Origin of the sequence: Methanoregula sp. (assembly GCF_049518935.1) — an archaeon.
Classification (GTDB): Archaea; Halobacteriota; Methanomicrobia; order Methanomicrobiales; family Methanospirillaceae; genus Methanoregula.
This window is the reverse complement of sequence record NZ_JBEKRH010000001.1, coordinates 56,566-171,908: the sequence shown is the minus strand read 5'-3', so window position 1 is coordinate 171,908 and position 115,343 is coordinate 56,566. Positions and strand designations below refer to the sequence as shown.

98 protein-coding genes and 1 tRNA gene (2 of these 99 only partly in view) are annotated in these 115,343 nt (G+C 54.8%); 43 read left to right on the top strand and 56 right to left on the bottom strand.

Going from position 1 to position 115,343, the window contains the following annotated elements; genetic code table 11:
- The 15 genes from ABSE13_RS00775 to ABSE13_RS00705 form a co-directional block, all read right to left on the bottom strand.
- Window positions 1-506: the 5' portion of a DNA polymerase III delta subunit-related protein gene (locus tag ABSE13_RS00775; protein WP_424026569.1), read on the bottom strand. 490 nt of this gene lie to the left of the window's left edge; the window shows 506 of its 996 coding nt (coding positions 1-506); the start codon lies at window positions 504-506; the stop codon falls past the left edge of the window.
- Window positions 493-1,224 (bottom strand): 4-phosphopantoate--beta-alanine ligase, encoded by a 732-nt coding sequence (locus ABSE13_RS00770; RefSeq protein ID WP_424026568.1) that lies wholly within the window; start codon window positions 1,222-1,224, stop codon window positions 493-495. Before ABSE13_RS00770 ends, ABSE13_RS00775 begins: the two co-directional genes overlap by 14 nt.
- A 4-nt stretch (window positions 1,225-1,228) precedes the next feature.
- Window positions 1,229-2,095: a pantoate kinase gene (locus tag ABSE13_RS00765; protein ID WP_424026567.1), complete on the bottom strand. Its 867-nt coding sequence runs from the start codon at window positions 2,093-2,095 to the stop codon at window positions 1,229-1,231.
- 176 nt (window positions 2,096-2,271) lie between these two features.
- Window positions 2,272-3,186 carry a YIP1 family protein gene (locus ABSE13_RS00760; protein ID WP_424026566.1) on the bottom strand — a complete coding sequence of 305 codons (915 nt, stop codon included), beginning with the start codon at window positions 3,184-3,186 and terminating at the stop codon, window positions 2,272-2,274.
- A 236-nt stretch (window positions 3,187-3,422) separates the two neighbouring features.
- Window positions 3,423-4,277 (bottom strand): roadblock/LC7 domain-containing protein, encoded by an 855-nt coding sequence (locus ABSE13_RS00755; RefSeq protein WP_424026565.1) that lies wholly within the window; start codon window positions 4,275-4,277, stop codon window positions 3,423-3,425.
- Complete coding sequence (locus ABSE13_RS00750) at window positions 4,274-4,621, bottom strand: roadblock/LC7 domain-containing protein (protein WP_424026564.1); 348 nt, start codon at window positions 4,619-4,621, stop codon at window positions 4,274-4,276. The genes ABSE13_RS00755 and ABSE13_RS00750 overlap by 4 nt, the downstream gene beginning before the upstream one ends.
- 153 nt (window positions 4,622-4,774) lie before the next feature.
- Window positions 4,775-5,203 carry a HAMP domain-containing protein gene (locus tag ABSE13_RS00745; protein WP_424026563.1) on the bottom strand — a complete coding sequence of 143 codons (429 nt, stop codon included), beginning with the start codon at window positions 5,201-5,203 and terminating at the stop codon, window positions 4,775-4,777.
- A gap of 155 nt (window positions 5,204-5,358) precedes the next feature.
- Window positions 5,359-6,510 carry a bifunctional phosphopantothenoylcysteine decarboxylase/phosphopantothenate--cysteine ligase CoaBC gene (coaBC, locus tag ABSE13_RS00740; protein WP_424026562.1) on the bottom strand — a complete coding sequence of 384 codons (1,152 nt, stop codon included), beginning with the start codon at window positions 6,508-6,510 and terminating at the stop codon, window positions 5,359-5,361.
- Entirely contained in the window at window positions 6,507-7,388 is an 882-nt protein-coding gene (locus tag ABSE13_RS00735; protein WP_424026561.1) for a class I SAM-dependent methyltransferase, read from the bottom strand. Before ABSE13_RS00735 ends, coaBC begins: the two co-directional genes overlap by 4 nt.
- 9 nt (window positions 7,389-7,397) lie before the next feature.
- Complete coding sequence (locus ABSE13_RS00730) at window positions 7,398-8,444, bottom strand: 60S ribosomal export protein NMD3 (protein ID WP_424026560.1); 1,047 nt, start codon at window positions 8,442-8,444, stop codon at window positions 7,398-7,400.
- Window positions 8,441-8,728, bottom strand: a complete 288-nt coding sequence (locus tag ABSE13_RS00725) for a DUF424 domain-containing protein (RefSeq protein ID WP_424026559.1) — start codon at window positions 8,726-8,728, stop codon at window positions 8,441-8,443. Before ABSE13_RS00725 ends, ABSE13_RS00730 begins: the two co-directional genes overlap by 4 nt.
- Window positions 8,729-8,805: 77 nt before the next feature.
- Complete coding sequence (locus ABSE13_RS00720; protein WP_424026558.1) at window positions 8,806-9,636, bottom strand: TatD family hydrolase; 831 nt, start codon at window positions 9,634-9,636, stop codon at window positions 8,806-8,808.
- Complete coding sequence (locus ABSE13_RS00715; RefSeq protein ID WP_424026557.1) at window positions 9,608-9,958, bottom strand: dihydroneopterin aldolase family protein; 351 nt, start codon at window positions 9,956-9,958, stop codon at window positions 9,608-9,610. The genes ABSE13_RS00720 and ABSE13_RS00715 overlap by 29 nt, the downstream gene beginning before the upstream one ends.
- 7 nt (window positions 9,959-9,965) lie before the next feature.
- Window positions 9,966-12,077, bottom strand: a complete 2,112-nt coding sequence (locus ABSE13_RS00710) for a minichromosome maintenance protein MCM (RefSeq protein ID WP_424026556.1) — start codon at window positions 12,075-12,077, stop codon at window positions 9,966-9,968.
- 10 nt (window positions 12,078-12,087) lie between these two features.
- The gene (locus tag ABSE13_RS00705) at window positions 12,088-13,056 is read right to left on the bottom strand and encodes a replication factor C small subunit (protein WP_424026555.1); all 969 of its coding nucleotides are present in this window, start codon (window positions 13,054-13,056) and stop codon (window positions 12,088-12,090) included.
- A 170-nt stretch (window positions 13,057-13,226) separates the two neighbouring features.
- Here ABSE13_RS00705 and ABSE13_RS00700 point away from each other — a divergent pair, with 170 nt between their 5' ends.
- From ABSE13_RS00700 to ABSE13_RS00675, 6 genes are all read left to right on the top strand, one after another.
- Window positions 13,227-14,252, top strand: a complete 1,026-nt coding sequence (locus ABSE13_RS00700) for a DUF3821 domain-containing protein (protein ID WP_424026554.1) — start codon at window positions 13,227-13,229, stop codon at window positions 14,250-14,252.
- Between the two features lie 64 nt (window positions 14,253-14,316).
- The gene (locus tag ABSE13_RS00695) at window positions 14,317-14,931 is read left to right on the top strand and encodes a tetratricopeptide repeat protein (RefSeq protein ID WP_424026553.1); all 615 of its coding nucleotides are present in this window, start codon (window positions 14,317-14,319) and stop codon (window positions 14,929-14,931) included.
- Between the two features lie 86 nt (window positions 14,932-15,017).
- A complete protein-coding gene (locus ABSE13_RS00690) occupies window positions 15,018-16,148 on the top strand; it encodes a hypothetical protein (RefSeq protein ID WP_424026552.1) in 1,131 nt (376 codons plus the stop codon).
- 71 nt (window positions 16,149-16,219) lie between these two features.
- A complete protein-coding gene (locus ABSE13_RS00685) occupies window positions 16,220-16,999 on the top strand; it encodes a hypothetical protein (protein WP_424026551.1) in 780 nt (259 codons plus the stop codon).
- On the top strand, window positions 16,996-17,751 hold the full coding sequence (locus tag ABSE13_RS00680; protein ID WP_424026550.1) for a metallophosphoesterase: 756 nt from the start codon (window positions 16,996-16,998) through the stop codon (window positions 17,749-17,751). The genes ABSE13_RS00685 and ABSE13_RS00680 overlap by 4 nt, the downstream gene beginning before the upstream one ends.
- Entirely contained in the window at window positions 17,738-20,434 is a 2,697-nt protein-coding gene (locus ABSE13_RS00675; protein WP_424026549.1) for a DEAD/DEAH box helicase, read from the top strand. Before ABSE13_RS00680 ends, ABSE13_RS00675 begins: the two co-directional genes overlap by 14 nt.
- A 764-nt stretch (window positions 20,435-21,198) precedes the next feature.
- Here ABSE13_RS00675 and ABSE13_RS00670 read toward each other — a convergent pair.
- Window positions 21,199-21,753, bottom strand: a complete 555-nt coding sequence (locus tag ABSE13_RS00670; protein ID WP_424026548.1) for a TATA-box-binding protein — start codon at window positions 21,751-21,753, stop codon at window positions 21,199-21,201.
- A 258-nt stretch (window positions 21,754-22,011) separates the two neighbouring features.
- On the opposite strand from ABSE13_RS00670, the gene ABSE13_RS00665 reads away from it, so the two are divergent.
- The 3 genes from ABSE13_RS00665 to ABSE13_RS00655 all read left to right on the top strand — a co-directional run bounded on the left by ABSE13_RS00665 (window position 22,012) and on the right by ABSE13_RS00655 (window position 25,902).
- Window positions 22,012-23,679 (top strand): AMP-binding protein, encoded by a 1,668-nt coding sequence (locus tag ABSE13_RS00665; protein ID WP_424026547.1) that lies wholly within the window; start codon window positions 22,012-22,014, stop codon window positions 23,677-23,679.
- A gap of 156 nt (window positions 23,680-23,835) precedes the next feature.
- Entirely contained in the window at window positions 23,836-25,683 is a 1,848-nt protein-coding gene (locus tag ABSE13_RS00660) for an AMP-binding protein (RefSeq protein WP_424026791.1), read from the top strand.
- A 134-nt stretch (window positions 25,684-25,817) separates the two neighbouring features.
- Window positions 25,818-25,902: transfer RNA gene (locus tag ABSE13_RS00655), tRNA-Leu, on the top strand.
- A 283-nt stretch (window positions 25,903-26,185) separates the two neighbouring features.
- On the opposite strand, the gene ABSE13_RS00650 is transcribed toward ABSE13_RS00655, so the two are convergent.
- From ABSE13_RS00650 to ABSE13_RS00625, 6 genes are all read right to left on the bottom strand, one after another.
- Complete coding sequence (locus ABSE13_RS00650; RefSeq protein WP_424026546.1) at window positions 26,186-26,965, bottom strand: hypothetical protein; 780 nt, start codon at window positions 26,963-26,965, stop codon at window positions 26,186-26,188.
- Between the two features lie 412 nt (window positions 26,966-27,377).
- Window positions 27,378-30,701, bottom strand: coding sequence for a PAS domain S-box protein (locus ABSE13_RS00645; RefSeq protein WP_424026545.1), 3,324 nt, complete (start codon window positions 30,699-30,701; stop codon window positions 27,378-27,380).
- 137 nt (window positions 30,702-30,838) lie between these two features.
- Entirely contained in the window at window positions 30,839-32,362 is a 1,524-nt protein-coding gene (locus ABSE13_RS00640) for a PKD domain-containing protein (RefSeq protein WP_424026544.1), read from the bottom strand.
- Between the two features lie 132 nt (window positions 32,363-32,494).
- The gene (locus tag ABSE13_RS00635) at window positions 32,495-33,670 is read right to left on the bottom strand and encodes a mechanosensitive ion channel family protein (protein WP_424026543.1); all 1,176 of its coding nucleotides are present in this window, start codon (window positions 33,668-33,670) and stop codon (window positions 32,495-32,497) included.
- A 153-nt stretch (window positions 33,671-33,823) separates the two neighbouring features.
- On the bottom strand, window positions 33,824-34,201 hold the full coding sequence (locus ABSE13_RS00630) for a large conductance mechanosensitive channel protein MscL (protein WP_424026542.1): 378 nt from the start codon (window positions 34,199-34,201) through the stop codon (window positions 33,824-33,826).
- A gap of 115 nt (window positions 34,202-34,316) precedes the next feature.
- Entirely contained in the window at window positions 34,317-35,177 is an 861-nt protein-coding gene (locus ABSE13_RS00625; protein ID WP_424026541.1) for a methanogenesis marker 8 protein, read from the bottom strand.
- 130 nt (window positions 35,178-35,307) lie between these two features.
- Here ABSE13_RS00625 and ABSE13_RS00620 point away from each other — a divergent pair, with 130 nt between their 5' ends.
- From ABSE13_RS00620 to ABSE13_RS00595, 6 genes are all read left to right on the top strand, one after another.
- The gene (locus tag ABSE13_RS00620; RefSeq protein ID WP_424026540.1) at window positions 35,308-36,144 is read left to right on the top strand and encodes a heparan-alpha-glucosaminide N-acetyltransferase; all 837 of its coding nucleotides are present in this window, start codon (window positions 35,308-35,310) and stop codon (window positions 36,142-36,144) included.
- Window positions 36,145-37,357: 1,213 nt separating this feature from the next.
- Window positions 37,358-38,059, top strand: a complete 702-nt coding sequence (locus tag ABSE13_RS00615; protein WP_424026539.1) for a hypothetical protein — start codon at window positions 37,358-37,360, stop codon at window positions 38,057-38,059.
- Window positions 38,060-38,085: 26 nt separating this feature from the next.
- Window positions 38,086-38,784 (top strand): CRISPR-associated endonuclease Cas6, encoded by a 699-nt coding sequence (locus tag ABSE13_RS00610; RefSeq protein WP_424026538.1) that lies wholly within the window; start codon window positions 38,086-38,088, stop codon window positions 38,782-38,784.
- 87 nt (window positions 38,785-38,871) lie between these two features.
- Window positions 38,872-39,357 (top strand): GNAT family N-acetyltransferase, encoded by a 486-nt coding sequence (locus tag ABSE13_RS00605; protein ID WP_424026790.1) that lies wholly within the window; start codon window positions 38,872-38,874, stop codon window positions 39,355-39,357.
- Entirely contained in the window at window positions 39,354-39,914 is a 561-nt protein-coding gene (locus ABSE13_RS00600) for a cysteine hydrolase family protein (protein ID WP_424026537.1), read from the top strand. Before ABSE13_RS00605 ends, ABSE13_RS00600 begins: the two co-directional genes overlap by 4 nt.
- Window positions 39,915-40,007: 93 nt before the next feature.
- On the top strand, window positions 40,008-40,931 hold the full coding sequence (locus tag ABSE13_RS00595) for an EamA family transporter (protein ID WP_424026536.1): 924 nt from the start codon (window positions 40,008-40,010) through the stop codon (window positions 40,929-40,931).
- A 79-nt stretch (window positions 40,932-41,010) separates the two neighbouring features.
- On the opposite strand, the gene ade is transcribed toward ABSE13_RS00595, so the two are convergent.
- Entirely contained in the window at window positions 41,011-42,678 is a 1,668-nt protein-coding gene (gene ade, locus ABSE13_RS00590; RefSeq protein WP_424026535.1) for an adenine deaminase, read from the bottom strand.
- A 5-nt stretch (window positions 42,679-42,683) separates the two neighbouring features.
- A complete protein-coding gene (locus tag ABSE13_RS00585; protein WP_424026534.1) occupies window positions 42,684-43,040 on the bottom strand; it encodes a hypothetical protein in 357 nt (118 codons plus the stop codon).
- A gap of 215 nt (window positions 43,041-43,255) precedes the next feature.
- Here ABSE13_RS00585 and ABSE13_RS00580 point away from each other — a divergent pair, with 215 nt between their 5' ends.
- The 5 genes from ABSE13_RS00580 to ABSE13_RS00560 all read left to right on the top strand — a co-directional run bounded on the left by ABSE13_RS00580 (window position 43,256) and on the right by ABSE13_RS00560 (window position 50,189).
- Window positions 43,256-44,200, top strand: coding sequence for a ParA family protein (locus ABSE13_RS00580; protein WP_424026533.1), 945 nt, complete (start codon window positions 43,256-43,258; stop codon window positions 44,198-44,200).
- On the top strand, window positions 44,191-46,182 hold the full coding sequence (locus ABSE13_RS00575) for a methyl-accepting chemotaxis protein (protein ID WP_424026532.1): 1,992 nt from the start codon (window positions 44,191-44,193) through the stop codon (window positions 46,180-46,182). Before ABSE13_RS00580 ends, ABSE13_RS00575 begins: the two co-directional genes overlap by 10 nt.
- A 3-nt stretch (window positions 46,183-46,185) precedes the next feature.
- Window positions 46,186-46,656: a chemotaxis protein CheW gene (locus ABSE13_RS00570; RefSeq protein WP_424026531.1), complete on the top strand. Its 471-nt coding sequence runs from the start codon at window positions 46,186-46,188 to the stop codon at window positions 46,654-46,656.
- 61 nt (window positions 46,657-46,717) lie between these two features.
- The gene (locus tag ABSE13_RS00565) at window positions 46,718-49,324 is read left to right on the top strand and encodes a methyl-accepting chemotaxis protein (RefSeq protein ID WP_424026530.1); all 2,607 of its coding nucleotides are present in this window, start codon (window positions 46,718-46,720) and stop codon (window positions 49,322-49,324) included.
- A gap of 70 nt (window positions 49,325-49,394) precedes the next feature.
- Entirely contained in the window at window positions 49,395-50,189 is a 795-nt protein-coding gene (locus tag ABSE13_RS00560) for a CheR family methyltransferase (protein ID WP_424026529.1), read from the top strand.
- Window positions 50,190-50,210: 21 nt separating this feature from the next.
- Here the strand turns inward: ABSE13_RS00560 and ABSE13_RS00555 are convergent, their stop codons facing one another.
- Window positions 50,211-50,477 carry a hypothetical protein gene (locus ABSE13_RS00555; RefSeq protein ID WP_424026528.1) on the bottom strand — a complete coding sequence of 89 codons (267 nt, stop codon included), beginning with the start codon at window positions 50,475-50,477 and terminating at the stop codon, window positions 50,211-50,213.
- Between the two features lie 181 nt (window positions 50,478-50,658).
- Between ABSE13_RS00555 and ABSE13_RS00550 the strand changes: the two genes are divergently transcribed.
- Window positions 50,659-51,321, top strand: a complete 663-nt coding sequence (locus ABSE13_RS00550; RefSeq protein ID WP_424026527.1) for a hypothetical protein — start codon at window positions 50,659-50,661, stop codon at window positions 51,319-51,321.
- A gap of 61 nt (window positions 51,322-51,382) precedes the next feature.
- Here ABSE13_RS00550 and ABSE13_RS00545 read toward each other — a convergent pair whose 3' ends face one another.
- From ABSE13_RS00545 to ABSE13_RS00495, 11 genes are all read right to left on the bottom strand, one after another.
- Window positions 51,383-51,571, bottom strand: a complete 189-nt coding sequence (locus ABSE13_RS00545) for a hypothetical protein (protein WP_424026526.1) — start codon at window positions 51,569-51,571, stop codon at window positions 51,383-51,385.
- A 26-nt stretch (window positions 51,572-51,597) separates the two neighbouring features.
- On the bottom strand, window positions 51,598-51,849 hold the full coding sequence (locus ABSE13_RS00540; protein WP_424026525.1) for a DUF7123 family protein: 252 nt from the start codon (window positions 51,847-51,849) through the stop codon (window positions 51,598-51,600).
- Between the two features lie 214 nt (window positions 51,850-52,063).
- Window positions 52,064-53,920 carry a DHH family phosphoesterase gene (locus tag ABSE13_RS00535; RefSeq protein WP_424026524.1) on the bottom strand — a complete coding sequence of 619 codons (1,857 nt, stop codon included), beginning with the start codon at window positions 53,918-53,920 and terminating at the stop codon, window positions 52,064-52,066.
- A 194-nt stretch (window positions 53,921-54,114) separates the two neighbouring features.
- A complete protein-coding gene (gene rnz, locus ABSE13_RS00530) occupies window positions 54,115-55,053 on the bottom strand; it encodes a ribonuclease Z (protein ID WP_424026523.1) in 939 nt (312 codons plus the stop codon).
- A 106-nt stretch (window positions 55,054-55,159) separates the two neighbouring features.
- Window positions 55,160-55,936 carry a sugar phosphate isomerase/epimerase family protein gene (locus tag ABSE13_RS00525; protein ID WP_424026522.1) on the bottom strand — a complete coding sequence of 259 codons (777 nt, stop codon included), beginning with the start codon at window positions 55,934-55,936 and terminating at the stop codon, window positions 55,160-55,162.
- Entirely contained in the window at window positions 55,933-56,481 is a 549-nt protein-coding gene (locus tag ABSE13_RS00520; RefSeq protein ID WP_424026521.1) for a dephospho-CoA kinase, read from the bottom strand. Before ABSE13_RS00520 ends, ABSE13_RS00525 begins: the two co-directional genes overlap by 4 nt.
- A complete protein-coding gene (locus ABSE13_RS00515; protein ID WP_424026789.1) occupies window positions 56,435-57,253 on the bottom strand; it encodes an anaerobic ribonucleoside-triphosphate reductase activating protein in 819 nt (272 codons plus the stop codon). Before ABSE13_RS00515 ends, ABSE13_RS00520 begins: the two co-directional genes overlap by 47 nt.
- 40 nt (window positions 57,254-57,293) lie before the next feature.
- A complete protein-coding gene (locus ABSE13_RS00510) occupies window positions 57,294-57,956 on the bottom strand; it encodes a 5-formyltetrahydrofolate cyclo-ligase (RefSeq protein ID WP_424026520.1) in 663 nt (220 codons plus the stop codon).
- 317 nt (window positions 57,957-58,273) lie between these two features.
- A complete protein-coding gene (thiC, locus tag ABSE13_RS00505; RefSeq protein ID WP_424026519.1) occupies window positions 58,274-59,551 on the bottom strand; it encodes a phosphomethylpyrimidine synthase ThiC in 1,278 nt (425 codons plus the stop codon).
- Window positions 59,552-59,941: 390 nt separating this feature from the next.
- Complete coding sequence (locus ABSE13_RS00500) at window positions 59,942-60,343, bottom strand: hypothetical protein (RefSeq protein WP_424026518.1); 402 nt, start codon at window positions 60,341-60,343, stop codon at window positions 59,942-59,944.
- Between the two features lie 45 nt (window positions 60,344-60,388).
- Entirely contained in the window at window positions 60,389-61,546 is a 1,158-nt protein-coding gene (locus ABSE13_RS00495) for a DDE-type integrase/transposase/recombinase (RefSeq protein WP_424026517.1), read from the bottom strand.
- A 117-nt stretch (window positions 61,547-61,663) separates the two neighbouring features.
- On the opposite strand from ABSE13_RS00495, the gene ABSE13_RS00490 reads away from it, so the two are divergent.
- The 7 genes from ABSE13_RS00490 to fbp all read left to right on the top strand — a co-directional run bounded on the left by ABSE13_RS00490 (window position 61,664) and on the right by fbp (window position 69,943).
- Window positions 61,664-61,873, top strand: coding sequence for a hypothetical protein (locus ABSE13_RS00490; RefSeq protein ID WP_424026516.1), 210 nt, complete (start codon window positions 61,664-61,666; stop codon window positions 61,871-61,873).
- A 267-nt stretch (window positions 61,874-62,140) separates the two neighbouring features.
- Window positions 62,141-63,394 carry a GmrSD restriction endonuclease domain-containing protein gene (locus ABSE13_RS00485; protein ID WP_424026515.1) on the top strand — a complete coding sequence of 418 codons (1,254 nt, stop codon included), beginning with the start codon at window positions 62,141-62,143 and terminating at the stop codon, window positions 63,392-63,394.
- A gap of 172 nt (window positions 63,395-63,566) precedes the next feature.
- Window positions 63,567-65,957, top strand: a complete 2,391-nt coding sequence (locus ABSE13_RS00480) for a CDC48 family AAA ATPase (RefSeq protein ID WP_424026514.1) — start codon at window positions 63,567-63,569, stop codon at window positions 65,955-65,957.
- 42 nt (window positions 65,958-65,999) lie between these two features.
- Window positions 66,000-66,440, top strand: coding sequence for an Hsp20/alpha crystallin family protein (locus tag ABSE13_RS00475; protein ID WP_424026513.1), 441 nt, complete (start codon window positions 66,000-66,002; stop codon window positions 66,438-66,440).
- Between the two features lie 234 nt (window positions 66,441-66,674).
- Window positions 66,675-67,580 carry a class 1 fructose-bisphosphatase gene (locus ABSE13_RS00470; RefSeq protein ID WP_424026512.1) on the top strand — a complete coding sequence of 302 codons (906 nt, stop codon included), beginning with the start codon at window positions 66,675-66,677 and terminating at the stop codon, window positions 67,578-67,580.
- A 22-nt stretch (window positions 67,581-67,602) separates the two neighbouring features.
- Window positions 67,603-68,742, top strand: a complete 1,140-nt coding sequence (locus ABSE13_RS00465) for a class II fructose-bisphosphate aldolase (protein ID WP_424026511.1) — start codon at window positions 67,603-67,605, stop codon at window positions 68,740-68,742.
- Between the two features lie 103 nt (window positions 68,743-68,845).
- The gene (fbp, locus tag ABSE13_RS00460; RefSeq protein WP_424026510.1) at window positions 68,846-69,943 is read left to right on the top strand and encodes a fructose-1,6-bisphosphate aldolase/phosphatase; all 1,098 of its coding nucleotides are present in this window, start codon (window positions 68,846-68,848) and stop codon (window positions 69,941-69,943) included.
- Between the two features lie 392 nt (window positions 69,944-70,335).
- Here the strand turns inward: fbp and ABSE13_RS00455 are convergent, their stop codons facing one another.
- Window positions 70,336-72,621, bottom strand: coding sequence for a PAS domain S-box protein (locus ABSE13_RS00455; protein WP_424026509.1), 2,286 nt, complete (start codon window positions 72,619-72,621; stop codon window positions 70,336-70,338).
- A gap of 30 nt (window positions 72,622-72,651) precedes the next feature.
- Window positions 72,652-73,173 (bottom strand): V4R domain-containing protein, encoded by a 522-nt coding sequence (locus ABSE13_RS00450; protein WP_424026508.1) that lies wholly within the window; start codon window positions 73,171-73,173, stop codon window positions 72,652-72,654.
- Window positions 73,174-73,687: 514 nt separating this feature from the next.
- Here ABSE13_RS00450 and ABSE13_RS00445 point away from each other — a divergent pair.
- The 3 genes from ABSE13_RS00445 (at window position 73,688) to ABSE13_RS00435 (ending at window position 76,378) form a co-directional block, all read left to right on the top strand.
- Entirely contained in the window at window positions 73,688-73,924 is a 237-nt protein-coding gene (locus ABSE13_RS00445) for an LSM domain-containing protein (RefSeq protein WP_424026507.1), read from the top strand.
- A 1-nt stretch (window position 73,925) separates the two neighbouring features.
- Window positions 73,926-74,288: a helix-turn-helix transcriptional regulator gene (locus tag ABSE13_RS00440; protein ID WP_424026506.1), complete on the top strand. Its 363-nt coding sequence runs from the start codon at window positions 73,926-73,928 to the stop codon at window positions 74,286-74,288.
- Between the two features lie 410 nt (window positions 74,289-74,698).
- Window positions 74,699-76,378, top strand: coding sequence for a PAS domain S-box protein (locus tag ABSE13_RS00435; RefSeq protein ID WP_424026505.1), 1,680 nt, complete (start codon window positions 74,699-74,701; stop codon window positions 76,376-76,378).
- A 192-nt stretch (window positions 76,379-76,570) separates the two neighbouring features.
- Here ABSE13_RS00435 and ABSE13_RS00430 read toward each other — a convergent pair whose 3' ends face one another.
- A complete protein-coding gene (locus ABSE13_RS00430; RefSeq protein ID WP_424026504.1) occupies window positions 76,571-77,437 on the bottom strand; it encodes a PadR family transcriptional regulator in 867 nt (288 codons plus the stop codon).
- Window positions 77,438-77,810: 373 nt separating this feature from the next.
- Here ABSE13_RS00430 and ABSE13_RS00425 point away from each other — a divergent pair, with 373 nt between their 5' ends.
- The 8 genes from ABSE13_RS00425 to ABSE13_RS00390 all read left to right on the top strand — a co-directional run bounded on the left by ABSE13_RS00425 (window position 77,811) and on the right by ABSE13_RS00390 (window position 91,047).
- Window positions 77,811-78,560, top strand: a complete 750-nt coding sequence (locus ABSE13_RS00425) for a response regulator (protein ID WP_424026503.1) — start codon at window positions 77,811-77,813, stop codon at window positions 78,558-78,560.
- 150 nt (window positions 78,561-78,710) lie between these two features.
- Window positions 78,711-79,958, top strand: coding sequence for a response regulator (locus ABSE13_RS00420; RefSeq protein ID WP_424026502.1), 1,248 nt, complete (start codon window positions 78,711-78,713; stop codon window positions 79,956-79,958).
- Between the two features lie 19 nt (window positions 79,959-79,977).
- Window positions 79,978-82,464, top strand: a complete 2,487-nt coding sequence (locus ABSE13_RS00415; protein ID WP_424026501.1) for a response regulator — start codon at window positions 79,978-79,980, stop codon at window positions 82,462-82,464.
- A gap of 100 nt (window positions 82,465-82,564) precedes the next feature.
- Window positions 82,565-83,764 (top strand): PEGA domain-containing protein, encoded by a 1,200-nt coding sequence (locus tag ABSE13_RS00410; RefSeq protein WP_424026500.1) that lies wholly within the window; start codon window positions 82,565-82,567, stop codon window positions 83,762-83,764.
- A 5-nt stretch (window positions 83,765-83,769) separates the two neighbouring features.
- A complete protein-coding gene (locus ABSE13_RS00405) occupies window positions 83,770-85,065 on the top strand; it encodes a response regulator (protein ID WP_424026499.1) in 1,296 nt (431 codons plus the stop codon).
- A 377-nt stretch (window positions 85,066-85,442) separates the two neighbouring features.
- Window positions 85,443-86,942, top strand: coding sequence for a hypothetical protein (locus ABSE13_RS00400; RefSeq protein ID WP_424026498.1), 1,500 nt, complete (start codon window positions 85,443-85,445; stop codon window positions 86,940-86,942).
- A 303-nt stretch (window positions 86,943-87,245) separates the two neighbouring features.
- Complete coding sequence (locus tag ABSE13_RS00395; protein WP_424026497.1) at window positions 87,246-89,261, top strand: sensor histidine kinase; 2,016 nt, start codon at window positions 87,246-87,248, stop codon at window positions 89,259-89,261.
- Window positions 89,245-91,047, top strand: coding sequence for a PAS domain S-box protein (locus tag ABSE13_RS00390; RefSeq protein WP_424026496.1), 1,803 nt, complete (start codon window positions 89,245-89,247; stop codon window positions 91,045-91,047). Before ABSE13_RS00395 ends, ABSE13_RS00390 begins: the two co-directional genes overlap by 17 nt.
- Window positions 91,048-91,129: 82 nt before the next feature.
- Here ABSE13_RS00390 and ABSE13_RS00385 read toward each other — a convergent pair whose 3' ends face one another.
- From ABSE13_RS00385 to ABSE13_RS00365, 5 genes are all read right to left on the bottom strand, one after another.
- Window positions 91,130-93,196, bottom strand: coding sequence for an acetate--CoA ligase family protein (locus ABSE13_RS00385; protein WP_424026495.1), 2,067 nt, complete (start codon window positions 93,194-93,196; stop codon window positions 91,130-91,132).
- A gap of 84 nt (window positions 93,197-93,280) precedes the next feature.
- Window positions 93,281-94,393 (bottom strand): glutamate-cysteine ligase family protein, encoded by a 1,113-nt coding sequence (locus ABSE13_RS00380; RefSeq protein WP_424026494.1) that lies wholly within the window; start codon window positions 94,391-94,393, stop codon window positions 93,281-93,283.
- Window positions 94,377-94,886: a YkgJ family cysteine cluster protein gene (locus ABSE13_RS00375; protein ID WP_424026493.1), complete on the bottom strand. Its 510-nt coding sequence runs from the start codon at window positions 94,884-94,886 to the stop codon at window positions 94,377-94,379. The genes ABSE13_RS00380 and ABSE13_RS00375 overlap by 17 nt, the downstream gene beginning before the upstream one ends.
- A 3-nt stretch (window positions 94,887-94,889) precedes the next feature.
- Entirely contained in the window at window positions 94,890-95,762 is an 873-nt protein-coding gene (locus ABSE13_RS00370; protein ID WP_424026492.1) for an ATP-grasp domain-containing protein, read from the bottom strand.
- Window positions 95,759-96,547, bottom strand: coding sequence for a hypothetical protein (locus ABSE13_RS00365; RefSeq protein ID WP_424026491.1), 789 nt, complete (start codon window positions 96,545-96,547; stop codon window positions 95,759-95,761). The genes ABSE13_RS00370 and ABSE13_RS00365 overlap by 4 nt, the downstream gene beginning before the upstream one ends.
- 454 nt (window positions 96,548-97,001) lie before the next feature.
- On the opposite strand from ABSE13_RS00365, the gene ABSE13_RS00360 reads away from it, so the two are divergent.
- On the top strand, window positions 97,002-97,556 hold the full coding sequence (locus ABSE13_RS00360; protein WP_424026490.1) for a CBS domain-containing protein: 555 nt from the start codon (window positions 97,002-97,004) through the stop codon (window positions 97,554-97,556).
- Window positions 97,557-97,899: 343 nt separating this feature from the next.
- Here the strand turns inward: ABSE13_RS00360 and tpiA are convergent, their stop codons facing one another.
- Window positions 97,900-98,568, bottom strand: coding sequence for a triose-phosphate isomerase (tpiA, locus tag ABSE13_RS00355; RefSeq protein ID WP_424026489.1), 669 nt, complete (start codon window positions 98,566-98,568; stop codon window positions 97,900-97,902).
- 220 nt (window positions 98,569-98,788) lie between these two features.
- Here tpiA and ABSE13_RS00350 point away from each other — a divergent pair, with 220 nt between their 5' ends.
- Window positions 98,789-99,907 (top strand): Kelch repeat-containing protein, encoded by a 1,119-nt coding sequence (locus ABSE13_RS00350; protein ID WP_424026488.1) that lies wholly within the window; start codon window positions 98,789-98,791, stop codon window positions 99,905-99,907.
- Between the two features lie 146 nt (window positions 99,908-100,053).
- Here the strand turns inward: ABSE13_RS00350 and ABSE13_RS00345 are convergent, their stop codons facing one another.
- Both ABSE13_RS00345 and ABSE13_RS00340 read right to left on the bottom strand, forming a co-directional pair.
- Window positions 100,054-102,711 (bottom strand): U32 family peptidase, encoded by a 2,658-nt coding sequence (locus tag ABSE13_RS00345; RefSeq protein WP_424026487.1) that lies wholly within the window; start codon window positions 102,709-102,711, stop codon window positions 100,054-100,056.
- Entirely contained in the window at window positions 102,708-103,259 is a 552-nt protein-coding gene (locus ABSE13_RS00340) for a hypothetical protein (protein WP_424026486.1), read from the bottom strand. The genes ABSE13_RS00345 and ABSE13_RS00340 overlap by 4 nt, the downstream gene beginning before the upstream one ends.
- Before the next feature lie 200 nt (window positions 103,260-103,459).
- Between ABSE13_RS00340 and ABSE13_RS00335 the strand changes: the two genes are divergently transcribed.
- Window positions 103,460-104,092, top strand: a complete 633-nt coding sequence (locus ABSE13_RS00335) for a type I 3-dehydroquinate dehydratase (protein ID WP_424026485.1) — start codon at window positions 103,460-103,462, stop codon at window positions 104,090-104,092.
- A 288-nt stretch (window positions 104,093-104,380) separates the two neighbouring features.
- Here ABSE13_RS00335 and ABSE13_RS00330 read toward each other — a convergent pair whose 3' ends face one another.
- The 3 genes from ABSE13_RS00330 to ABSE13_RS00320 all read right to left on the bottom strand — a co-directional run bounded on the left by ABSE13_RS00330 (window position 104,381) and on the right by ABSE13_RS00320 (window position 108,314).
- Window positions 104,381-105,808, bottom strand: a complete 1,428-nt coding sequence (locus ABSE13_RS00330; RefSeq protein WP_424026484.1) for a radical SAM protein — start codon at window positions 105,806-105,808, stop codon at window positions 104,381-104,383.
- Between the two features lie 491 nt (window positions 105,809-106,299).
- On the bottom strand, window positions 106,300-106,509 hold the full coding sequence (locus ABSE13_RS00325; RefSeq protein ID WP_424026483.1) for a YgaP family membrane protein: 210 nt from the start codon (window positions 106,507-106,509) through the stop codon (window positions 106,300-106,302).
- Window positions 106,510-106,637: 128 nt separating this feature from the next.
- Window positions 106,638-108,314: a PAS domain S-box protein gene (locus ABSE13_RS00320; protein ID WP_424026482.1), complete on the bottom strand. Its 1,677-nt coding sequence runs from the start codon at window positions 108,312-108,314 to the stop codon at window positions 106,638-106,640.
- Between the two features lie 291 nt (window positions 108,315-108,605).
- Between ABSE13_RS00320 and ABSE13_RS00315 the strand changes: the two genes are divergently transcribed.
- Window positions 108,606-109,094: a hypothetical protein gene (locus tag ABSE13_RS00315; RefSeq protein ID WP_424026481.1), complete on the top strand. Its 489-nt coding sequence runs from the start codon at window positions 108,606-108,608 to the stop codon at window positions 109,092-109,094.
- Between the two features lie 114 nt (window positions 109,095-109,208).
- Here ABSE13_RS00315 and ABSE13_RS00310 read toward each other — a convergent pair whose 3' ends face one another.
- The 6 genes in view from ABSE13_RS00310 to ABSE13_RS00285 are tightly spaced (at most 11 nt apart) and all read right to left on the bottom strand, a layout consistent with a single transcriptional unit that may run on beyond the window.
- Window positions 109,209-110,198, bottom strand: a complete 990-nt coding sequence (locus tag ABSE13_RS00310; RefSeq protein ID WP_424026480.1) for a chorismate synthase — start codon at window positions 110,196-110,198, stop codon at window positions 109,209-109,211.
- Window positions 110,195-111,586, bottom strand: a complete 1,392-nt coding sequence (gene aroE, locus ABSE13_RS00305; RefSeq protein ID WP_424026479.1) for a shikimate dehydrogenase — start codon at window positions 111,584-111,586, stop codon at window positions 110,195-110,197. Before aroE ends, ABSE13_RS00310 begins: the two co-directional genes overlap by 4 nt.
- Window positions 111,583-112,848 carry a 3-phosphoshikimate 1-carboxyvinyltransferase gene (gene aroA / locus ABSE13_RS00300; RefSeq protein WP_424026478.1) on the bottom strand — a complete coding sequence of 422 codons (1,266 nt, stop codon included), beginning with the start codon at window positions 112,846-112,848 and terminating at the stop codon, window positions 111,583-111,585. The genes aroE and aroA overlap by 4 nt, the downstream gene beginning before the upstream one ends.
- A complete protein-coding gene (locus ABSE13_RS00295) occupies window positions 112,845-113,675 on the bottom strand; it encodes a prephenate dehydratase (protein ID WP_424026477.1) in 831 nt (276 codons plus the stop codon). The genes aroA and ABSE13_RS00295 overlap by 4 nt, the downstream gene beginning before the upstream one ends.
- Window positions 113,672-114,496, bottom strand: coding sequence for a prephenate dehydrogenase/arogenate dehydrogenase family protein (locus ABSE13_RS00290; RefSeq protein ID WP_424026476.1), 825 nt, complete (start codon window positions 114,494-114,496; stop codon window positions 113,672-113,674). Before ABSE13_RS00290 ends, ABSE13_RS00295 begins: the two co-directional genes overlap by 4 nt.
- An 11-nt stretch (window positions 114,497-114,507) precedes the next feature.
- A protein-coding gene (locus tag ABSE13_RS00285) for a 3-dehydroquinate synthase II (RefSeq protein WP_424026475.1) crosses the window boundary here: on the bottom strand, window positions 114,508-115,343 show its 3' portion. Its footprint extends 127 nt past the window's final position; only the last 836 of its 963 coding nucleotides appear in the window; its start codon lies off the right edge, out of view — the gene reads right to left on this strand; it ends in the stop codon at window positions 114,508-114,510.

Sequence of the window (115,343 nt, the reverse complement as noted above, 5' to 3'; positions counted from 1 at the left end):
CGGGAGGAGATCGCCGGGATGATGGCGCTCGGGTTGGTGGTAGTAAGAATAAACCGGCAGGTGCTGCTCGTCCGCTCCATGATCCGCCGGAGTGCCTGCTGGGCGTCCCGGCTCAGCGCATGCGCATCCTCAAAAACAAGGATCTTGAACTCTGCATCCAGCGGGCGCAGGGACGCGTACCACTTGATGATATACTTGAAATTCGAGACAAGCGACTGGCTTTTCTGGTAAAGGTGGGTATACCGTTCGTCCTGTTCAAGGATCGCCTTGCCCTGCTGGAAGATGTCGGCGGTCTGGATAATATTCGTGTTCAGTTCCCAGTTTTCGCCATAGATCTCTTTTGCAAAACATTCTATCGCCGAACTCTTTCCCGTCCCGTGCGGGCCGGTCAGTATCAGGTGGGGAACCGTCCCGGACCGGGCAAAGGATGAGAGCTGGCGGACGGCAGGCTCCTGTCCTGCAATCATATCCAGGGTACCCGGCCGGTACTTCTCAATCCAGAGCATGGGAAAGCCTCAGTGTTATCTCACGTATTGCTTCTGACAAAAGATAATGGTTGTCCGCTGTTGACAGGAGCCTGGTACGATCGGTCTCTGAAAGTCCGGTACACGCCCGGGTGATCTCCGGCAGCGCCCGGGTAAGTTCGTCAACGATCGTGAGCGTGGCGCGCTGTGCTGTACGGGAGAGGGGGTTGAGATCGATCGCTATGACCTGTTTTCCCATCCCCGCGAGCGCCCCGCACCGGTCGCCATCCTCGAGCGGGACGAGTATGACATCGGCCGAGAACATGCCCTGCCTGCGGCACCAGGCCCGGTCATGGGAGAGTGGGAGCAGCCGTTCAGCCTCACCGGAAAAAACATCGGCGCCGGCTCTGGTGAGGATCTTCTCGATCATTGCTACGCGTTCTTCGGTCCTGTGGAAGAGGTTGACTTCCACCAGCGCCCCGCTTGCCTTCTGGAGCGCAGCAATTTCCCGGGATGCGAGAGCTGCGGTGTTGCCGTTTACCGAGATTACCGGGTGGTGTGCGGCCATCAGCATCGCTGCCGCGGTCTTCTCTGCCAGGAGTGCACTCGTAGTTGTCCGCTCACCGAGAAGGTAATCGAACGCTTCACCCCGCCCGTGGGCAGTGAGCCCTTCCATAGCCACGACTCCCTTCCGTGCACAGTCAGCGAGCCGTTCGCGGGTGACGAGCGACCGGTAACGGGGATGGTCGGCAGGTATCATGGTATCAGGTGCGCTCCCCGGCAATCACGGCACCGGACCGTGCCACCGTGCATGCATAGACCTGCCCGAACGACTCCAGCAGGGGCTGTGCAGCCGCACCCCGGGCAAAGACGCCGTTCCCGAGCATCGTCATGCTTGCCGGGACATGCTCCTTTTCACAGAGTGCGAGGACCTCAAGCACCTCGTGCGTGGCAAGGCCGCTGTCTTTCGTGAACTGCCGGGAGAGCCGGAAAAATTCTTCCGGATTTTTGGGAGCGGTGTCGGGAAACGCGGCAGAAACGCGCTCCATCTGTTCCCGTGACCCAAGGACTGAAGGCGTGTGAATCGGCCCAAAACTGACCATGGAGACCGGGCCGGCCAGATCATATGTCCGCTCAATCCGGGCATCGATCCCCGGCCCGTACCGGACTACCCGGCCGCCCCCCTGGCATGCGGCAACGTCCCCGAGGCCGGTCCTGTGGGTGACCTCGGCTTCATGGGCACAGGCCGCAATGTCATGGGGGGAGAGGCCGAGGGTGAAAAGCCGGTTGAGCGCAGTCAGCGTTGCAAGAAGGGCAGCAGCGGAGAGACCGAAGCCGGCTCCGATGGGAAGCCTGCATTCTGTCTGAACTGCGGCCGTAATGCCGAGACGGTTCATTACCGATGAAAGCGGCGGGGAATCATGGTCTGTGCTGAACACGTTTCCTGTGGAGTCCCGGCAGATTACCCGGATGGATGTCGTACCTGACCGGGTAACCGTGGCGGTGACCCCCTCGCTGATGACAAGGCCGGCGCCGACACTGCCGGTAGAAGCGATGCTGGTGCCGTCAACCCGCCTGAAATACCCCGAGATGTGTCCGGGGCAGAATGCAGTGACCTTCGTCGGTTTCATGGATATCCGGTTATGCAGTGATCCATTGGGTGTCCGGATTCTTTAATCAAACCCGGGCCGGGAACGAGACCGGTGAAAAATCATTTTTCAAATGAAAACAGGTTCACCATTACCGAATTTTGTTGCCAATCGCTTGTGCAACTAAAACCTGATTCTTATTTCCCGTCATGGAAGGTTTATTCCCATCCCCATGGACGCCAGAAAAAAACAAAGAGGAGGATGACCGGGATGAGCACGGTGATCGCCGCCTGTTTTGGCGTGAGCGCCCGGGTGTGCTGAAGGGCATGGAACCAGAACCAGCAACATCCCGACATAGCGATTATGAATATGCCAAACGAGATAACCGAGTGCTCATTGAACGCAGAGTTGTATATGATGTCATTTTTTGTCAGGGATGACATGGATGAAGCGGCGCCATGACTATTTGCGGTCAAGTTGATGAACGCCGGGGAATAAGACACGGACATCGCGTTCCGGTAGAGGTAAAAGAGCGGGATCTGGATCGCAGAACAGATCGCAAGCGGGATCATCCCCCATGCGGTCGTAGTAATAACCTGATGGATGCTGCCGGTCCGGGAGAAGATGCTGCTGATCAGGTACAGTCCCACAGCAGCAAGGCCCCAGAAAACAAATGCCTCCGGGGTGATGAAGACGGCTGGAACGCCTATCAGGAATAGCTTGAACAAACCGGAATACTGTGCGATCTCCTGCTGGAACGGATACCACACGAAGAGCCACTCAACCATCAGGAACGTATTGAAGGCCGAGAAGATGCCCCATGCAAGAATAATGAGGGCTGGAATTTTATATCGTGGAGGGGCCGCGGCAATGTCCCGGAAAAAATTGCCGGGGTTTATGACGAGATCTCTGAGTGCTGGAGTTGCATTGGATTTTATGTCAGGAATTTCAGGGGGAACAAATCTTTCTTTGAGGTATGCTATGCCATACCGGGCAAAATAATAAATTCCCGTCAGGATAAGAAAAAAGGATATGAAATACGCAGCGCTGGAATAACCAATTAATACCGGCGCAAAGTACCAGATGATTGCAAGACCAAAAGATGTGAGTCCTTTTATTATCCTGATATCCATAAATCTCTTTATTGATATAATATAATAAACCTGTTTTAAAATATCGTTTGATCTACCCAAACCATTACTGATGGAAAGACGTTTTCACCGGAACATGTTGTCGGTCCGGTAACTGATTCTCCGCCGCTTGGGCAACATTCCCCATGTTACTGATAATCATTCGGACGGTTGATGAAAATATTTCTGGAACACGGTGTTACCCCTATATCTGCCAGAGAAAATGAGTGAATAAAAAATTACCGCATCTCACCGGTATGCTGGAGATCCCGGAGGATCCTGCGGATGTGGCCGATATTGATGGTGCGGGTGGTGAGGAGACAGAGGTTGTACTCATGGTAGGGAGCAATGATCACGTTGCCTTCGGGGATCTGGAGGGTCATGTGAACAAACGTACCCCAGTCCAGGTGAGGGGTGATCTTATACGTGGTTGCAAGCATATTCCGGGCAATTTTCAGGAGGGGTTCGATCTCCACGTCTCCCATCAGGATGATATTACGGTCTTCACTGAAAATGGATATGGCCACAATCCCGTTGAGCTTTTTTATCTGGCCGATGAGCTTTATATCCTCGGCATCCAGGATCACATCCTGCGAAACCTGCGGCACGACCGATGGCCGTTCTTCCTGCAGGACCGGCTCCGGCAGAATCACCGCCGGCCCGGGTACCGGCCTTTTTGCTACCTGCTGCATGACCACCGGAGACGGCTCACGTACCGGTGCGGCTGGTGAAGGGGCTGGTATTCTTTCCGACGGACCGGGCCGGGGCTCTTCCGGGATCTCTTCTGCTACATGTTCATCGATTTTGCAGATTTTCAGTGCCTGGGCAAACTCATCCGGAGTGTATTTACAGAGATTGAACTCGATCGTGGGATGTGAATTGAAGTAATCCAGGGCGGCATGGCCTTTGAGCTCGATCCTCCCGTGCTTGAAGTAATAGGCGAGCGGCGTCCCTTTCCTGATCAGGATAAATCCCTCGCCATCCTGGATGACGATTCGTACTACGCCGATAAACCGCACGGTGTGCGAAAATATCCATTGGGGCGGCGCCTGCATCCAGCCGATACTTTTCCCTTCCGGCAGTTGTTCGATCATAAGAATGAGACTATGGCATCCTGGTTTTTCTTCATCTCGTACGTGATCTGCCCGATATTGGCACTGTTCTTTGCAATGATTACCAGGAAAAACTCTTCGGTAATAGGTCCGAGAATGAGGAAATTCTCGGAGTATTCCACAAAGACCATGGACAGCGTTGCATTACCGAACTGGACGGCGGTATCTTTTGAGTCGAGCATGACCGTGGAGATCACGTCACCCAGGTTCTTGTCTATGACAATACCCGATTTTATGCTCTCGATTACTTCACCATTTTCTTCGATAACCACGGCTGCCTGAACGTCCTTGATGATGAGGAATTTATTGAGGATCTCTTTAAGCATCTGGTACCCCGGGTATCTCTGGATTATTTCCTCTGGTGGTGATCTGGATTTTTCCTCGGCCGTTGATTGTCATTCCGTCCTTGATACGATGGTGGCAGGGTGATGTCAGCCCCCGGAGACGTCACCGTTTTATTGCCGTTTCCGCAACGCCTGTCATTCGTTGTCTTCTTTGGCCAGCGTATCGAGGATCTTGTAGGTATTGATCATCCGGTTGAATGCAGTCTGGAGTTCTCCGATCTCATCGTTACTGAGCAGCTCGATCTCCGGGTTCTTGAGATCGCCGGTGCTCATGCTCGTCGCGATCTTGGAGAGCCTGACGATCGGGTTGGTGATGCTGCTTGCGAGGAAGAAACTCCACATGACGACCACTGACAGGGTGATGAGCGTGATGATGAAGATGCTGTTTGCGAGGCCGATATTTGCGATGATGCTTGTCGTTCCCCCCATAGATACAATCCCGAGAAGGATCATCGGGATTGTGGCAACAAAGAGCATACTCACCATCAGCTTGTAGAAAATGGGTATCTGGAAGACAAAGCCGCCCTGCGGGGCTTTTACCTCCGTTCTTTTCATGGAAGCCATGTATCAGTATTTACGAAAACCACATATAAAAATATCTAAAGAATTCCGGGGACTCCCGATTGGTGGAAATGTGAATTTTGGCTGAAAAAGGGTAAAAACCAGAACATGCCCCGGTTACTGTTTTCCCTGTTGATCCGGTGCCGGGACGGGTCTGTCTATGCAATCCTGCGAAGAATCCCGCTCCATACGGCCGCAGCGATCTCATCCTTTGTTCCTTCGATGTGCTTAGTGCCCTTTGCATCGAGAATCGTATAGGCCCCGTGGCTGCTGCCCATTGTCTCCGGTGTATTCATGAGTACCATGGCAACACCCTGCCGGATCATGGCCCTGGCTTTCGTCTCAGGTTTCCTGCCGATCTTGAATGCGACCGTAAACGGATTATATGCTGACCGTACGGCATCCAGGAGTTTGGGGAGGGGGTGAAGATCGATGGTGACCGGTTTTCCGCTCGGGATCTTTCCTTCCCTGTGTTCCGGGGCAAAATCGGAAATTGCGGCCGCGCTGATGTAGATGTCAGTCCCCCCATGCTCATTCAGCTGGTGCAGTACCTGGTCATGCATATCCTGTGCCGTCTCTGCCGGAATATTCCGGACGCAGGGAAACGTGTCGTTGTGTACTACCGTGACATCTGCGCCAAGCCGGAATGCTTCAAGAGCGAGTGCGCGCCCCATCTGGCCGGTGGAGCGGGTAGTCAGGATGCGCACATCATCCACCGGTTCCCGGCACGGTCCGCTGGTAATGAGGGCCCGTTTTCCCGCAAGGGGCCTGCCCAGGAGCGCACGTTCGCAACGAAGGACGATCTCATCGGTACCGGCAATCTTCGCTTTCCCCTCTTCGATACGCGGCCCGATCACTTCCACGCCCCATGCCTCGATCCTGCGAATATTGTCGATCAGCCCTGGGTGACGGAACATGCTGTGGTGCATGGCCGGGATGACAAGGACCGGCATTCCTCTTCCGAGTGCGGTGGTGGCAAACGTGGTGACCGGAGTATCGTCGATGGCACAGGCAATCTTGCTGATCGTATTCGCCGTGCACGGCACAATGAGCAGGAGATCTGCGGTCCCTTCATCCCCGCAGAAGCTGACATGCTCCACAAGACCGGTAATGCAGGTGATCGCAGGCCGGCCGCTGGCATAGGTGAGGGCGTCAGGAGTTATGATACCGGTTGCGGCTTCACTCATCACCGTCTGGACAACCGCGCCATGTCTCCTCAGTTCGTGGATGAGCTTTACCACTTCAACGGCAGCAATGCTCCCGGTCACGGCGACAACAACCTGTTTTCCGGCAAGGGTCTCCCGGGTCATACAATCCTCACGTCCTGCACTACATGCCATGCATGCGGCCGGTATTTCTTAACCTTATGTACCTGGATAGTGGCAGAAAAACCTGCGCTTTCCAGTGCTGCATGGATCTGATCTCCGGCCGGGCCAATACTGTGGAGGTGGATGACACTGCCGGTTTTCACGTGGTGCAATGCGCTCGCAAACATAGTGATCGCATCGAAATGACCCATGAGAATCCGGTCATAGGTGCCGGAAAGAAGCTTGCGGCAATCTCCCAGGTTCGCCTCGACAAGGCCGGGGACCGGGTTCTCCCGGATATTCCGTTCCAGGTACCCGAACGCGACCGGGTTGATCTCCATCGCATGGACCCGGGCACCGGCGCCGGCCGCAGGAAGGGAAAAATACCCGATACCGGCAAACATGTCGGCCACGCGTTCATTGCCGGGCCCGGCCCGGATCAGATCCGCGATACGCATCTTTTCGGTGCGGTTTCCCTGCGAGAACATGACCTTCCGGGGATCGAGAATGAACGTGTACCCGCTCTCCCGGTGACGCACCTCGCCGACTGTGCCGAAGAGGATTTCGGTCTGCGGTGTGCGTGTGACCTCATGCAGGGATTCGATCCAGAGCACGCCACGGGGATTGCGGAACCTGACGATCTCATCGACCTGTGCCGGGGCAGGCCTGTCACCGTGGATTACGGCAACATCGCCGATCAGGTAAAATCCCCTTCCCGCATACTGCGGCTGCCGCCCGATATCGCGGTCGAAGGGCATGCCCTCCCGGACCGGCACCCAGCACTCATCTCCGTCTACGAACGGGCTCCGTGAATGGTCCACCCATTCTTCGCTGCCGATCGTTTTCAGCTGGTCCCGCGATACTTTCCTGGCCCGCATCATGAACCCGTCTTAACGGACTACCACGAGGTGATCCGCGTCACGCAGTACGCTCACGTGATCGCCGGATTGTACGCCCAGCCATCCGGGCCGGGGAAGGTCCACGGTTTTGCAGGAGACCGGGTCGAGAATTCCCATAGTGCCCGTATCGGCAAATGCCACGAGCGCAGACTCGGCGCTCCGGGCATTGCCGATGATGCGCTCCACGTCATCCTGCCGGATCGACCGGCCCGTTCCGTCACGGAGGTCGAATACCCGCACATTATGCGATTCTATGCGTTCGATCTCGTAATACCGGTTCTTCACCCTTATCACGTCATGCTTCTGGAACCGGGGAAGGCGCATCGAGTAGGTGATCCGGAAGAGCTGGCGGCCGTTCTTCTCACCCACCAGTTTCGGGTGGGTGGTATAGCGTCCGCCGAGCTGGGCGACAATTCCCTGGCAGATCAGCACGCCGATATGCTGGGATCCGATGATGATGTCGATCCCGTCGTGGATGATGTTCATGTCGTTGATGAACGAGAGGCGCTCGCCCCCGGCCTGGAGGTTGTCCTCGATCTGCTGGGCAATGGATGCGCTCGTCTCGAGTTCGAAGGTGCTGGGAAGCCGGCCCTCGGCCCGGACCTGCACGACCCCCTCGTAATAACTCCCGCTGATCCGGTTGCAGCGATCGCACTGCTCCTTGTGCCAGATGATCTCGGTCGAGCAGCTGCCTTCGACCGGGGTCTTGTAGAGCGTGCCGTGGACGGTCATGATCGCCCGGGACCGGTTGAGCGTGATGTCATCGACCCGTGCCTCGATGGTCGGCATCTTCACGTCCTTGTGGAAGTGGACCGCGGATTTAGCGAGCTCCTGTGCGAGTGCGGGTTTCTCGCGCTCGTTGTCGGTCCAGGTGTTCACCTGTTTCGTGGCAAAGCAGCTGGGGCACTGGACGTGCTTCACCCGCTGGTCGCAGGTGAACCAGGGCGTGTCCCCGATCAGGCACTGCCTGCACAGCCCTTCCGTCTCTGAGGTCTTGCCGCATTTCGGGCAGAAGTTGCCCCGGATATTTCCTTTCATAGGCAGTAGACCTGCACGTGTGGTATCTTCCCAATCATGATACAATCATCTGTGGTAATGAGCCCCATATTTATGGCAAGGCTGATGGTCCGCTCTCCCATCAGGTTGACGTTCCCCGCTCTCTGCAACGCGGCTTTCACATCCTCTTCTGTTACCGGAGCATTTCCGTAAAACCATTCTGATATCGTGACGGTCATCGTCCCGCTGGTGATAGTCGTATTGATAAGTTCCCGATCGCAGACCGCGACCACATCGCTGGTATCGCGCGATCGATGAATTTTCATGAACATTGATCATTCATTAGCGACCGGGGATAAAAAAAGGTGAGTCTGTACCAGAGATCCGCCCGGGGCCGGTTCTGTCACGGCAGGTGAATGGAGACGCCGTAGACCCGTTCGATCGTTTCCCCATGGATCCGGTAACAGTCATCTGCCGTGAATTTACCGGAGGCAACGAGCTGGTTGGTATAGCGTGGCACCGATTTTGGCCCGATGACCGCGCCCGGCCGGGAGTTCTCGTCCATGTAATCGCTCTCCATGGTAAATGCCCGTTTCTCCTGTGCCAGTTGCGGGATTGCCTCGTGTTTTGCAATCAGTGACGGGTGAAGCGGTGTTTCCGGTGATCCATAGTGTTTCACCACGCGTTCCACCGGCATTCCCGCCCGCCCGGCCATCTCCACGATATCTGTGCAGGGACCGGTCTCGGCATGCACCTGCAGGGCGCACCGGCATTCGGCCGCACGGGCAAGGGCATGTGCGAGCACTTCGTTGGATGCGGCGAGGATCTCCGGTGCGACCTCGTAATGCGGCCGGCCGCTCTTGAGGCCTACCGCTTTCCCTTCCTGCACATATTCAGCGGCACAATCGATCCCGGCCTTCATCAGCTCCGCCGCCTCGGCAAGGGACATACGGTCTGTAAGCCGGGTGATCTCGGCAGGGTGGACACCCAACACCGGGAAGACAACCACCCCGGTTTCAGCAACCAGTGCAGCAACACGGAGTGTCTCGTCAAACACCCGGGCATAATCTTTCCCCGTGGCCGGGTGGATCTCAAGCGACCATGATGGTTTTGATACGAGGAACATGTGGGTTCCCCCGGCCCGGAAAAAGTCTTTCGCCGCTTCGATCCCCCGGCCGTTGACCGGGTCGATATGGATGTGATCGTCAGTGACCGGGTAGGGCTTCGATTTCATGGCACTCCACGATCTTCATGAGCGGGTATCCCTTCTCGGGCGAGAGCTGCGCCCGGCAGTACGTGAACCCGACACGGGTGATTATCTCCACGTCATACATCATGCCGGAGAGTTCGCTGTACCCGAACCGGTTCTCCGTCATGAGGCCCCGGTCGAGCCGGACCGTGATCTCCTCGACGAACGGCTGGAGGATCACTGCCCGTTCGATCGCCTTCTCAACGCTCGCCGCAGAGTCGCGGGAGATGGGCGTGCCTACCCACTGGTGGTAGAGGGCACCGAGCTTGATTCCCGCCTCGAATACTGCCTGTTCCCGATCGTTCATGATCCTCCTAGATCAACTGGATGATCCCTGACTTGGGTTCCATTGCTTCGCCGTGCCGGAGCAGCATATCGATGCCCTCGCGCACCTTGTCCCGGGCGAATCCCTTTGCGCTGACCGCATCGATCACCTGGTCGATACCTGCCCTGCGGCCATCGCCCCCGATATCACGGATGGCATCCTTGATCACCCGCACGATATCCCGTTTCTCCTTGGAGATACCGGTGACAATCTTGTCGATATCGAAGGTCCCGGTCTTCGCATCGTATGCGATCTGGCGGAGGCACGCGTCTACGATGTGGATGACGCGCTCGGCATCGCTGAGCTCGATCGTATTCGAGAGCCGGATCCGTGCGCTGGCTTCGCCGAGCCGGACCAGGGCCTCCAGCTGCCGGGCTGTCACCGGTACCGGTTTGTTCGGTTCCGCGATGCCCCGAAGCTTGAGATAATACCCGACCAGCGCATCTTTCGCTTCGTTCGAGATGATCGGGAAGCACGATCGTTTCGCGTAGGCTACGTATTTCCGGAAGAGCGCAGGGTCGATATCCGGCATCACGGGCTTGAGCTGCTGCGCTATGTACTCGTCAGTGACACCGGGGATCGGTGTCCTTTTGTGCTGCGCGATCAGTTCGCCCGTGCTGTGCGCCTTGAGGATGTGCTCTGCAATGGCAAGATCCCGCTTCTGCTCGGGCTGGTCGGTCATGATAAAGATCAGATCGAACCGGGAGAGCAGCGAGGGGGGCATGTTGATCTGGTCGGAGATATCGCCGAACATATCGAACCGGCCGTACTTCGGGTTTGCCGCACCGAGCAGGGCGCACCGGGACTTGAGGGTCGCGGTGATCCCGGCCTTTGCAACGCTGATCGACTGCTGCTCCATCGCTTCGTGGAGGGCGGAACGATCGCCTTTCTCCATCTTGTCCATCTCATCGACCGCTGCCACTCCCATGTCGGCGAGTACGAGCGCACCGGCCTCCAGGGTCCAGCGGCCCTCGCCGAATTCATCCTTCACTGCGGTCGCGGTAAGCCCGGCTGCGGTGGATGACTGCCCGCTTGTATAGATCGCCCGGGGCGAGAGTTTTACGACATAGCGCAGCAACTGGCTTTTTGCAATACCGGGGTCCCCGATAAGGAGCACATGGATGTCGCCCCGGAGCCGGCTGCCGTCGGGCATCTCCTTTGCAATCCCGCCGAACAACTGGAGAGCGATTGCCTGTTTTACATCCTCGCTGCCATAGATGGTGGGCGCGATCGAGTGCGTGATCATCCGGTAGATCATGGGATCCTTACTCAGTGCATGGATCTCGTCCTCGGCCTTGTCGTCAATCTCGACTTCTTCGAACTCTTTTTCCGCAACCTCGATCGAGTTGCATTCGAGGAAGATGTCAAAGACCGTGCTCTTCTCGCCCTTGACCACCCGCTGCATGGAACGGAGGATGCCGTTGATGATCACGCGGTCGCCGGGTGAGACCTTGCCGGAAAGATCGTCTGTCACGTCCACGTCAAGCGTCTGGGGCTGCTCCCCGCCGCGCAGGCCCTCGGGGGACTCCTGTATCCGCAGTTTCTGGGAGTCTACGAACGTAGACCGCTTGGGCATGAGCTCGATCTTCTTGAAGGTACAGCCATCGGTGGCACAGCCTTCAGGCTCGATGAACTTCCCGTATTTCTGTTTCTTCACGGTGAAGTGGCCGGCCGGGCAGCGGAAGACCGCCTCCACGATACGGGGCCGGACCTCCGTGGTCTTGCGCAGGATCCCTTCTACCGATACAAAACGGTTGATGTCCTCGGACCTGATATGGCGGATGCCGGTCTTTTTCGGGAGATTGGTGAACCGGATGTTGATCCCTTTTGCCTCTTTCCCGTCCTTGGTCCGGATCAGCTGGCTGTTTTTGATCGCGTCCCAGACATCTTCGAGAACCTTCCCCGGGTTCTCGAGAAGTTCATCGGCAAGGGCGATCCCGGCCGTCCCGAATTTTTCTACGTCACGGTAATCAATGAAAATGGACCGCTTATGGGGATATTCCCGCGAAATCTCTCCCAGCTGTTTCTTGTACTTGCTCTTGAGGAGCCGGCTCCAGTCCCCGGTCTTGTCGCCCTCGTGCAGATCGGGTTCTTTCTTCATCGCTGTCATGTCACCGGGCCTGCTCTGCGGAGAGCACGAACCGCGCAATCAGCGCTTCCATCTGGATATCGCTGCTCGCCCCTTCCGAGAGCCGGAAATCGGTCTCGCCCAGATGATCGATCAACCTGACCTTCAGCCCGCGATCCATCTCCCGTTTCAGGAGTGCCCGGTAGCACTGGTTGATCAGTTCGTTGGGAGCAATCCCCCGTTCGTGAAGGAGCTGGGCAAGGAGCGATTCTGCGGCATCAAAGTCTCCTTTGAGGGAGAGATCAAGGAGCTCTTTGATCTCATCCGGCCGCGCGGTTGAGGTGATCGAGTAGACCCGTTTCTCATCGATGGACGGGCTGATGATGGCCGCTCCCTGCACCGCATTGATCGCCTTTCGCATGTCCCCCTGGGCGATATAGACGATTGCGTCCATTGCTCCGGGCGTGATGGTGAGCCCTTCCCGGGAAGCGATACGGTGCATCTCCTTCTTCACGGCATCAGGCCCGAGCGGTTTGAACCGGTAGATCGCGCACCTGCTCTGGATCGGGTCTATGATCTTGGAGGAATAATTGCAGGAAAGGATGAACCGGCAGGTCTTTGCATAGCTCTCCATCGTCCTGCGGAGCGCAGCCTGGGCATCCGTAGTGAGTGCATCCGCTTCGTCAAGGAAAAGGATCTTGAACGCAGCCCCCCCGTCCGGCATGGTCCGGGCGAACTCCTTGATCTGGTTCCGCACGACATCGATTCCCCGCTCATCCGAGGCATTGAGCTCGCGGAAGTTCCTCTGCCACGAATCCTTAAAAAATTCCTTGGCCAGTGCGACCGCTGCGGTGGTCTTGCCGACCCCGGCACTGCCGGTGAACAGGAGGTGGGGGAGGTTACCGGTACGGACATAGGACGTGAGGCGCTCCACAATCTCGTCCTGCCCGACGATATCCGAAAGTTTCTGCGGCCGGTATTTTTCTATCCAGATCGTGTGGCTCTCATCCATGCATTATCCTCTCCAGTGTTCGCGAAATCAGCATTTGTACGATCATATTGTGTTACAGACCATGAGAACTCTTGTGCAGACCGTGTACCGGAATTCCCGCAAGGTAAAAATCCCGGTCGTTTCTAATGAATGTCATAATGTTTATCATAAGGGTTTTGAAATTACTTTTCATGCAAGGAAAATATATTTTGCCTGCTCTTGTCGTAATTCTTCTGGTCTGCTTCCCCGTGGCGGCCAGTACCGGTAAAATTGCGGCAGGCGCGCCGGTTTTTATTGGCGAGACAAACCTGGATATTACTTCCGCGATCAAAGACTGCCATGTAATCGCATGGTGGCCTGAAGGTGCAGATGCCAGCGCACCCCCTGCGATCAACCTGACGGTTAAAACCCTGAATGCGGGCAACGGGCTGATCACTCATTTCAACGTCAGCCCCCAGATCTTCATGGGGCATACCGGCCCATGGTACTGCCAGGATAAAGCGCCGTTTCCCGAGGTCCTTTTTGTCGTAGATCCCCAGTTCACCATACGGGTCTGGGATCTGGATAACGACACGGATATCTCCGGCCAGACCGTCCCTGCTACAACCAATATTACGTACCGGATCGATACCAACCTGAACCTTGCGGCAGATTACTATAACCGGACAAATCTGAACCCTTCGGATACCATATTTACCATAAACATGGTGGATCCTCTCGGCAGGAGTGTACCTAATATTTATACTGGCAGTTCCGGTGCACCCGCCACGCAGATCAACCGCTTTGACAGCACCCCGTTCATTACCACCCCTGTTTATTTCGGAAAGCATATGGATGACTGGAATCGTCTTTCCCGCGATGCACGTGGCGATCTGATCTATCCTCCGGGTACGTATTTCATTACAGCCAGCCAGAACCTCGGTAACATGCAGCAGGCCTATGCCGATGCAGGCATCACTGACCTGACTGGCAGGACTACCGGGACGACGAGCGTGACTTTCTTCACACCGGCACTGCTTTCCCCGGCAGCAACCCAGCAGCCACTCGTTTCCCCGGGAGTTTCCCTTACAACAACGCCCCCGGGAACGCAACCCGTGGCCACATTCCCGACCGCGCAGCCGGTCACGAGCAAGACCCCTTACCAGCCGCTGCCATGGTGGGTGACCGTTATGGCAATCGGCATTGCAGGACTCTTCGTGATGAAACGGGCACACTGATTTTACCATTCTTTTTGTGACTCTTTTATAGGAAAAGAATCTCATATGAAGTCTGGAGATCTGTATGAAATTCCGCAGAATTTTTGCATTATTGTTCATCCTGTCCTTTCTTGTACTGCCCGCCCTTGCTGCGGATTCCTCCGAATCACTCAATACAGCCGGTGCGTTATATTCAAAAAGTGTTGATATGGCAAATGCGGGGAACTACCAGGAGGCCCTTGATGCCGCGGACAATGCCCTTGCAATGAACGTCACGTCGCTGACCGCCCTCATCCAGTCCAACCGTGCGGGAATCCTTGTGATGCTGAACCGCAATGACGAGGCGATCACCGCTGCTGATGCCGCGCTCGCTGTAGAAGGAAACCTGACGACCGTTCATTCCATTGCATGGTACAATAAAGGCAATGCCCTCCGGGCTCTTGGCCGGATTGATGAAGCGCGGACAGCATATGCCAATGCCAATGCACTTGATCCTACCCTTGTCGCCCCGGCTCTGCCTTCGGGAACTATCACCGTGCAGCCCACTACCGTTCCCGTATCCGGGCAATCTCCTGTGGCAACGTCATCCGGTGTTCCCCGGCCGTCAGCAACGAAATCTCCCTTATCCCTGCCGGTAGTTTTTATCTCCCTGTTCGCGGCTCTTGCATGCTGCAGGTATTTCCGGGCAGCGGAAAAATAACCTATCCCTCTTATGCTTCCGGTTCCTGCTCCAGCAGTGATCCGGCCACCTCAATATTGAAGAGCATATGATCGCATATGATGTGTATGCGGAATCCGTCGGTCACCTGTCTTTTATGCGCCCTCATCACGGTAGTCCTGCTGTGTTCTGCCGGATGCCTGCATGCTCCCGGAAACATTGCAGGTACCCTGACCGGGAATGCACCCACACCGGACATATCCCCGGCCGCTCCCGCACCCACCGGGACATCCTATGTGCTCGTTGAAACTCTTGCACCCGATACACCTGCCATCCCGGAATCCCCGACCTGTCAGCCGCTTGTCGTTCCTCAGGAGACCGGCGATACTATACAGGAAAATACCTTCAATTTCCAGTACCGCAGCGTCCCGTATTCCGTGACGATTCCGGTAAATACGTCCCTGTACCAGGCTGCACGCAACTCCCCCAACAAAAATCTCAACCTTTCAGGCACAAATGATACCGCGGCCCTTTACCGGCAGATGATGAACGATCCTGCCATGGATCCGTTTTTCAACGATCTGATCCGGGAGCTCAGCAAAGACCGGTATAAAGGCGGCAACAATCTGACGGATGATGAATACCTTGAGATGGTCACGAGTTTTGTCCAGCAGATTCCGGCTGAGAACCGGACCGCCGGCAATCCGCGGTACCCTGTGGAAGTGATCGCTGACGGGAAAGGAACCAGCGATGAAAAAGCGATGCTCCTGACCGGGATACTGTCCCGCCAGGGATATGATACCGCGCTCCTCCTGTTCCCCGGAATAAACCGGGCGGGATCCGGGATCGGAATACGCCTCGCAACCAACCATCCCTCGTTCCGTGTCTTCTCCGACGGCAGGCGCGATTACCTCTTTATCGAGACGTCCACAACCCGGCTCATCGGCATATACGACGACCAGATCGATACTGCACCGGATCCTGTCGTGATTCCCTTTGGTAACGGCACTCTTGGGTACTCGCATATCAACTTCGTGATGGGTATCTTCGCCGATCTCCGCACTATGGAAAACCAGCTGAAGATGTACGACGAGGAAGCAGGGCCGGCCCGGCAACTCACCGCATATGATTACGAAGCAGCTGTCTCGTATGTCAATGCCTGTGAGTTTGTTATGTCCACCAATGACCGGGATGCGGCTTACAGTGCTATACGGGCAAGCCAACTGTCCCGTCATTCTGCCTGCGTGACCTGTGGCTGATTTCATTTTCCCCGTCCGGTTGTCACGGGGTATATCTTGAATAGATCTCCGTGACAATGGTGTAAAGGATTATGGAGGGTGCAGCGCGGGTATTTGCCGGGGAATTCAGCCAGTCTACGCTGCTTGTACCGGCAGAAGATCCCGGGAACCCGGGATGGGTAGTGACTCCCGGGGGGGCATGGTGCCGGCAGATGTACCTTGCCGGTGCCCTGACGGAAGTAATGGAAAACGGGGATCTGATCCACTGCCGGATTGCGGATCCTACCGGTGCATTCGATATTGTCATGAGCAGCCGGAATGCTGTTCTTGCCGGTGCTCTCCGGAAGATTCCTGTTCCTTCGTTTGTCGGAGTCATGGGGCAGGCCCGGATGTACCAGCGCAGCGGATCGGTGCTTCTCTCGGTCCGCCCGGATCATATCCACGGTGTGGACCGGGCTACCCGCGACAAGCTCGTACTGATCAACGCTGAATATACGATCGCCCGCCTTGAACAAATGGATCGTGCCGTAAAGGGTGAATGCACGGATACCCGGATCCTTCGGGCATACCGTCACTATTCCCTCTCATCTGAAGACCTGAAGGATCTCGTACGGATGACGGAATCCGCGGTACTGGGTGTACGGCCATCCCGGGATGCCATCCCCGCGGCACCTCAGGCAGATGCCCGCAGCCTGGTGATGAAGATCCTGCAGGAGTCAGCAGCGGGGCCGCGGGGCATAGCGGTTGAAGAGATCATTGAGACCCTGGCCTTGCAGGGTATCACGAAAGAGGCAGTGCTTGCTGCCCTGGAAGCGCTCATTGTTGATGATGAATGCTACCAGCCGCAGAAGGGATATGTAAGGCAGTTATGAACCTCGAATTCATCAGCGACGGGCCGGCACTGGTGGTGGAAGGGGATGAGCGGCTGCTCGTTGTTGCGGACCTCCATTTCGGGATCGAGGCGGATCTTGCTGCCCACGGCCTGCATTTCCGGAGCAGGAGCCCCGACCGGCTTGAACGGCTCCAAAAAACGATTGACGGTGCCGATCCCGACCGGCTCGTGCTGCTGGGGGACATCAAGCACAGCATCCCGTCCCTCACCCGGCAGGAATACCATGAGATGCCCGGGATACTGGAAGCCCTGCGCTCCCGTATCCCGCTGCTGATCTTTCCCGGTAATCATGATATCGGCATTGAACGGTTTGCAAAGCCCGGGGAACTCCAGCCCCGGGACGGGGCCATCCTTGACGGCGTGGGATACCTGCATGGCCATAGGTATCCCGCATCGCATCTCTATGGCCACCTTCTTGTGATCGGACACCATCACCCCTTCGTTTCCCTGCGGGACGAAGTGGGATGTGCCCTCCGGTCCCCGGCTTATATCCGGGCTGTGGTGGATAACGGGGCTCCCGGTCTTGCCGGGAGTGCGGGCGCTTCGGGCAATACCCGGCTCCTGTTCATGCCTGCGTTCAACGAACTCGCCGGTTATGATGTCCTGCAGATAGTCAAAGACCCGTTCTCTCCCCTTTCGCGATGCATGAAACCGGAAGAGACAGAGATTATCCTTGCCGACGGGACGTACATCGGCCCGATCTCAGCGATCCTATCCGATGAAGACGATTGAAGTACTGAACCCGGCAGTGCAGGCCTGCATTCGGAAGCGGGGATTTTCATCGCTGTCCGATGCCCAGCAGCAGGCAATCCCGCTGATCCTTGGCGGGAACCACATTGTCCTGATCGCTCCTACCGGGACCGGCAAGACCGAGAGCGCAATGTTCCCGGTCTTCAATGGCCTGCTCTCCCTTCCCGCGGGTGGTGGTTTCAAGGCCATATATATCACGCCATTGCGATCGCTCAACAGGGATATGCTCTCCCGTATGCAGTGGTGGTGCAGCGAACTCGGGCTTTCGGTCGGTGTCAGGCACGGCGATACGTCTATGGCGGAACGGCGGAAGCAGGCACTTCATCCCCCGGACCTGCTGATCACTACCCCCGAGACATTCCAGGCGCTGTACATGGGGAAGCGCCTGCGCAAGCATCTTGAGCATGTCCGGTACGTGATCATCGACGAGATCCACGAACTCGCCGGCAGCAAGCGGGGTGCCCAGCTTGCAATCGGTCTCGAACGGCTCCAGGTATATGCAGGTGAATTCCAGCGAATCGGGCTCTCGGCTACGGTCGGGAACCCGGAAGATATTGCCCGTTTCCTCTGTGGGGCGCGTCCCTGTTCCATAGTGCAGGTGCCGGTGGCAAAGCAGCTGGAGATCGCGGTAAAATATGTAGGGGATGATTTCCGGCACCAGACCGAGGTATTATCGCAGATCCTGAAACGGAAAGGATCTACGCTCGTGTTCGTCAACACCCGGGTGACTGCGGAAGCGCTTGGCCACGCGCTGTTCAGCCACGGGGACGTCGAGGTACACCACGGGTCGCTCTCAAAAGAAGTCAGGATCGATGCCGAAGAGCGGTTCAAGCGTGGTGAGATACGGACCCTGATCTGTACCTCGTCCATGGAGCTCGGGATCGATATCGGCCGTGTCGACCACGTGATCCAGTTCGGTTCGCCCCGTGAGGTGGCCCGGCTGGTGCAGCGGGTGGGGCGTGCCGGTCACCAGCTGAACACGATCTCCCGGGGCACCATCCTTGCGACAGGTTTTGATGATCTCCTCGAATCCCTGGTGATTGCCCGGAAGGCAAAGGCCAACGAGATCGAACGGGTAGTTCCCCACACGCAGGCGGCGGACGTCCTCGCCAACCAGGTAGCAGCGATTGCCGTGGAGTATGGCGAGATCGAGAGATCGAAGATCCAGGAGATCTGCGAGCGCACTTCCCTCTACCCGGACTGCGCTGAGCTGCTTGATGAGGTCTGCCGGCAGATGGAGGAGCACCGGCTGATCCGGATCGACGGGAGCCGGATCATCACGACTGCCCGGGCGCGGCGGTACCTGGCAGGTAACCTCTCGATGATCCATGACGAGCGGAAGGTACCGATCTTCGATATCGTCAGCCGGCGCACGGTGGGAACACTGGATGAGTCCTTTGTTGTGGGGTGGGTGCATACCGGCGTTGTCTTCATCACCAAGGGTCAGCTCTGGCGCGTGCTGGAGATTGCTGATGGCAGGCTGACCGTAGAACCGGCAAAGAAGGCGATGGGGGAACTTCCTTCGTGGGAGGGTGAGCAGATCCCGGTCCCGTTCCCGGTGGCCCAGGAAGCCGGCGGGATGCGCCGGACCCGGGCTGTAGCCGATTATACTTCTGAAAAGGAAGGAATAGCCTTTGCTACCGCATTTCTTTCGGAGATGGACAAGAACCGTTCGCTCATCCCCACCGACCAGTTCATCACGCTGGAAAACACCGGGGACGGGGTTGTCCTCAATGTCTGCGCAGGGCATAAAGCGAACGAGGCGCTCGGACGCGTGATCTCGATCCTTATCTCCGCCCGGAACGGGACCGCGGTGGGTCTCGAACTGGATGCGTACCGGATGCTCCTGCGCCTTCCCTCTGCCATACGGGCGGCGGATGTGCGGGACGTCCTCCTCTCGCTCGACCCGGCCCACATGGCAGGTGTACTCCGGCTTGCCCTGAAACGGACTGCGCTCTTCAAATGGAAACTGGTGCAGATCGCAAAGAAGTTCGGCGCTATCGATCCCGATGCGGATTACGAGAAGATCAGCATCCACCGCCTTCTTGAGTTCTTTGATAATACGGTCGTGCAGAAAGAGGCATACCGGGAGCTGCTCTCCGAATACATGGATATCGGAACCGCCGCCGGGATCGTACGGCAGATACGGGAGGGGACCATAGGCGTCTCACTCGCCCCGCACTCCCTGATTGGTGCCGGTGGGCTGCTCTCCTCCCGGGACCAGATCCCGCCACCCACTGCCGACAAAGCCGTGCTTGCGACCCTGAAACGCCGGCTCGATGATGATGATGTCATCCTGGTCTGCATGAACTGCCGGGACTGGAAGAGCAGGACCGTGGTCTCACGGGTGCCGGACCATCCCCAGTGCCCGAAATGCGGGGCCCGGCTCATCGCCGCACTCAAGCCCTTCGATGAGGAGCAGTACGCGCTCCTCAAAAAACCGAAGAAGTCGGCGGAAGAGCGGGCGGTCGAGCAGCGCCTTCTCCGGAACGCGAACATCGTCCTTTCCAGCGGGAAGAAGGCGGTGGTCGCGCTCGCCGGCCGGGGCGTAGGGCCGGATACCGCGTCCCGGATCCTCGGTACCCTGACCGAAGGGGATGCATTCTACCGGGAGATCCTCAAGGCGGAAAGGAATTTCGTCCAGACGCACCGCTACTGGGCGTGAGATTGAAGGGTAGTGCGTACTTATTAAAAAATTCCACTTCTCTATTGCAGAGACTGATGCATTATTCCATTACGATTGATGCGCCCCCCAACCCCCACGAGTCGAAGTGCCGCCACGGGCAGGCACTTCTTTGTCGCGGGGGAGTCCGGGACTTGAAATACAGCGGCAACGTATTCCCGTGCTCATATTTATAAGAACAAATATGGAATGATTTTTTATGAACTTCTGATCTTTGACAAATCAAAATTTTTGGAAACGATTATTAGAATTTTTTATAATTTTATTATGGCTTTTAGTAACTCTATGGTTTATTGTATTCACTATTTTCGCGGGGATATATCCAACGAGTTTTGAAAAGTATGGAACGCAAATGGGATTTTTAGGGATTACAATCTCTCTTCTTTCAATGTTCTTTTATTACTCAGATAAATTTCAAAATCGCGAAAATGAAATTATACAAGAAAACGTCTTGAAAATATTGAAAGAATTTGCAAACAATGGGACCGCGATATTGAATAATTAAAAATTTTTGTTATACTAAAATATCACATAATTCACATTTGATCGTGAATTTTCTGATGAAAATCTTCTCTACATATTGGAGTTGGTCCCAGACTGGAGCTCGCGCAGTGGACCAATTTTCAACATCATATTTTTACCGGTAATCTGCCCCGCCGTGCCTCGGAGAGGCCCTGAGGCGGGGAACCCTCGTTACGTTCCACTCTCAGCTAAAACTTACAATTGAAGAAAAAGCATCTAAAAAATTACATTATGCTCTCGAGCTTCTGCTCGAGGAAGTCGAGGCCTTTCTTGATGTCCTCGAGGTTCTTGCCGCCCGTGAGGATGATCTTGCCTGATGAGAAGAGAAGTGCGACGATTTTGGGATCCTTGATCCGGTAGACAAGGCCCGGGAACTGTTCCGGTTCGTATTCGATGTTCTCGAGGTTCAGGGTGATAACTACCTTATTGAGATTGATGTATTTGCCGATATCGTACGAGCAGACGATGTTGGTGATCGCTACCTTGGGCTCCTTGTAGGTGTCAACGCCGGCAGCCTTGAGGGATTTCATGATGATGTTAAGGCCGTCAGTGAGCGCCTTCTTGTCCCGTATCCCGGTCAGGACAACCTTACCGGAGGAAAAGATCAGGGACGCAATCTTCGGGTTTTCAATACGGTATACCGCGCCCGGGAACCTTTTCGTGTTGAGTTCGCAGCTCTTGATCTTGCTTGAGACCTCTGCAAGGTCGATGGAATCGGCTATTACACCGGATGCTACGATATTCTCAATTTTCAATGATGCGTACTTCTTTTCAACCATCCACTATACTATGCTGCCCCCTCAATCATAATACTAATGGACAACCTTTATGTCCCCATGAAATCGCCGTAGTGAAGGATTCTTCCGGATTACTGCCCTCAGTGCACTCACCATGGAACTGATACTGGAATCCCAAAGAATAGTCCGAACGGTGTTTTTTAACCGGGAAATTATGATCGGACCGGTTGATTTGTGCAGCACCCGGAAAAGAAAAAGACAGATTGATGAATAACCCGGCAAAACACTCTTCCGGATTTTATGAAAAAGACCGGGCATGTCGCAGACCGTTACGAGAAGATGTGCGAAACGTTCGCCATCGACGTTCCGGAATATTACAACTTCGGGTTTGACGTGATCGATGCGTGGGCAAAGAAGGACCGCAACAAACTCGCCCTGATCTGGGTAAACCAGGATGGCGAAGAGAAGAAATACAGTTTCCTCGACCTCGCAAACCTCTCCAACAAGGCCGCCAACATCCTCCTCAAATATGGCATCAACAAGGGAGACCGCGTACTGGTCATGCTCCCCCGTATTCCCGAATGGTGGATCTTTGCGATTGCGCTTATCAAACTCGGCGCCGTCTTTGCGCCATGCCCGACGATGCTTACGGCACGGGACATCAAGTACCGGGTCAACAAGGGAAAATTCCGGATGATCATCACCGATGTTGAAAATGCACCGAAAGTGGAGGAGATCTGCAACGAGTGTCCTGCGCTCACGACACGGTTCCTTGCCGATGGGGAACGCAAGGGCTGGGCCAGTTTCCCCTATGAGCTGCTCTATCCGGCACCGGTCTCCCACCGCTCGGTCAGCATCCCTGATCAGCTCCGTACCCGGAGTACCGACCCCATGCTGATCTATTTCACCTCAGGCACCACCGGTGAGCCCAAGATGGTGCTCCACAACCACGGGTACCCGCTGGGCCACATAGTCACTGCCCGGCTTTGGCAGGATATCAAGCACAATGATCTCCATTTCACGCTCTCGGATACCGGCTGGGCAAAATGTGCCTGGGGCAAGATCTTCGGCCAGTGGATCGAAGGTGCCTGTATCTTCGTGTACAATTTTACCGGAAAATTCCAGGCAACCGAGGTCCTTCCCCTGCTGGAGAGATACCAGATCACCACGTTCTGCTGTCCCCCGACCATCTACCGGATGCTGATCCTTGCCGACCTTGACCGGTTCGATCTCTCCTCCCTGCGGCACTGCACCAGTGCGGGGGAACCCCTCAATCCCGAAGTGATCCGGGTCTGGAAGGAAGGAACCGGCCTCACTATCTGTGAAGGATACGGTCAGACCGAGACGGCCTGTTGCGTTGCCTCATTCCCGAGTGTTGAACCGCGTCCCGGCTCCATGGGAAAACCCTCGCCCGGCTGGAATGTTGAAGTGCATGATGATGACGGGAAACCCGTGGGCGAGCATGAAGAAGGCAGGCTTGCGATCAGCTGCTCGCCCAGACCCCCCGGCCTCTTCGTCGAGTACCTGGATAACCCGGAAGAGAATAAGAAATCGTTTGTCCATGGCTGGTATTATACGGGCGACAAAGTGAGCATCGATGATGACGGGTACTTCTGGTTCGTAGGCCGGAATGATGACGTGATCAAGAGTTCCGGGTATCGGATCGGCCCCTTCGAAGTCGAGAGTGCCCTTCTTGAACATCCTGCGGTGCAGGAAGCGGCAGTGGTCGGTTCGCCGGACCGGATCCGGGGTACGGTAGTCAAGGCGTTTGTGGTACTGAACACGGGATACGATCCCTCAGAGTCACTTGTCCGGGACATCAAGAACTATGTAAAAAAGACAACCGCTCCTTACAAATATCCCCGTGAGATCGAGTTCATTGAAGAGCTCCCCAAGACCATCTCCGGCAAGATCAAGCGCAATGATCTACGGGCCGCGGAACTGAAAAAGTATCACGATCGCTCATAGCTGCACCACATTTTTCTTATTCCCCCTTTTTTAAAATTCATGACGCAGGCCGGGTAATATTTGCTATTTTGCTTTGTTGAGTTTTCTGGTTATGGCGTGATTGTGGTGCACTTTATGATCGAAAAATGTAATAAGTGCACCACCAAAGTGATCTCTATGGTGCGGTATTCGGTTACCATGGCGGACTCGCTGACGGAAAAGATCGATACGGCTGCGGAAAAGGGCAGGGTTTCCCGGTCTGAATGGATCAGCGATGCCTGTGCGGCCCGGCTCTCTCCCGGGTCCGGTGCAACCCTCCTTCCCTCTGCAACTCCGTTGCTGAGTAAAGATGATCATAATATAGGAGACTATGACGAGACATACCGGGATTTCCGGATCGATGTACCGGAGTATTTCAACTTCGGGTTCGATGTGATCGATGCCTGGGCCTACAAGGACCGGAACAAACTTGCAATGATCTGGGTGAACCAGGAAGGGTTAGAGAAGAAGTTCACCTTCTGGGACCTGATGCGCCTCTCGAACCAGATCGTAAACATGCTGATCAAGTACGGGGTCAATAAGGGGGATACCGCTCTTATTATGCTCCCCCGGGTGCCTGAATGGTGGACCTCGACCATTGCCCTGATCAAGCGTGGTGCAGTCTACTGTCCCGCCCCCACCATGCTGACCGCCAAGGACCTGAAATACCGGATCAATCTGGCCAGCATCAAGATGGTCATCACCAGCATGGAGCATGCCGACAAGATCGATGAGATTGCAAAGGACTGTCCTTCGCTTACCTGCAAGATGCTGATCGATGGCAAACGTCCGGGCTGGATCAGTTACCCGGTAGAGCTTGACTATCCTGCACCGGTATCGGCAAAACTGGTGACCCTGCCCGGAACGAAGAAGACAAAGAGCACGGACCCCCTCGTGATCTTCTTCACCTCGGGTACCACGGGCGAACCGAAGATGGTGCTCCACGATCACAGCTACCCGCTTGGCCATATCGTGACGGTGCGCTTCTGGCATGATGTGCGCACCACGGATCTTCACTTCACGCTCTCCGATACCGGGTGGGCAAAGAGTGCCTGGGGGAAGTTCTATGGCCAGTGGATCGAAGGCGCGGCAATCTTTGTGTACGATATACGGGGCCGGTTCAATGCGACCGAGCTCCTCCCGCTGATTGAGAAGTATGGCATCAACACGTTCTGCTGCCCGCCTACGATTTACCGGATGCTGATCCTTGCCGACCTCGACAAGTTCGATTTCACCGAGCTGCGCCACTGTGTCAGTGCCGGCGAACCCCTCAATCCGGAAGTGATCAAGGCTTGGAAGGATGCGACTGGCCTGACGATCTATGAAGGCTACGGCCAGACCGAGACCGTGCTCTGTATCGGAACATTTCCCGGTATGCAGCCCAAGTTCGGCTCCATGGGCAGACCGTCACCCGGCTGGCATATCGAGCTGCACGATGATCATGGAAAACCCGTAGGGGTTCATGAAGAAGGACGCATTGCCATCAATATCAAGCCCCGTCCGGTCGGCATGTTCCGGGAATACCTCAATAATCCCGAGGAGAACCGGAAATCCTTTGTCGGTGACTGGTATTATACCGGTGACAAGGCATACCGGGATGAGGAGGGGTACTTCTGGTTCATCGGGCGCGATGACGATGTGATCAAGGCATCGGGTTACCGGATCGGACCGTTCGAGGTGGAAAGTGCCCTCATCGAGCACCCTGCCGTACTGGAGGCAGCGGTTGTCGGATCCCCGGATGACATCCGCGGCCTCGTGGTCAAGGCATTTATCATCCTCAAACCAGGTGCTATCCCCTCCGAGACCCTGATGCGGGAGATCCAGAACCATGTCAAGAAAGTGACTGCGCCATACAAGTACCCCCGCAAGATTGAATTTGTTGATACACTTCCAAAGACCATCTCCGGGAAGATCCGGCGTAACGAGCTTCGCGATCGCGAGATGAAGAAATACCAGAATGAGAACAGTTCCGGCAAGAAAGGGTGAACCCCGTTTCCCCTACCTTTATTAAACCGGGCGCATAATCTATACAGGCGCGAGGATCGCCGAGCCAGGTCAAAGGCGATAGGTTCAGGGTGGACCTCTTGATGTTGGCAGGAGATCGCGTAAAAGTGTTGTAAGCGAAGGTAGCCAAGCCAGGTCAACGGCGTCAGGTTCAGGGCCTGATCTCGCAGGAGTTCTTGGGTTCGAATCCCATCCTTCGCATTCTTATTTTGGGTTATAATTATCTCGCGTTTTGCAACCCATCACATCTGCGGTCACTTCTGATATCACATTTCTGAAAAAAGGTTATGGGATTGTGCGTGGCACTTCATTTGTATTGGGCATTTATTTTAATTTGATAAAATGACCGGGAATTTTTTTCTCGGAAATACATTTTTCTCCCAATGCCCACTTAAACTTTCAAAGAAGTTGCACTGATTCGCAGTCATCAACCACATTCAAAGAATCCAATATTCTCCGGGCACGAGATCTCAAGTTCTACTATCTACAGAACCATTCTTCTGTAAGGGGGGTAAAGAGTAAAATATTCCCCGGGATTGAGATCACTATTAGATTGCACTGGATTGTAGCAGAAATCAGCCGACAAACAGAAACAGATGGCGGGCAGAGCATTCACATTTGCAAATTCCATGACATACCCGGTTTTATTATCAATAAAAAGATCGGCCGTGGAATTCGATACCGGAAAAAGTAATTCATAATAAGCGGGAGAAGGCTGACTGAAATCAGAATCATCGATCGTGAGATTAAGGGAATTGCCGAATTCTTCCTGAATGAATGTCTGTGAAATTTCAACTAGCTGAGACCGTTCGAGAGGATTTTTTAGAGGACTTTCCGATGATAAGTTGTAGTTTACAGTGATCAGCTGGTCATTTTTCGAATTTATCCGGTAGACCCCCTCATTGGTCGTTATATGATAAACCCTCATGGTATCTTTACAACCAGTCTTTTCGTCAATCATCTGAAAATCTGATACGACAAGATCGGGTGATCTGGAAAAGTTGGTCACAACATCAATTGCCCGTGAAACATTGACGTTAACAATTTTCTGTACCGCTGTCGAAAAGGTGATTGATCTATTCATGGAACCCGGAGCAGCGTTCTGATGAGCGGTACTATTCATGGAAACTGGAATAGTGTTTTGGGGAGCGGTAATATTCTTGATTAAAGGTACGGAGTTTCCCAAATTCAAACAAAAAAATATCAAAATACATATTCCGATGATAATTATGGAAAGCATTTTTAAATTAAATTTCAGATCCATGAGATCAAACCCATTCGAAAAGGCATTTTCATGAATAACAATATTTCTGATTTAACATATAATATCTTTGGAAATTTATCTATGCGATCGGTTTTTTGTATATTATTATTTTTCACTCATCGCTGTTTCATCCTCCATCTCGTTCCCCGATTAATCCCCATCTTTTCCGCATTATATTGACGCATTCTAATAATGGCCTTTGTAATATTTTCACAGTTAACAATGCATAAAAAAAATAACGCCAATGAATAGTATTATATTGAGGAGTCTATCGCCATCATTTGTTATTAATTTCAGGGCCTATTCCCGCAGGGGTTCGCCGGTTCGAATCCGGCTCCTCGCATTTTTCCTGTTCAATTCGTTAAACTGCAGCAATGGTTTCAGCAGTGATTTTTCCTGCCTGTTCCGTTGACTATTCTTTTTTACCGGGCCGGAAAGCATCTTTCGGCACCGCAATCTCAAACCGGGCCCCCCTCGTATATTCCCCTGTCTCACGAATGGTGATCCCGGTGATCAACAGAATCTCCCGGACGAGGAACAGGCCAAGACCGGTGTGCTTGCCGAAGCCCCGGTTAAAAAGACGGTTTTTGTCTCCCGGAGCGATGCCCATACCGTTGTCTTCATATATGCACATAAGTCCGGCTTCGGTCTTTTTGCAGGAAACCCGGATACGGTCCATGGTTTCCCCGCCATACCGCAGGGAATTATCGATAAGGTTGAGGAAGACTTTGGCAAACAGGGGATCGGCCCGCACATCAATGTCAGGAATATGTGAATCAACCTGCACTTTACCCAGTGAAAGGGCATGCGTGGCACGGATCAGGTTTGCGTTCAGGCTCTGCCAGACCGGGACTTCCATACCGACCGTCTGGTAATCCCGTGTGAAGAGTACCTGCTCTTCAATGATCTCCACGATCTTCTTCTCTTTTACGATCATCTCCCGCTGCATCGCATCCTGCTCGTCATCGAGTGAAAGTTCGAGATATGCCCGCAAAGCCCCGAGCTGGTTGACAATATCATGGCGCGTGACCGTGGCAAGCAGCTGGAGTTTTTTGTTGGAAGTCTCGAGAGCTTCCTGTGCAAGTCTGTCATGGGTGATATCAGTGATGTATCCTTCGAGGGCAAGAAGTGCCCCGTTATCCGCAAATACTCCCTGTCCCTGCTCCCATACCCAGCGGATCCGGCCGGCGGCATCCCGTATCCGGTATTCCATGTGGAACGGTTGTCGTGCCCCGATCCCTGACTGTATCTGGTCCCGGACCCGTTCCTGGTTTTCAGGCACAATAAGCGAACCGTAGGTGACCGTCCCTTTATCAATAAATTCGCCGGGATCGTATCCGGTCAGAAGACGGCTTCCGTCACTGACAAATTCCATTGTCCGGTCAGGATCATTGAGGCAGCGATAGCTCATCCCGGGAAGGTTGTGCAGCAGGGTATCAAGAAGCCGCGTCTTTTCGAGCAGGGCGGCCTCCGCAAGCCGGCGTTCGGTGATATCCTCGGTTGTACCCTCGTAAAAGATCACGTCCCCGGCAGTATTGCATATCCCCTGGAAATTCAGGCTGATCCAGATATGATGACCATCCCGGTGATAAAATTCTATATCAAATCCCCGGACAGGTTTCCCGCAGGCAAGCAGATCTCCAATGCGGTCCCTGTCTTCCGGATGTGGGTAGAGTTGGCGGATATCGGTGACCGTACTTTTCATTTCATCCGGTGATGAATAGCCGAACATACCGGCAAATGCCCTATTAATGGCTACAATTTTTCCTTCCGGTGTGGTGCGGAATATCCCGAGTATGGCATTCTCGAAAATATTCCGGTACCGGGCCTCGCTCTCCCTGAGGGCCTGCTCGTTCTGCAGGAGTTCGTCATGGTGGTGGCGAAGTTCCTCCTCGATTGCAGTGAGCTCTTCGAAAGAAGCGGCGAGGTCCTCATTTTTCATGCGCAGTTTCTCAGCGAGATGTTCGCGTTCGGTGATATCCTGGAGAATACAGACAACCCTGAACACCGACCCTGCTTTATCCCGGATGCCACTGGCGTTGACACTTGCATCTATGGTGGAGCCGTCTTTTTTTACGATCCGGAACATACGGGTCAGGACCGATCCGGTGCCCAGGATCTCCCGGAAGAACACCTGCGAGGCTCCCTGCTGGTCCGGATGTACGATTGCCGAAGCCGGCTTCCCGATAAGTTCTCCCCTGCCATAGCCAAGCACCTCCTCCGGACGGCTGTTACAGTCCACGATAAGGCCTTCTCGGTTGACCGAGATGATCAGGTTCGGTGCTGTATCAAAGATATGGCGGAATTTCGCCTCGTTCCGGCTCAGTCGCTCTTCGGCATTCTTCAGGCCGGTAATATCGGTCAGCATGGCAAAAGAGCCTTTGAATGTTCCCTGGCCGGTGAGTATGGGTGTTACCGATACGAGGAGCCAGCACGTACTGCCATCTTTCCGGGTGAACCTGCGTTCATATCGCTCGCTTTTCCCGGCCATGCGGTTCTGCATCCGGAGGGAATGATCCGCCAGCTCATCCGGGCTCATGAAGTCCTGGATGTTCTTCCCCGTCATCCCGGACATAGAATAACCGAGCATCTCGGAAAGCCTCCGGTTGACAAACGTTGTGGAGAACCGTGCGTCCATTGTCCAGATCCCTTCGTTTGCAGTCTCGACAATCTGCCGGTACTTCTCTTCGCTCTCCCGCAGGGCATCTTCACCGTGCTTCAGCTCATCATAGCTCTGGCGGAGTTCCTCCTCCTGGGCAGTGAGCTGCTCGTTTGCTGTGAGCAGTTCTTCATTTTTTGCCGCGAGAGCCGTCTCAGAGCGGCGGCGTTCCTCTTCGTCATCCAGCGCTTTGAGGGCATGGGTCAGGTCCCGGGTCATCTCCCGGAGCAGTCCGGTGATCTGTTCGTCAAAGAACCCGGTCTCCGGTGCAAAGAGTGTCAGCACCCAAATGCCCCTGGATGTGATGAACGGGAATGCTGCAATGGCCTTGTATCCGCGTTTCCTTGAGGCCTCGAACCAGGTGGCGAGTCGCGGCTCCTCTTCAATGTTGTTGCAGATCTCCTGAGCACCTGTCCGGAATGCCACCCCGGTGGGCCCGCGTCCCTGCGGGATATCATCACCGGAGATTTTTACTTCGTCAAAGAACCTGTCGATGTGTCCGTATGATGCAATCGGCCTGATCGCGTGGGTAGCAGGATCAAAACTGCCGATCCAGGCCATCCGGAACCCTCCGGTCTCCACGACAATCCGGCAGATATCCGCGAGGAGATCGGCGGTACTGTTGTGCCGGACAATCGCTTTATTGGTTGCGCTCAGCACCGAATAGAGCCGGTTCAGTGTGCAGATGCGTGATTCGCCACGGCGGTGTTCATAAGCGGTTACGATCTTCTTGGCAAGCTCCGCGAACTGGGGGCGCGGGGCCCCGCCTTTCTGGAGATAGAAATCAGCTCCGGACTCAAACGCATCGATCGCTACATCTTCGCGCCCTCTCCCCGTAAATATGATAAACGGGAGTTCGGGATGTGTCTGGCGCAGGATTTTTAAAAAGGCTATCCCGTCCATATCAGGCATCTGGTAATCAGACACCACGACATCGTACTGCCCGGCCTTGATCAATTCAAGTGCAAGGACAGCCGACGTGGTGGTCTCGACAGCGATGCCACCGGCCCGTTCAAGATAGATCCTGCCTATTTCAAGGAGTGATGTTTCATCATCTACATAGAGGACCGAGATCATGGCATTGTTTTCCCGTGTATGGAAGTACCAAATATATGGAAGGGGTGTCTCATTAAAGTTGATATATCCCACGTAACCGGTCCGGGGTATCACTTACCCCGGTGAAGGGCATATGCCTGTTTACTCATTAAAAAAGGTTATACGAGCATGAATGTGAAGAAATAAAACGCGATCAGCGGAATGAACAGAACAAGGTACAGAACGCGATTCCACTTCCAGATTGCACTGCCATCCATCGTGGAGATGGGCATCAGGCTGTAGACCGCGGTAATGAGGTTGATGGTGAACCCAAGACCGCCGGCGATTGTCCAGACTCCGCCGAACTGCACCATGAACAGGAAGACCAGCATGAGGACGACACTGACAACCGGTCCTGCTGCCATCTCGATTCCCAGCTCGCGTGTCTCTTCCCCGTTCTCATCCCGGTCTACGAGGTTCCGGTAGGACTGGGCAAAGGCATTGCCATAGAGCCAGGCCGTCAGGAACATGATGACGGTGCCAAGGCCCCAGAACTGGATATCGGTATCGTGGCCGTACCGGTTCGCAAAATACCGGTGGGCAAAATCGTGGAGTATGACCGAGACTGCACCGACCAGCATATAGATGAGTACCATCTGCAGGGTGAGAGCTGCGCGATCCGCCAGCAGGAACGCCACCGCCACCATGACGACTGCAGCCTCAACGACAAGGATCTCTGTAGCCGAGAGCCCAAAGAAGTGGCGTTCCCTCCTCTTTACTTCTATTCCCCGGGCCTCGATCTCACGGTCACTGATCTTCTCGACCGCATGGCCCCCGGCAAGATCGGCAAAGAACTTGGCTACTTTTTCTCCGATCTGGATAAGGGAGCTGATGTGGGCGAGGAGGAACTGGATCAATACAACGGCAAGGCTCGTGAGCATTGCCGCGAGCGCCATGAACTGCGGGGGGATGAATGCCGCCGTGGGAAGGTTTTTGTCCGTAGTGCCTTTTGCGTCCTGGATCAGGCCAACGATCCCGCCGGCATGAGCCTTGGCCGGGGCTGCAGGCACGATCACCGGTACCGGAATCGGCCGGCTCGCGTTGATGTACTGCGTCTTCGAGAGAGCGTCACTGCCAAAGTTGTTGCTCACTTTCAACCTGACATCATAGGTACCCGGGAGCGTATAGGCATGCGTCGGGTTCTGCACCGATGAGGTTGTGCTGTCCCCGAAGTCCCACTTCCAGTCAGCGGGCCTGTCCTTTGAAATGTCCGTAAAGGTGACCGTGAGAGGAATATCGCCATTGAGCGGCGTGGCGGAAAAGTCCGCTTCCGGCGGGTTGCCGGCCCCGATGAACCCTGCAACCGTCTTAGTATCCGAGCCATACTGGTTGGTGACGGTCAGACGGACCGTATATTCCCCGTCAGACTGGTATGTGTGCGCCGGGTTTTGCATCTCCGAGCCTGTGCCATCGCCAAACTCCCAGTGCCAGGTCATGGGCGTGTAGCCCCGTGACGTGTCAGAGAAACTGACGGTAAATGGCGAAGGACCGTACCGGGTACTGGTATAAAAATCGGCAACCGGCGGGTTGGTGACCGTGATGTAACCGGCCCCGGTACCGGCTGCGGTATCCGCAGCCCCGGTGAGGGGGATGAGTGCAGTGCAGAGAACGGCAAGGAGGAGAATGTGCGTGAGGTATCTCATGGTTTTCCCGATTCGGACAATCCCGGGTGCCTGTGCACCAGGGACCGCTCCGGTTGTTTCCACTACGGTTTTTCTTTTGGCATCTTAAAGAAATTGGTTGATGAAAATTGAGGAAGTATGTTGCAATAATCCTCAGGATAAGAGAATCGCTTCTTTCCGGAACCGCTCAACGATCTGGACGTTCATATAGTCCAGGATGATGGTGTTATACAAAAACCCGGATGCATAGACCGTGATCTGGAACGTCATGGTGGACTTGTCCATCTTCATGAGGTATATTGTGGGGTGGGGATCTTTGGCGATGATGTCCGGCCGGTTCTTTACTGCCTCGTCGCAGATCTCGCCAAGCACATTTTTGATTTGGGCAATATCAACGGAATATGAGACCGTTACCGGAATCTGGATCCTGACCTGAGGGTTTGGCAGCGAGTAATTATGGACCACACTCGTTGCAATCTTTGTATTGGGAATGGTCACGACATCTGAATCGAGCGTGATTATACGGGTGCTCCGGGGCCCTATATGGATCACGTCGCCGAGCACATCGTTGATCAGCACCCGGTCCCCTACCTTGAACGGCTGGTCGGTGATGATGACCGCACCGCCGAAGAAGTTCGAGAAGAGGTCCTGTGCAGCGAGTGCTATGGCAATGCCGATGATCCCTGCACCGGCAATGAGCGGCGTGATGTTGATGTTGTACAGGGTCATGATGTAGAGGATTCCCGTGAACCAGATGATGTACTTCCCGATCTTCTGGAGAATATCCACGATCCGGTCATCAAGGTCGGTCTCGGTTGTCTCGGCAAGGGCCTTGCCATAGATCCGTAAAAACTCGTCGAGAAATGTGGCAACAATCCAGGTCCCTGCGAGAATATACCCCGAGAGGAGGAAGTTTGCATCCGAGATCCATTGGTACTGCGGGAAGAGATCGATCAGGTGATTGATCGCGAAGAAGAATGGAACGAAGAACGCGAGGAGGGTAAGCGGTGCAGCAAGCGAGTGCACCACGAGGTCATCCATCATTGTCTCTGTCTTCTCCGCTTGTTTCTTGAGGAAGACGAAGACAAAATGGACAACAACAGCGGCAAAAATCCCTGCCGCAAGGAACATGATGGTATCAATTATTGCCGGGTCCATGCAGGATAGTGTTGGCACTCCATGAAGATGAAGATTAAGATGCCACTGGACATCCCTCCCAAAGGATGCGGTGAATCTTAAACGACCTCCTGCGATCTGCGACTGGACATCAGTCCAGGAGGAGGAGAAGAACATCGTCAGATGTTCTTCGACTTGCGACTGGACCCGCATTCACAACCTGGCTATGAATTTTGTAAGATATTCTATTGACTGCGACCGGGGTCCAGTCGAAGTACAGGAGAAAAAACTACCGGTTCTGAAATTTTGTGTGCGGAAACAGGTAATAATCCACGAGTCAAGCGAAAAATCACCCGGGAAAAAAGTTCAGATCTTCTTGCTCACATCGCCTTTCATCACGTACTTCACGGCAAGGAAGATCACCAGGGCAATGATCACAAAGTCGATGATCGCGCCCACGTAATCCCCTATCATGAATTTCAGCGGACCAACCTCGAGTACTGAGGTCTGCCAGCTGCCGGAGGGGGTAACCACAGCAACAATCGGCATGATGATATCGGTCACCGTTGAGTTGACCAGCTTCGTTGCAGCCGTTCCTATGACAAATGCAACCGCAAGGCCGATCACCTGGTACTTCTGGAGGAAATCCATGAACTCCTCGTTAAACCCGCGGGCTCCTTTTCCTATGGCCAGTACGCCGCCTTCGAGCACTCTTTCTGCATCACCAATCTTTTTCTCTGTCATGATCTGTCACCATATATAAGGGAAACGAGACGGTTTCTGGTGTCCCTTATACGAATTCTGGGCTCCGGCCCTGATTAGTGTTTGCAAAATCAGATCTAAAAAAAGCGGGAGGGGATCAGACCAGCGGCCCCGGCTGATCGGGGGAAAGGGATGGAAGTCTGGTGGGCTTGATGAGGACCTGCTCGCTGCCCTGCCGGATCTTCCCGATGATCAGCTCTTTTCCCCTCTTCGTCATGGCAAAGATCGGGATGGTGATGCCGGCCTGGAGGAGCGCTTTTGGCCCGGCCACTTCCCGGATCGCCTTTGAGGCGCACCCGGTAATGAGATCCGCGTTTGACGCCAGCACCTCCGCATCTTCCGGGGTGAGGCCCGTTACGTGGACGGCAAAGATGAGGGTTTCCGGGTGGATCCTGCGGATCTTCTCCGCGTCCCCGGGCAGGGCGACGGTGACCGCAACCTTCCGGAACCCCTTCTCCACGGCGAGCGCGACACCGGCTACCTGGTCCATTGCCGCATATTTGTGGTCGAGGACAAACCCGCCGTCTTTCTCGATCCGTTCGATCACGGCCCGGTGCGGGGAGGTTTTGCAGAGTCCCGACATACGCCCGCCAATGCCCTGCACCATCGCGGGTTTTGTGACAACGACCGTCCCGGCCCCATCGCAGGCGAGGACTACCGCATCGAGTGCACCGGTTGCGAGGCTGAAACTGAGGATCTCGGATGCGCCGAACCCGACGAACTCGCGGTTGTCAAGCACTTCCCGGTCCGGGGTACACATGCCGAAAGCTTTGATCCGGTGCTCGATGTTCGCCTTCACGGACTCTTTCTTTATATCCGGGATCGGGTACGCGAACCGTTTTGCAAGCGGGCAGTCCCTGATCTGCGGCTCCCCCACCTCGACCACCTTCCCGTCCCGGATCACGATCCGGCATCTCCCTATCGCTTCAATGACGTGTTCGTCTCCATTGGCTGCCATGCGATCACTTCACCTGTAAAAAGATGTAGCAGCCGGCATTTAAGGAACATTGCATGCCGGCAAATCCCGGAATATGACCCAAAGGAATATGTGCATAACACATATGACCCGGCAACGACGATAATTCTGTATGGCAGGGGAATCGCGGTTCGCGGAGATCGATCTCTTCCGCGGGATCGCAATCCTCATGATGGTGCTCTTCCACACCCTCTTCGATATCAGTTTCTTCGGGATCGCCCCGGTCAACGTCGAGAGCGGTTTCTGGCGGTATTTTGCCTTTGCCACCGCCACGCTCTTCCTCTTTGTCGTGGGGGTATCGCTCGTGGTGAGCCACGCGAGGGCCGCCCGGCACCTGGCCGGGTTTGCCCTCGCACAAAAATTCCTGCTCCGGGGGGCGGGGATCTTCCTTCTCGGCCTCGGTATCACGGCCGCCACCTGGTTCTACCTCCGCGAGGGCTTCATCCTCTTTGGCATCCTGCACCTGATCGGGATCTCGGTGATGCTCTCGCCGCTCTTCTTCCGGTTTAAAAAATACAATATTGCGATCGGGCTCGTCTGCATCTTAATCGGCTGGTTCGTAATCGGCAGCCTCGGCCCGGTCTGGCTCCAGCCGTTCGGCATCCAGCCGGCGGGTGCGTGGTCGGTCGGGTACGCTCCCATGATCCCCTGGACCCTGACCGGCGCGATCATCCCGCTCCTCCTGCTCCCGCTCGGCATCCATGCCGCATCATTCGTGACCGTGGACTACACGCCGCTCTTCCCGTTCTTTGGCGTGGTGCTGCTCGGCATGGGCGCCGGTGAATTCCTGTACGGGGAGGGCGTCCGGCACTTCACGGCACCGCGGGTGCCGGAAATTTTTGAAAAGCCGCTTGCGTTCCTGGGCCGGCACTCGCTCCTGATCTATATCGTGCACCAGCCGGTGATCATCCTCCTGCTCGGGGCGGTGACCGGGACGAAGGTGCTGTGACGAAGAACTGCCGGGATGACTGGCACGGGATTACCGGGCAGTCGTCTCCCTGCCCCCCACTCCAGGTTTGCCTGGTATCCCCCAAACATATTAGTGCAGATCGGGACTCCACAAAAAACCTGTCACGGGTCAGGATACCTGTGACAGGTAAGATAACCTGTGACGGGTCAGGTACCGGTCCCACCCCGGGCAATGGCCACGTTGAGAGTACCTCCCAAATCTCAATGCTGCGGGCTTCTTTTCCCCCTTTTTCCCGATTCAGAGGCAATAATTCCGGAAAATGAGGTAATAATTCAGGAGTTTTTCCCATTTTTACGTCGGAGAACATGAGACAGTATTTGGCAGTATTTGGAGGGGCGAAAAGGGGCTTCCGCGGGTTTCAGCCAGTCCCATGACCCGTCCCGTGAACCGGTGCATGCTATAACTGTTTTGGAGGGGATGCTGGATTTCACGTCGAAGAATCCTGCGGATTCTTTACCTCTTTCTGATCTGACGACCCGTCAGACGTCGTAGAATTTGCAGTACATCGTCATATACCGACGTGAAACGATCATCCGGACCCCCTGTTTGTGAAAATCTTCCAGGACTTTCGTACTAAACAGGGGGTTGGCGGATCCCAATACGGGCTCGTACAGGGCTCCGTTCCGGAAAACCGGGGAATCTGAGTCCGTATAAGGCTCGGATTGGGAATGGCCCGGATCCGGAAAACGGGGGTACGGGAGGTGGGGTACTGGGGGGTTTACAGGGTGAGAGACGGGGATTCCGGTGCCGGGATTTTGTTGGAGCCAGGCCGGGAAATTTTTGGAAAATTTTTCTGAAAAATTTTTTGGAAACTATTTTTGGCGCGGGAAAAATTTTGTGAAAAAAATTCTGCAACGGGTCCGGTAAAATATTTTTTTGCTGAGGGGTCACGGGGGCGCACCCCTTGGGCTGTCTCCCCCTCTGGGGGAGAGAGGGGGTCACCATCGTAATTCGAAAAATTTTGAAGCACCAGACGTGGTTTTACCCAGCCGCCACTTAGTGAAATGAATTCGGGATATCACAGGACTACGACTGAATGGATAAAAAATCCGGTGAGTATCTTCCCGCACCCTTTTTTCCCGCTCGTACGTAAACCGGTCCCATTCCGGCAATCCCCGGGTACTCATAACATATTTACCCGATCGGACTGACACTCTGTAGAGAAATCCCGCAGAATACGGGTGACCCGTCCATGACCCCGCACCGCTCCGTTATCATTCTGTTCGTCATTTCGATCATCTTCATCATCGTTGCCGGCTGCACAACGCTCTTTCCCGGACAGAACGTTACTCCTGCGGTCACCATTCCTGCAGGAGAATTTCCCGTCGACTCCTACAAGGTCACCATCCACCAGCCGGACGCGACGTCATCCTTTATCCACATGGATACGGACGTCTACAATATCGGCGAGGTCGTGGAGTTCACCGTCAGGAACGATGGGTCGCGAACGCTCGACTGCGCAGGCGATCCGCCGAAGTTCTCGGTGAAATTCCAGGGCATCAACGGGGCCTGGGGGATAAGGATGGGGAACGAGACCCCGGACAATTCGCAAAAATCCTCCCTTGGACCCGGTGCTTCGACCACCACGTACCGGTTTGTCACCGAGGGCTGGGCCCCGGGTCGTTACCGGATCGTGCACGACTGCGGAGTTGTAAGGGAATTTATCCTGAGACCTGTACCGACCCTGGCGGCAACACCGGTAGAAATCACTTCCCCGAATGAAACGGTGAATGCAACGATTGCCATACCCATCAATTCAACAACGGTTCCGGGAATTTATCCCTCTGCTGATGTGACGGGAACCCTCCCCCCCTATACTCCTGCACACCCTTCCACGTCTTCGCATACTACCGGCACCGGGATCCTGTCTGACGGACAAGGCATGATTATCTGATCTGACCCTGCATTGGTTCTGACGCTATGTTCCTCCGCATCTTCACTCTCACCCTTGAACCGGCAAACCCCCTCCGGTTCACTCCTGAAGATCTCCGTTCATTTTTCAATAAAGAGCTTGCTGCGTATGCCCTGCTCAACAAGAACACCGACAGCGATTGTATCCATCGCTACCAGGCTATACAATGCAAATACATCAAAAATGAACTCATAGTGATCGGTATCAGCCAGGGTGCCGGTCTTCTCCACCGGTTTGTGGAAGGCCGGGATACGATCCTCGCCGGTGCGAATGCCTGTATCATCACCGGGCGGGACAGCGCCATCAGAAATGAGGAGTTTGGCATAACAAGCTCTCCGCACACATACGAGTTCCAGACGCCCTGGCTTGCGCTGAACCAGCAGAATGCAAAAAAATTCTACGATCTTAAGGGAAAACCCGACCGGGATGCTTTTATGCACAAGCTCCTGCTCGGGCATCTCAATGCGCTGGCAAAATCGCTCGACTATAAGCCCCCCTCGCCGATAACCTGCGAAGCAAAGGTCCGGTTCAGAAGAGACCGGATTGATGATGAAAACATCATGGTATTCCTGGGGAAGTTCCAGTCCAATCTGCGGATCCCGGATTTCCTTGGGATCGGGCAGTCAGTATCCCGGGGGTTTGGCACGGTCCGCCATATCGACCGGGATCTTCTCATGGAAACGCACAATGACCTGCTGGATAATTAACAGAAATCCGGTTTTTCCCTGGCGTATGGGATGAGAAACCTCCTTTCGGAATCTTCTTTTTCTCCGGTTTCTCAATAGTACTGCGTGATGATCAGGTACCGGAACATCCGGATCGAGGATATCCCCGCTGTCAAGGCCTGGCCTCCGTATCCTCCTGAATTCGCCGGTCTCGACTACTCCCTCCGGGATGGGGGATGGCTCGATGAATATTACCCGCGGCCCGGGACCGACATCGTTGTAGCGGAGAAGGCAGGGACCATGGCCGGTTTTGCGATCCTTGCCCGTGAGCCCCCCGCCACAGCGGAACTCCGGATCGCGCTTCACCCGGAAAAGCTCGGGCAGGGACTGGGAACGGCGCTCGCCCGGATGATGCTCCTGCACGGGTTCACCAAACCGGAAATCGATACAATCCGGCTGATCGTCCGGAAGAACAATCCCCGGGCCCGGAAGCTGTACCAGGACCTCCATTTCCGGCATACCGGGGAATGCACCGAAGAGATCCAGGGAGAAGAGATCATGTTTGACCGGATGGAACTTGACAAGACAACATTCTTTGAGGAGAGTTTGCGATGAAGGAAGCCTTGCTCGTCATTGATGTCCAGAACGAATATTTTACCGGGAACCTTCCGGTAACCTTCCCGGAGGGCAGCTTTGCCAATATCCTGCGGGCCATGGATGCAGCACACGCAGCACAAATCCCGGTAGTAGTGATCCAGCACGCAAACCATGCGCTGGATGCACCGGCGTTCCGGTACGGTACTCCCGGATGGGAACTGCACCCGGAGGTCGCCCGGAGGCCGCGGGAGGTGCTGATCGAGAAGACCCTGCCGGGCAGTTTTACGGGCACTAATCTCGACCGGTGGCTGATGGATCATGCAATTGTCTCCGTGACGATCGCAGGATATATGACCCAGATGTGCTGTGACACTACGGCACGGCAGGCATTCCAACGTGGATATGCCGTCAAATTTCTCTCGGACGGCACCGGTACCCTGTCGGTTACGAACAGCGCCGGCTCGATCAGCGACAGCGATCTCCACCGGGCGATTCTCGTCACCCAGCAGATGCGGTTCTCCCGTGTCCTGACCACGGAGGAATGGGTGCATTCGCTTGCTCCTCTGGCACCATAAGTCAATTGTGTAAGATCTCTGCACGATAGCGGAATTCCCCTGATCCGAAGCCCGATAAGCAAGAACCGCATACTTTTTCCTGATCCGATCTCCATGTTCTGGGCTGTTCTCTCCGCGATAGGTGCCGGCGCCGATGCCGCGTACTATATCGTGAACAAGAAGTTCCTCCAGACCCTGGAACCCGATCTTCTTGCCGCAGCCGGTTTTTTATGTGCAGGTATCTGCCTGCTGGCTCTCTCTCTGCTCCGGGGTATACCGGTTCCCGGACCGGACTTCCTCCTTGCAGTCACTGCTGACTGCATCCTTAACATCATTGGCACTACGATCGCTTTTCGGGCACTCCGTTCTACGGAGATCTCCCTTGCAGTCCCGATGCTTGCCTTCACGCCGCTTTTTCTCATCGGAACGGCTGCACTGATCCTCCACGAGATCCCGTCCCTGGCCGGGATCTTCGGGATCATCGTCATCGCTGCCGGCTCGTATGTCCTGAACACTGCCGACGGGCATACCAGCCTCATGGACCCGTTCCGGGCCATGATCAGGGATCCCGGTGTTTTTTCCATGCTCGTAGTTGCGTTCCTGTACGCCATAGTCATTAATTTTGACAAGATGGTGGTCCAGAATTCCGATACGGTATTCGGATCCGGCCTGGTCTTCTCCCTGCTGGGCAGTGCATTCATGGTCATTTTCCTCCTGAAACGGTTCGGGGGCCGGGATCCCGGCCAAAAGGCCGGTGAAGCACCCCCTCTCACCAAGACTGGTCGGACCCATGGCGCATGGCGGGATCTTGCCGCAGCAAGTATCATTGTCGGTATTCTGCTGACACTTGAAACCATCGCCATTAACCAGGCGTACCTCCTGCAGATCGTGCCGTATGTGAGTGCCATAAAACGAACAAGCATTCTCCTCACGGTCGTCTATGGGACGCTCGTGTTCCGGGAAAAAGAGATCCTGCGCCGGGTATCCGGTGCCGGGCTGATGGTGCTGGGTGTTGTGCTGATTTTATTGTTCCCCTGATCCCCGGAGGAATCTCCCAAGGTCCTGTTCAGAACTCCAGGATGCTGGCGATAGGTTTTTCGCACTACCTGCCCGTGTATCATTCAACGAACAACGGCACGTCCCTGAATTCCCCGCAATCGAATACTCCCCGGTCGGTAATGCGCAGGGCCGGGATGACGGTGAGTGCCAGGAACGAGAGGTACATAAACGGATTATCGATACCTCCCATCTCGTGTGTGACGGTGCTGATACGATCCAGCCGTGACACCACATCCTCATAGTGCAGCGTCGACATCAGGCCGGCACAATCAAGCGGGAGGACCTCTGCCGAAGTACCGGTGACCGCAGCCATGCCTCCCTGTGCCTGGATAACGGAACTGATGGCAAGCAGAATCTCGTCATCACTCACGCCGGAAGCGATGATATTGTGGGCATCGTGGGAGATGCTGGCCGCGATGGCGCCCTGCCGGAAGGAGAACCCATGAACCAGTCCTGTGCCGCATTTCCCGGTACCGTACCGGTTGCAGACCACTACCTTCAGGATATCCCGTTTGGTATCCGGGATATTCCTGCCGTCAATCTCATACCGGAGCGATTCGGTTACGATCTGGCCGGGCACGAGGCCAATCACCCGGGTTTGACCGGTACCGGCAATACTGATGGTCGCGGGTGACGGGACCTGGCAATGGATCGATGGCGGGAAGGGTGCCGACCGTGTTTGTCGGGAAGAACGGATCTCCCTGCCCCCGCAGAAGACCTGCCTGATAGCAAACTGTTCCGGATCATCTATAATGCAGAGATCCGCCCGGCGTCCCGGTACAAGTGCCCCCCTGTCATGAAGCCCGAACCGCCCGGCAGGGGAGAGTGTGGCCATGCGGATCGCGAGCTCCGGTGCAAGCCCGGCCGCTATGGCCTTCCGGATGCACCGGTCAATGTGACCCTGCCGCATCAGCAGGTCGGGGTGGCAGTCATCGGTTGAAAAGCAGCACCGGGAGACCGAAAACGGTGTAACGAGTGGTATGAGAGCTTCGATATTCTGCTCGGTTGATCCGTCCCGGAGAAAAATGTACATCCCCTTCCGGAGTTTCTCTTCGGCCTCGGCAAGGCTTGTGCATTCATGATCGCTCTGGAGTCCTGCAAGGAGGTAGGCGTTCAGATCCCTGCCGGAAAGCCCCGGGGCATGCCCGTCACGGATTGCTGACAGGGCGAGCTTGTGTGCGATGCCGGGATCACCGGATAGTACACCTGGAACGTTCATCATCTCTCCAAGACCGAGAACCCCTTCTCTGCCAATAAACCGGCGGAGGTCCGGTGCCTCGAGGATCGCCCCTCCTTTTTCAAGGGGAGCCGCAGGAACGCATGACGGGAGCATGTACTGGATGTCTATGGCGGCGTCCCGCCGGGCTGCAAGCATGAATTCGATGCCTGCCACCCCGGCTACGTTGGCAATCTCATGGGGATCGGCTATAACGGTGGTGGTCCCGCACGGAGCCACGAGGCGGGCATATTCCTGCGGGGTCAGGAGGGAACTTTCAATGTGTACATGGGCATCAATCAGGCCGGGAATGATGAAAAGGCCTGCGCAATCCCGTTCAGATCGGCCGGTGTAGGTGCCGGTTCCGAGTACTATGCCGTTCTTCACTGCCAGATCTCCTTCCCGCCAGTCACCGGTGAACGGGTTGAAGATAGTGGCATTTTTAAAAACCATATCGGCGGGGGAGTGTCCCCGGGCTGCATCGAGCAGGTCCGGTTTATCGGGTGGCATGATGTTCACACCGTGATATCCCGGATCACCGCGGTTTTACGGTCGCCATCCCTGAGAATATAGACATAGAGTTTGTAGGTCCCGGGTTCGAGTTCGACCGGCACCATTACATCCGTTTCGCCATTACGGATTGTGGCAGGCGCCCCGGCTATCGTGTACATCTGCTGGTGCAGGTCCTGTATCCGGTAGGCGGTTACCTGGACCGTAACATCAGCAGGTTCACCGGTATTGGTGATCTGGACCATGACGGAGCGGTTCCGGTATGAAGCATCGCCGACATTCATGGAAAGGCATCCTGTGCACAGCAGGGCGAGAACGAGGATCGTGCCTGCTGTAAGGAAAAGACGCACCTGCCCGGTCATTATCCAGATGTAAAAACCCGCAACCATAAAATCCTATGGGATTTCCCTGCAAATCCCCCTACTGGTGATCCGTTGCTGATCCGTTTTGTGTGATGTGTTGCCTTTTACGGTGAAACCTGCAAAAAACATGCTATGTTGGCAAAATTCAGGCAGTACCTGAAAAGAAGAAGAAAATTGTCGCAATATCCGCAGAATCCAGAAATTACCGGTCGGATGTGAAACATATCTTATTATACCTTCGGATAATAAAATCTCCATCAGGTGTTAGTATACCGATCATTACTTTTTCTCACCATAAAGGAGGTACAGGAAAAACGACCTCCTGCCTCAATATTGCCGGTTTTTTAACAAAGGCTGGGAAAAAAGTGCTGGTTGTCGATTGTGATCCCCAGGCAAATGCCACGGTCGGGCTTGGCTTTGGCCCGCAGGCAGTCAGCCGGAACATGTACGATGTCTTCCTGAGCGGGGTGGAAGGATTTCCCAAAACCCCGATCGAGGAGATCATAAAGAAAACCCCCTCCGGGATCGATCTTGCCCCTTCGCATCTCGATCTTGTTGGTGCAGACCCGGCCCTCTACCGGATGGAGAACCGGGCCGGTATCCTCCGGGAGAGGTTATCCGGTACCCGGGACCAGTACGATTTCATCCTGATCGATACACCCCCAAGCATGGGCCAGCTGGTGATCAACGGGCTCTATGCCGCTGATTATATCATCGTTACCCTCGATTCCGGAACCTTTGCCCTTGAAGGCGTATCTACGCTTTCGACGATTTTTGGTGATATGAAAGAAGAGCTGGGAAAAGAGATCCTCCCTGCCATGGCCATCGTCACCCGGTGGAGTGAAGGGGCGGCATGCCCGGAAGTGGCCACATATGAGCCACAGGATCTCCTCTTCCGCATCAGGAGTCTTTTTTACAAAAAACCAGCACCAACGCCGTCAGAGATCAAGGCTGCTGAAGAACAGAAAACAGAACACGAGCGGTTGCACCTGATGCTCTTTGAGATCCAGCGGCTGTTCCGTACCGTTTATACCGTCCCGTATTCCCCCCTTATCTATGAATCCCAGAAGCGGGGGCTGCCGATCTCGCATTTTGCACCGGACAGCAGCGCAGGCACGGCATACAAAACCATTGCAGATGAAGTGATGAAATGGACGTAAAAGACATTGAAGCAATACTGAAACGAGCGGGAGAAGGAGATTTATCGGTCAGGGTAGACGAAAACACTGCTGGCCCTGAACTCAAACCTCTTGCACAGGCTGCAAACCGGCTCATCGAGAAGCTCGGGAAGACCACGGAAATGAAAAACCGTGCCGATATCATGATGAAATTCAACCCGCTTGCGATATCCATTATCAACAAAAACCGGGCACGGATATTTATCAACAAGAAATATGAGACTCTCTGGCGTGGGACACATGACGAACTGATGAAAAAGAAGATGACGGATTACGATGTCACCATCCTTTCGGGTGAACACTACTATGCCTGTTTCGAAACGAAGAAACCTACTGCCACGCAGGTTCTGGTAAAATTTCCTGACGGCATAAAAAAATACCTGACACTCAACTCCATCCCGCTTCTTGACAAGAACGGCGACGTTGATGCTGCCTTTTTCATCTTCATCGAATATACGGAACTCCAGGAGAAGATGGATGACATCAAAAAAGTGGAGCAGCGGGTCGACCGTATCCTCCAGGAGAATCCGTACCCGCTCTTCACCATCGATACTGCGCTCAACCTGGTCTTATCAAACCAGGCATTTCTCAAGCTGACCGGGTACTCGAAGGACCGGGCTGCCTCTCTCTCAATGAAGGACTTCAAATTCCAGAAGAACAAGGGAGAAAGTGTTGAAACTACGATCCGGTCAAAACGGCGCAGCCAGGGTGAGTCTGTCATCGAATTTCCGGCCGGAACCCTCACGCTCGAATGGTATTATATCCCCCTTCTCGATGCTGAAGGAAATGTCGAAAGCCTCCTTGTTGTTTATAATGACATTACTGACCGGCGGAGAAAGGAGCAGGAAGTCCAGCAGCTGATGGAGAGCTCAAAGAAGCAGGCAGAGGCACTCTCATCCAGTGCAGTGGTGCTCGAGACCGGTCTTGCTGCCATTGCAAAAGGGGATCTCAGTTTTAATGCCCCTATTGCTGAAGGCGATCCCCTCATCGCACTGAAAAAGGATTACAATGCCGCTGTAGCCTCCATCCGGAACCTGGTCATTGAACTGGGTAAATCCATCCACCAGATGGAGATGACTACCGGAGATACCAGCAAGAGTACGCAGGAAATTTCCAAGTCCACGGAACAGGTGGCGATCTCCACCCAGAAATCCGCGGACGGCGCCAAGAAGCAGATTGAGGAGATCGAGAAAGTCAGTAAGGACATCTCTGATCTTTCGGCCTCCATCGAGGAGATCGCAAGCACCTCGCATTCCCTCATGGACCATGCGCAGAAGGCGGCAGCGGACGGGAACTCCGCGGCGGAACTGGGGAAAGTTGCAACAGCGAAGATGCAGAACGTGGAGAAAATTGCCGGTGAAAGCGTGGCTGAGATCACCGCGCTTACCGAGCGGATGAAAGAGATCTCCAATATTGTCAAGATGATCGCCGATATCTCCAGCCAGACAAATCTCCTCGCCCTGAATGCGGCTATTGAAGCCGCACGGGCAGGCGAGCATGGCCGTGGGTTCGCCGTTGTTGCCGGCGAAGTGCGTAATCTTGCCAAGGAATCCAAGACTGCAACAGGCCATATCGAAAGTCTCATCCAGTCCATCCAGACGAGCAGTGACAAGACGGCTGCTGCCATCAACAGCTCCTACAAGGAGATCCAGACCGGCATCGAGAGCGTGAACAAAACTCTCGAGACCCTCACCCGGATCACCGCTGAATCCAACGTCGTGGCACAAGGGGTAACGGAGATCACCAAGGCGACCGAGGACCAGGCAGAAGCCACCACCCGTGTCATGCAGGGCATAGAACAAACCGGAACCATCACCCGTGAAAACCAGGAGAGGATGGAGGATATGGCGGCACTCGCTGAAGAGACCAGTGCCTCCACCGAGGAGATTGCCAGTGCCACGACCGAACTGGCCGGCATGGCTGAACGCTTGAAAACGATGATGGATGCATTCAAAGTCAGGTGAAGCATGGCTGAAACAATTGATGTGGTGGAATTCGAACTGGGCGGGGAACGGTATGCCCTTGATATCCAGCTGGCACGCGAGATCGTGGAGATGATCCCCATCACTCCCATCCCCCGGGCCCCCCCCTATATTTCCGGTGTGATCAATCTCCGTGGCGAGATCACCAATATCATGAATCTCAACACGTTGCTTGGCCTTGCAGACAAAGAGGTCCGCAGCAACCAGAAGATTATCGTCCTTGTGCCGGAAGCTGCGGGAGGGAGCAATGTCGGCATCATTGTCGATGACGTCAGCAGCGTCATGCAGATTTCCGAGGCCGATATCGATCATATCGGCGAAGGTTTCTCATCCGATTTCTCCTCGTTCGTCAAGGGGATCATCAAGATGAAAGCCGTGGAAGGAGAGAGTGTCAAGAAGAACCTGATCATATGGATCGATATGCAGAAAGTGATCAGGGATCTTGCACAAGCGTAAATGAGGGGGACCAGGCGTTGTCACAGGATGAAGTACCGGGATTAAGTGGGAGGAACCAGGAATGACGGAACGACCAGGAAGAAAAGCATTGTTCAGCGGAGCGATACCAAACGCGCCGGCACAGGCCGGTTCTTCAGAAGAGATTGCGGCCCATGTCAGGCAGCTGAATGAAGAAATTGCCGCAGCACTTTCTGCCGGGGTTGCAGGAACTACGGTAAGTCCCCTTGAAGCAACCCGGTTTGGCGCAGAATATATTACCCTGATATCTGCCGTGAACCAGGCACTCCGGAAACTGACGCAGTATGAGAAGATCCCTGTCCCGGCAACTGTTCCGTTTGCATCGGTTTCCTCTCCTGCCGGAAGCGACCAGCAGGCCAGGTATGACCAGGAGATCGAAGACCTGCGCCACCGCCTGGACCTGATGGTAGGCAGGAACCCGGTTCCCATGCTGGTCACTACGCCTGCCTTCTCCATCATTGAAGCCAATGACGCGTATGTCCAGATGAGCGGCATTGCAAAAGATGCACTGAAGAATACGAGCCTTGCAGGCTTCCGGATCACCAGCCAGACCGGTGAGGGTGCAAAGGTGGCCATTCAGGAGAAACGCCGCTCCTTTGGCCAGGTCACGGTCGAGCTTCCCTCCGGCCAGCGCATCCTGGAACAATATTGTATACCGGTCATTGCCGGAAATGGAACCATCACATCCCTGCTGTTTGTCTACAATGATATCACAGCGCAGGGAAAGAAGAACAGCGAGATCGAGCAGCTCCGGGAGAGATCCGAGACGATTGTCCAGCAGAACCCGATGCCCATCCTGCTGGTTGACAAAAGCTTCCATATCCGTGTCGTCAATGAGGCATACATCACCCTGAGCGGGATCAGTCGGGCCGATCTCCAGAAAAAGACCCTCCACGACTTCAGGGTGCTTGAGCAGTCCGGCGAAGGACTCAAAAGTGTGATAAATGATGGGAAGCGTTCGAAAGGCGAGGTGCTTGTAGAATTCCCGTCCGGGGTCCGGCGACTCCAGCAGTATGGTATCCCTATCCATGACACAACCGGCAATGTGGGCAGTATCCTGATTGTCTACAACGATATCACGGAAGACCGGAAAAAGCTGGATGAGATCAATGCGCTCGTTGCCGGCCAGGAGGCCAGCAAGCAGGAACTCCAGAAGAAGATGGAGGAAGTGGCTAACCTCAAGCAGCGCTCCGATATCATCGTTATGCAGAACCCGATGCCGATCATGCTGATGGATCCCGGCTTCAAAATCCTCATGGCCAACGAGGCCTATATTGTCCTGACCGGCATTGACAAGAAACGCCTCCTTGCCATGAATGCAAAGGATTTCAGGATCCTTGAGCAGAAAGGCGAGGGCCTCAAAAAAGTGCTTACCGATAAGAAACGAAGTTTCGGCCAGGTAACCATCGAGTTCCCCTCGGGTAAGCGTATCCTTGAGCAATATGGCATCCCCATTCTCGATGCCAAAGGGGATCTCACCACAATTCTCTGCGTATATAATGATATCACGGTCCAGCGCGAGCAGGAAGCAAAGATCGTGGAGATGATGGACAATGCAAAGGCGAATGCGGAACTCCTCACGGTCAGCGCAGCAGATCTCCAGACCGCGATGACAAAGATTGCAGCTGGCGATCTCACGTTCCGGCTGAGCATTGATGATGCAGATCCGCTTGTCCGGCTAAAAATCGATTATAATGCCGCTGCCGATGCGATCCAGAAGGTCCTTGTCGGCCTCACCGATGCGGTAAAACGGCTCGATTTAACGATTAATGATACTATCAGGAGTACCGAAGAGATTGCAAAGGCCACAGAACAGGTGGCGCTCTCCAGCCAGAGATCCACGGACAATGCCAAGACCCAGATCAACAGCATCCAGAAGATCTCCAATGATGTCTCTGAGATCTCTGCATCCATCGAGCAGATTGCCAGCACCTCGCACGATGTCATGACTCATGCCGAAAAGGCGTCAAAGGAAGGTGCACAGGCAGCGGAGATTGGCAAGCTTGCCACCAGCAAGATGCAGATCGTGGAGACGATCTCCAAGCAGAGTGTGGATGAGATCACTGCCCTTAACGACCAGATGCGCCAGATCTCAAAGATCGTGAACCTCATTACGGATATTGCCAACCAGACCAACCTGCTGGCCCTGAACGCGGCCATCGAGGCGGCGCGGGCCGGTGAACACGGGCGCGGGTTTGCTGTCGTCGCCGGCGAAGTGAAAAACCTCGCTGGTGAGTCCAAGAAGGCAAGCAGCCAGATCGAGAGCCTGATACGTGCAATCCAGAGCAAGAGCGAGCAGACTTCGACTTCCATGAGGAATTCGTTTGAGGAGATCAAGGCGGGTATTGACAGTGTCAACCGGACCGTTGCGTCCCTGAACATGATTATATCAGAAGCAAACATCGTCTCGGCCGGCGTGAGTGAGATTACGAAGGCGACCGAGGACCAGGCGCAGGCAACCGGCCAGCTGATGTCCGGTATTGAGTCATTCAGCAAGCTCACGGGAGAAAACCAGCAGCGCATGGAAGATATGGCAGCCCTGGCCGAAGAGACGAGCGCCTCGACCGAGGAGATTGCAAGCGCATCCTCCGAGCTCTCGGCAATGGCAGAGCAGAGCCGCAAGATGATGGAACAGTTCAAACTCACCTGAACCGGTCCTCTGGTGAGCAAAGTATTAAGGGAAAACAAGGAGATTCGGGGACAGGACTGCGTGGATGGTTATGGACGATTTTGCCGCTCTCAAACGATATATCGAACAGGTACTGAAGATACAGTGCGGGAATTACAAGGAGGATTATATCAAGCGGCGGCTTCTCTCAAGGATGCGATCCACCAACACAACAAATTATGAAGATTACCTCAAATATCTCAAGGCGAACGTACCGGAACTGGAAGTCCTGCGAAAAGCACTCACGATCAATGTAACGGAGTTCTTCCGGGACAATGATGTCTATGAGATACTGAAAAAGGAAGTCCTGCCCGATCTTTTCAGGAAGCGCAAGCGGTTGCGTATCTGGTGCGCAGGCTGCTCAACCGGGGAGGAGCCTTACTCCATTGCCATGATCCTGCACGATTTCATGGCCCAGAATAAGGAACTTTCCGGCCAGATCTATGCTACCGATATCGACAAGATCGTGCTCGCAAAGGCACAGGAAGGAATCTATACCCCAAAAGCGATGGTGAAACTCTCAGAATCGCAGATCCACCGTCACTTCATCAAACTCCCCGACGGGAATTACCAGGTCAAGCCGCATCTCAGGGAAATGATCCGGTTCCGTCCCCATGACCTTATGGGGGGAGAACCTATAGCAAAATGGCTTGACCTGATCACCTGCCGGAATGTGACGATCTATTTCACCGAAAAACAGAAGGACGACCTGGCCCGGCAGTTTCATACGGCACTGGTCAGCGATGGGTATTATATCATGGGAAAGACTGAGTATCTCGGACGACAGGTCGAGAACCTGTTTGCCCCAAAGCACTCGGTGCAGAAAGTGTTTGTGAAAAAGGAGTAAGTATCCTGCACTGCTGACTTTTCAGTGGTTCTTTTCCTCCCCGTCTTTTGCCTCGGTATCCGTTCCACGCTCAAATCCGCTGGTCAGGTTCCGCTGGAACTCTTTTCTCGCTGCATGCATCTTTACCTGGTTCAGCACCGTGACAAAATTGACGCCGATGATGATGAGGACGAGAAACAGGCTTACCCAGAGCATCGCACCCTGTGCCGAAAGGAATGCGGCCCAGAGCAGGACAACAAAGGAGATGAGGTAAAAAACCACCCATGTCCGAAGTCCGGGTAACTCCATACCCATGCATGTTCTCTGTTTGGATAATAATACATCCGACTAACTGTCAGCCTTCGGATTTCACGGCTCATGTATCCACCGGCTGATGAGGCGGGGAAACTGTTCCTGCTCAAATAGCTGTACTAATCAGCATTTTTTTTAAAATCGTCATGTTTTTTTAGGTTCCATTCCAGTACTACTTGTGGAAAGCAGCGATATCCTGACATTGGTCGGTGGACTGGTGATTGTCATCATTATCGCCTTCATTGCAAATCCTCACTACCTGTCGGGCTTCGCATCTCCTGCGCCAACGCCAACACCCTCCCCCCTGCCGACAGAAACCCCGGCACCCGTCACAACAATGCCTGTGGTCACCACCACACTCCAATCCCTGAGTGAAACACCCACGCCGGAACCCACCACAGCCCCTCCGTACCGGATTTTTTACACCAGCAACCCGTTTTCCTATCCGCGTTTCAAGATGCTGGATAATATGGATATATTCGGGGCAAGCGACGTAGCGATCCGGAACCGTGAGATGGTCACCTTTGCGTATATCGATGACAGCCGTGGCGGCCTGACCCAGAAATTCCTTGTTCCCTACCCGGTATGGGTCATCAATACAACGGTAATCGCCAACCGTACACCCCAGTACGGGGACTTCAAAATGGCCCTCTGTTATGCTTCCAACGGTACAGTGATTAACGGTGAGGAGATCTTAAACCGTGGAAACCTGTACCGGGTGATCGAGACGTCAGGTACAGATATGTACATGATCATCACCACGAACTACATCGACAGTTATACCATCCGTCTGGAGACTCCGCGGGATTATTACGACCAGTATTACAAGCCACAGGTATAATGGTTTGATACGGGATTGTTTTTTTTAAATTTTAAAGAAGAAGTGCAGGTGTCGGGGACAATCAGATCTTTTCAACGGTGACCCGTACTTTGTCCCCGGCTTTCAATGTATGCCCTTTTGGTATGTCGATGTTGAACCAGAGCGCATCGGGATTATCCTGGGTTGGATCCTGTGACATCAGGCAATCCTTGTTGTCGTTGATGCTTGCAACAAATTCTATCTCTGATTCGAGTTCCAGAACTTTTGTCATGATAAAAAGGGTGGTATGATTGGATTTCAGATGGCACGTGGCGTGACCATCCACGTCGTGCTGTTCGAATAGCTCCAGCGGATAATATCAAGCTCCTTGCAGATATCTGCAAGGATTGCCATATTTGTACCAACTTCTTTGGGGGACAGGCCAAGGTCTTTTGCAATATATTTGGATTTGAAATAGTGCTTTCCCTTGGTGATACCGGAGTTGAGGTACAAAACGATCTTGTGCTGGGTCTCATTGTACGTCTCACGTAATTTTTTGGTGGTTGACATGTTGTGCCTCAGCATTTAAAACTCATATAGATCAACTCCTATATATAAATATCCAACCATCCTGACAAAAATCCTGTCCTGTTTTTTTCACCTGGCCGCGATTTCGACCAGAAAGATTATATCTCGCCCGCAGGTTGCGTTATTTCCAGAACTCCCGTTTAACAGCCGATCCGGGTATTTTCAGGCTAAAATAATCGGAATTACTAAAAAAAAGTTACTGGACGGCCAGCTGGACCTGGGCATCAGCGATCTTTTTGATAAGCGCTTCAAGGACGACTCCGCGCATTCCTTCCACGAATTTTATGCTGCCGACTACCAGGTGCCCGCCGCCACTGATTCCGCCGCCGGGGATCTCGACCCGGAGTTCCCTGACCATCCGCGGGATGTTCATGAGTACCCCGCGGGATCGCAGGACTGCAAAGTCCGGTCCGAAACCGATGGTGACTACGGGCTTGCCGGCATTCTGGCGGCAGAGCCGGTCATGCACTTCCCCGCTTGTCTTGCCTGGTGGCGGAAACGTGAACTTGTGGGCATGGATCTCGACATCAATCAGGAAAAGATGGGCATCGTTGGAGAGTACCCGCGGTACCACGTGGGGCATACAGGCACTCATCTGGTCCTCGATCATGGTGTTTGCCCCTTCAACAAGAAGAGCGACAAGCTTTTTGTGGCGTTCGGTGTTGCCGGTAATGTTGAGGATATCCTTGATGATCTCGCGGCCGTCATTGAACCGGAGCCAGAACTGTTCATAGTCCAGGGCAAGGGCGATATCCTTGCAGGCCTGTTCGGGATACTGGTCCCGGACAAGGGCAAGGAAGAGTGCCCGTTCCGGGGCCTCGCTCCGGTCGCCGACACCGGCAACTGCCGGGAGGTGGCGGATGACCGGCTCAACCTTGGGGTTGATCAGCCGGGCGACTTCCGTGCCGAGCATTCCTGCCGTGATCCCGAAGTCTCCCCCGACATGGTACGGGTTGACATGGGCAAGGAGGTATTTGTCGATGGTCGCATCCGGGTGGTGGTGATCGACAACAATGAAGGGGATATCGTAGACGCTGGCGATCTTGTAAGACGGTTCATCCTCTTCCGTGGATCCATTGTCGGTAAGGAGGACGAGCGGCATCTTCTGGCCGAAGCGGATATGGTCCTTGAGCGAGAAGTCGAGGTCTCGGGTGATGTCTTCGATCTCGTAAAATGGTGCTTTCGAGGGTGCCCGCTTGAAGAGGTAGTAATCTGCATCGAAGTCCCCGCCGGACTCCCGGATCAGGGAGACCACGGCCTGCTCAATGGCGACTGCCGAGCAGATACCATCCGCATCCGCATGGTGGCGGAGGATGATCGGCTGGGAAGTGAAGACCGCCTTCCGGATCAGTTTTGCGACTTTACGCATCTCGGGCCGGAGTTTTTCCATCACTTCGCTCTTCACGAGTAACGGGATCTCTTCAGGCTCGGATCGTGCATCCAGAGCCTTCTCGATCCTGAGTTTTACTGCGTCAGAATCCTCTCCGGTCAGGACCGTGATCGCGTCCACCTCGATCTGGAGCTGGTTGTTGCGCATCATCACTTCGCCGATGATCCTGACGATGTTCTCCAGCTCCACTTCCGGAAATGCCCGGACGCCGGCTTCGACAAACGCAGCAGCATTCTGCGTGCCGGTCTCATCGATAACGGTGAATATGGTCGGGCCGCTGGTCTGCTTGATCTGGGCGACTTCCCCTTCAATGGCTACGGTCCTGCCCACCTTGTCGTCAAGGTCGGAGATACGGACGGTCGTCGACTTTCGCTCAATGCTCTGGACCTGATAAACCTGAATCAGCACCTCTTCGAGATCGATGTTCCCGTTCGGCCGGATCTGGCGGACCCGGACAAGGATAGAATCGCGCTCCTTGTGTTCGGCCTTGATATTGCTCTTGTGCACAAGACCCTTGATCCGGTCATTCAGCTGGACGAACACACCAAAGGTTGCAAAACCCTGGACTTTTCCCTGGTAGACCTTACCTTCCTCGACATCGGCAAGGTCACAGCCATTGCCAAGCCTGGAGACAAGGACATCATTTTCATCAGTATTCTGCATATTTCACACTCACCACACACAGCGAAACGGCATATTGTTGCGATATGGTATCGGGTATCGACAACGTCGCGCGGATACCGGCATGCTCTGTATGAGTATCAATGAGTGCCTGAATGTTTAATTTACTTGTTATCTGCAACAGGTGAAGAACCGGGACAATGGTTACAGAAAACAGGTACTAACGGTTTTTGAATTCAGTCACGAAACGGCACTTCAACCATGTCCAGATCGTTCGGGATGAGAATCGGGCCGGCGAATTTTTTCCGTGCATCCGAAGCATGGGCCTGGACATCGGTATACCGCGAGCTCGTGTGGATGAGCACCAGCGTATGTGCATTGAGGGCAGATGCAGCCTCTCCAGCCTGCGCAGCCGTAGCGTGGTAGAACTCTGCAGCCCGGGCCATTTCCGAATCATCATAGGTTGCATCATGGATCAGGAGATCAGCGTTCCGGGCCATATCCAGGATCGTGGAATAGACTGCCCGGGTGTCCCCGGTATACACTATCTTACGGCCGGGGCGTGGCTCACCCATCACCTGTTCCGGGCGGATCCCGACTGCCATATCGCCCGTACCAATGGTTATCTTCTCACCTCTCTGGAGCCTGCCAAAGAGCGGGCCGGGGGGAACGCCAAGGGTAATTGCCTGCTCCCGGTTGAACCTGCCCGGCCGGGGATCTTCTTCGAGAATATAGCCAAGTGACGGGAGCCCGTGGTTTGCGGCAAATGCCGTGATCGTATATCCGTCGAATCGCACCCATGAACCGTGACCGAGTTCTACCGCATCGAGCGGGAATTTCAGGTTGAACCGGGCCACGTGCCTGAGGGTATTGACAAACTCGTGCACCCATTCCGGGCCATAGATGGTCAGGGGCTCTGTCCGGCCATTGAATGACATCGTCTGGACAAGCCCGAAGATACCAAGGAAGTGATCGGCGTGCCAGTGCGAGACGAATATTGCGTTGACGGTGAACCCGCAGCGCGATCGCATCATCTGCTGCTGTGCCCCCTCTCCGCAGTCAAAGAGCAGGGTGTCGGAGCCCCGGCGGATCATGATGCAGGGCGGGTTGCGTGACGGCGTGGGCAATGCACCGGCGGTGCCGAGGAAGTAGACGTGGAGGGTCTCACCGCTCATGGAAAATTCACTCCTGTTGATTTTTCTGAGACGTTTCGCCTTGGCTCACCGCTCACATAAAATCCTGCCACGGATTTTACTATAGTAATTCGCATTTGCTCGTCACTCATACGAAATATCTCCTGTACACGGCAAGACTCTTCTTTGCTTCTTCAATGGACCGTCCTTCAATGACAATCCGTTTGCCCCGGTATCTGGCAGAGATACTTTTTCCCACGGTGTCCCATTGAATCATACCGTCCCCGAGTGGCAGGTGCTCGTCCGACATACCGTGGTTGTCATGGATATGGATATGGTCGGCCTTGTCGATATAGTGCAGGAATTCCGGGACTTTCCCGATCGTATTCGCGTGGCCGAAATCAAATGTTATGCCAATTCCCTCGATCCCTTCGGTCATGCCGATCAGTTCCTCCGGTAGCCGGCAGAGAAATTCCTTAACGCTTATCATGTTCTCAAGGCAGGCGAGCACGCCATGTTCTGCTGCACACCGGCCGATCTTGTGGAGTGCCTCTTTCTGGAGTTCCCAGACTTTCTGGGGCATCATCTTGCCAATGGGCGATATATAACCGGGATGGATGGTGACGCAGTCGGTGAGCGGGGCTGCGTGCTCGATGCAGGTACAGAGCTGGCGGATGGACTCCCGCCAGATCGGGTCGTTGAGGGTGGCGATGTTCAGGTCACCGTACGGGGCATGGACGGACGCACCGAGCCCGGTCGTGGCGAGCATCTCCTGGACTTTTTTGAAACAGTCCGGGTTCTCCAGCCGGTAGTTCCCGTCACTGACGATCTCCCATCCTCCATACCCGGCTTCTTCGATACCATAGACCCAGGTGATATCGTCCCAGACTTTGGCAGAGGAGGAAAAATAGGGAGCGGCGGTCACCGGGTTCCCCCCAGTTCGCGCAGGAGGCTCTGGACCTGTTCGGAAAATTCCGGCAGGCTTCCTTTATTCTCAAGCTGGATGTCCGCGACTTTCAGTGCATTGCCGAGTCCCCAGCCAAGTTCGCGGGTGTCCCGGGTACGAAGTTCTTCTGCCGTTGAAAAATCATCAGACCGGGCCCGGGCTGTAATCCTTGCGAGCCGGTCTTCGAAAGAGGATTCAATGCTGATGAGCGTAAACCCGGGAAATTGCTTCCGGAAGAGAGCAACTTCCGTATCGCCCCGGATCCCGTCGACAAGGACGAGCGGAGCGGTCTGGCGCTGGATCTCCGGAACACAGAGCCGGGCGATCGCGTCCATGCCCCGTTCGGCCCGGAGCCGGTTGGCCGTAGCTCCGAAATTCCTGTCATTCGGTTCCAGCCCTGCGTCTGTTACGGCCCTGCGGATCATGTCCCCCATGACAATGACCGGAACGCCCATGCCGGATGCAATACTGGAAAATTCACCTTTGCCGCTTGCGGGCATCCCGACAACGCCAATCACTTTCATAGGTTATCTCTCCGACCTCTCGTGTTCGTATCCGTACGGTCCTGCCAAGTTCGTCAGCAATCTTCTTGATATCCGCCAGTGTCAGAGGGGGATGCAGTTCCTGGAGACTTCTTCGTTTACTGATATATTCCCCATGACTGATATCAGATACTGTTCCATCCAGGGCTCCGATCTTGTGCTCGCCCTGCTGGAGAACAAGGGGGACAGTGCCGATCTGGGTAGCGATCTCTTTGATGTAATCCTCATTCTCATAGAAAACGGTTATCACGATCTCGAATTCACTGAGCTCCTGTTCCCGAAGGGCTTTTTTGCAGATCGCGATGGATTTTTTAATATTTTTCTGGTAGTTGTTCCGGGATACCGCGACCTGAGCACCCGTTACTGACGAAAATCCCTCCCACCGGGTTTTGTAATCAATGGCGATTTTATCTGCCAGTTTCTCCGCAATAATCGCCTCAAGCGTTGCCGGGAACTGGCCGTTTGTCTGGATACCTACGTTAAGGTGTTGTTTTTTTGCAAACCTGGCCAGTTCCAGGAGTGCGTTTTTCTGCAGGGTGGGCTCCCCCCCGGAAAAGACAACACTGCTGATGAACGGGGACGAGGTTTTGATCATATCGGTAATCTCTTCGATCTCCCGGAGATCGCTGCCCGTCTGGATTGCCTCGTTCTGGCAATAGGAGCAGCGCAGGGGACATCCCCGGAAAAAGACGGTACAGGCCGACCTGCCCCGCCAGTCTACTGTTGAGAGAGATACAAAGCCCCCGAAATTCAGCTGGATACGATCACCGTGCCGGATTATTTTATTCCCGGGGTTATTTGAGTGTATTGCGCCAGGTATCCTCTTTATCCGTGACCCGGCAGCTGCCGCAGCGGATGATGCCCTGCTCAGTGATGATCAGGTCCATACTGACATCATTTTCATCTACGGGGATCTCTGCTGCTTCGAGGCATGAGAACGCGAGCCCGATCTTCAGCAGGTGGGGATTGGCCGACAGGAACCGGTCATAGTAACCGGCTCCATACCCGAGACGGTGACCACGTTGATCGAATCCGAGCATGGGGACGATTACTGCTTTGACCGCCCGTGGATCAACAGGTCGTTCCCGGCCGATCGGTTCAGGGACTCCGAATGTGCTCTCGATAAGATCAGAGGTTTGGGTAAGATAGGTGAGTCGTAGTGTTTTTGTCTCTTTCTCAATGATCGGGACCACGATCTTCCGCTTACCGGATAACAGCTGTTCGATAAGCGGGTGCGTGTCCACTTCGAGAGGTTTTGAGACATAGATCATGAGCTGGTCAGTGCCGTCAAGGATGCCCAGCAGGTGTTCATGGATGCTGTTGCTGGCTGCCGAAATTTCCTCCGGTGAAAGTGCTGCACGCTTATAGCGGGCTGTATCCCTCATGCTGTGCTTGGCGGACCTGAGATCTGTTTCCTGCATGGTAGTAGGTACAGATAATTGACCGTCTTCTGCCATAATCGTTGAGATTGCGTGCCTGTGAAATTAAAAAAAAGGTGATTGCTCAATAAAAACCACCATTGAATTAGTATTATTATGAAAAAATTCAAAGAATCTCATTTATTTTTCAATTTAAAGACGTTCTTGGGGGCTTCGCCCCCGTCGCTAGGGCATTCCCCATATTGCGATAACGCTGTATTACCCAATCACATGAAAAAATCCGAATTTTCTTGATCTAGCGCTAATTTCATGTGGAATATCAAGCGCATGAAAATTTTGGTGGCGCCAAATGATGAATCACCAAAAAAAAAGTGCGTGGCAAAAAGGGGAGGTGATCAGAATTTGAAGTGACGGTTGACGATCTTGATTGCGCAGTAGTCGCCGCACATCGTGCACCCGTCGGTATCAGCCGGCATCCGCTCTGCACGTATGGCTTTTGCCCGGGCGGGGTTCATGGCAACGGCAAACTGGCGGTCCCAGTCAAGGTCGCGACGGGCGTGGCCCATCTCGAGGTCGAGGTCACGGGTCTTCTTCAGCTTGATCATGTCGCCGACATGGGCTGCGATACGGGAACTCATGACTCCCTCGTATACTTCTTCGGGAGTCGGAAGTGCAAGGTGCTCTGCGGGGGTTACGTAGCAGATGAAATCCGCACCGAGCGAGGAGGAGATGGCGGCTCCGATGGCGGCGACGCGGTCATCGTAGCCCGGTGCAATATCGGTAACGATGGGGCCCAGCATGTAGAATGGCTTGTTGTTGGTGACCCGCTTCATCAGGGTAACATTCGCCGCGATCTCATCGATCGGGACATGGCCCGGACCCTCGACAATGACCGGGACGTTCTCCCGGTGCGCCTTGTCGGCCAGTTCAGCGTTGATCAGGAGTTCCTGGACCGCGGCCCGATCGGTGGCGTCGTGGATTGCCCCGGCCCGCATGCCGTTCCCCATGGAGAGCGTGACTTCGTGCTCCTTCATGATCTCGAGAAGGTAATCGAATTCGCTGTACAGCGGGTTCTCTTTCTCGTTGTGGAGCATCCATGCCGTCATGAACGCGCCGCCCCGGGAGACCAGCCCGCCGTGCCGGCCCTGGTTCTTCAGGCGCTTGATTGTCTCAAAATTGATGCCGGTGTGGATGGCCATGAAGTTTGTGCCAAGCTTTGCCTGCTCTGCCGTAATGCGGAAGAGGTCGTCCTCCTTCATATTGACAACGGCACCGTCTTTTATTGCCGCTTCGATGAATGCCTGGTAGAGCGGAACGCACCCGACCGAGAGGCTGGTGTTGGCGATAATCTGCCTGCGTATCTCCAGGAAGTCTCCTCCGGTGGAGAGCTCCATGAGGGTGTCAGCGCCGGCGAGTTCGGCCTGCCGGGCTTTCTCGATCTCCTGCTTGATATCGATAATATCCGTGGATGTCCCGATCGAGGCGTTCACCTTGGTACGGAGGCCCTCCCCGATACCGCAGATTTTTACTTTCCGGTAGGGGGAGACCGGGATAACGATATGGCCCCCGGCAACCCCGCGGCGGACGAAGTCTTCGGTGACTCCTTCCTGCTTTGCTACCAGTTTCATCTCTTCAGTGACGACGCCACGCTTGGCATCTGCGACAATACTCATGCCATAAATGTTGCAATAAAGACCAGATAAAGGCTCGGTTTTTCAATTCTGGACTAAATCTGGCTTGTTAAGTCCACAAGTAAAGTTGATTTGGAATAACACAGTTTTTTTTGTTTTTCCTTTATTGAGGATTCCTTTCCGGGATTCAACAGGCAAATCGGGAGGATACCGGGCGCCCCGCTCGATGGTTCTGTTAACTTGGCGAGGGATGAAAAATGTTGTTAACCAGACTGGGATTTCTCCCTATTTTCGGAGTTGATTTTATTGTTTGCTTTTGTGTTATCAGTTATTACATTTTATATCGACAGGGAATGGAATCAAAAGAGAATTTCAACGCGTTTGTTGTAATTAATATAAGCCCAATCGTAGCAATTCAGATAATTCTAATCATTATAATTTTATTCGGCTAGACATTGCCATCCGTAGGATAAGTCCTAAAAGCATGCATGTAATGGGGATCATTACTACAAAAATAGCATCAAAGAACGTCGCTCCGAAACTAATTGCGAGTAATGACCAAAAGAATATGATACCAAATATCATCCCTATAACTCTCGGAATTGCTTTTATATTATCGTAATATCCCTGTTTTACGTATTTTAAATCTATAAGATATCCGGAGGTTGCATCGTCAACCAGTGAGATCAATCCCCAAATTGCTGCAATTTGTCCAAGATTAAGTGGTGTTTGGGTTGACGATAGTGTTGTTAAAATTAAATTAAATGCATACGAAGTTGTAAAATCCTTTGTGGGTTTTATAACTCCCCAAAAAAAGTCTCCCTCAGTACTCACAATTCCCTGAGAAATCTATGCAACCATAAATCTATCTAAAGAGAGTTATCTTTCTTTTGCCACTGCCGTCGCAGCATTCTGAATTAACGTCATCCACTTGTTCTCCCCTTCAACCACAATCCCACATGCCTCAGCTGGTGTCTTTCCATCTAACGCTTCATGCGGTCTGACATAGTTGTGATAAATCTGCATACCGGGCAGAACCTTTGTATCGACTTTCTTTATTCCGCGCATTGTCTTTTCCCGGTCACGAATGCTACCGTTTAATCTCTCCATCTTATTGTTGTTCTCGTTCCATACATTCCCGGTGAGTTTTATGGCATTAACGTGTCTAGACTGTGGTTTTGTATTGGTGTAAAGCTCACGGTTAAATGCGTCGTGATACGCCGGTAATCCATCCGTAACCATCACGTTGGGGCGCTTCCCTGCGATTTCCTTTGCGTCGCGGAAAATCTTTGCCGCATCGTGCTTGAACTTTGACCCTGCGACTTCCTGTGCAATCCAATATCGTGTTTCGTCGTCCATCACAGCGAACACATATTTCATATCACCCTTAATTTTAACGTAAATCTCATCAGCTCTCCACGTATCGGAAACCTGTGGCTGGATCTTCTCAATATATTGTTCCATCAGCGCCGTATATTTGTTGATCCACTTGTAGACGGCAACGTGAGAGACTTTAACCCCGTGCAGTTTCAGTGCCTTTGTAACGTTCCTGAACGATAACCCGGTGAAGTAAAGCTGCATCGCTGCGGTAATGTCCTGCGGTGTGGATTTCATGCCTTCAAACCCTGCATTCAGAACAAAGTGCTTCCCGCATTCCTTGCAGTAAAAAACCTGAATGTCACCGTAGTCGTTGTGCCTTACTCCGTCTTTGATGATGAGAGAAGAGCCGCAATACGTGCAGAGATCCGCAGTTGAATTAATAGGTGCAATCCTCATAACCGTTTCAACCTGTTTGCGGATAGCAAACGAGAGTTTCACGGCATGAATGTGTTTACATTCGACACCGCGCATCTGGTGATCGGGGCAAGTACATTTCCATCCGAGATCGTTCTTCTTTACCTGATACGAGCCGTGACCAGATTGGGATTTGACTCGGTACAGGCTGTCACTGTATCTCCAGATTTGGCCTTTCTTTTCTGTGATTGCCTTTCCGCGTTCCTCGCGGGTTGTGGTTAAGGGTTCAAACTTTTGGGGCATGTTGTTTCACTCTCACTTAGTGTATACTATAGTATATACCATTGTATGTATTTATACTTATGTGTGCACAGTGGTACATACCAAAGTATTAAGTATTTTTGAGGTCTAGATCCTGTTATGGTAAATCTTGTAAGAGTTAGGATGTACGAGGTCAAATCTCGACATAGCATTAATTTTCCGAGCGAATTCGTAAGGGATAGCGCATTCCCGTTTAAACCGGGTGATGACCTAAGAGCGAAAATCGAAGATGGAAAAATTATCATCGAGAAAATAGGCCATGTCAGTCAAACGGCGCCGCCTCCTTATGACGATAAAAACGATAAATGATTGTAAAACCACTATTTTTTCCGTCGGAGTGATTAATAATTATTAATAATCATTAATGATAATTTTAACGATTTCTTTAAGTATTCCTATTAACAATTATTAATATGTGTTAATAACATGACCAAAAAAATGATACTTGATATCGACGAGGATACTTGGAAAGAGGTGCTTAAGTATAAGATTGATTTTGGTTTGAAAAACAACAATGAGACTGTTGTGAAACTTATAAAAAGGGGATTAAAGAATGTATAATATGAGGGAAACCTTATGGCAAATGCTCCACCTTCATCTTTCAGGATTGCACAATATCATCAATGGTCAAAAGGGCAATCACTCGATTTGGCGCCCCCTTTTCAAAGAAAGCCAGTCTGGTCAATGAAGAACAAATCGTTCTTAATTGACACAATTCTCAACGACTTTCCAATTCCAGAAGTGTATATTCAGGTTTTAACGGATAAAGAGGGCAATACAAAATATGTTGTTGTTGATGGTCAACAAAGAATTAGGTCAATTTTAGAATATATTGAAGGGGAATATGCCATACTTGAAACAGAAGGAGCAGCATATCCCAATAAATTTTTCAAAGATTTGCCCGATGGGGTAAAACAAGCATTTTGGAATTATCCAATTGTTACTAGAGAATTGCAAACAAACAAGGAAGAAGAGGTTAAAGAAGTTTTTAGGAGATTGAACAAATACGTTGTCCCATTAAATGATCAAGAACTTCGGAATGCGACCTATGGCGGACATTTTGCTGCATTAGTCAATAACATAGCGGAAAAAGATGATTTTTGGGCAGATAATAGAATTGTTAAAGCAAGTGAAATTAAGAGGATGCTTGATGCCGAATTTATTAGCGAACTTTTTATCGCTATGATTGGGGGTATTCAAGCGAAGGAGCAAGACAAAATTAACGCATTCTATAAAGCTTATAATGATTCGTTCCTCGATAAAGATGAGAAGAAAAAAGCATTTGACCGATCAAAGAATCTAATTAATAAAATTATGGGAGATGATCTGGTTAAGACACGGTGGCACTTGAAGAATGATTTTTTCCCATTATTTTTGGCTTTTTACGAGTTAGAGAAAGAATACCATATCCAGTTAGAGCAATATGGAACTATTAAGAAATGTCTTACACGTTTTTCCGAAGAAGTGGATTTATCAAACAAAAAATCCGATTATTCTCCTAAAGATAAAAGGGTGACCGAATATTCTGAAAACATCAAAGGTAAACCGACACATAGGACAGAAAGGCAGAAGTGTTATAATATTGTCAGGGAACTCATTATTCCATTTTGTGTAATAAAAGATGGGCGAAGGAGTTTTACTGAGGAGGAACGCCGCGCTGTTTGGGCGCTGTCCAAAGAGAAGAAGTGTGGCAGTTGCGGCAAAGAAGTCAAATGGGATGATTACCATCTCGATCATAAATATCCTCATGCCAAAGGTGGAAAGACAATATTAGAAAATGCACAAATTACGCATAAAACCTGCAACCTTAAGAAATCTGACAAAATCTAATTTTAAATCTCGATGCACCTGACGCATCCATCACGCACTATCTTTTCTCATCCCACAATGGTTAACATCCATTTCTACCCCTCACCAAGTTAACAGAACCCGCTCGATAAATATTTAAATACTTTGACACACTAACTAATGGTAAACCTTGAACCTACGAGGTGTTTTACGCTTGACAGAAACTGATTATTCCGAAGTAACCGTTAAAGAAGCAGCGCATGACGATGCAGGCCGGGGCATTGCCCGGGTCAGTATTGAGGTGATGAAGAAACTTGGCCTGGTATCCGGCGATGTCGTTGAGATCCAGGGCAAGAAGAAAGCAGCTGCCATAGTATGGCCGGGCTTTGCACAGGATACCGGCTCTGCCATCCTCCGTATTGACGGAAATGTCCGCGGAAATGCCGGGACCGGCATTGACGAAAAGGTCAGGATCCGGAAATCCGAAGCGGAGTATGCCCGGAAGGTGGTGATCCAACCCACGCAACCGATACGCCTGGTCGGGGGTGAACAGTACCTTTCAAGAGTGCTGCGCGGCCGGTCAGTAATTGAAGGACAGACTGTCCGCGTTGATGTGATCGGGAACTCGATCACGCTTGTCATTGCAAAGGTGGTCCCCAAAGGGATCGCCATTGTAACGGATGATACCGAGATCGAACTCAAGGAAGAGCCGTACAAAGCTGAAGAAGGCAAGAAGGACATGTCCGATATCCACTATGAGGATATCGGCGGGCTCGGGCGTGAGCTGCAGCTCGTGCGCGAGATGATCGAACTTCCGCTCCGCCACCCGGAGATCTTCGAGCGTCTCGGCATCCAGCCGCCGAAAGGGGTGCTGCTCTATGGCCCCCCGGGCACGGGGAAAACTCTGATTGCAAAGGCCGTGGCAAACGAGGTCGATGCCCATTTCATAACAATCTCCGGCCCTGAGATCGTCAGCGGTACCTATGGGGCAAGCGAGGGGAAACTCCGGGAAGTCTTTGAAGAAGCACAGGCCAATGCCCCGGCGATCATCTTCATCGACGAAGTCGACTCCATCGCTCCCAAACGCGAGGACACCAAAGGAGAACTCGAACGCCGCGTAGTCGCCCAGTTACTGGCACTGATGGACGGCCTCAAGGGCAGGGGACAGGTAATCGTCATTGCAGCAACCAACCTGCCGGATTCCATCGACCCGGCCCTGCGGCGCGGCGGGCGGTTTGACCGGGAGATCGAGATCGGTATCCCGGACAAGAAAGGCCGCATGGAGATCTTCCAGGTACATACCCGTGGTGTGCCCCTGGGTGACGATGTGAAGATCGAGGAATATGCCAACAGCACCCACGGGTTTGTCGGTGCCGACATTGCCCTGCTCGTCAAGGAAGCAGCAATGCACGCAATCCGCAAAGTGATCCCCCAGATCAAAATCGACGAGGATATCCCGAACGAAGTCCTCGATCAGCTCAAAGTCACGAACGAGGACTTTGCCGAGGCACGCAAGCACGTTGAGCCATCCGCCATGCGCGAGGTGCTTGTCGAAGTCCCGGACATCACCTGGCAGCAGGTAGGCGGGCTCGAGGACGTGAAGCAGGAACTGAAGGAAGCTGTAGAGTGGCCGCTCAGGTTCCCTGATGTCTTCGAACGGCTCCAGACCAAGCCTCCCAAGGGTATCCTGCTGTTCGGCCCGCCCGGCACAGGGAAGACCCTGCTCGCAAAGGCCGTGGCAAATGAAAGCGAATGCAACTTCATTGCCGTGAAAGGCCCCGAGCTGCTCTCTAAATGGGTAGGGGAATCCGAGAAGGGAGTACGGGAGATCTTCCGTAAGGCGCGGCAGGCATCACCGTCGATCATATTCTTCGACGAGATCGATGCACTGGTGCCCAAGCGGGGATCGTACCAGGGATCCTCGCACGTGACCGAAAGTGTTGTCTCCCAGATCCTCACGGAACTCGACGGGATGGAAGAACTCAAGAATGTGACCGTGCTCGCAGCAACAAACCGCCCGGACATGCTGGACGATGCGCTGCTCCGGCCGGGCCGGCTGGAGCGGCATATCTATGTCCCGGCTCCGGATGAGGAGAGCAGGAAGAAGATCTTTGAGGTTTACCTTGGCGGAGATACAGGGGATATCCTTGCAAAAGATGTAGACACCGGGGCGCTCATAAGGCAGACGGAGGGGTATGTCGGTGCCGACATCGAGGCCCTTGTCCGCGAGGCAAAAATGGCAGCAATGCGGGACTTTATCGTCCAGATGGGTGACAGGAGCGAGCAGGAGCGGAAGGATGCGATCAAGAACGTGATGCTGACAAAGGCACACTTTGACGCAGCCCTCCTCAAAGTCAGGGGATCACTTGACGAGGCCGGCATAGAGAAGTCCGAGCGGCAGGCATGGGAGATGCTGTACAACCAGGACCAGCGCACCATCCTTGATAAGGCATTGACGGTGATCACCCGGGCTGGCCTGATCCATAAGAAGGCCGAAGAGAAGGCGGTTGCGGATCTCCGCAGGATGACCTTTGCACGAAAGAAGGACTTTGCAGGGATCACATCGCTGACCGAATCCCTTGAGAAGAAACTGGACAAAGAGTGATCGAGAGAGAATCGTAATAACCAGGAAAACGAGGTGATGAAAATGATTGAAGATCCTATGGATATGTTCGGGGAGATGGACGAGATGTTCGCCCGGCTCTTCAGCCGTATGGACCGGGAATTCATGGCCGGCTCACCCGGAGCCTCCGGGTACCGGGTCGTGTTCGAAAGCGGAGGATACCCCGGCGAGATGCCGGAGATCGAAGCTCCCCGGTCCCGCGACAGCAGCGAGCCGGTGACCGAGGTTCACCGCATCGGGGATGAAGTGAAAGTGATAGCAGAACTTCCCGGAGTGACTGATGACTCCCTGCGGCTCGATGTCCAGGGCGATCAGCTCGTCATCGATGCCGGTGATGCGGACCATCACTATCGTACTTCGGCCACGCTGCCTCCCGTGGATGCAGCCTCGCTGCACTCCTCGATAAAGAACGGCGTGCTTGAAGTCACGTTCAGGAGTCTTCCCGGTACTGCAGCAGAAGCCTGAACGTACTGGAATGGGAAAACCCTCTCACTTTTTTTCCAGCATTAAGGCCGGGCGCTCATTTTTCCGGATATTGAGGGATGCACATGGGATGCGCCTCCTTTTTGGAAATGCGCTGTAACGTCAGGATAAAAATCCTGATAAAGATCGGCACCAAACGTCTACAGGAATCAGGAGATCCTGTTGGATGATCCCGGGGCCCATGTGCCAGGAACGGGATCGTGAGGCGGTTACACAATGCTACTCAAAGATTTTCTTGTCGATGCAGGAACGGAAAAAAACCTGACTGAGCTCATTCTGTTTTTCAGCGAACAGGCCCAGCACGTAAAAAGAGGATTTTTCTGTACAATCCCGAAGACCCCGGCAGAAGAAATTACCCGCAACCAGTTCGGCGAAGAGCAGATGGCGCTCGACAAGTATGCCGACGAGATCTTTATATCCGGCCTGAAAAAGACCCGGCTCGTCCGCTACATCGCCACGGAGGAACAGCACCAGATTATCGAAGTCGACAACCCGAAGAACAATTTCGGGGTTGTCATCGATCCCCTTGACGGCTCATCCCTGATTGACGTGAACCTGTGCGTAGGTTCCATTATCGGTATCTACCCCGGGCACATCCTTGAAAAGGGTGTAACCATGGCTGCTGCCCTCTATATCCTCTACGGGCCGCTCACCACCCTGACATTCACCACCGGAAAAGGTGTGCATGAGTTTGTCATGAATGACTCCGGTGATTTCGTGCTGCGGCATAAGGACCTGAGAATTCCGGACGGAAAGATCTATGCGCCCGGCGCACTCAGGAAGGACTACTTCCCTGCCCATGCCAGGTGGATTGACGCTCTCGAGGAAGCGGGATACAAGCTCCGGTTCAGCGGCTGTTTTGTCGGAGACGTACACCAGATCCTCCACAAGGGCGGTGTCTTTTCCTACCCCGGTTTCAAGGGAAAGGAGAAGGGAAAGCTGCGCCTCCTGTACGAAGCAAATCCCATGGGTATGATCATCTGCCAGGCCGGCGGTGCGGTCAGCAACGGGAAGGACGATATTCTTACCATCAAACCGGAAACGATCGACCAGATCACTCCGATTTATGTAGGTGGCAGGAAGGAGATCGCGCTCATTGAAACGTTAATGACTGAAGGGTGAACATTAGAGTAGTGATCAGTCTATGAAACAGAACGATTATGGTCCCATCCCCGGATCCACGATATTAAAAGGCATTGCCGGCCACAAGGCCATCGTGATGGCGGCGAATGTCCGTATTACCACGGTTGCAGAGGGGATATTCAGGGCAGCAAAAGATACCGATTCTGCGGTCTTCATGGAACTTGCACGATCCGAATGCGATCTCAGCGGCGGATACACGGGCTTAAAACCGCAGGACTTCTCGGAACGGATGCGGAATGCAGCAGAAGCTGTACAGTTCGATGTCTGGGCACTCCATGCGGATCACATATCGATAAAGAAGGGAGATGCAAAGGAAGTCGAAGGTACAAAAGAGCTGATCGATGCCCAGATCAAGGCCGGGTATACCTCCTTTGCGATCGATGCGTCCCATCTCTTCAATTTCGAGGGAAAAAATGTGCGGGAAGAACTGGAAGAGAATATCCGGGTCACTTCGGAACTTGCCGTGTACATCAAGAACAGGATGAACGATCGGGAGTTCGGTCTCGAAGTGGAAGTCGGCGAGATCGGCAGGAAGGACGGGCAGGGGCTTATCCTGACACGGCCCGAGGAAGCCGTAGAGTTCATCCGTGCCCTCAACGAGAACGACGTCTTTCCCAATGTACTGGCCATTGCCAACGGATCCTCCCACGGCCATTCCTACGATGCGAACGGGAACGTGATCGAGCAGCTCTCGATCGATATTCCCCAGACGAAAGCGATTGCAAAGGCCCTGCGGGATGCCAAGCTCAAGGTCGGGATCGCCCAGCACGGGATCACCGGGACGCCCCGTGACCTGATCAACCTGCACTTCCCCAAGGGAGATATCATCAAGGGCAATGTCGGGACCTTCTGGCAGGACGTGGTATTTGCCACCCTGAAGGTGTACGAGCCTGCCCTCTACCGGGACATCCATGCATGGACGCTCGATAAATACCGGCCCCTCAATCCCGGCAAGCAGGACCGCCAGATATTCGACGGGAACTGCAAGTTTGCCATCAAGGAGTTCTTCCGGGACATCTATGCTGTCGAAAAGGAGACCGAGAAAGCGATCCAGGCGATGGCATATGCCGAGAGCCTCGTCTTCTTCCGGGCATTCGGCTCCTATGGCACCGCGTCCCTGTTCCGGAAACCCAAAAAATAATTTTTAATTCCCTTACGTTTTTCATTTCTCCCGGTGTTTTTCGTTCTCCCGGCGTACACAAGTTTTTTGCGTCCCGGGGAGATCTCAAGTACAGTGAACGCTCATGCCGAAAACCACGATCTCCGTGATTAAGGCGGATGTGGGAAGTTACCCGGGGCACTCCCGTACCCATCCGAAGCTCCTTGAGAAGGCCCAGAAACTTCTCAAGGAGCAGGAAGGCAAGCTCCTGATCGATTCGTTCGTCACGCACTGCGGCGATGATCTCGAACTGATCATGACCCATACCCATGGCGTGGATAACAAAGCCGTCCATAAGCTCGCGTGGGATGTCTTCATGGAGTGTACGAAGATCGCAAAAAGCCTCAAGCTCTACGGTGCAGGGCAGGATATGCTTGCAGATGCCTTCTCCGGTAATATCAAAGGGCTGGGGCCTGGTGTTGCAGAGATGGAGTTTGAGGAGCGGGGATCCGATCCGGTCCTCATCTTCATGGCGGACAAGACCGGTCCCGGCGCATGGAACTTCTTCCTGTACAAGATATTTGCCGATCCCTTCAACACGCCCGGTCTTGTGATCGATCCGGGCATGCACGATGGATTCATCTTCGAGGTTTATGATGTGCTGGAGAAGCGGAAGATCCAGTTCCGGACGCCGGAAGAGACCTATACGCTGCTCTCCTGTATCGGGGCCTGCTCGCGGTACGTAGTGAAACATGTCTGGCGAAAAGACGGGGTCATCGCAGCGTCTACCAGCACAGAGAAGCTGAACCTGATCGCGGGACGGTACGTGGGCAAGGATGATCCGGTCATGATTGTCCGGGCGCAGAGCGGCCTCCCCTCCGCAGGTGAAGTCGTTGAACCCTTCTGCACGCCGATTATTGTCGCCGGCTGGATGCGGGGATCCCACCACGGCCCCTTAATGCCGGTAGCGGTCTGCGATGCCAACTGTACCCGGTTCGACGGACCGCCCCGGGTGATCTGCCTTGGGTTCCAGATCAGCAACGGGGAACTGGTCGGCCCTGCGGATATGTTCGATGACCCGGCGTTTGACCGTGTCAGGAGCCGGTGCAACGAGCTCGCGGATTTTGTCCGGGACCAGGGGCCGTTCGAACCCCACCGGCTCTCACTTGGCGAGATGGAATATACGACCCTGCCGGGAATCGAGAAGAAGTTTGGGAAGCGATGGGAAAATATTTCGGAATAATTTTTTTGGTATTTTGCTTACGGAAATTTTCATGGGATAATATTTTTTTAAATATTCCACCAACCTTGGTGTGTATTTTTGTTGAGGTCTATGTTCAAATTGACCCTGCATAAAAGATGAAGATCACCCTCATGCGTTTATCTTGCTGCTGCTCTGATTGGAAATGGATAAAAGAAGGCCCGTTTTGGGTGCGCAGAAAACGTGGTTATTGAGACACGAATATCTCTCCACCAGCACTTGTACGCGGTGCTTAGTAAAAGCGTGGTGCAGATCCTATCTCTGTTACATCACAGTATACCTTGTTAAAACCAATACCACTGTTTTTCAGGATAATATCGCGGTGTAATGCCGAACCCCCTACGCTGGGCGGTGCTGTGGTGAAGTCCCCCGGTTCATTCAGCAGAAAAGGAGTTTACTGCATATCGGCAAGCTCCTGCCGGCACAGCAATCTCGAACCGGGCGCCTTTCCCCGGCTCCCCGTTCTCGGTGATAGTAATGTCGGTGATGGAGAGGATCTCCCTTGATAGGAACAGCCCTAACCCTGTATGGTGCCCGAATCCGCGTGAGAAGAGACGCTTCTTGTCCTCTGTCGAAATCCCAACCCCGTCATCCTCAACGGAAATGATCAGCCCTTTTTCAGATTCCTGCGAAGTGATGTGAATTAAAGTCATCTTCTGCCCACCGTACTTCAGGGCATTATCGATCAGGTTGTAAAACACCTTCTCAAACAGCGGATCTGCATACACTTCGAGATCGTTGACCTCCGCAGTAACCCGTATCTCCCGCATAGGCAGCACAGTCAGCACTTTTTTTATACCTGCTTCCACGTTCTGCCAGACCGGGGCTTTCACGCCAAGATCCTGGTACTCTTTCGTGAAAGCGATCTGGTGTTCAATGGCATTCGCAGCCCGTTCTTCCTTGAGGATATATTCTGACATCCTTGGACTATTCCCGACAGCTTCTTTCGAGAGCTCAAGGAAAGCCTTTAAGGAGAAGAGCTGGTTATTGATATCGTGCCGGGTGATGCTGGAGAGCAGGTTCAGCTTCTTATTTACCTGACGCAGGGCTTCTTCTGCCAGTTTCTGTTCTGTAATATCCATCAGGTTACCCGATATTGCCATCCGGCCCTCATAGGGTATCCGGGTACCCATGATATTGACGAAGAGGGTCCGGTTGTCTTTTGTCACCAATCTGCACTCATAGACGTTGATCTCTTCCTTCTGCGCATCACGGACCTCCATCCTTTCCCGGACCATGGCACGATCATCGGGATGGACCAGGGACTGGGGATCCATTCCAATCATCTCCGGTGGAGTATACCCCAGAATCCTTGCAAAGGTGGGGTTGGTGTACTTCACAACGCCATTCACGAAAATATAAATCCCGGTTAATGAGGTCTCGCTCATTGTGCGGAACCGCTCTTCGCTCTCTTTGAGCGCCACTTCTACCTGCTTGCGCTCGGTGATATCCAAGAATGTACCTATCAGGCCGGCAACCGATCCGTCCATGTTGAAGAACGGGGCCTTGTAAAAGATCACGTCATGCCGCGACCCGTCGGCAAACATGACCTGTGCTTCATACCTTTGGGGTACCGGATTGTCAAAGACTTCGCAGTCGGCAGCAGTGTACCGGTCTGCAAGATCCTTTGGGGAAATATCATACGCGGTCTTCCCGATGAGATTGTTTCTGGGTAGCCCGATATACTCCTCAAATGGTGGGTTGCATCCGAGATATTTCCCGGAAATATCTTTGTAAAAGATCGGAACCGGCAGGGTATCCATAAGAGTAGCGATGAACCGGGAAAATTCCGCAATCTGCAGTTCAGCCCGCTTGCGGGTGGTGATGTCGGTATGAGCGGAAATCCAGACGTTTCCGAATTCGGGATGTTCGAACGTGGACACTACGGCGAGACACCAGAATGTAGTCCCGTCTTTCCGGATGTTTTTGACTTCTCCTCTCCATTCACCATTCTCATCAAGGGCTTTCATTATCTCTTCTGCAGTATCCCCGGGGCTCATCAGGTCTTCAGGAGCATTTACCACAGAGACATGTCTGCCGATCAGCTCCCCTTTTTCATAACCGAACATCTTTTCAAATTTGGTATTGGTATATACGATCACACCATCACTGGCCCGGATCAGGTAAACACCTTCTGCAATGGTCTCGAAGATCTGGTTCTGGAGGCGGAGCTCTTCCACTACTTGCCTGCGAACGGTAACTTCCGTCAATAACCGGGCATTCAGGCTTGAGAGTTCCAATTCGCGTTGTTTCATTTTCGCCCGGCCTGCATCCAGAGCCATGACCATATGGTTGAATGCTTCCGAGAACTCGCCCATGAAATCGACACGCTGAGAAAAATCCCCGGTCGCAATCTGCTGTGTCTGCCAGGTCAGGTGTTTAAGATTTGATTGCAGGGATTTGAGACTGCCGGCAGAGATCCCTTTTGCCTCGAGCCGGGAATCGAGATCACCCTTACTCAGGGAAAGCGCGAAATTCTGGACAGCTCCAATGGTGATCAGGATCTCGTCAAGTCGCTGTCGTATTGCCGGATCTTTGGGAAGACAGGTGGAATCAAACGTGCCAGTCATCAGCATCTGGCCAATCACATCCAGTACGGATTCTGCATCGCACTCCGGAATTGTCCCTTTACTCTCCACTGCCCTCTCATCTCCACTCATAGAAATACTCAATTTGTCATGTTCCCCGGATCACTCGATCAAGTCAATGGTGAACCGGCACGTTCGATCACCGGTGCACCAGCAATCCACTTCTTTAACCCGGAATTTTTTCCCCGTGAAACCTTCCATGAGGCCGGCGATGAATCCCTCATCATAGGTACAGACCCCAAAGCCAAGTTCGGGAAGTCCCGAACAGTCTACATCTTCAGATACCGTGAATATAAATGCTCCTTTCTCCGGATCGGCTTTTTCAACTCTTAATATACCGATATTCATGGTTTTGAGCGCTTCCTTCACGGCATTCACGAAAACAGAAAGATTGGGTGCATCCTTAATCACATGGCGGAAAAACTCCTGTCCGGCGAGGTTCCCTGCACGGTAAAAGATCCGGTCTGACGCCTCAGTTCCTACCTCCCGTTCGAGGGTGTCGCGGAGGGTGAACATCATGAGGCGGTACACTTCCAGACGGACCAGGGGTCCCAGGTTCGGGCGGCCTGTTGTGAGATCTCCAAGCAGGTCCCACGAAAAATGGTATTTTATGTTATTATTCACTGCAAACACCTCGCTAATCCAGTATATCGGCAGATATCTATACTTTTCTGATGTCCATTCTCAAATTAAAATGCTCTACAGGTACCAGCATGTGTTTTACAGGAAACGAACCGGGTGCTGTTTTTCGGGCATTCAGGTGGAAATATGTGTTGATCGTAGATATCCAAGCGTAAGATGATGGTTCTGGATGAGCCTCATAAACAAGGTTTATTTTCGCTTGCTGTGGTGCATAAATGCGGCACATCACTCAAATGTGAATGTGTTTAAGATTCAGATTGCCCGTCAGGGTTTTGTGGGGTTTAATTTCACATCGGTAAACCGGTACTCGCCTTTCGGTACCGTCATCTCGAATTGCGGCCCTTTTCCGGGTTCACCAGTCTCCTGCATTCACGGTTATCTGGATAATAAAAGAAGTGCCCACTAATGAAATTTAAAAATAATCCCTTCATTCCGGCCCCCTCTCCCCCACCCCAACGAGCAAACTTTAATAATCTTACATCCCAAATTAGGGCAGATGGTTAACGGAATTGTTTTGCCGATAAAAAAAGTGTTTGCACTCGTTGATTCCAAGATATCTGTAGAGATAAAAGACGAGGGGCGCAAGCTGCAGGGACGTCTTATCGCCGTGGATGAATACCTGAACATCCACATGGAAGAGACCATTGAATTCGTGGACAACCAGCGGGGCCGGAGTCTCGGCACGGTAGTCATCCGTGGAAATAATATCCTGACTATTGCGCCGGTAATCTGACGTGCCGGAGGTGAAAGTCGTGGGAGATTCTGTTGAAGAGGGACTGAAACTGATCCAGTCCAAGCCGGAAGGCGTGCTCCAGAGCGAACTCTGGAAAGAGCTGGGCGTAGACAGCCGCAAGTGCTCCCGCATAGTCAAAAAACTCGAAGAGAGCGGGCTCATCGATCGTGTTGAATTCAGGAAAGACGGGATCAAGACCTATCTCCTGCGTGCAAAACAGATGCCGGTCAATCCCTGCGCCCTGCTGGCAGGCGACGAACTGATCCCCTGTGTCGGGTGCGAACTCGAATGCATTGTCGAGGAGTGCCACCCGCTGATGGACTGGATGTACCAGCTCGCGATTGTTTCCCAATCCCAGGAATAATTTTTTTCGTAAAAATCTTTACAAATGTTAACGCTCTCCGTGGTTTCACAGTCCAGGATTTTCTTATAAAAAATCTTCTCCACTGCCTTTGGCAGTCCCTGTTGCTGTGGCAACCCCTGAATGCGATAACTCCCGAACAGGCAATTCCCGCGGCATCGTAATGCGCAGGGGCGGCGAGGAGGGACGGGCACTGTCCCCACCTCTCTAAAAAATTAATCTGATAATAATTGTTCCAGCTCAGGGATTTCTGCCGGGCAATTATTTGCATCATTTTTTCTGTCCGGCTGAACCAGTTTTTTCCGGATCCCGGAGGGACCGGCCTTTCGTTTTTCCCTGTTCAACAACTATTTATCGCTCCACCTTCCACCTGATATGCATATAATCCCCGGGATAATGCCGGTTGATGAACGATGATCTCTGTTTTATTTGTCGATGACAATACCGATCTTTTCGCACAAATCCGCACGTTCCTTGAAAAGACCGGGGAGATCCGGGTCGAGCAGGCCCACTCGATCAAGCAGGCTGCCGAGAAACTGAAAGGCAGGACCTTCGACATCATTGTCTCGTACGAGCAGATCCCTGACGTGAACGGCATTGAGTTCGTCTCCGATATGGACGGGATCGAGTTCCTGAAGTATCTCAAGACCCAGGGAAACACCACCCCTGTCATCCTTCTCGGCCGCCGGGGACCAAACAAGATTGCTCTTGAAGAAGTGAATAACGCAACGGAGATCACGCTCCCGAAGACCGGGGATATCCGGCCGCAGCTCTTCGAGATGGTCACCATGATCAAGCAGACCATGCTCCGTAAGAAAGGGGAACGCGAGCTCAAGATCCAGAACGACCAGCTGGCTACCATCCTCTCGGCAACCCCCCTCGGTATATTCCAGGTCCGGGCCGGGGTCATCGAATGGGTGAACCGCCCCCTCTTCACCATGCTCGGGTACGGGGAATCCGCCCTGATCGGCAAAGAACTCAGGTCGCTCTTCAAAACTCCTGATGAATACGAACAGGTATGCCGCGAATTCCTGATCCGGAAGGACAGTTCCGGCCTCGGCCATGCCGACTGCCGGCTGGCAGGAAAGGACGGGACCCTTGTTTCCTGCCAGCTGCAGGTCCAGCCCCTGGATCCGCGGGATATCCCCCGGGGCGGTACGTTTATCGTCACCGACAATTCAGAAAAACAGAAGATTGCAGATGCCCTCAAGGAGAGCGAGGCCAAATACCGGGAAGTGCTGCAGAACACCCAGAGCATTATCATCCGGATGGATACACAGGGCACGATCACCTTCTTCAACACGTATGCACTGACGTTCTTCGATTATGCCAGTGAGGACGTAATCGGGAAGAGTGTTGTCGGCACGATCGTACCGCAGAAATCCCGGGTCCAGCATGACCTCTCCATGATGGCAAACGACATCGGGTTCAATGCCGAGGGCTTTGCCGTCAATGTCAATGAGAATGTCCGGCGCAACGGCGACCATGTCTGGATTGCCTGGATCAACAAGGCGATCCGGGACGAGCAGGGGCGTCTTATCGAGATCCTCTGTATCGGGAACGATATCACGGACAGGAAACGGACCGGTGAAGTACGGATCAGCACCGACACCTGGAAGGACATGGTCATCGGCGATACGGATATCAAAGAGGATGTCTTCGATGCGGTCTTCCATATCTGCACGGAGATCTCCATCGAGGGCCGGGAAGGAAAGCCGGTCGGCACCACGTTCCTGATAGGTGATACCAAGAACGTGCTCGAGAAGTCCCGGCAGATCATCCTCAACCCGTTCGAAGGGCATAAGCCGGAACTGCGGGTTGTCACGAATGACCAGCTCAGGGAGAATATCAAGGCCCTTGCCCAGCTGGACGGGGCGTTCGTCATCACGGGCGATGGTTTTGTCGAATCCGTAGGCCGCTATATCACAGTCGACTCAAGCAACGTCTCCCTGCCCCCGGGGATGGGCACCCGGCACAACTCTGTTGCCGCAATTACCCAGGTCACGAAAGCCGTGGGGATTGTCGTATCCCAGAGCGGCGGCGGGATCACGGTGTTCCGGAACGGGCAGATCTTGAAGAAGATTACGTTGTGATCTCGAGCGTATTCCTGTTTTGGATGTGAAAACCGATATCCTATCATTTGCCGGAAATACCGGTTTATCCGGAATCTGACCTCACAACATCCGCTCCGTTTATTGTACGCAGCGGAGTACGTGAAGATATTTTCAGGACCGGGACACCTGAAAAGCCATCCCCCTCCTGATGCAGAACGGGATCCCGGATCTTCAGCGTCCGTAGCCGAGAATATATTCGTGTGCTGCCTGGAGATCGTATAACCGTTTATCGATAAAAACACGCCCTGGTGCTGTCGGGACATAGATCTTTGACCTGCCTCGGATCTGCGTTGTTACCAGTCCTTTGTTCTCTAGGTCATAGAGATACGAATAGACCCGGGCAATCGGGACTTCCACGTGGAATCGATCTGAAATGTCCTTGAGGATATCAAAGCCTGTGACCGGTTGTTTCAGGCTCATGAGGATCAACTGTTCGAGAGAATGCTTCACAACGGATTCAACGATATCCTGCGGAATGATACCGGCAATTACGGGTCCTCTGGAACCTGCCGGAAACGTAGTCAGGTTCGTGGTACCTGAGAGTACAATTACGGAAGGAATTACCGCGGATATCTCGTGGAGGAATTTCTCATCAAGGAGATTCAGATCGAAAGCAACGATGCCGGAAATTAATCCCGGAATGGCGAGGGGATCTTTCCAATCCCTGATAAGAGCAAGAACACCGGGAAGATCGCATTGCCGGGAAAAATCGACGACCACATGGACCCTGCCGGAAGTACCTGACACCGGGTTGCCGTGCTCGTTAACCAGAGCTGCCAGGCCGTTTATGCCATTACGGAGCTCGTACAGGATAATTTTTCTCCTGGCGATCTCCTGTTTGAAGTGTGCAATAAGGTTGGTGGAAAAATATGCATATATTACCTGAGTCTGGCTGCTGATCCCATGGGAGATAACATGCTGGAAAAACGCAAACCGGTTGGCATCGTGATCATAGGCCAGGAGAGAAATGTCGTGGAGAGAGCCTGCAAGAAAAACCGTTTTCCGTGACGAGAGCAGGGGTTCGGCGGGCAGATCCATGTCATTCTCCTTTGGCCGGGTACAGGGTATTCCGGGTAATCCACGTCGATCCTCCGGCATACGTTCCGGTATTATATACTATCCCGGCTGGATTACCTCAAATCCGGTACCGGAGCACCGTACGTAGTTACTGGAAGGTACTTGGTATTGGGCTCTCACCAAATAAAAACACATTATATCGGGTACAGAACCCATGACAATAAATATCAGGGATGTCATATTTCAGGAAAAGGCGTAAGTGTACCTTTCTGCAGGTGCCACATGTCTATTCCCCGGCAGGACCGTATCCGGAATACCACTCAGCACTGCAACAGGACCTGGCAACGGTTACCTGAAAATTACGTCAGCACGAAATTGATTTACGGCAGGCCCCATGACAAGACCCAGAATCCTTATTGTAGAGGACGATGCGATCATTTCGATGGAAATCGCGGAACGCCTGAAGCGTATGGGATATGATGTCATCGGTATCGTTGCGACCGGAGAAGAAGCAATCACATCGGCCGCCCGGAACCGCCCGGATCTCGTCCTTATGGACATACACCTGCGGGGATCTATGGACGGGACAGAAGCAGCCGGCCGGATTACCTCGCAGATCGATGTTCCGGTGATTTATATCACTGCATACTCTGACCAGGAGACACGGGATCGGGCCCACCATGTCTTCTCCTATGGTTATATCATCAAGCCTTTCAATGACCAGCAGTTATTATGCGCTATCGACATGGCATTTTCCAACCATGTGCTCCACCTGAAGGTGAAAGAGAGCGAAGAGAAGTTCCGTACCCTTTTTGATAACATCAGCGATGCATGTTTCCTGTACGGGATTTCTCCCGAGGGCGCTCCCGGGCGCATCATTGAAGTGAATGCCGCAGCGCTCTCTCTGCTGGGCCTGCCCCGCGATGAACTGGTCGGGAAGGAATACGCACAGATGAATGACATCTGTTGCCAGCGGAGTTTCCCGGGATACATGGAGCAGCTCGTACGCAACGGGCATGTCCGATACGAGATGATTCTGAACGGAAAGGATGGTCGGCACCCGCTCGTGGAGATAAACACCCACCTCTTTTTATTGCAGAACCACGGCATGGCGATCGCTCTTGCACGGGAAATGAAGTCCTGAACTGACGTGAAACTGCCCTGAACTTACCGATCGGGAGCAGCGAAGCAGGATGGATCCGGTTCCTGCACGAAAAGGGTAGTTTCACTATTTGAAACTCTGGCCCTGCTTATATATTTCTTTTATGGGTATCTGTTACCTGTGTGTTCGGTTATGACGGAAAATTCCCTTCCTGCAGAATATTCTCCCGGACCAGATGTCCAGAGAGCCGGCTGCTTCCACAATGCCCGGAGCCCCTCCGCAGTACGGCCTGTACTACTGATTGTAGAGGATGAAGCAATCCTTGCCGAGGATCTCAAAGAGGCCCTTCAGGAATACGGTTATCATGTATGTGCCATTGCCCAGACCGGTGAGGAGGCATTAGCGGAATTTTATGAGTTCCAGCCGGATCTTGTCCTGATGGACATCAACCTGCCGGGAAGACTGGACGGAATTGATGTGGCCGTCCGGATCACAAAAGATTTCCCGGTACCGGTGCTGTACCTCACGGCCTTTTCAGACGGTGAAACCATAACCCGGGCAATGAACACAAATCCGTATGGATTCCTGGTAAAACCTTTCAGGAAAGAGACTGTCCATTCAACAATCCAGGTGGCACTTGCAAGAAACCGCCTGGATACTATTATCCGTGGATCCCGAGAATGGATCGACCTGACCTTCCGGAATATTGACCGGGGGCTCATCGTCATGGACAAGGAAGGGAAGATCGCACTCATCAACTCCTTTGCCGAACGGTTGCTGGGGGTGCAGTTCAGCGCCCTGCACGGGAACGCGTTTGATAAAGAGATCCGGCTCCACGATGCCGTCTTCCACGAACACTATGTTCTCCCGGTCCGTTCGGTCCTTGATGAGGGGCTCATCACCATTATTCCCTCAGATATCTTGCTCGTGTCGGGCCGGGGGATGACCCACCGGATCAAAGAGGGGACAATCTCCCCGATCCTCGATGAACTGGGATCGATTCATGGGGCCCTCTTTGTCTTTACCCCGGAAACTGGCCTGGCAGTAGACCCATGGTCCAGGAAAACTCCGGTGGAAGGAGAGAGTGCTGGAGAAGACACTGCATACCCGCTTCGGGAGGCTGCCTCCCTGCAGGGGATGAGAATCCAGGATGTGAAGGGGGATATTGCGATCAGCCTCTCCCTGGAAAAGGCGAATCTCTGCGTCCTGCTGGGAAAATACGAAGAAGCCTTGGGAATCTATGACCTGATGCTCAGGTCCGACCCGGATAATTTTCAAATCTGGCACAACTTGGGAGTGGTCCAGACCCGCATGGGAAGGCTTGTTGAAGCGCTGCGATCCTTTGAACGAGCACTTGCAGCAAATCCCGGCTCGGAGGAGACCCTGCGTTGCAGGACCGGGGTCCAGACAATTTTATCCATGAAACGGAGACGGGATTAACACGACAGAGAACAAGATCATGGGATATGCATCGGGTGTGAACGGTGTAACGAACCGCGTGCATTCTCCCGGTTCCGGCACCCGGCCCGGGTGTCCGGCGCCGCAGCCCACGAAAATCTTTCTTGTTGAAGATGAACTCGTCTTTGCCGAGGATCTGAGGGAGACCCTGGAGAGCCGCGGGTATGCGGTCTGCGGAAGTGTCCCGACCGGGGAGGAAGCGCTTGTTGCAATTCCCCGGGAATCCCCGGATCTCGTTCTGATCGACATCGTTCTCGCCGGCAGGATGAACGGGATCGAGCTGGCGGATGCTATCCGTTCCCTCATCGACATACCGGTCATCTTCCTGACAAGCAATATCGAAGATGATACCATTGCCAACGCAAAATGCACGAAACCCTACGGGTATATTCCCAAACCCTTCGATGAGCGAGTTCTCTTCTCAACAATAGAGATTGCCCTGTTCAAACACCAGGCGGACCGGCAGATCCGGGAGAGTGAGAACCGGTACCGGACCTTTGTCGAGAATATTCAGGGAATCGCGTACCGGTACGACCGTAATCATGTCCTAGAATTCTTCCACGGTGCCATTGAAAAGATCTCCGGTTATCCCCCGGCTGATTTTATTGAGGGAATCCGGGTATGGTCCGAGATCATCCATACGGACGACCGCGAGGGAGCGATGTTCCCAGACAAAGATGACGACCCGGCGTTCCTGAAAAACAGGTCGCGGGAGTACCGGATCGTGAGAAAAGATAACGAGATCCGATGGATTCATGACCAGACCAGGATAACGTACCGGTCCGGCTTTCCTGAACCGCTTTTTGAAGGAGTGATCTATGATATCACGCCGCTTAAGGCCATTGAAGCGGACCTGAGAAAAGCCTGCGATATCCGGACCGTCATCCTGCTGATGAGCAGTCATTTCTTCCGGCGGTTCCTGAAGAAGGACGCTTCGGGAACTCCCGCGGATGAGGAGCACAGGTTATTGTCTTCCCTCTCGGAGATTCTCGGTGCCGTGGGATACGAGATGGATGTACCCGTCATATCGCTGTACCAGAGAACCGTTAATACAGAGGGTATTCCCCTGATCTCGGAAATTCTCCGGTGTGTTCACCCGAAACATATTCCCCCGGCAGATATCAGGACTGTGAGGGATTTTCCCTATACGCAGGAAGGGTTTGCCCGGTGGGATGATCAGCTCCTGAAAGGATACCCGGTATCCGGAACGATTTCCCAGCTTCCCCCCTCAGAACAGGGATTTTTTCAGGACCCGGCCGTCACGTCAGTTGCCATGGTTCCGCTCTTCAGTGAGGACGGGTTCCGGGGATTCATCCAAGCGGCCTGTTTCCATGATGCCCATGCGTGGACGGACTATGAGATCAGTTCGATGCAGATCGCAGCCGATGTAATTGCCACGATCATCGAATCGCGCCTGGCCTCCGGAATGATCTTTTCCTCACCGGGACGGGTGCTTCCCGTGGCTGAACTGACAGATCAGCCTCCTGCAATGCTCATGGACGCGGCGGTGGATATCGTGTTCATCGCGGATCCTGACGGGAAGATCCTCCATATGAACCGGGCAGGACTGGATCTCTTTGCCATCGGTCAGGATACGGGAGATACGGGCTCTTCGTATGGGAAGTTCACCGATTGTATCCGGGAGAACATTGGAAAACTCCGATCTTCCCCCCAGGTCCCGGGGGAGGGATCGTTCGATCTTGAACTGGATACCGGGGAGAAGCGGGTATTTCTCGGTCTTACGCTCTCGCCGGTCTACGACAGCAGGGACCGGACCCTGTTCATGGGTATTGCCCGGGACATCACCCGGCAGAAGATCCTCCAGCAGAACCAGCGCGAGATACAGAAAAAACTCCTGCTCATGCAGAAGATCTTCCGCCATGACCTGAACAACCAGATCACCGCCATATTAGGGTACCTGTCCCTGTCAAAGAAGGAGACGAACAACCCGGCTTTTCTTGGTTTTATCGAGAAAGAAGAACGGATTGTGGACTCCATCAGGAAATCCATGGGTTTTACCAAAATATACGAGAACCTTGGCGATGAATCCGCCACCTGGATCGATATCGCGGAGATCTTCTCTTCTGCATGGGCCAGCCTGGCGCAGACGACGGTCCGGCTGGATCTTCCCGACAATTCCCTCGAGATCCTGGTTGATCCGCTTTTCCGGAACGTTGTTTTCAACCTCCTGGATAATTCACTTCGTCATGGAGGAAAGAATCTCTCGGTGATCCGGGTTTCCCTTTCCTGCGGCGATGATGTTGTCCTTCTCTATGAAGATAACGGTGCAGGCATCCTTACTGAAAACAAGGAGAAGATCTTCAACCGCGGTTTCTATACCAATAACGGGTTCGGGCTCCTGCTCATCCGGGAGATCCTGTCACTGACCGGGTTATCAATCCGCGAGACCGGTACCCCAGGGAGGGGAGCATGTTTTGAGATAATGGTACCGAGGGGGATGTGGCGTTCCAAGGAGCAGAAGAGATGATAACGGATTGCCTGGTTGTTTTATCGCCCGCGAATCTGTATGTCACCGCTTCCGGGAGCCGTCCGGATTTACTCCGGTAAAGTTCCGGTTGGTTGTGCACATGAATACCTTATTGACGGCAAGATCAGGAAAAAACCCTGTACCTGCGGATATCCGGTTTTACTGCCGGGACTGCCATGGGAGAGATGTCCGGAAATACTCCCGGGACCGGGTCATTCTCCTCCTCCTCCTCCTCCTCGCTCTTTCCTGCCCGGCAGTATGTGCACGTTCAGAAGGGGGCCTGCTGGTAGAGGTTTCAGAAGCCGGCACCGGCAGCGGGATTAGCGGGGCTTCAGTATATATCGATGGGGGGTACGCGGGCAGTACATCGGGGGACGGGGGCGCCGCTACCCTCACGATCCCCGACATCAGCGGGGGGGCCCACACGGTCCGCGTAACGGCGACGGGGTTCCGGCCCGTGTCGGCCAACATCACGTATCCCGGTAATTCACCACTCCCTATTATCCTCGCCGGCGACCACCTCGTTGCCCTGAGCCCGGAACGTCCCGGCAGCCACATCTCCGTGGTTTTCATCCCCTCCTCTACCTATTACCGGACAGCGGACAATGCCAAAGTTACAACGGACGTGTACCTGGGCAACGAGACCCGGTTCCGCGAGGACGTGAATCGCGTCATCAACCAGACATTCGGTAGCTTGGATCAGGTCACCGACCCCACCGTCACCCTTCCGCCGGTTTTCCGCGACCGGTTCGCCTTTTATTATTATTTCGATCCCGCAGACGCCGCAGATGCATTCTCCGGTTGTGCCGGGCAGGTCCCGGATTCGTACTGGGAAACCGTGACTTTCAGCGATCTCACGATCATCCTCTACCCCCATTACGATGGCTGGTACCTCAATGCATCGTACCAGCCGGTAGGATGTTTCGTGGATTCCGGGACCGGGCACAAGCAAATGAAGGTCCCCTCGGACCGGAATTTCCTGTTCCTCCACGAGATCGGCCACGGCCTCTTCGGGCTCGTAGACACGTACTGCGGCGATACCGATTATTTCGAGAACGAACCGTTCCCCAATGTTTGGTCTACGGAGGCAGCCTGCAGGGACAGCGCCGTGGCCGGCCACCGCGATCCTTCGGAGTGCCGCAGGATACAGCAGGAATACCCCGGCGCTGATCCCTGCATAAAGGATTTCTGGCGATGGGACCCCGATCCCGACATCATGCGGACCAGCGCCAGCGGGATGTTCGGTGCGGCATCTGCCCAGCGGATCGCCTACATTCTCACCATATCGGCAGGGGGGTGAGATCCTTGGGAACAGACAGGTCGCTGTACGTGTGCGGGTGCCTCCTGCTCATTCTCTGCATCGGGATAACCGCGGCCGCAGCACCGGCTTCTGCGGACTATGAGAAGATCCTGCAGCTCCGGCTCGGGTACAGTAACGGGGAGTACCAGGTCCTCACCCGGGAGATCACGTACGGGAGACCCCCGAACCTGGTGATCCTGTCCGGGCCCCTGAGGGGGGTCATCACCGGCAGGAACGGCCATGAGCTGGAGGTCTTTTCCCTTTCAGAGCCCGGGACTGCCATGGGGGTGGGTATCCTCCGGTCACCGGAGAACAGCCTCGCCCCCTATACCGAACACTATGCATCCGGCGAGATGGACCTCGTGCTGCCGGTCCTTCCGGGTATGGAGCGGGTCTCCCTGTACGATACCCGCACCGGGAACCTGCTCGTTTCCCTGGATACCGGTCCCGTATTCTCAGAGTTCTGCAGCGGATATCCCCGTGACCCCGGGTGCCTTGCACGTGAACCAGCCGCGGCCGATGATGGTCCCGTTCCCGGCCTGAGGCAGCTGCTGGCGGGGGTATTCCTTTCCTCTGTTGTGATAGCGATATCGGTCCTGTACCTGGTAAAACGCAGGGGCTCTCCCTCCCCTGCACCGGCCGGAAAACAGACCGTGCTCATCGTCGACGATTCACCGGATATCGTTGCTATGGTCTCGTATGCACTCACCCGGGCCGGGTATAGCTGTATAACCGCGTCCGGCGGCCAGGAGTGCCTCGATATTCTCACAGTCCGGAAACCTGATGTAATCCTGCTCGACGTGGTGATGGAGCCGCTCGACGGGTGGTCGACCCTCAAACAGATCAAGAAAAATCCGGATACCAAGAAGATCCCGGTCCTGATGCTGACCGGTAACTGCCTGACCGCCGGCGAGGCCCGGCAGTACCATATCTGCATCGAGGATTATGTGATGAAGCCGTTCCGGGAAGAAGAGCTGTTTGCGGCAATCGGGCAGATCCTTGCCCGGAAAAAAACCTTCCGGGATTCGCTGCCCATTGCGGAGAAGGCCGGGGTGGACCGGGAAAAGTTCTGCCGGCTCGCCGCCCTGTCAGTCCGGGTTTCTGCTGACCGGAAGATCATCAGCATCCTGGAAAGGCCCGACAGGGACCTGCAGATGCCGGGTATCACTGACCCCGAGACCCGGCAGGTCATCTCGGAGATGATCCGGAACACCCGGTCCGAGGAGGTCCAGATGGAGGAGCTCAGGCACGAGATACAGCAGGCCTTCACCCGGAAGGGATTTGTCCCCCCATCATGGTGATGGGAGGCAGGTCCCGGCCCCGGGAATTTTTTTTATCCTGAACGTAATGAATCCCGGCGACTGGTGGCCGGGCCGGAATAAGATGCCTCTAGTTTCACCATTTGAAACTGTTGCCATGTTTATATATTTCCGGTAAATAATCTGTTAGCAATGAGATGGTTCATGATGGAAAATTCTGCCCCGGCCGGATATATTCCCCTGGAGGAATGGTGTGCAGCATGCCCCGGTGATGCCGGGAAGGGAGGGAAAAACCATAATCCTATGGCGTGTACAACAACGATATCCATATATACCGTTCCGGCATCAGAATTATATTGTGTAACACCGGGCGGATTTATCCCGATTTCCGTTTCGTTTAATAAAGGTGATGTGAGAGGATGAACCGCCCGTTTCAGTATTCTGTAGCATTCTGGATTGCTGCCCTCCTCCTGCTCGTGGTAGTTGTACCGGTCTCGGGAACGGTGTACTCGATCACACCGGCATCTTATCCCACCTCATCGGTATTCCAGATCTTCCTGAATACGACGCTTGATGGCGACACGATCTCTTTTGGCACGGGAACGTATTACTATCACGATATCTGGTTCGAGAGATGCCTCACATTCCAGTCGACCGACGGCAATGCACAGGACACCATCATTGACGGGAATGGGGGGGGAGGAGCATACGGCATATTGTGGAATCAAAGCGGGACTTCCCTTACCACCACGGTTACCGGCCTGACACTCAGGAACGGGATCGATACGTCGTATTCTGGTGGGGGAGGTGCAATCGTCAGTTACGGGAACATCACCGTCAGCTCATCGGTTTTTTATAATGATACCGCTGTCGGCCATTACGGGGGGGCCCTGTCGGGTGCAAGCGGGAACGGGATGATAAACGTCTCCGGGTCAACCTTCACCTGGTGCTCAGGAACCCTTGGTGGCGCCATTTATACCCCTTCCACTGCGGTCAACGTCACTACGTCATCCTTCGTGAATTGCCATGGTACCAATGGCGGGGCGATTTACTCGAATTTTGCCGGGGTGGGGATGAGTAACATTAACTTCTGCGCGTTTGCCAATGTCACTGCCACGAATGGTAAAATCGTAGACTTTCCAAACACCCCCCCCGTGGATCTCACCAACAATTACTGGGGGGCAAACAATCTTGCGACCGTGCAGTCGTTTACCTTTAAGGACCCCCGCCCGTACCTGTTCATGAATATCTCCGCTTCGCCGTCGTCTGTTACCATGCCCGGTACAAGTACCATCAAGACGATTTTCCAGTATGCCTCGGACGGTACCCAGCCTTCCCCCAACCTCCTCCCGGACGGGATCCCGGTATTTTTCACCGTAGGCTCCGGCCCGGGATCCATCCCCGCGGCATCGGTCCTGACCTCTGGCCATGCGGCGTCGGCAACCCTCACGCCATCGGGTGCCGGGACCATCCAGGTCAATGCTTCGACCTCCGGATATAACGAATCTGTACTGGTCACCGTTTCGGCAGCCCCGGTAACCACAGCACCCACTGCCACTCCCACCGCCACTCCTGTGCCAACGTACACCGGCGGAGGGGGCGGGGGCAGCTATTATGTACATCCGGGCAAACCGTCTGCTGTCATCCAGCAGCATATCGATCAGCCCGTTGCCAACCCCCCGGTGCAGCAGCCCGGTGCTTTCGATACTACGGTAATACCCACGCAGACCCCGGCCCCGGCTGTGACTGCAGCAACCCCGGTACTCCACTCTCCGACGATCCTCGACATGATCCTGCCGGCGATCCAGGAATACCAGTTCTGGCTGATCCTCATTATCATTCTCATCATCCTGGTCGCGATCCTGCGCAGGTGGTGGATCCGGCGCCAGAACCCGTCACTGTTCCGGAAATACGACTGATGATATCCGGGAGAGTATACTCTTCCGGTACCATTCTTTCCTTCGGGTTCCCATGATGCATCCTGCCAAGCCACTCAACCGTTTTCTCCGGAGAGACCCCCGGGGAGAACCGGGGCGTCAGCCCGGAAAACGGGGGGTCTCGCCCCTCATCCATTTGGCAGAGAACATGAAAATAAATACCCTTAATCCTCCGGAACAGGATAGTGTTGTATCCTGCCGGGAGTGGGGGCGGGTGCGGTTTTCCCGGGGACGTGAGATATGCCTATGAAAAAATATACGATTCCGGATACCCTGCGGCATTTCATGATTTATTTTATCGTTTTTTTTGCCTGTATCCTCCTCGTCCTTACGGCACTCTCGTTTGAAGACACAAAAAACGAGATCCGTTCGTCCACGAGCATGTACCTTGGCAGTGCCGCGGCCAGTATCGCCTCTGTCACGGACTGGAACTATATCAGCACATTCTCTCCGGGCAATGAGAGCTCGGAACGCTACCAGAGGCTGGAACAGGTACTTAAAACCACGCAGTCCCGGTACCCGAACATCAGGAACATACAGGTAATAGAAAAAACCCCGTCGGGTTTCTCGTACCTGGCCGACAGTGCCTGGGGAACACCGGAGGGACATGCAATCGGCTCACCTTATGTGCCGGGGCCGGCAAATATTAATACTCTTTTTGACGGCACCCCTTACGGGTCACTCCCGTCAGGCAGGATCGATCCCATGTACGGGTCCGCACCGGTACTCGATGAGAACGGGCAGGTCCGGGCAATCGTGTTGATCGAGACCGACAGTACGGGTTTTATGAATTCGATGGATCGGATCACGATGATCCAGTTCGTCCTGCTGATCATCCTGCCGCTCCTTGTCATTGTAACGGTTCTCCGCTCCGAGCTGATCCTCAACCGTTTACGCAAGACGGTACAGAAAAGTGAGGCAGAATATCATTCCGTGGTCGAATCAACCAGCGACGCCGTCAGCATTGTCGACCGGTCAGGTATGTATCTCTTCATGAACTCCCGGTACCGCGACCGGCTGGGGCTTGCATCAGATCCCGGGAAAGGCAGGTCCTACCGGGATCTTCACGATGACGAGCAGACAAAACAGCTCCTTGAGGATATCGACCGTGTATTCACGTCGGGTACCCTGCTGACAACGGACCGGCAGGAGAACGGGCGAAGCCTTTTGCAGGTCCTGAACCCGGTCATCGACCCTGAATCAGGTCATGTCATTGCCGTAACGGAAATACTGCGGGACATCACCGACCAGAAGAAGGCAGAGCAGGCGCTGAACGAGAACGAGAAACGCTACCGTCTCCTGCTGCTGAATGCCAATGATGCCGTCATCCTCTTCGAACCGGCCGGTGACCAGACCGGCAGAATCACTGAAGTGAATGCCATGGCAAGCACGATGTTCGGCTACACCCCGGATGAACTCCTCCACATGAACCTCAGGGATTTCGGTGTACTGAAGTCAGAGGAACCCTACCGGAAAATGTACCAGGAGCTCCTCACTACCTCGCACGCCGTGTTCGAGACCGAGGTCCCGACAAAATCCGGCCATCTCCTGCCCGTTGAGATCAGTGCCCGGCTCTTTACCTTTCAGGACAAGCCCACGGTCCTTGCCAGTATCCGGGACATCTCCCAGAGAAAGGCGGCAGAACAGGCCATGCAGGATTCCCTTGCGGAGAAGCAGCTCCTCTTAAAGGAGATCCACCACCGGGTCAAGAACAACCTCCAGGTGATCATCAGCCTCCTCAACCTCCAGTCGCGGTACATGACCGACCCGGCGATCCTGTCGGTGATTGCAGAGAGCCAGCACCGGGTCAAGGCGATGGCTCTCGTCCACGAGCAGCTCTACCAGACGCGGCGGTTTGCCGGTATCAACTTCCGGAACTACGTCCAGTCCCTGACATCCAACCTGCTTTCCACGTTCAGTACGCCTGCGGAAAAGATCGCACTGAATATCGCGATTCCAGAGGATACCTGGATCAACCTCGATGCCGCCCTCCCGCTTGGCCTCATCATCAGCGAATTGGTGACAAACTCCCTCAAGTATGCGTTCCCGGACTCCCGCACCGGCAGGATAGACCTCTCCCTAATCACGGAGAACGGGAAGTACATCCTCACGGTCCAGGACAACGGCATCGGCATTCCGCAGGATTTTGCCTGGGAACTGGCCCGGTCCCTGGGCCTCCGGCTGGTGAGGATGCTCACCCGCCAGATCAGCGGGACCATCACGCGGATACCGGGAGAGGGGACGGGGTTCCGGATCGAATTCGTGCCAAAGGGGGGAGGACAGGATGATGGCACGGGCTAGGATCCTTATCGTTGAGGACGAACAGATCGTAGCAGAGGATCTCCGGGAAGTCCTGGAACGGAACCATTACACGGTGCTCGACAGCGTCCCTTCCGGACCGGAGGCTATCGAGGCTGCCGGCAGGTGCACGCCAGACATCATCCTGATGGATATCCACCTGATTGGTGACATGGATGGCATTGAGACCGCACGGCGCATCCATGAACACGCCGATATCCCTGTCATCTACCTCACGAGTTTCTCTACCGAAACCGATCTTGAGAAAGCCAAGCAGACCGATCCGTATGGCTATATCACGAAGCCATTTGACCCGCAGACAATCGTCACGACGATCGAGATCGCGCTCAGCAAGCATGCGATCGATATCCGGACCCGGGCAAACCTCGAGACCTACCGGTTTATTGCGGAGTACACCTCCAGCTGGGAGATGTGGAGCGACACCGGCGGCAATCTCATCTTCGTGTCACCGTCCTGCGAACGCATCACCGGGTATACACCGGGGGAACTCATTGGGAACCCGGCCCTTCTGGCAGAGATGGTCCATCCCGAAGACCGCCCGGCCTGGCAGACCTGCATAGAGGAGGCAGCGCAATTTACCGACAGGGATTTCAGCCTTTCGTACCGGATCCAGACAAAGAACGGCGATGTCCGCTGGATCCGGCACAGCTCAAAACCCATCCGTGACGGGAACGGAACTCTGCGGGGCCGGCGGATCAGCAACAGCGATGTCACCGCCGAACAGGAGCATATCCGGAGCATCTCGTTTGCCATACAGGAGAGTAACGAGCGGTACTACTCCCTGGCAGAGACCATGAAGGACACCTGTGTCTTTGTATACGATTTCAAAAACGGGATCGAGTACATCAACGCGAAAGGGGCGGGACTCTTCGGGAAACGGCCGGAGGAACTGCTGAACAGGACCGTCCCCGACCTGTCATCTCTGCCCGGCGTCCAGAATATCATCTCCACCATCGGGCGGTTCGTCCGGACCGGTTCCCCGGCGTATTTCGAGGAGACCTTCTCCCGGTTCCCCGGTGACGAGGTGGCGCTCGAGATCTGGCTCTTTACCCTGCGGAACGAGCGGCAGGAGCCGAGGAAGATCTGGGCGATCATGCACGACGTCTCGGAGAAGAAACGGGACGAGAAGAAGATCCGTGAGTCCCTCCGCGAGAAGGAGATCCTCTTAAAGGAGATTCATCACCGGGTAAAGAACAACCTCCAGCAGGTCGCGAGCCTGCTGTACCTGCAGGAGACCCGCGGGGACAACCGCGATCCCGTAACGGCCCTGCGGGAGAGCAGGAACCGGATCTATTCGATGGCGCTCGCCCACGAGATCCTGTACGGTTCGAAGGATCTTGCGCATGTTGATGTTGACTCGTACATCACCTGCCTTGCCGGGTACCTCAGGACCTCTTTTGGTATCTCTTCGGGGAATATTACGATCAGGACCGGTATCGACCCAGGACTCTCCCTCCCGCTGGATGACTGCATCACCTGCGGAATCATCGTCAATGAGCTGGTATCGAACGCGATGAAGTATGCGTTCGCGCCGGAATCGGAGGGGGAGATCGCAATCGGTTTCCGCTGTCCCGGGCCTCAATGCATCATGAGCGTCTGCGACAATGGTCACGGACTCCCCCCAGGGTTCAGCCTGGAAAAAACCGGGTCGTTCGGGCTCCATCTGGTGGCGAACCTCGTGCGGCAGCTGGAGGGAACCGTTGAGATATCACGGGAGAACGGGACCTCATTCATAATCACTTTTCCGCGGCGGGAATCGGAACCGTAACTTTTTTTCCCCCCCGGGAAGTCATCCTGGTACAATAAATCATGAAAGAAAACCGATAAAAAATGAGGACATCAAAAAAATTTCAATCGTGCCGGCACTCCGGCATCCCGGTGCTGCACTTGTGCTTGCAGATCGTCCCCACGGCACGGAATGCGTCTTCGAGGTCCGGGAAATTGGGGATCTGGCCGTCCCGGAGGATGCGGAGCGGTGTCTTCATGCTGTCGCCGCCGATCATGCACCCGACAATCATCTTGTGGGTGTTCTTCGAGAACCTGACCAGCTCGTTCGAGACGCGTATAGGGTCCGATATTGCCGAAGGGACGGCGATCACAAATGCGATATCCCAGAGATCCTGGTGCTGGATCATAATGTTGAAGGTCCGGGCGAAGCGATCGGCGCTTGAGTCCCCCACCATATCGATCGGGTTTGCCCTGCTCCAGTCCGCGGGGAGGACTGCATCGAGTTCAGCTATGAGTTCCGGGGAGAACTCTACGAGTTCGATCCCATAGCGTTCTGCATAATCTGATGCAAGGACCCCGAATCCCCCGGCATTGGTGATCACGACGGCACGTATCCCCTTCGGGTACCCTTCCGAGGCCAGGAGTTCGGCAGCCTGGAATGCTTCGCGGATCGAACTCGCCGGGATGACACCGGCCTGGTGGAATGCGGCCATGTACACGTCGAAGCTGCCGGCGAGTGATCCCGTGTGGGACGATGCAGCCTTCTGCCCGATCCGCGAGGCCCCTGATTTGATCGCAACAACCGGTTTTGTCAGGGATACTTTTCTGACGGTCTCCATGAATCGCGGGCCATACCGGATCTGCTCCACGTAGAGGATAATGGATTTTGTGTGCGGGTCGTCGCCGGCATAGGTGATGAAATCCTCGAAGGTGAGGTCTGCCTGGTTGCCGATAGAGATGACCGCCGAGAACCCGATCTCCTCCGGCAGGCTCCAGTCTACGATGGTGGTAATGATTGCGCCACTCTGGGAGATGAACGCGATATTGCCGGGCTTGGGGGAGACCGGGTCAAATGTCGTATTGATGGTACGGTGCGGGAGCATGAGCCCAAGGCAGTTGGGTCCCATAATGCGGATCCCGTACTTCCGTGCAGCAGACAGGCACTCCTCCTCGAGTGCTGCACCTTCTGCCCCGGTCTCCCGGAATCCCGAAGAGATCACAATGACCAGCGGGATCTGTTTCTTTCCTGCTTCTTCGATAACGCGGGGGACGCCGGCAGCCGGGATGACAATCACTGCCAGATCAACGGGATCCGGGATCGATGTGAGATCGGGATAGGACTTCCTGCCGAGAATGGTATCGGACTTCGGGTTGACCGGGAAGAGCGACCCGGGGAAGGTGAGCAGGTTCCGGCAGACGGCGTACCCGACCTTGTTGGGATCGGTCGAGGCCCCGACCACCGCGATGGAATGGATGTCCATGATCCGGGACTGCATCTCCGGCATCTGCGGGGTTTCCGTTATCGCCGGTGAATCATCGATGTAAAACCGGGCATCGACAGCACATGCTCCTTTCCCGTAGAGAACCAGGGGATTGATATCAAACTCTGTTATGCGGGGATCGGCATGGAACATCCGGTTCACCGCACTGATAATCCTGACGAGCGCCTCCTCATCGCGGGCCGGTTCATCCCGGAACCCCGCGATCAGCCGGTAGCCCCTGAGCCCATGGACCATGCTGCGGATATCGGACTCGTCGATGGGCAGCACCCCGATCGCCACGTCATGCAGCAGTTCGACCAGTTTCCCGCCAAGGCCGATCGTGATCACTTTCCCGAATGTCGGGTCCGTCTTCCCGCCGATGATCAGTTCCAGGCCGGGGGGAAGCTGCTGTTCGACCATGATCCCGGAGACCACGGCACCGGGTTTGTATGCTTCCACGTTCTTCCTGATCTTACCGAATGCTTCCCGGACATCCCCGGCCGACCCGATTCCCGTGATGACGCCGCCGGCATCGCTCTTGTGGATGATATCCGGGGAGATCACTTTCATCACGAGCGGGTATCCGGCGGCTTCCGCTGCCTTCTCCGCTTCCTCCGCTGTGCGGGCAACCTGGAACCGGGGGATCGGAACCCCTGCCGTATTCAGGAGTTCATATCCTTCGGCTTCCGAAAGTAACGTCCGTACCATGATCAGCGACCCGGAAAAGAGTGGTCCGCTCCCCTTCTTAATGCTGTGTATCAGCGGTACCGGTATACGGGCAGCGGAACAATTTTATCCCGTCATGTAGGGTTGGTTGAATCTGAGGGCGGTCGCCATATCCTCAAGGACCGGAACAATTCCCTCGCCTCTCGAGACCCGGTCATGGATCCGTTCTGCCAGGCTTCCGTTTGCGATACGGTCATGGATAACCGGCAGGAAGGTGCGCTCATCCGCGGTGGCATGAGCCCATGCTGCGTTGTAGAGGGCCTCAAGTTCCGGCCTGAACCCGGCAGTACCTTTGCCGACAGCCTCTTCGGTCAGTGCCAGCAATGCCTCGTGATCATGCTCAACGGGCAGGGAACGGCAGCGGAGCAGCGACCGGACAAAGGCACAGACCGCCATATCGGACCGGATGGATTCCTGCTCGTCAAGCGCCTTAATCTCCAGGCATTTCCGGGAGAACCGGATGATGAGCCCGCTGGAATTCACCCACTCTTCGCAGAGAATCTCCGCATCGCGGGACCGGAGCTCGCAGAACACCTGCTCCTGCACCGAACGGTAGTCCGCAACCGACCGGATCATGCCCGGCACGATCCGGTTGCAAATCAACGGGATCTCCTTCTGGTTGTTCCGGTAGTACACGAGCCGGTTATCACAGGTCCCGGTCAGGCGGCCTTCCACCATCGGCGAAGAGGCCGTGACTGCTATCAGGTACGGGAGGAGCGTGCGGATCCGGTTGTACTGGGAGACCAGGTGCTTCTCGTTTGCATACGAGAGGTTGATCTGGAGTGCCTGGATATTCAGCCAGCCATGCTGGCGGATATTGAAGAGCCGGTTATAGACCTCATAGTACTCCCCCTCGTCATGGTCCCAGACCGGGATATCCGCGGGACGGGCAGTCGGGTGCATGCCGAGGCCGAGCAGCCGGTAGCGGTTCCCGAAGATATGGTTGAACTTTGCCATCCCTTTCACGAGCTGGGTTTCAAGCGCGGAAAGTTCGTCCACCGGATGCCGCGGGATCATCTCGAGCACGGTCTTCTGGAGTTCCTTGCCGAGTTTCACCTCCCCGAACAGGATCTCGCTCTCGTACCGGCCGCAGACCTCACGGAGGATCTGGTCGGAGACCGGTTGCGGGGTAAACCCGCTGTCGTTGATGGAGAACTCGTGTTCAGTGCCGATGGTCATGATGGGGGGAATAGATCCGGGGAATCTCTGCCACTTTTTCTGTCTGCGGCTCGTCAATCCTGCAGACAGCCTCAAGTTCTTCATCCGTCAGGTTCGAAACGAGATGAGTGATGCTCTTTACGGCAAGGGCATATTGCTGTTCATAGGCTTCGGGGTTCTCCCTGTAGAGCCGGACGACCGGGCAGATCTCCTCGAATTTGAGGAAGATCCCGATCACGTCGCCACTCACATCGAACGTGAATGGTCCCGCCCGGCAGGTCTCGGGCTTTATGGTATGGATCCCGCATCTGCCCCCTTCCCGGAATGTGCAGGCACCATCTTCGCGTGTCCTGATGTACCGGTAACCTTTCCGTTCAAAGACCTTTTCCGGCACACCTCCGGCGAGCAGCCTGTGGTAACAGTGTTCGGAGACCGGGGGGCGTGCCTCATGGCAGCAGTGACCCCCGCAGCGCAGACAGATAGTCTCGGCTTGGATAAGCCAGTCCTGTGTCATGGTTCACTTCGCAAAAAGGTGGTCTACGATCTGCTCGTATACCTGTGGGTAATGCTCGTCCTCTCCGCTTTCGAGAGAGGGGTTATCATTTACTTCAATCACGCAGGCATCCCCGTTGTTATTTTTGATGTCCACGCCGTACAGGCCCCGCCCGATTGCGTTTGCGGCAGCGAGCCCGGTCCGGATGATGTGCGGTGGCACATCCCGTTCGGGAACACTCTCGACCCCGCAGTAGACCACATGCCCGTTGACAGACGCCTGGATCTTGAAGGTGACGGACGGGATCGTATACTTGCAGACATAGAGGAGCTTCCCGTCAAGTACACCGACCCGCCAGTCATACCTGCTCTCCACGAACTGCTGGACCACGATCCAGTCCGAGAGCCGGATAAACCTGCGGGCCACCCGGAAGAAGCCCGCGATATCGGTGACCTTCTCCACCCTCAGGGAGAATGAGGTGGACGGTTCCTTGAGGATCAGCGGGGACCCGAGTTCATCGAACAGGCGCGTGACGCCCTCGACCGTGAGGTCCTGCCTGGGAAGGAAGACGGTCTTTGGCAGGGAAATGCCGTTCCTGATCAGGTGCGAGTACATGTTGATCTTGTCTGAACAGATCTGGATGGACTGCGGGTCGTCAATCACCGGGATGCCGTGGAAACCGGCCATGCGGGCGGCAACGTAGGTCACGTTCATGGGATCGGTCCGGGCCCGGATAAAGAGCGCGTCCATCTTCGGGATCTTGGCAATGTCCACGGGGAAGATGAAATCCACGTCATGGCCTTTTTTCTCGGCCACGTCCCGGCAATGGATCAGCGCAGTGAGCTGCTCCGCATTCGAGAGTGTCTTACGGTCAACAAAAATTCCGAGCCGGCTCATAGGAATTCCTGGTGCTGGAGGTATGCGGCCAGAAGCGCCCGTTCCGCGGGAGTGAGTTGCGAGTATTTTGTTGGTGCGAGCGACGAGAGGAGGCAGCGGTCGCCGTACCGGACCAGTACCAGGGTGACGAGTGGTATAGCGAAGATCCCGTAAATTTTCTGTGCGATCGAGGTGGTGCTCTCGCACTTGTCTACGGTATGGCCGAAGATGGAAACGCAGGACTCGATCGCGGCCCCGTCTTTGAGTTCCTGGTAACAGAAGGGATATTTTCCTTTGTTCGTGATATGCCTGATAATCTCCTTGGCCGTCTCGCTGTCGCTGACAACTGCATGGTCTGACGCAGTAGCAAAATAGTTCAGCCCGTACAGGATGGACGGCAGGGGGACATAACCCTGCGATATGCCCCATTCGCAGACCGGGATCCCGGCCAGGTGCGCCCGCTCAAGGCAGATCGGCACCACGCTGGCATCGAGCACCGCGCTGCTTGTGGGAAGGACCGCCTTTCCTTCCATCTCGTGACGGAGAATAGTGTAATACGGTTCAGTCTTGTAAAAATACTGCTCGCTGACTATGTGGAGGACATGGTCGCGCGAAACCGTGAAGAGAGCATCCCGGACAAAACCGGGTTCACGTTTTACTGCTGCCCGTACTCCTGTTTTTTTTGCAGCTGCAAATCCATGGGGGTTTTTCCCGGGCATGGCATCCTGCAGGTGCGGCACGAGCGGTACGCACGAATTCGTGTAGTCCACGTGCTCCATAAGGGGCATTCCCCCCCGATCGTTCATAGGGCGATCAGCCCGTATAAGGATCTGCAGGAAACCCGGCCTGGCCCGGCCCGGCGTCCTGAAGGATGGACATCCCGGTACCCTTGTGCAGGGCAGGAGACAGGATCTGCAGGTGCGTTATTCCGGAAGTGCTGTGCGATAAAAACAGAGGAGGACGCCCGATGGTTCTCTTCATCTTCGTCATCGGATTCTGGACAATCGTTCATATGAAACACTAATCCAACATCTGATCGATGGGATTATCGTTAACAGCTTTTTAGAGCGGGGGTTTAAAAGAATTTTGCCCAAAGGCAAAAATCAGGAAAATAACTGCCGGTTATAAGAGTATACCCGGATCTCCCGCATGCGGCAGCTGTTCCGTCCCGGCCGGGGCCCGTTATATTCAGATGGTAACACTGCTTCCATTCCTCCAACGGGAACCTTGATATTCTCATATCACCATCAGTAATCAACCATGCATATACCAACACCGGAAGAGCTCCGGACGCGCCGCGAAGCGCTTGGTCTCAAACAGACCGAGCTTGCCAAACGGGCAGGGATCAGCCAGTCGATGGTGGCACGCATTGAAGCAGGAAATGTCGACCCCCGGGTCAGTACACTCAACAAGATCCTTGTGGTCCTCAACAGTGCCGAACCCCGGAAAATGCGGGCCGCCCAGATCATGCATACGCCCGTACTCTCGGTCCAGCCGCAGGACGCGATTGGCAGGGCTGTGGAGATTTTTGAGAAGAACAATATCTCCCAGTTGCCGGTGATCGAGCGCGGCGTACCTGTCGGGTGCATATCAGAATCGGTCATTGTCAAGGCAATTGAACAGCAGCGCCTGCACAAGACCCACCAGTTCCTGGTAAGGGATTTCATGGAACCCGGGTTTCCTACGGTGCCTCCGGATATGGATGTGGAAACGGTTGTCAACATCCTGCAGCAGAACCATGCGGTTCTCGTTGTCGAGGGCAGGATTGTCCGCGGCGTGATCACCAAGCACGACCTGATATCCCTGATTATGTAACCCTCTTTTCCCCTCCGGCATGCCGGGCCCCGGCATATTCCGGCTGGTACCGGCAGTTCCTGGTAATGCAGGTCCCGGAGTCGTTTCATTCCCGGTCCTGTGATCTGCTCCTTCTTGCTCCGTTTATGCAAAATTATATATATTCTCTATATCCGAGGGTTACTTATCGTAGCCTACGGGGCTTGCGTAACGGAGTTTTACATGGCGGAAGAGACACAAGATATCAGCAGCATGACGGTTATCGGGGTAGGAGTCGTATTGTTTGTGGTCATTGTGGGGGTCTGGTACTTCATCCTCAAATGAGGAAGAGGCCTGGAAGCATCTCAATAAAAAAAGAGATTTATCAGAGTTTTGAGACAAGGTCGCGGAGTACTGCGGCCGGCTCTTTTGATTTAACCACGCTCGACGCAAGAAGGACGCCATCCGTACCGAGGTCCACGGCAATCCTGACGCAGTCGCCGGACTGGATCCCTGCGCCGGTCAGTACCTTTACGGAAGGACTGACTGCATGTACTGCAGCCACGGAGCGCTGAATGATCTCGGGGTTTGCCTTGGAGACGGAGATTCCGCTCCCGATCAGTTCCGGGGGTTCGATGGCTACGTAATCCGGGGAGAGTGCGGCAGCCGCTGCGCTGGTGCTCTCGTTATTGGAACAGACCACGGAGATGAGCTTGTGGGCCCGGAGGCCCCGGACGCAGGCATCGATCTCGGCAAGGGTGAGGCGGCGCTCCGAGTGGTTGACAAGAGATCCGGCCGCGCCGGCCGTTTTTATGGCCTCGACCGTGATGTGGCCGGTGTTTGCCCCCGGTTCGCACCCATCCACGTGCTGCGCATATACCGGCACTTCAAAGTGGTGGCAGATCGGATGGAGGTCTATATAGGTTGGTGCAATCCCGATGGTGACACCGCTCTCGCGGGAGACGAGCTGGGCGGCTTGTGCGATCATATGGGCCCGGTTACCCATACTTTCCCGGTATGCTTTCATGTTTACCAGAATCAGTGGTGATGTCATTTTCAGAAACCTTCCCCAGGAACTCCCGGATATCCGTTTAAACCATTTTTGTTCCGGGATGATGAATATTTGCAAAGACCATGGATGATTCCGGGACAACGGGATCCCGGTGCAGGTACCCGCACCCGGTTGAAAATCTTGATTAGACCCGGCTCACAAATAACATCTGGACTTCCGGTTGGAAAACCGGGATTATTCAATCTGGTTGCGAGGTGCGATGATGAAAAAGTCACTCTGTTGTATGGCATTCCTGTGTTTGTTTTTCCTGGCATATACCGTATCGGCGGTCGGGGCCGGTGAGAACTGGACGCTGGGAACCTCATCAGCCGGGTTCACGACCCGGGTCGGGCAGGAAGGGGTGGTTTTTGATAACAGGACCTGGGTTATCGGGGGTACAATGGACAACGGGACAACCGGCCTCAATGATAGCTGGTACTCCGCAGACGGGGTGAACTGGACCGAGGCAACTCCGGCAGCAGAGTTCCCCGGGCGGTTTGATTTTTCTGCCCTCTCCTATGACAATAAGATCTGGGTCATCGGGGGATATACCGGGAAAGCCGCACTGAACGATGTCTGGTATTCTGCCGACGGGATCCACTGGACCCGGGCAACCCCGTCAACCGGGTTCCAGCCGCGGTTTGCCTTTGCGGGTCTGGTTTACCACAACCAGATGTGGGTGATCGGCGGGTATGACGGACTCTTCGGCTGGTCGGATGTCTGGAATTCGACCGATGGTGTCCACTGGAACAGTATGAATGATAGCGCCGAATTCGGGGACAGGTCCGGCCTTTCTGCTGCCGTATACGACAACCGGATGTGGGTAATCGGCGGCAACCGGGGGACCCAGATGTTTAACGATACCTGGTATTCTGCCGATGGCAACGTGTGGACCCGGGCCACGGCAGCGGGAGCGTTTGTGGGACGGGCCGGCCATGCAAGTCCCGTATATGACAACCGGATGTGGGTGATCGGGGGCACCGATTCCACGCTTGCGCTGAACGATACCTGGTACACTACTGACGGTATCAACTGGACAGAGGCAACCCCCGCAGCGGAGTTTCCCGGGCGGTTCGATTTCCCGGCCCTTGTGCTGAACGACCGGATGTGGGTGATCGGGGGGACTGACGGTTCTGGTGCCCCGGCAGGGAACAACACGTGGTATACTACTACCCGCTCATCCCCCGTGCCAGCCTCGCCTGCCGGTGAATTCCCCCTGCTGTTGATTGCAGTTACTGTTATTGTCATTGCCATCGTTCTTGCAGTTTTCGTGAGAATGAAGCGGATGGCAGCAGCCGAAGGGAAGAAGAGTTCAAAGAAAGACCGGAAAAAGAAGAAGTAAGCGGGAGCCGGGAGGGCGATTACGGTTACCCGTTTTTATGCTTTTTCCAGATATCCTGCATGAGGTAAGGGCACTGTCCCGGCCGGCTCTCCGGAATCCGGTAGTTCTGGCGTTCTCTGGCCATAGTCGCAGAACAGGTAATGGTATTATTCCCTGAGTCCCCGTATGAAATGACCGGCAGTGATGCCCCCGAGTGCAATACTTTTTATCCGTTCTTTTAATGCAGCCAGCTGCTGCGTCCGGGTCCCTGTATTGCCGCCGGTACCGGTCAAATCGACAGCCGATCGGTAAATCTGCGTCATCTCCTTCACATAGGCCGGAGGTCTTCCCCGTGCATCGACAGCCACCTCGCTGATGCCCGCTGCACGGATATCCGGGAGGTAGTCGATCAGGCAGAGTTCCGATGCGTTACTGATACGGGTGCGGCACTGGCCGTCAGGGCGGATGGGAAATATATGCCCGGTCTCATCCCGTATGCCGGTGAACATTTCGGAGATAGTCTCCCGGGGTTCACGGACCGGCTCCCTGCACGCAAGAAGCAGGCGGGAGATGCAGTCCTCCGTGATCATCGCTTCGACAGGACCCTGCACGATCAGGGCACATGCCGGGCGGCGGTCATCCGCGGGGATGCCACGGATCAGGTTACGGATCTCATCCTGCGAGAGCTCCGGCGAGAGGGTGAGCAGGGCATATGCAGGGCCGGCATTCTGCGCCGCGGCATGGTTAAAGATATTGAGGCCAATGGAGCCGGACAGGGTGATTGCAGGGCAGGCCCTGATGAGAGCGCTTGCCGTGCCATGATTATCTGTCATGCATTCCGTGATCCCCCGGGCATACAGGTCCGGCAGGGCAGGAAGTACCGTATCGAGATAGGTATCGTGCGTGATCCGCGGGAGTTTCCAGATAAGGCGGGTCCCGGAGGTGCGGGCAATCTCACGTGCTGTTATCATGCAGGCCGGAAATGGCTCATGCGGCCTGCTGCCGCACCGGTGCGTTCCTGAGGGAATATCCGGTTCGTAACAGATGACATCCGCGCCGGCCCGGGCGGCTTCACGTACGCCGTCAAGAGTATCGGTATACACGGCAAGACGAAGCGGTGACCGGGCCGGGCTTCCGGTATCCTGTGCTTCCGGACTCCCCGGGAAATACCTGCGGAGCGCCGCTGTGGCGTGTTCCACGGATTCCGGGTCGGGCAGGGAAGCCCCTGCAGGGAGTTCTTCAATGTACCGGAAGAGATCCCGGCGCAGCGCATTGAGGATCGCCAGCGGTGCGAACAGCTTGCCCGGGTAATCAAGGGAGAATTGCCGGATGACAAACGGTGTGCCCCCGGTCTTTTTCAGCTGGACTTCCAGCTGGCTTGTGGTCAGAGGATGCGATCGTGCCGGTTCGAGCCGTATCCCCGGGTGGAATATGAAGGGGAGCGGCGGCCGGCCACGCCGCAGGATGGTGCCTTCCGCGCTGATCCCGCCATCCGGTCCTATAGCAATGTGCAGGTCAACCGGTACCGGCCGGAGGAGTTCCGCTGAGGGTTTTGCTACAATCCGGTGTGCCTTTGCTTCAAGATCCCGGGATGAAGTGATGGAGAGCCGGGCACCGACCGGTACCGGGCGGGGAAGGGCCATTGTATAGGAGTCCCCGTCCGGTGACGGCTTCGTATTGAGCGCCATGCCCCACGACTCCCCCGGTTTTGCCGGGGAGGTAAAAAGCAGGCCGTCACCGGGGACGGGGATGACCGGGACGTCCCCGCGGATGGTGGCCACCGATCTCCTCCGGTCAAACCGGGTTACCGTCCCTATGGGGAGCCCGCGGTGTCCGCAGTCTTCCCGGCCCATGATGTTGTCGGCATGATCGCCGAACAGGTAACCGTCCGTGAATCCCCGGTTGAACGCGAGGAGCAGGCCGGAGAGCGCATCAGGGGACTCCTTCCCTGTCCCGGCCGCAATGGCATCAAGCGCCTGCCGGTACGTGGAGACAACGATCGCGACATACTCCGGGGATTTCATCCTGCCCTCGATCTTGAGCGCAGCAACCGGGGACTGCACCAGTTCGGGCAGGTGCCGCCAGGTGCAGAGGTCTTTTGGGGAGAGCAGGTAGTGTTCCGCAAGCGGGACCTCCCGTACCCGGACCGGCCTGCCGAACTCGTCCGTGCTGCCGGTCACCAGTGCATAGGGCTTCCGGCAGGGCTGGGCGCACATGCCCCGGTTCCCGCTCCGGCCACCGATGACCGATGAGAGGAGGCACTGGCCTGAGTAGCCATAACAGAGTGCCCCGTGGGCAAAGACCTCGAGGCCGACACCGGTATCCTTTGTCTCTTCCGCGATGCGGGAGACTTCCTCGATGGAGAGCTCCCGGGCCAGCACCACCCGCGAGAACCCCTGTCCCGCGGCCCATCGCACGCCGTCCGCGTTGTGGATGGTCATCTGTGTCGAGGCGTGGAGGACGAGGTCCGGCACGATCCTGCGGGCGAGCATCGCGACACCGGTGTCCTGGACGAGGACTGCGTCGATACCGATCGACCAGAGCCTGACGAGGTACTCGATGACCCCGGGCAGCTCCCGGTCATGAACAAGCGTGTTGACCGTAACATAGACCCGGACGTCATGGATATGGGCATACCGGATGGCTTCTTCGATCTCTTCATCAGAGAAGTTCGAGGCATATTTGCGGGCACCAAAGCGCTTCCCGCTCAGGTATATTGCGTCCGCCCCCGCCGCTACAGCCGCCCGGAACGCTTCCGGCGACCCTGCCGGGGCGAGCAGTTCCGGGATCCTGCGGGAAGCGGCATCGGAACGCGCCTGCGTCATACGTGCACCAGTCCCGGGAAGTACATCCCCAGCAGGCCGATAGTGGCGAAGATCGTGAGGACGAGGGAGGGGATATACCCGATCATCGTGAACGCAAGGGACCGGTACTTGTGCCAGCCAAGCACCCAGGAGACCGGGGCGTTCGCATAAACGCCGATAATGATCTCTAAAGGAATCAGGCCGATGATCCCGTACCGCTCGGCGAGAGAGTGCTGGCGGATGAACAGCCGGGTCTTTTCGAGGAAATGTGCAACCGGGGGCCAGGTGTGCCCGATCGAGTCGAAGATATCAAAGAGCCCGAGGAAGATCCCGCACTCGGTGCACATCAGCACCCAGAACACGAAGAGGGGAGTGAGGCCGAGCGCGATGCCCACCGGGGCCGCACCGTACTCGAGCAGGAACCCGCTCCCGATGAGGGCGAGTGTGGGCATGAGGGGGTACCCGAAAAGGAGAACGGGGATGAGTGGCAGTACAATGGCGATGCATACGCCCCGTGCCAGCGCTGCCGCGATATGCCGCAGGAAGAGATACCGGTCCCAGAATTCCATAGCGTGATATAGTGTTGGCACGGTCGCCCATAAACCATATCTTCGTTCCGGAGAGGCGCCTTGTTCCGGCACGCCGGGTTCCGGATAGCACGGGAATTGCAGGGGAACCTCACGGGATGGAAAGCCTCCGTCCGGATTTCCCGGCACGAATCCCTCTTTGCTTGCGTATCTTTTTGTGAACCAACGGCATACGTTCTGTAATGAAGATTGTTGCCGCACTGACCGATCCCTCCCATGCAGCAAGAGCCGAAGCCCAGGGTGCCGATCTGGTGGAACTCCGTCTCGACCTGATGGACGGCGACCCCCTGAAGATCATCCGGAAGTGCAGGAAAGACTGCACGCTCCCGGTCATCGCCACGATCCGTTCCGGGATGGAAGGGGGGCAGTTCTTCGGGGACAAGGATGCGTGGATAAAGAAGATCCGGCCGGTCGTCCCGCACGCGGATTACATAGACGTCGAGCAGGGGTTTGCATGCCATGCCCGGGAGATCCATAAAGCCGGCAGGAAGATCATCGCCTCCCATCATTCCGGCCAGATGGTACCTCTCTATATTCTCTTCGTGATGGAGCGCGAGCTCCGGGCTTTTGGCGATATCCCCAAGATCATCATCACTCCCGGGAACGATGCAGACCTTGTCGAGCTGATCACGTTCACGCAGGCTGCACACAAGCCGATCATCACCGGGGTCATGGGCTCGCAGTTCCGCCATGCCCGGGCAATCCTGCCGGTCTTCGGCTCCGAATTCGTGTACTGTCATACCGGGGATCCGACCGCGGAGGGGCAGTACTCGGTGGAGGAGTTCGTGCAGCTCCGGAAGCTGCTGCTCGGGTAAAGGATCTCCTGCCATCCTGTACGGCATGAGCAGGAAGGCAGTAGGGAGGTGCACCACCTCAACTCTTTTTTTTGCCGGTACAGCCTCTGTCCGGCTCCGGTCTTACTACAGGCCTGGCACATTGTCAGACATATCTGCCAATATCCGACACTATTTATTTCCGGTTTCGCCGGGTTGCCGGCAGCAGCATTATTCACGGGCACTACGATATATCAGAAGTACTATCTGGAAAAATTTTGCCGTCGGAGATACGTGCATGTGGGTATAGGTGAGAACCGGAAACGATTTTTAAAATACATCCGATGCAGAAGACGTTACGGAACCATATTTTGCAATAATTTTCTGTCGTATACTCTGAATATATTCAGCCAGTACTTCTTCCGCATTGTTGCAAACAGGATCATCAATGTTATTATTGGCATTGATTGCGGCCATGGCACAACCTCCTCCGCAAAACAGGGCAACTTTGCATTTGCGGCATTTTGGGATTCTCAATACAGTTCGTCCCTGCCATTTCCGGATTTGTTCCGGGTAGAATTCCAGGTGCGGGTCAAAGGATCCGATACGGCATTTTTGGTTGCCCGTTGATTCGGGGCAGGGGTATATGTACCCGTCGGGAGCGAAAACATAGAACTGCATTATATTTGCTTCACAATAATGGAAGCGGAACAAAATCTTATCGACTTTGCTATTTAACTTCAGGACCTCGTTTACATGGTGCAATACCCTGAAAAGTCTCAGCCTGAAAAAATTTCCATCCTCTGAATAATCCGGAAAGAGCTCCCCGATTCTTCGAACAATCTCATTTTCAGGCATAAAATCGGGGACAGCCCCTTTGGCGTGGTTATCGGAAACCGGCGCTACATCGCAATAAAAATTTTCTTTCTTATTCCAGCCCTTCGCAACTATAAATCCGATAAACTCATGTAAACGTTCGATATTCCCCCGATCGAGATTGACCCGGACATAGACGTGCACTCCGGCTTCCAGTAATGCATCAATCCCTTCGCATATCTTCTCAAAAGTCCCGGATTTATTGGCTCTGAACCGGCGGCGGTCATGAACATCCCGGACTCCGTCCAGAGTTATTTGTAAAGCAATATCGATGATGCCCTGATACTCTTTTATAAGGTCAATATAATCGGAAATATGCGTACCGTTTGTCTGGATATCGATCGACATCTTCCGGAGAGAGGCCAATCTGAATATTTCTTTATTGATGGCATACGTTGAGGGAAGTAACGGCTCACCACCGAAAAGGCTGATCTCGGAGTGGCAGGGTTTTCTTTCTGTAATTATCTGGTCGATGATCTGAAAGATATTCTCAACCTGGGCTGTGGTCATTACCTTTGTATCGCGGCGGCTTTCTTCAGGTTCAAAACAATAAGTACATCTCAGATTACAAGCCAGCGTCGGGCAAATTACAAAAGAAATTTCGTTTTCGGATTTATCGATAAGGTTTTCGGAGATCTCCTTAATCTTTTGCAATGTCGCGAATTCCTCCTGTGCATTTTCAAATAAATATCCTCGTTCTCTGAGAGTTGCAATTAAGTCCTGGTTATTGATGTCTTTGGGATCACGGCCGTGCGTCAGGAGTTCAATGTTCGATTTATCGTCGTTATCAATAATATCTACTGCCCCGGAAAGGGAATTTACCATTAAGAAATAATCCCGGTTTAATGGGTGGATAGTAAGATACTGGGTAATAAGAGCCATCTTTCCCGGATATAAAAAATTGTAATAATTCGCCTGGTACAAACGCCATTAAAGTTATCAGTATACCGTGCTATGCGCCTGGCTTATAACACACTAAAATATTTTCTGATTACTTCATGCGGCCAATGACCCAGCAGCAGAATTTTATACAACACCAGTCGCAAATAGAGCCTACACGCCGCTCTCTTTTCCAGTCAAAGGCCAGTATATCAAGATTATTCCACAGCTCGCTGTTGCAGTTTACGGATATCATTTTTCCCCCTCCTTTTTTTAGAATTATCTAGTATTGAGTTATTAAAGGTTTGTATAAAAAATTATTGCTCTGTCAGGGTTTGTCAATGCATACGTCGTAATCAACCAAAAACCGACCCTGAAAAACTGATAATCAGGTAGTCTGGAAATTATCCACCGATCGCCAATTTGCTCTCCTGGAAATATCCACTATCCACCGGCCATTCCTCAGATCCGCTCTGATTTACCCGCTCCCGGTATTATTTTTTTGCAAGTGCGCCTACAAGTACGGAATAGAACGGACAGGTTCCTACCGCACCGGTTACCAGTGCTATGAGCCCGATAAGTGCCACAAGATACGACCACGGGGCTGCAACCAGATTCAGGGCAAATACCACAAGCAGTACGATACCGATGATGATCCTGACCACCCGGTCGGTCATCCCTACGTTTTTTTCTCCGATTGCCATAATTTTACCTTAATAATGTGTAGTACCGGGTGATATTATAAAAATATGTATGGGTATCCGGTTCTGGTGCATTATAATGGACCTTTAAGTACCGAACGGGTATCGATTAAAAGAGAGTTATTTATCGCTCATCCGAACCGGAACGCCCCGCCCGGCACAACCATCTCGAACCGTGCCCCTTTACCCGGCTCACCGGTCTCCGTAATGGTGATACCGGTAATTGCGAGGATCTCGCGGGAGAGGAAAAGGCCGAGGCCGGTATGTTTCCCGAAGCCCTGCTCGAACAGGTTTTTTTTATCCCCGATCGCGATCCCGGCCCCGTCATCCCCGCAGATAAGGACGAGCCCCCTGTCTGTCTCATGGCAGGAGATGTGGATCTTCGTCATTGCCTCACCGCCGTATTTCAGGGCATTGTCGATCAGGTTGTAGAAGACCTTCCCGAACATGGGGTCAGCATAAACCGAGAGGTCCGCCCGGCCAGCCTCCACCCGGATATCCCGCATGGGCAGGGCAGCAACTGCCAGCCCGGCACTCTCGCTGACGTTCTGCCAGGAGGGAGCTGTCGTTCCCATATCCTCATAGATTTTTGTAAAATCGATCTGGTGCCCCATGATTTCAACAATCCTCATCTCGGTTTTGAGATACTCTGCTGCGGCGGGATTGGTATCGAGTTCTTCTTTCGAAAGCTCAAGATATCCCGACAGGGCCATAAGCTGGTTCTTGATGTCGTGCCGGGTGATCGATGAGAGGATCGTGAGTTTCTTATTTACCCGGGAGAGGGTATCCTCTGCGGCCTTGCGCCCGGTGATATCGGTGATCACGGATAAGAATGCCGGCATCTCCTTAAATTCAATCCGCACGGTATTGATCATGCAGTGCCGGACCGTTCCGTCATGGAGCTGTATATCAATCTCCCGCAACGGGTCTGAGGTATCCCCTTTCTTTTTTGCACTGACGAACGCCTGTGCAGCCTCAGCGCTCGCGGGGGTCAGGAGCGAAAAAACAGACTGCCCGACCAGGGTCTCCCGGGAAGGTCCCCGGAGCAGGGCCGCAGCAGGGTTGGCATAGAGTATGGACTGGCCGTCGTGGACGAAGATGTAATCCGGGAGATTCTCCGCAAGGCTCCGGTACCGCTCCTCGCTGTTCCGGAGCTCGGTATTGGACCGGGCCATATTGAGCATCAGGAATGAGCTCGTTAAAACGATATCCATGAGGATAGTTCCGAGAAAGAAGATCGGGTTTACCGGGTCCGGCCCCCCAAGCGAGTGGTCCCCGGGGGTGACGATCGCGTTCACGGTTATCAGGGTCCAGAGGGATGCCGTGACCAGGAGGGCCGCGGCAAAGCTGTACCTGATCGAACGGGTCTCCGGTTCCCTGAACCGCAGTGCGATGAGTGATGTTGCAACAAAGCAGGGAACAATGAGCACCCCGATAATCACGCCACGCATGACCAGCGAATCGACATGGAACGTGAACCAGAGTAACAGGAGACCGGCCGGTATCAGGGCACAGTACACTATCCGGGGGAGTGCCCGGGACCGGAAATATCTCCCGGTACTGTCAAGCCGCATGATGACCGACAGCACGATCACAAGATCTGCCACCGTGGAGTTGATCATAACGGGCAGGAACCCGCCGATCACGTAAAGGAAATACCCGCACGACGTGACCAGCAGGGAAAGCATCCACATCCGGAACCCGTCATGGGTCTTTTGGGACTTCCAGAAGATGTAGAGCATCAGCGTCAGGACGACATTGACGAAAAAGAGGGTCAGAAACAGGGTCCCGATATCGAGCGTCCGCATGGTATCACATTCCGCCGGTGTTACCGCGCCGGAACTTAATCGATAGTTACAAGAGAGTGTATATTATGCTTCTACCGTATTGAATATTCGTAATTTTATTCCGACGGCCACGTTATTCTCTTAGCCGATAAGGATCACTTTTTTGTGTCTTTCATTATTGGAAATTCGAGACCCGCAGAATAAAGGGGATATCTTGTTGTGTAGTTCATCATCTGCGTCCGTGCTCTTTCCCGTGCCCCCGCCAGGGCCCGGCAAAAGCCCCATATAGGAACAGGCATCAAGCATACCGGCATGAACCATGCAACCCTTCCGGTAATTCTTCTCGTACTCATAGCCGGAATAATTTTTGCAGGATGTACATCAGCACCCGCCCCGGCCCCCGCACCGGTCACGACTGTGGTGCCGGCCCCCGTGGCCACAACGGCGCTGGTGACGGTGACGGCAACGCCCACGGTTGCCGATCAGGATGCCGGGCCGGTCCGGCAGCCCCCCTCCGCCCAGCAGGTGAACCTGCTGCTGACTAAAGATCGCCCGACTTCCGAGCTCCACCTGCTGTACCAGGGCGGCCCGGGCGATGTCTTCACGCAGAAGATCACCATGCGGGTCTACAATGCCGATGGCAGCGTCGAGGACTATGCGATGAGCAGCGGCCAGAAGCCTGTCCCCGGCGATGAGATCGTTGCGCCAGGGACTCATGGCGGCGACCGGTGCGTGGTGTATCTTACTACAGCCGGTAGCGTTTACAAGGTTATCGACGAGAAAGTATTCGCGAATATGTAAGGTCAGGAAATTTCTCTTTTCTGGCTCTCTCTTTTTCCCGCAGGCCCTGTCCGGCAGGTAACGGGCAATGTCCCGGCACGAAAAAAGAACTGGCGCCGGAGCAGCCGGCAGTTCCTATCGGTGGTACTTCGCTTGCTCCAGCCAGCTGTCAATCAGCACCAGCGCAAGCATCGACTCCGCTACCGGGAGGATGCGGGGTACAATGCAGGGATCATGCCGTCCCTTGATGGAAATTTCCGCCTCGTTGCCATGGATGTCGATAGTCTTCTGGGGTTTTGCAATGGACGGCGTCGGCTTGACGGCGATACGGACAACGATCTCCTGGCCGGAGGAGATGCCGCCAAGGATACCGCCGGCATGGTTGCTGGCAAAACCGTTCTTTGTTATCGGATCGTTATTCTCGCTCCCGAACCTGCCGGCAACCTCAAACCCGTCGCCGATTTCCACTCCCTTCACTGCGCCGATGCCCATCATGGCACCGGCGATCTGTGCGTCGAGCTTGCCAAAGACCGGGTCGCCGAGCCCGGCGGGGACGCCCCGTGCGGTGATCTCGACGATACCGCCGACGGAATCCCCGGCGTTCTTTGCAGCCAGGATCTCTGCCTCGATGGCAGCAGTCCCGGTCTTACCGTGCACCGAGACGATCACCCCGGAGATGGCGATGCCCTTTTCTGCAAGGAACTTTATTGCGACAGCGCCGGCAGCGACACGCCCGACGGTCTCGCGCCCGGAACTCCTGCCCCCGCCCCGGTGGTCGCGGCACCCGTACTTCTGCTGGTACGTGAAGTCCGCGTGGCCCGGCCGGAAGAGGGTGCGGAGCTCTTCGTAGTCCTTTGGTTCCTGGGTCTCGTTCCTGACCAGCAGCGCAATGGGCATGCCGGTCGTCAATCCTTCAAAGACCCCGGAGAGGATCTCGACCCGGTCCAGCTCGTCCCGCGGGGAGACGAGGGCGGAGGTGCCCGGGCGCCGCCGGTCGAGGAGGGGCTGGATGTCGCCTGTGCCAAGGGCAAGGCCGGACGGGCAGCCGTCGATGACTGCACCGACCGCCGGCCCGTGGCTCTCGCCGAATGTGGTTATACGGAAATTCGTGCCAAACGTGTTCATGAGAGATACTTCCTGATGGTCTCTCCCGGGACATCGATCCCGAAGAAGAGCCAGAACTGCTCCTTTGCCTGTTCTATGAACATCTCGGTCCCGGTGATCGTCGTACACCCCTTTGCGAGCGCCATCTCGATGAGGGGCGTGACGGGCGGGGTGTAGACGAGGTCGAAGACGGTGAGATCGGGATAGAGCTGCTCCTCTTGGAGGGGACTGCGGGTGTCCGGTTCCATGCCGAGCGGGGTAGCGTTGACGACAAGGTCCGGGCGGATCTGGTCGAACGTGTCCCACGCGGCCCAGCGGCAGCCGGAACGGGCCGCGAGTTCCTTTGCCTTCTCCGGGGTCCGGTTCAGGACCGTCACGTCCATCTCGAGGTCCACGAGGGCGAATGCGGCTGCGGATGCCACGCCGCCGGCCCCGAGCAGGACGGCCTTCGATCCCTTGAGGGATACGAGCGGCTTCCTGACACCAAGCCAGTCCGTGTTGTACCCGGTAGCCGTCCCGCAGGCAAAGACCACGGTGTTGACAGCGCCGATCTGCTGTGCCGCATGCTCGTCCACCTCGTCCACCAGCGCCATCACGTCCTGCTTGAACGGGATGGTGACGGACAGTCCCTTCACATCGAGCGACCGGGCCAGCTGCAGGATCTTTGCGATCTCCGGGTCCTCGAAGAACGTGTAATGGTTATTGAGCCCGTACTCCGCAAAGAGGGCATTGAAGAGCCGGGGGCCCCTGCTGTGGAGGGCGGGATACCCGGCAACGCCGAGGAGGCGGGTGAGGGGATCTGCCGGCGGGTTTGCCAGGATCTCCTCGAGCCTGCGCAGGGCCGGGGCTGCAAGGCGCCCGCCCCGGAAGAAGGCGAGTGCGTCCTTCCGTGCCGAGGGGGTTACGACTCCCCTGCTGATCCGGTCGTTGATGATAACGGCGGCCGTTGACGGCGTGGTCCCGCTCGTGTCCATGCAGAGGTCGGCGGAGGCATGGTAGTTCTGCCGCCGGCGGTCCAGCATCTCTGCGATCTCTTCTTGCAGGGGAAGGTTCGTGAGCGGCGGCCGGGGGGACCGGGCGATCCGCTGCTCGATCGTGTCGAGGTCGGCGATGAGGAGGATCACCGTGCTGTCCCGGCGCAGGTTTGCCATGTTGACCGGGTCGACGACAGCGCCGCCCCCGGTACTGATGACGGCGTCGCCAGCCGGCAGGCCCGCGATCACGTCACGCTCGATAGTCCGGAACCGCTCCTCCCCGTCTTCGTGAAAGATGTCCGGGATGGACCGGCCGGTCTGCTGCTCGATCAGGGAGTCGGTGTCCAGGAACTGCACGTGGTGCTGGGCTGCGAGGATCCGGCCGATCTCGGTCTTGCCGGTGCCGCGGAAGCCCGTCAGTACGATTCTTTTCATGGTATGATCCCTTTGAGACTCTCCCAGAACGCCGGGAACGATTTGTTAACGCAGGCCGGGTCCGTGATGGTAACGCCCCCGATGCCCAGGCCGAGCACGGCAAAACTCATGGCCGTGCGGTGGTCGTTTGCCGGGTCGATGGTGCCGCCGTGCAGGGGGGCGGGCCGGATCGTGATCCGGTCGTCGCCGACCGTTACATCCCCGCCCAGCGCCCGGAGCCGGTCTGCTGTGCCATTGATACGGTCGCTCTCCTTGAACTTTAAATGACTGATGCCCGTGATGGTAGTCGGGGTCTTTGCCACCGCCGCCACCATGCAGAGGGTCTGCACTGTATCGGGCGAGGTGGCCATATCGAATTCGATCCCGTGCAGTTCCCCGGCGTTTTCCACGGTGACGGCGTTCTTCCCGTACGTCACTGTGCAGCCCATTGCGCTGAGCGCGTCAAGGAACCTGCGGTCACCCTGCACTGATGCAGGGGCGAGGTTCCCGACCGTCACCTTCCCGCCGCAGATCGCGGCGAGGGCAAAGAAGTACGAGGCAGAGGAATAATCCCCTTCCACCGTGTACCGCCGGGCCTTGTAGCGGTCGGCGGTACTGACAACGAACCGCTCGTACCCGGTCCGCTCCAGCTTTGCCCCGAATGCTTCCATCACGCTGAGGGTGATGTCGAGGTACGAGGCCGATGCCGGTGGTTTTGGGATGATGACCTCTACTTCTTCCTGTGCATAGGGCGCCGCCATCAGGATCGAGGAGATGAACTGGCTGCTCATGGAGCCGTCGATAGTGACCGGGCCGCCACGGAATTTCCCGCTGACGCGGAGCGGCGGGTAGCCGTCTTTCTGCAGGAACTCCACGGTGCCGCCAAGGGCCGGGAGAGCTTTTGCGAGGGGCCCGATGGGACGCTCCTGCATCCGGGCGCTGCCGGTCAGGGTGACCGGGTACTGGCAGAGCAGGGCGAGGGTGGTCAGGAGCCGGAGGCTGGTGCCGGAGTTGTTGAGGTCGAGGGTGGTCGGCCTGCGGTTCGGCAGTGCCCCGTTGCAGCCGGTAACAAGGATCCGTCCCGGCTGGTCTTCCACGGCCACTCCGAGAGACCGGAGGGCACCGGCGGTCAACCGGGTATCTTCAGCTTCGAGGGGACGGAATATCGTGGTCTTCCCGGCAGCCAGGGCACCGGCGATGAGCGCCCGGTGGGTATAACTCTTGGAGGGGGGGGCAGTGAACGTGAGATCGACGCCCGAAATCTTTTCCGGGGTCACATTCATTCCGGCACCCCGATCTCCCGGTAGCAGCCGAGTTCCTTGACGCCGGTGATGGTCTTCAGTTCGGCAATCGCATCGGCAGTCTTCTCCGACCATGACGTATCGAGGAAGAAGACGTACTCGCCGATCTTCCGCTTGGACGGCCGGGACTCGATCCGGGTCAGGTTGATGTTCCTGCGGGCGAAGGCCTCGAGGAGATCGTGGAGCAGGCCGGACCGGTCCCGGTCAGGATCGATAAGGATGCTGCACTTCTCCGGCATTTTGTCGTGAACGGGTGCGTGCGAGATCCGGACGAACCGTGTGGTGTTCGCCGCATTGTTCTCGGTGTTCCGGACAAGGATTGGCATATGGTAGATCTCTGCTGCAATGACCGGGATGAGGGCGCCGGCATTCGGGGTCTTCTTTGCCTCGAGCGCACTCGACGAGTTACTGCTCGTGTGGATGACCGGCACGCCCCACCGCTCGATCGCGTCGCTGCATTGCTCGTGGGTCTGGGGATGGGCGTAGATCACCCGGATCTTCTCCAGCGGTACAAGCGAGGCGAGGTTGTGGTGGATGGGCATGTACATCTCGCCCGTGATGAAGAGCGGGTGCCGGGCAAGGCCGTCGAGGGTCTCGCCCACGCTCCCTGCCTCGGAGTTCTCCATCGGGACTATGCCGTCCCCTTCGCCCCGGGCAACTGCTGCCACGATGCCGTGGATGGTGGGGAGAAGGACGATCTCTTCCGGCTTTGTGAGCCCCATCTTCAGCGCCATCTCGTGGGAGAAGGTGCCTTCCGGCCCGAGCGTGATCAGGCGCGCCGGTGCGTGTTTTGCTGCAACGTGCTTCATCGGTTCACCATACACTCGATCAGGGCATCGGTCATCTTCCGGCCTTCCTCGCAGAACGGGCCGAGGTGCCGGCTGTTCTTCTCAAAGAATTTCCGGAATGCTTCCGGGTCCTTTGCATCGACGATCGCTGCGAGGTCTGCCGCGGAACTCCGGCAGGCCGCAAGGACTTCCGGCACGTACGGGTTCTGCTGGAGGATGTCGGCATAGAGTGCAGGGTCCTGCGAGAGAAGCCGGCCCACGAGCGAGAGCTCGATCTGGTACACGGGGCTCTCGAACTGCTCCGTTTTGTGGAGATCAACGCCCAGCCTCCGTACCGTATCTGCCACGCAGAGCGTGACGAAGTGGGTGAGTCCCTGCACCACGGCCACCGTCCGGTCGTGCTCTTCCGGGGTTGCGATTGTGCAGACGGCACCCTGTGCCTCGAAGATAGCGACGAGCATGGCTACGCGGGATTCTTTCGCCCGGGCGGGACAGACGATGATCGTCTGGTTTTTTATGGACTTCACGGTGGGCCCGAACATCGGGTGGAGCCCGATGACGTCCGCCTCAGACTTCAGCATCGCTTCGACCGGCCTCACCTTGAGCGAGGTGAAGTCGCAGAGGAGCTGGCCAGGCCTCATCAGGGGGGTGATCTCCCCGATCACCTGGACGGTCTCCCGGATCGGCACGGAGACGATGACGATGTCGCACTGCTTCGCTATGTCGGCAGCGGTGACGGCGGTCTTCCTTCCTGAGACCAGCACTTCGTACCCGGCCTTCCCGAAAACTTTCGCGAAGAGCCGGCCCATCCTGCCGGTGCCGCCGATGATGCCTGCCTTCATGATCTTCCCGGTCATTTTTCGCGGATGGTCTCTTTTATCGCCATCCCAAAGTGCCGGCCGCCTTCGAAGGCAGTCCCGAGGATCTCATCGCCGACCTTGAGCGCGACGACCGAGATCGCCCTGCCGTCTTTTCCTACGAGCCGGATCGTCTCGGCGTTCTGGAGGATCAGGCTCACTTTCTCTTTGCCTGCGGCTGCCTCGACGAGCAGCAGGGGCCTCCGTTCGATCTTCACCCTGCCGATGATCGCGGAGTGCGCCGTGCCCTTCCCGTCCGTCACGAGCACCTGGCCGCCTGTTGCAAGATCGGAGAGGTACGCGGTTTTGCCGTCAGGCATGAGGATGTACGCATGGACTGCGCCGGCATTCACCCGGAACGGGCGCGGGGCTACGTACGGGTTCTCGAGCGTCTCGGCATGGACGAGGAGCATTGCGGAGGAGGTGTTCCCCATCAGCATCCCCTCGCCGTCCGAGAGCATGGAGCAGGTATCCACGCAGACCCGGTCGCCCATGCCCACGGGTTGGATCTTTGTCACGGTGAACGGGATGAGACCTACCGTGCCGGTGGTGCTCTTGAGCAGCTTTGCCACCTCCCTGACCACCGCAGGATCGGTTGTCCTGAGGAGGATGCCGTACACGCCCTTCTCCAGAACGTGGACTGCCATCGCTGCCTCCTCGGCATTTTTTACCCGGGCGATGATGTGGTCGGACTGGGCCACGAGGTTCTCGAGCGGGATCACGGTCCAGTCGCTCGTTGTTACTATTACGGGTTTATGTTTCCCGAGCTGCGCCGCCTTGTTCTCGCTTGCCTTGTCGGTGATGGTGCACTCCGTCACATCGGTTCCGGGTT

Coding starts and splice junctions, on each gene's coding strand:
- ABSE13_RS00770 (WP_424026568.1), bottom strand. CDS start 1,224: ATGATACCTGCCGACCATCCCCGTTACCGGTCGCTCGTCACCCGCGAA.
- ABSE13_RS00765 (WP_424026567.1), bottom strand. CDS start 2,095: ATGAAACCGACGAAGGTCACTGCATTCTGCCCCGGACACATCTCGGGG.
- ABSE13_RS00760 (WP_424026566.1), bottom strand. CDS start 3,186: ATGGATATCAGGATAATAAAAGGACTCACATCTTTTGGTCTTGCAATC.
- ABSE13_RS00755 (WP_424026565.1), bottom strand. CDS start 4,277: ATGATCGAACAACTGCCGGAAGGGAAAAGTATCGGCTGGATGCAGGCG.
- ABSE13_RS00750 (WP_424026564.1), bottom strand. CDS start 4,621: ATGCTTAAAGAGATCCTCAATAAATTCCTCATCATCAAGGACGTTCAG.
- ABSE13_RS00745 (WP_424026563.1), bottom strand. CDS start 5,203: ATGGCTTCCATGAAAAGAACGGAGGTAAAAGCCCCGCAGGGCGGCTTT.
- coaBC (WP_424026562.1), bottom strand. CDS start 6,510: ATGACCCGGGAGACCCTTGCCGGAAAACAGGTTGTTGTCGCCGTGACC.
- ABSE13_RS00735 (WP_424026561.1), bottom strand. CDS start 7,388: ATGATGCGGGCCAGGAAAGTATCGCGGGACCAGCTGAAAACGATCGGC.
- ABSE13_RS00730 (WP_424026560.1), bottom strand. CDS start 8,444: ATGAAAGGAAATATCCGGGGCAACTTCTGCCCGAAATGCGGCAAGACC.
- ABSE13_RS00725 (WP_424026559.1), bottom strand. CDS start 8,728: ATGAAAATTCATCGATCGCGCGATACCAGCGATGTGGTCGCGGTCTGC.
- ABSE13_RS00720 (WP_424026558.1), bottom strand. CDS start 9,636: ATGAAATCGAAGCCCTACCCGGTCACTGACGATCACATCCATATCGAC.
- ABSE13_RS00715 (WP_424026557.1), bottom strand. CDS start 9,958: ATGAACGATCGGGAACAGGCAGTATTCGAGGCGGGAATCAAGCTCGGT.
- ABSE13_RS00710 (WP_424026556.1), bottom strand. CDS start 12,077: ATGAAGAAAGAACCCGATCTGCACGAGGGCGACAAGACCGGGGACTGG.
- ABSE13_RS00705 (WP_424026555.1), bottom strand. CDS start 13,056: ATGGATGAGAGCCACACGATCTGGATAGAAAAATACCGGCCGCAGAAA.
- ABSE13_RS00700 (WP_424026554.1), top strand. CDS start 13,227: ATGCAAGGAAAATATATTTTGCCTGCTCTTGTCGTAATTCTTCTGGTC.
- ABSE13_RS00695 (WP_424026553.1), top strand. CDS start 14,317: ATGAAATTCCGCAGAATTTTTGCATTATTGTTCATCCTGTCCTTTCTT.
- ABSE13_RS00690 (WP_424026552.1), top strand. CDS start 15,018: ATGCGGAATCCGTCGGTCACCTGTCTTTTATGCGCCCTCATCACGGTA.
- ABSE13_RS00685 (WP_424026551.1), top strand. CDS start 16,220: ATGGAGGGTGCAGCGCGGGTATTTGCCGGGGAATTCAGCCAGTCTACG.
- ABSE13_RS00680 (WP_424026550.1), top strand. CDS start 16,996: ATGAACCTCGAATTCATCAGCGACGGGCCGGCACTGGTGGTGGAAGGG.
- ABSE13_RS00675 (WP_424026549.1), top strand. CDS start 17,738: ATGAAGACGATTGAAGTACTGAACCCGGCAGTGCAGGCCTGCATTCGG.
- ABSE13_RS00670 (WP_424026548.1), bottom strand. CDS start 21,753: ATGGTTGAAAAGAAGTACGCATCATTGAAAATTGAGAATATCGTAGCA.
- ABSE13_RS00665 (WP_424026547.1), top strand. CDS start 22,012: ATGAAAAAGACCGGGCATGTCGCAGACCGTTACGAGAAGATGTGCGAA.
- ABSE13_RS00660 (WP_424026791.1), top strand. CDS start 23,836: ATGGTGCGGTATTCGGTTACCATGGCGGACTCGCTGACGGAAAAGATC.
- ABSE13_RS00650 (WP_424026546.1), bottom strand. CDS start 26,965: ATGGATCTGAAATTTAATTTAAAAATGCTTTCCATAATTATCATCGGA.
- ABSE13_RS00645 (WP_424026545.1), bottom strand. CDS start 30,701: ATGATCTCGGTCCTCTATGTAGATGATGAAACATCACTCCTTGAAATA.
- ABSE13_RS00640 (WP_424026544.1), bottom strand. CDS start 32,362: ATGAGATACCTCACGCACATTCTCCTCCTTGCCGTTCTCTGCACTGCA.
- ABSE13_RS00635 (WP_424026543.1), bottom strand. CDS start 33,670: ATGCGGGTCCAGTCGCAAGTCGAAGAACATCTGACGATGTTCTTCTCC.
- ABSE13_RS00630 (WP_424026542.1), bottom strand. CDS start 34,201: ATGACAGAGAAAAAGATTGGTGATGCAGAAAGAGTGCTCGAAGGCGGC.
- ABSE13_RS00625 (WP_424026541.1), bottom strand. CDS start 35,177: ATGGCAGCCAATGGAGACGAACACGTCATTGAAGCGATAGGGAGATGC.
- ABSE13_RS00620 (WP_424026540.1), top strand. CDS start 35,308: ATGGCAGGGGAATCGCGGTTCGCGGAGATCGATCTCTTCCGCGGGATC.
- ABSE13_RS00615 (WP_424026539.1), top strand. CDS start 37,358: ATGACCCCGCACCGCTCCGTTATCATTCTGTTCGTCATTTCGATCATC.
- ABSE13_RS00610 (WP_424026538.1), top strand. CDS start 38,086: ATGTTCCTCCGCATCTTCACTCTCACCCTTGAACCGGCAAACCCCCTC.
- ABSE13_RS00605 (WP_424026790.1), top strand. CDS start 38,872: ATGATCAGGTACCGGAACATCCGGATCGAGGATATCCCCGCTGTCAAG.
- ABSE13_RS00600 (WP_424026537.1), top strand. CDS start 39,354: ATGAAGGAAGCCTTGCTCGTCATTGATGTCCAGAACGAATATTTTACC.
- ABSE13_RS00595 (WP_424026536.1), top strand. CDS start 40,008: ATGTTCTGGGCTGTTCTCTCCGCGATAGGTGCCGGCGCCGATGCCGCG.
- ade (WP_424026535.1), bottom strand. CDS start 42,678: ATGCCACCCGATAAACCGGACCTGCTCGATGCAGCCCGGGGACACTCC.
- ABSE13_RS00585 (WP_424026534.1), bottom strand. CDS start 43,040: ATGACCGGGCAGGTGCGTCTTTTCCTTACAGCAGGCACGATCCTCGTT.
- ABSE13_RS00575 (WP_424026532.1), top strand. CDS start 44,191: ATGGACGTAAAAGACATTGAAGCAATACTGAAACGAGCGGGAGAAGGA.
- ABSE13_RS00570 (WP_424026531.1), top strand. CDS start 46,186: ATGGCTGAAACAATTGATGTGGTGGAATTCGAACTGGGCGGGGAACGG.
- ABSE13_RS00565 (WP_424026530.1), top strand. CDS start 46,718: ATGACGGAACGACCAGGAAGAAAAGCATTGTTCAGCGGAGCGATACCA.
- ABSE13_RS00560 (WP_424026529.1), top strand. CDS start 49,395: ATGGACGATTTTGCCGCTCTCAAACGATATATCGAACAGGTACTGAAG.
- ABSE13_RS00555 (WP_424026528.1), bottom strand. CDS start 50,477: ATGGAGTTACCCGGACTTCGGACATGGGTGGTTTTTTACCTCATCTCC.
- ABSE13_RS00545 (WP_424026526.1), bottom strand. CDS start 51,571: ATGACAAAAGTTCTGGAACTCGAATCAGAGATAGAATTTGTTGCAAGC.
- ABSE13_RS00540 (WP_424026525.1), bottom strand. CDS start 51,849: ATGTCAACCACCAAAAAATTACGTGAGACGTACAATGAGACCCAGCAC.
- ABSE13_RS00535 (WP_424026524.1), bottom strand. CDS start 53,920: ATGCAGAATACTGATGAAAATGATGTCCTTGTCTCCAGGCTTGGCAAT.
- rnz (WP_424026523.1), bottom strand. CDS start 55,053: ATGAGCGGTGAGACCCTCCACGTCTACTTCCTCGGCACCGCCGGTGCA.
- ABSE13_RS00520 (WP_424026521.1), bottom strand. CDS start 56,481: ATGAAAGTGATTGGCGTTGTCGGGATGCCCGCAAGCGGCAAAGGTGAA.
- ABSE13_RS00510 (WP_424026520.1), bottom strand. CDS start 57,956: ATGGCAGAAGACGGTCAATTATCTGTACCTACTACCATGCAGGAAACA.
- thiC (WP_424026519.1), bottom strand. CDS start 59,551: ATGAGTATTGTCGCAGATGCCAAGCGTGGCGTCGTCACTGAAGAGATG.
- ABSE13_RS00495 (WP_424026517.1), bottom strand. CDS start 61,546: ATGCCCCAAAAGTTTGAACCCTTAACCACAACCCGCGAGGAACGCGGA.
- ABSE13_RS00490 (WP_424026516.1), top strand. CDS start 61,664: ATGGTAAATCTTGTAAGAGTTAGGATGTACGAGGTCAAATCTCGACAT.
- ABSE13_RS00485 (WP_424026515.1), top strand. CDS start 62,141: ATGGCAAATGCTCCACCTTCATCTTTCAGGATTGCACAATATCATCAA.
- ABSE13_RS00475 (WP_424026513.1), top strand. CDS start 66,000: ATGATTGAAGATCCTATGGATATGTTCGGGGAGATGGACGAGATGTTC.
- ABSE13_RS00470 (WP_424026512.1), top strand. CDS start 66,675: ATGCTACTCAAAGATTTTCTTGTCGATGCAGGAACGGAAAAAAACCTG.
- ABSE13_RS00465 (WP_424026511.1), top strand. CDS start 67,603: ATGAAACAGAACGATTATGGTCCCATCCCCGGATCCACGATATTAAAA.
- fbp (WP_424026510.1), top strand. CDS start 68,846: ATGCCGAAAACCACGATCTCCGTGATTAAGGCGGATGTGGGAAGTTAC.
- ABSE13_RS00455 (WP_424026509.1), bottom strand. CDS start 72,621: ATGAGTGGAGATGAGAGGGCAGTGGAGAGTAAAGGGACAATTCCGGAG.
- ABSE13_RS00445 (WP_424026507.1), top strand. CDS start 73,688: ATGGTTAACGGAATTGTTTTGCCGATAAAAAAAGTGTTTGCACTCGTT.
- ABSE13_RS00435 (WP_424026505.1), top strand. CDS start 74,699: ATGATCTCTGTTTTATTTGTCGATGACAATACCGATCTTTTCGCACAA.
- ABSE13_RS00430 (WP_424026504.1), bottom strand. CDS start 77,437: ATGGATCTGCCCGCCGAACCCCTGCTCTCGTCACGGAAAACGGTTTTT.
- ABSE13_RS00425 (WP_424026503.1), top strand. CDS start 77,811: ATGACAAGACCCAGAATCCTTATTGTAGAGGACGATGCGATCATTTCG.
- ABSE13_RS00420 (WP_424026502.1), top strand. CDS start 78,711: ATGACGGAAAATTCCCTTCCTGCAGAATATTCTCCCGGACCAGATGTC.
- ABSE13_RS00415 (WP_424026501.1), top strand. CDS start 79,978: ATGGGATATGCATCGGGTGTGAACGGTGTAACGAACCGCGTGCATTCT.
- ABSE13_RS00410 (WP_424026500.1), top strand. CDS start 82,565: ATGAATACCTTATTGACGGCAAGATCAGGAAAAAACCCTGTACCTGCG.
- ABSE13_RS00400 (WP_424026498.1), top strand. CDS start 85,443: ATGAACCGCCCGTTTCAGTATTCTGTAGCATTCTGGATTGCTGCCCTC.
- ABSE13_RS00395 (WP_424026497.1), top strand. CDS start 87,246: ATGATTTATTTTATCGTTTTTTTTGCCTGTATCCTCCTCGTCCTTACG.
- ABSE13_RS00390 (WP_424026496.1), top strand. CDS start 89,245: ATGATGGCACGGGCTAGGATCCTTATCGTTGAGGACGAACAGATCGTA.
- ABSE13_RS00385 (WP_424026495.1), bottom strand. CDS start 93,196: ATGGTACGGACGTTACTTTCGGAAGCCGAAGGATATGAACTCCTGAAT.
- ABSE13_RS00380 (WP_424026494.1), bottom strand. CDS start 94,393: ATGACCATCGGCACTGAACACGAGTTCTCCATCAACGACAGCGGGTTT.
- ABSE13_RS00375 (WP_424026493.1), bottom strand. CDS start 94,886: ATGACACAGGACTGGCTTATCCAAGCCGAGACTATCTGTCTGCGCTGC.
- ABSE13_RS00370 (WP_424026492.1), bottom strand. CDS start 95,762: ATGAGCCGGCTCGGAATTTTTGTTGACCGTAAGACACTCTCGAATGCG.
- ABSE13_RS00365 (WP_424026491.1), bottom strand. CDS start 96,547: ATGAACGATCGGGGGGGAATGCCCCTTATGGAGCACGTGGACTACACG.
- ABSE13_RS00360 (WP_424026490.1), top strand. CDS start 97,002: ATGCATATACCAACACCGGAAGAGCTCCGGACGCGCCGCGAAGCGCTT.
- tpiA (WP_424026489.1), bottom strand. CDS start 98,568: ATGACATCACCACTGATTCTGGTAAACATGAAAGCATACCGGGAAAGT.
- ABSE13_RS00350 (WP_424026488.1), top strand. CDS start 98,789: ATGAAAAAGTCACTCTGTTGTATGGCATTCCTGTGTTTGTTTTTCCTG.
- ABSE13_RS00345 (WP_424026487.1), bottom strand. CDS start 102,711: ATGACGCAGGCGCGTTCCGATGCCGCTTCCCGCAGGATCCCGGAACTG.
- ABSE13_RS00340 (WP_424026486.1), bottom strand. CDS start 103,259: ATGGAATTCTGGGACCGGTATCTCTTCCTGCGGCATATCGCGGCAGCG.
- ABSE13_RS00335 (WP_424026485.1), top strand. CDS start 103,460: ATGAAGATTGTTGCCGCACTGACCGATCCCTCCCATGCAGCAAGAGCC.
- ABSE13_RS00330 (WP_424026484.1), bottom strand. CDS start 105,808: ATGGCTCTTATTACCCAGTATCTTACTATCCACCCATTAAACCGGGAT.
- ABSE13_RS00325 (WP_424026483.1), bottom strand. CDS start 106,509: ATGGCAATCGGAGAAAAAAACGTAGGGATGACCGACCGGGTGGTCAGG.
- ABSE13_RS00320 (WP_424026482.1), bottom strand. CDS start 108,314: ATGCGGACGCTCGATATCGGGACCCTGTTTCTGACCCTCTTTTTCGTC.
- ABSE13_RS00315 (WP_424026481.1), top strand. CDS start 108,606: ATGAACCATGCAACCCTTCCGGTAATTCTTCTCGTACTCATAGCCGGA.
- ABSE13_RS00310 (WP_424026480.1), bottom strand. CDS start 110,198: ATGAACACGTTTGGCACGAATTTCCGTATAACCACATTCGGCGAGAGC.
- aroE (WP_424026479.1), bottom strand. CDS start 111,586: ATGAAAAGAATCGTACTGACGGGCTTCCGCGGCACCGGCAAGACCGAG.
- aroA (WP_424026478.1), bottom strand. CDS start 112,848: ATGAATGTGACCCCGGAAAAGATTTCGGGCGTCGATCTCACGTTCACT.
- ABSE13_RS00295 (WP_424026477.1), bottom strand. CDS start 113,675: ATGAAGCACGTTGCAGCAAAACACGCACCGGCGCGCCTGATCACGCTC.
- ABSE13_RS00290 (WP_424026476.1), bottom strand. CDS start 114,496: ATGAAGGCAGGCATCATCGGCGGCACCGGCAGGATGGGCCGGCTCTTC.